Genomic DNA, 115343 nt, shown 5'->3' on the forward strand with positions numbered 1-115343 from the left:
ACCCTTGCGGATCACACCCTAAGCTTCGGCTCGTGGCTTGAGCCCCGTTACATCTTCGGCGCAGAAACCCTTATTTAGACCAGTGAGCTGTTACGCTTTCTTTAAAGGATGGCTGCTTCTAAGCCAACCTCCTGGTTGTTTTGGGATTTCCACATCCTTTCCCACTTAGCCACGAATTAGGGGCCTTAGCTGTAGGTCCGGGTTGTTTCCCTCTCCACGACGGACGTTAGCACCCGCCGTGTGACTCCCGGATAGTACTCTCAGGTATTCGGAGTTTGGTTGGGTTTGGTAAGACGGTAAGTCCCCCTAGCCCATCCAGTGCTCTACCCCCTGAGGTATTCATCCGAGGCGATACCTAAATATCTTTCGCGGAGAACCAGCTATTTCCCAGTTTGATTGGCCTTTCACCCCTAACCACAAGTCATCGGAGCCTTTTTCAACAGGCACCCGTTCGGTCCTCCAGTGAGTGTTACCTCACCTTCAACCTGCTCATGGCTAGATCACTAGGTTTCGGGTCTAATACAACGAACTTGACGCCCTATTCAGACTCGCTTTCGCTGCGCCTTCGCCTATCGGCTTAAGCTTGCTCGTTAAATTAAGTCGCTGGCCCATAATACAAAAGGTACGACGTCACCCAGAACGTATCTTGGGCTCCGTCTGTTTGTAGGTGTCCGGTTTCAGGTCTATTTCACTCCCCTCGTCGGGGTGCTTTTCACCTTTCCCTCACGGTACTGGTTCGCTATCGGTCGCTGAGGAGTACTTAGGCTTGGAGGGTGGTCCCCCCGTGTTCAGACAGGATTACACGTGTCCCGCCTTACTCGTGGATACATCATCGCATTACTCGTACGGGGCTATCACCCTCTGAGGCCCTGCTTTCCTGACAGGTTCCGATTGTCTTTGATGTATCACTGGCCTGGTCCGCGTTCGCTCGCCACTACTAACGGAGTCTCGATTGATGTCCTTTCCTCCAGGTACTTAGATGTTTCAGTTCCCTGGGTTTGCTTAAAACCTCCTATTTTATTCGGAAGTCTCATACCTTCTCTTGATAACCGGAAATCCAAAACCTCGCGGTCTGATTTCTTCCATTTCTGGTCGAACCCCAAAACACAAGGTCTTGGAGTTCCGGCTATCGAAGGTGGGTTTCCCCATTCGGAAATCCGTGGATCAAAGCTTCTTCGCAGCTCCCCACGGCTTATCGCAGCGTAGCACGTCCTTCATCGCCTCTCAGCGCCAAGGCATCCACCGAACACCCTTAAGGCACTTGATTGCTCTCATTATCAATGTCCACACACTCGGCAGAATGTTGTCTGCACAATTGCCCAAAGACCGAAGTCTCAGGCGCGCATCCTCGATGAATGCGATTGCACAGCCGGACATTGACTAGAAAGACCAGCTTGCTTCGTAAGATCGGCCCGATAGCGAGGCGGTCAAGCTTCGCTAAAAGGGATCATTTACAACCCGCTCACCTCACTCATCTTGCGATGAACTGCGATGCGCGAGCGCCGAAATGATCCCGGAGATAATGAATGGTTCAGGCGAATTGCTTCGCTTGATCCAAACTCGGATCGATCTCCTCTTTACGATGTCAGAAAACACGCACGTCACCGTCCATCCGGACCAATGAGTGCGAAGTGATGTTTCGCGGACGATATTGACGAAGCATACTCGAGCTTCAATTCCATCTGGTGGAGCCAGACGGGATCGAACCGACGACCTCATGCTTGCAAAGCACGCGCTCTCCCAGCTGAGCTATGGCCCCGTACCAGAAGACGAATGCTCCGCACTCGATCAAAATGGTGGGCCTGGGAAGACTTGAACTTCCGACCTCACGCTTATCAAGCGCGCGCTCTAACCAACTGAGCTACAAGCCCCTAACACGAGAGACATGCCGGCGCGCATCCGACGTGAAGTCGATGCACCGCACAGCGCTCAGCCCCTGGCGCGTGTTCGTCCGCGAAGAAAGAGAAACGAAGACGGCGAAATCCCGCCAATGGAGCTCAACAATCCTGAAACTGTTGGCCCCTGAATGTTTCTAAAACGGTTCGATAGTGAGCGTGAGCTCGCTGAAGAACCATCCTTAGAAAGGAGGTGATCCAGCCGCAGGTTCCCCTACGGCTACCTTGTTACGACTTCACCCCAGTCGCTGACCCTACCGTGGCCGGCTGCCCCCTTTCGGTTAGCGCACCGTCTTCAGGTAAAACCAACTCCCATGGTGTGACGGGCGGTGTGTACAAGGCCCGGGAACGTATTCACCGTGGCGTGCTGATCCACGATTACTAGCGATTCCAACTTCATGGGCTCGAGTTGCAGAGCCCAATCCGAACTGAGACGGCTTTTTGAGATTTGCGAAGGGTCGCCCCTTAGCATCCCATTGTCACCGCCATTGTAGCACGTGTGTAGCCCAGCCCGTAAGGGCCATGAGGACTTGACGTCATCCCCACCTTCCTCGCGGCTTATCACCGGCAGTCTCCTTAGAGTGCTCAACTAAATGGTAGCAACTAAGGACGGGGGTTGCGCTCGTTGCGGGACTTAACCCAACATCTCACGACACGAGCTGACGACAGCCATGCAGCACCTGTCTCCGGTCCAGCCGAACTGAAGAACTCCGTCTCTGGAGTCCGCGACCGGGATGTCAAGGGCTGGTAAGGTTCTGCGCGTTGCGTCGAATTAAACCACATGCTCCACCGCTTGTGCGGGCCCCCGTCAATTCCTTTGAGTTTTAATCTTGCGACCGTACTCCCCAGGCGGAATGCTTAAAGCGTTAGCTGCGCCACTAGTGAGTAAACCCACTAACGGCTGGCATTCATCGTTTACGGCGTGGACTACCAGGGTATCTAATCCTGTTTGCTCCCCACGCTTTCGTGCCTCAGCGTCAGTATCGGGCCAGTGAGCCGCCTTCGCCACTGGTGTTCTTGCGAATATCTACGAATTTCACCTCTACACTCGCAGTTCCACTCACCTCTCCCGAACTCAAGATCTTCAGTATCAAAGGCAGTTCTGGAGTTGAGCTCCAGGATTTCACCCCTGACTTAAAGACCCGCCTACGCACCCTTTACGCCCAGTGATTCCGAGCAACGCTAGCCCCCTTCGTATTACCGCGGCTGCTGGCACGAAGTTAGCCGGGGCTTATTCTTGCGGTACCGTCATTATCTTCCCGCACAAAAGAGCTTTACAACCCTAGGGCCTTCATCACTCACGCGGCATGGCTGGATCAGGCTTGCGCCCATTGTCCAATATTCCCCACTGCTGCCTCCCGTAGGAGTTTGGGCCGTGTCTCAGTCCCAATGTGGCTGATCATCCTCTCAGACCAGCTACTGATCGTCGCCTTGGTGAGCCATTACCTCACCAACTAGCTAATCAGACGCGGGCCGATCTTTCGGCGATAAATCTTTCCCCGTAAGGGCTTATCCGGTATTAGCTGAAGTTTCCCTCAGTTGTTCCGAACCAAAAGGTACGTTCCCACGCGTTACTCACCCGTCTGCCGCTGACATATTGCTATGCCCGCTCGACTTGCATGTGTTAAGCCTGCCGCCAGCGTTCGCTCTGAGCCAGGATCAAACTCTCAAGTTGGACTTGAAACCTTGAACCGGCTGATCACAACGTTTGACGAGGTCCCACCATTCTTCGTCGACCGAAGTCAACGAGCCGCCTGCGATTCACATCGTTGGCAGCGATGGTGTAACCTTTAAAACGTGTACCGCCGAAGTCTTTCGTCCACTCTCAGAAGTCAAAAGCCGAAGCTTTCAAGTATTCCGAGAGACGCAAGGACTCCGCCGTCCACGTTTCTCTTTCTTCATCTTCACTTGTCAAACAGCCCGGGATCGGATGACCCCACACCCTTAGAGGGTGGTTCTACCCTTCACCGACCGACAGTGAACCTCAACCGATTTATGTCGGTTGTTGTGTCACTCATCTAAGTGAGGAGCATCAGAGGCGCGTTCGCTCGCCTTGGTCAGTGACCCGGCGGCGCCGCGCTCAGTGGTTGGTTTATAGTCCCCACCCCTCGGGATTGTCAACGCCCATTGTCAACAAATCGTCGCACGCTCAAATCGCTTGTGCAGTGCGAAGAAATTCTCGTGCTTTCCGTGGCTTAGGTCGGAGGTAAAAATTCGTCACCCAGCCCTCGCGGTAAAAAACTTCAAAAAAAACTTCAAAAAAGTTTGGCGCCGGGGAGCCCCGTGAGGCCCTCCGGACCGGGTTCCAGCCGCCCGGGCCGGGCGGCGGCATCGACCTGCCTCCAGGCAAGCTTTTCCACCTCAAATGCCGCACTTGAGCCACAATCCTGCGACGTTCTCGCTATAACGAATGCATTGAACCGCTCGTAACCTGTGGGGGCTCGGGTGGTTTTTCTGGGGGACCAGGCGATTTTCTCCAAGAACCCGTCGCCTCTTCCCTTCGCGGCCGAGCAACATCGAGAGATCTGCACACCATTGACGTTCGAGATCGCGGCTAGCTAATGGCCATCGGCTTCTCGATTTCGATGCGTGTGGCTCGCCACACTGCCGGGATTCCTCTTCCGGGGATGAAGGCGGGGACAAGGACGAGCAGAGGTCGATCGCAGTTGCTGGAATTTGGGGGGATATCGGGTTGAGCCAACGTGCGTCACGCGGAAGCGGCATTGGGCGCGAGACCGGGATGATCGATCTCGGTCACGAACCGCCGCTTTCAGTCGACGGCACCGAGGCTGCGGTGATCGATCGCCGCCGTGTTTCCGTACAATGGTTCAGCGGCACCATTCTGACCGGACTATGTGGCGCGGCCCTGATCGGCGGCGCCGTTTTTGCGTCGCTCGACGGCGAGATGACCTTCGCCAAGGTGCCGGAGCGCGTCGAAGGCGCGCTGCGCGGTGCCTTCACCGGCAATGATCGGGTCGTCAGCCTGCACAAGGGCGACCGCCTGCCGCCGCCGAACGAATCCTCCGCCTCCCGCAGCCTGGTGCGCGTGTCGACCGTGACCCGCGTCGGCAATCGCGACGTGATGCGGGTGCGGCCCTTCATCCGGATTTCCGGCAATCTCTCGATGACCACGAGTGATCTGTCGTCGAAAATACCTGCCTTCAATGCACAGCGTCTGTTGACCGACGTCGGCTCCGACACGCCGGCCGCGGCCGAGGATCCGAATGCGGCAGACGCCGCCGAGCCCGACGCCGAAGTTTCTTTCGTCACCAAGGATCTCGGGTCCGTGCTGCCGAAAGCCAAGCTCGCCGCCGTTGTCGCGCTCGACGATATCCTGATGCGGGTGCGCGATGCCGCCAACTGGCGCGGCTCCGGCGGCTCGGTGCGCTACGCCTCGCTCGCCAATGCCGCGGCCGACGCCACCGGCGCCGGCCCCGACATGCGGATGGCCTACGCCACCGAGGGCAATACCTCCGATCCCTATGCGGGCTTCGAGACCCGTGTGGTGCCGGAGAATGTCACCCTGCTGCCGAAGACCAAGGAGCAGGTCACCGGCGGCAATCCGGTCGGTGAGCGGGTTCACCTCGTCAAGAAGGGCGACAGCATCACCTCGATCCTGCGCGATCAGGGCGCAACGCCCGACGAGGCGAAGGCAATCGCCGCGACGCTCGGCCCGCGCGGCCGCGATGGCGGCCTGAAGGAAGGCCAGAAGGTGCGCATCCTGATGGCGCCGGCAGCGCCGGGCGCCCGGCTGCAGCCCTATCGCGTCATCGTCGCCAACGATTCGATCGTGGAAGCCGTCGCCGCCCTGTCCGATCTCGGCAAATACGTCGCCGTCGACGTGCAGAGCATGAACACCACGACCGACACCGCCGACAATTCGAGCGACGATGACGAGGATGATGGCAGCGGCGTGCGGCTCTATCAGAGCATTTACGAGACCGCGCTGCGCAACAAGGTGCCGCCGACCGTCATCGAAGACATGGTCAAGATCTACTCCTATGACGTCGATTTCCAGCGCAAGGTCCAGCCCGGCGACTCGTTCGACGTGTTCTTTGCCGGCGAGGACGAGGGCGTCACCAGCACCGAAAAGACCGAAGTGCTCTACGCCGCGCTGACCGTCGGCGGCGAAACCAAGAAATACTACCGATTCCAGAGCTCGGACGACGGCCTCGTCGACTACTATGACGAGACCGGCAAAAGCGCGAAGAAGTTCCTGGTGCGTAAGCCGGTCAACAACGCGATCATGCGTTCGGGCTTCGGCGGCCGCCGCCACCCGATCCTCGGCTATGTGAAGATGCACACCGGCGTCGACTGGGCCACCGCCTACGGCACGCCGATCTTCGCTTCCGGCAATGGCGTGCTCGAGAAGGTCGGATACGAGGGCGGTTACGGCAAATACATCCGCATGAAGCATGCCAATGGCTACGAGACGGCCTACGGCCACATGTCGGCCTTCGCCAAGGGCATGGAGATCGGCAAGAAAGTTCGGCAGGGCCAGGTGATCGGCTTTGTCGGTTCGACCGGCCAGTCGACCGGCCCGCACGTCCACTACGAAATCCTGGTCAACGGCCGATTCGTCGATCCGATGCGCGTGAAACTGCCGCGCGGCCGCTCACTCGAAGGCCCGATGCTGGCCAATTTCGAGAAGGCGCGCGACGGGATCGAAGCCCAGATGTCCAGCCGCGGCAGCTCGCGCATCGTCTCCGATGCCACGGGCTCGACGTCGCAGACCCGCTCCATCACCAACCGCTGATGCTGCAAGGGGCCGGTCCGTCCGGTCAGATGCGATGCCGCTTCCGGGCCGTCACGTCGCCGGTTTCAACAAATTTCGCGCCGTAGGACGGGAACCCGAACGGCCATCATCCAGTTGATTTATCAGTGAAACCTCCAATGGAGGGTGTCATGGAGAACTGGACGAACGCAAAACTGTGCGACGTCGCAAACCTGATCCTCGGCGCGCTTCTCTTCCTCTCGCCGTGGCTGCTCAAGTTCGACGCCGGAATGGTTTCCACCAACGCCCACATCGTCGGCCTCGTGATGGCGATCCTTGCGATCGCCGCGCTCGCGGCATTCGCGGTCTGGGAGGAGTGGCTGAACCTCATCGTCGGGCTTTGGGCGCTGGTCTCGCCCTGGGTCCTTGGTTTCCAAGCAATGACCACCGCGACGACCGTACATGTCGTGATCGGCGTCGCCGTCGCAGTCCTTGCGGCGATCGAGCTCTGGGCAATGTCCCAGCATCCGCCTCGGCTCACAACGCACAGCTGAGGCTTGAAACGATGCATCCCTGCCCGCTGGCGCGGATCGCCGGCGGGCGAGGGTTTGGTCGTGCTCAACGAAAATATGCACGAGGATTTGCACCATGACGCAGCTCACCCGTGACGACGTGTTGAAAGCCGTCGGCCACGCCGACGATGTCACGATTGCCAAGATCATCGCATCGGGCGCAACGGTCGCTGAGCTGGCCGAGGCGCAGGCCTGGCTCGCCAATGACGAGCCGCTGATGAATGACGGCAGGCCGCTGGCCACTGGCCGCGCCCGCGAGCTGGTCGACATCCTGTCGGAACTCGAGCCCAGCGCGGACGACGAGCCGTCACCGCCCATCGCCCCGCAGGAATGAGCGCTTACGGCGCGAGACTTGCGCAGATCAGGAAGACGATCCCGATCGCGGTCAGGCCGAACGCGACGGCGGCAAGCGGCAACAACATGTCGATCGTGGCATGGGTACTGTTGATCGTGCTGCCCCAGACTGCGAATTCGCCCTTCCGCCACTCGCGGAACGGGATCGATCGCGGATGCGGGTCATGCCGGTAGTCGTATCTCTGCCAGATCTGCGACAGCAGCCACGGCAGGAACACCGCGACAAACAGCAAGACGCTGACGAACATCAGCGACAGTTCCACCTCGTTCTGGCGGTCGAACAAGATCCAGGCCGACAGCACGAACCATGCGACCAAGCCCGCGGCTGCGCCGTAAACGCGGGGATGAAGATCGTCATAGACGGGCCGGTTATGGGCGATGAGGTCTCTGCTCATGCGATTCGCCTTCTGCTGAGGGCGACCGGCGGCGTGGCTTTGCAGGATGATGCAAGGTGGCGCGCGAATCAGCGATGCAATTCGGGCCGAATGCTTCCCTTTGCAGCTGCGCGGGACGTTGCCACGCCAGCCGATCATTCAGGATGAAAACGAACGCCGTCCAGAGGCGGTTTCATTAATTCGGGCCCACAAAACGGGCCGCCGAACAGGAACTCCGTCGCGACGGCCCATTGTCGCGGATGCGGCCCGTCGCCGGCCCGCATCCGGTTTCGCTAGGGATGCTCAGTTCAGCTTGCGCTTCGAGACCGGAGCATCGAACTGCACGATCTCGGCAGTTTTGGACACCTGACCGTTGAAGGTCAGCACATTGCCCTTCTCCGAGATCACCACGCGATCGCCGTCCTTGACCTCGCCGGCGAGGATCATCTCGGCCAGCGGGTCCTGCACGCTGCGCTGGATCACCCGCTTCAGCGGGCGGGCGCCGTAAGCCGGATCCCAGCCCTTCTCCGCGAGCCAATCCCGCGCCTTTGCATCGAGCGTGAGCTCGATCTTGCGATCCTCGAGCAGCCTGGTCAGTCGCGCGAACTGGATCTCGACGATACGGCCCATCTCGTTCCGTTGCAGCCGGTGGAACAGGATGATCTCGTCGATGCGGTTCAGGAATTCCGGCCTGAAATGCGCCCGCACGACGCCCATCACCTGATCGCGAACCGCCGCGGTGTCCTCGCCTTCCGGCTGATTCACCAGGAATTCCGAACCGAGGTTCGAGGTCATGATGATCAGCGTGTTGCGGAAGTCGACGGTGCGGCCCTGACCATCGGTCAGGCGGCCGTCGTCGAGCACCTGCAACAGCACGTTGAAGACGTCGGGATGCGCCTTCTCGATCTCGTCGAACAGCACGACCTGGTAGGGCCGGCGCCGAACCGCTTCGGTCAGTGCGCCACCCTCGTCGTAGCCGACATAGCCGGGAGGCGCGCCGATCAGCCGCGAGACCGAGTGCTTCTCCATGAACTCGGACATGTCGAGGCGGACCATCGCGGTCTCGTCGTTGAACAGGTCAGCGGCGAGCGCCTTGGTCAGCTCGGTCTTGCCGACGCCAGTGGGGCCCAAGAACATGAACGAGCCGGTCGGCCGGTTCGGATCCTGCAGGCCGGCGCGGGCACGGCGCACGGCGGTTGCCACCGCACGCACGGCTTCGGCCTGGCCGACGACGCGCTTGGCGAGTGCATCCTCCATCTTCAGGAGCTTGTCCTTTTCGCCTTCGAGCATCTTGTCGACCGGCACGCCGGTCCAGCGCGAGACGACCTGCGCGATGTGATTGGCGGTGACCGCCTCCTCCATCATCTCGCCGCCGCTCTGCTTGCTGCTCGCCTGCGCTTCGATGTCGGCAAGCTTCCGCTCCAGCTCGGGAATCCGGCCATAGGCCAGCTCGCCCGCCTTCTGGAATTCGCCGCGTCGCTGCGCATTGGCCAGCTCGACGCGGAGCGCATCGAGTTCGCTCTTCAGCTTCTGGGCATTGGAGAGCTTGTTCTTCTCCGCGCTCCAACGCGCCGTCAGCGCCGCCGACCGCTCCTCAAGATCGGCAAGCTCCTTCTCCAGGGTCTGCAGGCGGCCCTTCGAGCCGGCATCGGACTCCTTCTTCAGCGCCTCCTGCTCGATCTTCAGCCGGATGATGTCGCGGTCCAGCGAATCGAGTTCTTCCGGCTTGGAATCGACCTGCATCTTCAGCCGCGCCGCCGCCTCGTCCATCAAATCGATGGCCTTGTCGGGCAGGAAACGGTCGGTGATGTAGCGGTTCGACAGCGTGGTCGCGGCCACCAACGCGGAGTCGGTGATGCGCACGCCATGATGCTGCTCGTATTTGTCCTTCAGGCCGCGCAGGATCGAGATGGTGTCCTCGACCGTCGGCTCGCTGACATAGATCGGCTGGAACCGGCGGGCCAGCGCCGCATCCTTCTCGACATGCTTGCGGTACTCGTCGAGCGTGGTCGCACCGATACAGTGCAGCTCACCGCGTGCGAGCGCAGGCTTCAGGAGGTTGGACGCGTCCATCGCGCCGTCGGTCTTGCCGGCGCCGATCAGCGTGTGCATCTCGTCGATGAACAGGATGATGCCGCCCTCGGCGGACGAGACCTCCTGCAGCACGGATTTCAGCCGCTCCTCGAACTCGCCGCGGTATTTCGCGCCGGCGATCAAGGCGCCCATGTCGAGCGACAGCAGCTTCTTGTCCTTCAGGCTCTCGGGCACATCGCCATTGAGGATGCGCAGCGCCAGACCCTCGACGATCGCGGTCTTGCCGACGCCGGGTTCACCGATCAGGACGGGATTGTTCTTGGTCCGCCGCGACAGAACTTGAATCGTGCGGCGGATCTCCTCGTCACGGCCGATCACCGGGTCGAGCTTGCCGTCGCGCGCAGCCTGGGTCAGGTCGCGTGCATATTTCTTCAGCGCGTCATAGGCGTTCTCGGCGGTCGCGCTATCAGCGGTGCGGCCCTTGCGCAGCGCTTCGATCGCCGCATTCAGGTTCTGCGCGGTGACGCCGCCCTTGCTCAGGATAGAAGCCGCCTCGCTGCCCTTCTCGAGCGTGAGCCCGAGCAGCAATCGCTCGACGGTGACAAAGCTGTCGCCGGTCTTGTCGGCGGCCTTTTCCGCCGCGTCGAAGGCGCGCGCCAGCTCCGGCGACAGGTAGACCTGTCCGGCGCCATTGCCCGAGACCTTGGGCAGCTTGTTCAGCGCCTCTTCGGTCGCTTTCAGGATTGCTCTGGAATTGCCGCCAGCACGGTCGATCAGACCGCCGGCGAGCCCCTCATTGTCGTCCAGCAGCACCTTCAACAGATGCAAGGGTGAGAACTGCTGGTGACCGTCGCGCATTGCGAGCGATTGGGCAGACTGGATGAATCCGCGCGAGCGCTCGGTGTACTTCTCAATGTTCATTCGTTTTCCCTCGGCCTGCCGTCACCACCCGGGGCGCGATCAGCAAAAGTGGGCACCGGTTTTGCGTCCGATCGCGCCCAAACTTTAAGTTTGCGCGTGGTCTTGTCGCGAAACCGCACACACTTTCGCGGACCACGCGCGAAGGCATGGTTCCGGCATCTTCATTGGGTTTCCGCGGGCCGCGTTGACGTTCCTCAACCAGCCTCTGGTCGTCGCCATCATTTTTCAGGCTTGCCGCAGATGTGGGCACTTGGTTCCGAAACGGAAGAGCCACGATCTGCGATTTCACCCGGTGGAGCTCAGCGCCGTACGATGGCGACAAGGTAGCGGCAGGGCTGAGCAGTTTCGTTACGGAAGACGATGTCCGACGGCGGCCCGAGCTCGACGCGGTCACCCGCAGCGAGCTCGTGGCGCTCCGCCCCTTCCATCAAGGTGAGGCGGCCGCTGATCACCCACACCACCTGACGGACCAGGTGATAGGCGCTGGCGGGGAAGCCGGCTTCCTGGTTGGCAGGCAGCTCGACCTCGACCAGCTCCAGCGGATTGGCCGGATGCAGGAATACCTGCCGCCGCAGATAGGCCGCCTTGGGATCGCGCCACACCGGCTGATCCTTGGCCCGCTGCAGGCGGGAACCGGCTGAGGCAACCTCGAACAGCGCGGCCATGGTCAGGCCATAGGCCGTGGCGATCCGCGACAGCGTCGCCGCCGTCGGGCTGGCCTCCGCCCGCTCGATCTTGCTCAGCATGGCCTTGGACACGCCTGCCCGCCCGGCGAGTTCCGCCAGCGACCAGCCGCGCCCCTCCCGTTCGGCGCGAACCCGCCGCCCGAGAGCCTCATCGGCCTTGTCTTCTATAATTGACATACCGTCTTATATAGTAGACGATAGGGTCGTTCAAGAGGCTCGTCAAGGAACCACCGATGATTATCCGCCCCGCCACCGAGCAGGACATTCCTGCGATCACCGCGATCTTCAATGAGACGGTCGCCAACTCGAACGCGATCTGGACGGAGAAGCAGGATTCCGACGCCGAACGGCTGGCCTGGATGCAGGCCCGGCTGGCGCTGGGCTACCCGGTGCTGGTCGCGGCCGAAGGCTCTGTGGTTCTTGGGTACGGCACATTCGGCGATTTTCGGGCCTTCCCGGGTTACCGCTACAGCGTCGAGCACAGCGTCTATGTCCACGCCGATCATCGCGGCCGCGGGCTCGGCCGGGTCATCGTCGACGAGCTGATCGCCGCGGCCACCGCGCTCGGCAAGCACGTCATGATCGCCGGCATCGACGGCGGCAATCCCGCCTCGCTCCGGCTGCACGCGCAGGCTGGCTTTGTCGAGGTCGCGCGGATGCCGGAGGTCGGGCGCAAGTTCGGCCGCTGGCTCGAACTCGTGTTCATGCAGCGCATGCTGGACACCCCGGGCGCGGCGCGGCCCGACTAGCTGCCTTGGCGTTGGCGGCGGTTCTCCTCGCGCACCAAACAGGCTAGAGCGGGCGGATGGACACGACGCACACCTCCTCCGCCCGGATCACCGGCATCTACCGCTACCCCGTCAAGGGCCTCACGCCCGAGCCGCTGCCGCGCGCCGAACTCAAGGTCGGCGAGACGCTGCGCTCGGATCGCCGCTACGCAATCGAAAACGGCCCGAGCGGCTTTGATTCATCGGCGCCGAAATGGCTGCCGAAACCGCACTTCCTGATGCTGCAACGGGACGAGTGGCTGGCGCCGCTGCGCGCCCAGTTCGACGATGACAGTCACGTGCTGACCTTGCGCCGGGATGGCGCGATGGTGGCCCAGGGCGATCTCGAGACGGAAGCCGGGCGCGCGGCGATCGAGCGCTATTTCGCCGATCGTCACGCCGGCCAGATCAAGGGACCGCCCAAAGTGCTGGTCAGCCCCGGGCACAGTTTTTCCGACGTGCCGCGCAAGGTGGTGTCGATCATCAATCTGGCGAGCCTGCGGGCAATCGAGGAGATGGTGCAGGCGCCGGTGCATCCGCTGCGCTTCCGCGCCAACCTCTATGTCGAGGGCTGGCCGGCCTGGCATGAGGCCAGCCTGCTCGACCAGACCATTGCGATCGGAAGCGCGCGGGCAAAAGTTGTGAAGCGGATCACACGTTGTGCTGCGGTCAATGTCGATCCCGACACCGGCGCGCGCGACCTCTCGGTCCCGAACACGCTGATGCAGCGCTTCGGCAACAATGAATGCGGCATCTACGCCGAGATCATCAGCGATGGCGGTGCGGCTGTCGGCGACACGATTGCCGCGGAACCGCACTAGGTCACGCCAGGTTCCGTATTCCTCGAAGACGGCATTACGCGCATCGCATTGCAATGTTCGGTTGCGTGCAATAGACTTCACTCGACATTTTGAATTGCAGCAAATTTGTCGAAATTGATTGCACGGGGTTGCCATGAGCATGATCATGGTTTCGTACCGGCGGGTCGATCAGGACACAGCGGGCCGCATCGCCGACCATCTGATCGAGAAGTACGGTGAGAAATCCGTCTTCTTCGACGTCAACAGCATTCGCACCGGCGCCAACTTCGTCGACCGGATCGCCAAGGCCATCGTCGCCTGCGACATCGTCATCGCGGTGATCGGTCCGCATTGGATCGGCAAGACCGACGATGGGAAACCTGCGCGTCTGGAGGATCCCGCAGATTCTGTGCGCTTCGAGATCGAAACGGCGCTGAAGCACAACAAGACGCTGCTGCCGCTGCTGGTGAACGGCGCAACCATGCCTGAGGCCGCCGAGCTGCCGGAATCGCTTCGCTTCCTGCACTTCTGCAACGCTGCCCGGGTCGACTCGGGTCAGGATTTTCGCATGCACATGACCCGCCTGATCGACACGATCAACGAGGTCCTGAATGAAGCCGGGCGGTCGCCGCTACGTCAGGTTTCGCCGATCAAGCGCTACTGGAAGTATGGCGCAGGCCTCGCCGCCGCAGCTTTGGCGCTGGCGGTTTGGACCATCGGGCCCGCGTTCGAACATACGGTGGTGAAGTCAGGCGGACCGGACGATCAGACCACCGTCGGGCGCACGACGCCGCCCGCCGTTCCGGCCTCCGTCACGCAGCGCGCCAAGGCGCATGACGGCTTTCTCTTTCCTGATTCCGATCGACGATTTCTGAGTGAGGCCGATCTCAAGGACATGTCGGCGATCGAGCTGCGCATCGCACGAAACGAGATTTTCGCGCGGCATGGCCGGTTCTTCAAGGATCAGGTGCTCGCGAACTACTTCTCGCAATTCGCCTGGTATCAACCCGCTGCGGTCGAAGTCCCCCTGAGCAACCTCGAGACGACCAACGTCGACACGATCGAGGCGACGGAGCACGAGAAGTGAGGCCAGCCGGCAGTATCGGTTGACCCCGGACCGCGTATGGCCACCTGCCCCATTCTCAGGAGCGAGGTGGCCAGTCCCTGATCAATTCGCCGGCATCACATAGGCATAGATCCGGCCGCGCGAGACCGGCAGTTCGCGAACGCGGTGGCTGCTGTTACCCGAGATCATGATCGGATTGCCCTTGGCATCGACGCCGGTGATGATGCCGACATGACCGCCGCCGCGGCGGCCCATCACGGCGATGGCGCCGACCTGCGGCCCCGACACGCGCGTACCGTATTTGGCGAACGAGCTCGCCATGTCGGAGCCGGTGCCGCGATGGCCGGTCTGTTGCAACACCATGTTCATGAAGCGCGCGCACCACAGGCTGGAGCGCCCGGTCGGGTTGCCGCCGCCGAGATAGCGGCGCGCCGTGGCGACGATCCCCGATGAGCCGAATCCACTCGCCTCGCTGACGCCGCCGGTATTGGGCACGGACTCAGCGTTGCCCGGCAACACGGCCGCATTGGCCTCGGTGAAGTCACCACCCGCCTCCGCCTGTGCGCGACGCTCGGCGCGCGACAGCCGCGCGGTGTGCCGATAGTGATGATGACCAGAATGGCGCGCGTGATGACCCGCATGGGGCGAATGCGCGTGATGCGAATGACGCGGACGGGCGGAAGCCGAAGAAACCGAAACGACGGCGAGAGTGAGCGAACACAGAGCCAGCGCCAAAACACGAAGCGACCGGCGATACGCAAGCAACTGAACCATACTTCACGAGATCCTCTGAAACGCCCCAAACTCCCCGTCGCGATCCCAAGAGAACACGCAAGGGAACACGGCGGTGGTTTTGTAAATCGGGATGTGGCGCGAGGAAGATTTCATGCGGCGTTGCGGAAACGATTTCTGGGTCATTCCGCGCAAATTCCATGACGAAAATAGCCAGAACTGCCGCATTGCAGCCGCGGAAATTAATTGCAAATCTGAGCGCGGCCAACGAGAGGAGATTTTAATGCCCCACGCCGTCACGAAAGATAATGTCCGCCTTCATTTCGAAGAGGCCGGCAGCGGCACCCCGATCATCTTCCTGCACGAGTTCGCAGCTGATCACACCAACTGGGAGCCGCAGATGCGCTACTTCACGCGCGGCCACCGCTGCATCGCCTATTCGGCGCGCGGCTATACGCCCTCGGAGGTACCTGCGAGCGCCGAGGTCTACACCTACAAGCATTTCTACACCGACGCGCTCGCGGTGCTCGACCATCTCGGCATCGCCAAGGCGCATTTCGTCGGCCTCTCGATGGGCTCCTATTCCTCGCTGCAGGTCGCGCTCAACGCGCCGGAGCGCGCACTGTCGATGACGCTGGCCGCGGTCGGCTCCGGCTCCAGCCTCGAGAATCTCGATGCCTTCCGCGCGCAGTGCCGCGCCAATGCCGAGCAATACGAGAGCATTGGCTCGGTCGAGGTCGCCAAGGTGACGCGCGAGGCGCCGAGCCGGATCCCGTTCCTGGTCAAGGACCCGCGCGGCCACGCCGATTTCTACGCCGCGCTCGCCCGCCATGACGCCAAGGGCTCGGCCAACACGATGCGCAGCTTCCAGGGCGGCAGGCCCTCGATCTACACCATGACCGACGCCATCAAGCGCGCGGCGACGCCGGCGCTGATCCTGTGCGGCGACGAGGACGACAATTGCATCGCGCCCAGCATGTTCCTGAAGCAGCATCTGCCGGCCGCCGGCCTCGCCTTCTTCCCGAAGTCCGGCCACGTGCTCAATCTCGAGGAGCCGGCGCTGTTCAACGAGATGGTCGAGCGCTTCATCACGCTGGTCGAGGCCGGCCGCTGGCCGGTGCGCGATCCGCGGTCGCTGGTGGCAGCGCCGGTGTAAGCCGTCACTTCCCACCGCCGCGGCTGAGCAGGAACACGCCCTGCTCGCCGAACATGTTCCACACCCACCAGGGCAGGTTGAGCGGCACCGGGCGGCCGTAGAGATCGAGCGCGACCGCGCGCTCCATCTTGACGTTGATCTGCTCGCAGAGCTCCACGAAATCCTTGATGGTGCAGAAATGGATGTTCGAGGTGTCGTACCAGCTCGCCGGCAGATTCTCGGTGCGCGGCATGTGGCCGCCGATCAAAAGCTGCAGCCGCATTTTCCAGAACCCGAAATTCGGGAACGAGACGATGGCGCGCTGGCCGATCCGCAGCAGATTCTCCAGCACCACCTTGGGCTGCCGCGTCGCCTGCAAGGTCTGCGACAGGATGACGTAGTCGAATGCGTCATCGGGATAGTTGACGAGGTCGGTGTCGGCATCGCCCTGCACCACCGCGAGGCCCTTGGCGACGCAGCCGTTGACGCCCTCGCGCGACAATTCGATGCCGCGGCCGTCGATGCCGCGGCTCTCCAGCAGCTGCAGCAATTCGCCGTCGCCGCAGCCGACGTCGAGCACGCGCGAGCCCGGCCGCACCATCTCGGCGACCAGGAGATGATCCCTGCGATAGCCGCCGGTCCGCTCCGGCGCGACGCCCGGCAAGGGCAATGTCTGCTGCATGCTCATGACTGGCCGTCGTCCTTCAATCCGCGCGCCTTGCCCGCAGCCAGCAGGAAGGCGCGGGAGATTTCGAGGAATTCCGGCACGTCGAGCAGAAACGCGTCGTGGCCGCGATCGGTCTCGATTTCGGCGAACGACACCCGTGCGCTCGACGCGTTCAGCGCGTGCACCAGCGCGCGCGATTCCGAGGTCGGAAACAGCCAGTCGCTGGTGAACGACACCACGCAGAACCGCGTCTGGATGCCGGTGAACGCCTTCGCCAGCACGCCGTTGTGGTCGGCGGCGATGTCGAAATAGTCCATCGCACGGGTCAGGTAGAGATAGCTGTTGGCGTCGAAGCGCTCGACAAAGGACGAGCCTTGATAGCGCAGATAGCTCTCGACCTGGAAATCAGCATCGAACGAGAAGGTCGGCAGCTCGCGATCCTGCATCCGCCGCCCGAACTTGCGATGCAGCGCGGCGTCCGACAGATAGGTGATGTGCGCGGCCATCCGCGCCACCGCGAGCCCGCGATGCGGATGGGTGTCCTCGTCGACATAGCGGCCGCCGCGCCAGTCCGGATCGGCCATCACGGCCTGACGGCCGAGCTCGTGGAACGCGATGTTCTGCGCCGAATGCCGCGTCGAGCAGGCGATCGCGAGCGTCGAGAACACACGCTCGGGATAGGCGGCGGTCCATTGCAGCACCTGCATGCCGCCCATCGAGCCGCCGACCACGCAGAACAGCGTCGAAATGCCGAGACGATCGATCAGCATCGCCTGCGCGCGCACCATGTCGGGGATCGTGATGATCGGGAAATCGAGCCCCCACACCTTGCCCGTCGCAGGATTCAGCGACGCAGGCCCGGTCGAGCCCATGCAGCCGCCGATCACGTTGGAGCAGATGATGAAGTATTTGTCGGCATCGATCGGCTTGCCGGCGCCGACCATGGTGTCCCACCAGCCGGGCTTGCCGGTGACGGGATGGGTGTTTTTGACATGCTGATCGCCGGTCAGCGCATGGCAGATCAGGATCGCGTTGGACCTGTCGGCATTGAGCCGGCCGTAGGTCTGATAGGCGATCTGGAACGGTGCGAGATCGACGCCGCAATCCAGCTTCAGCGGCTGATCCGTGCCGAACTTCGCCAGCAATGACGACGGATGATCGGCCTCGTGGGCGCGATCATCGCTCTGGGTTTGCGGGCTCGGTATCGGACGCACGTTGCTCATCTAGGCGACCCTGCCTCCGCGCGGGAGGGCTCGAACAGAAATCAGGCCATAAAAAACCCGGCCTGAACAAGGTTCGGCCGGGAGCTGATCTGTCCCCGGCCTGTTTAGCGAGTTGTTTAACGTGGCTGCAAGCCGGCCGGCTCAAATGACCACGGAGTGCAGCGAACCTAGTCCTCAGGCCCCCCGTCGTCAAGGCGGCCAGCGAACGTCCCCTCGCCGGGCGCCGATGGTTAACCGAATGCGCAGGGCACGCCTGCGACGTTTCTCTTTGCTTTCGCTGCCCGTCTTTCCTAATCAGGGACCCTGTCCGGCACGGCGTCGGGCCGCCCGGACGACAAGGTTTGAGAGCATGTCCAACCCACCCCCGTCGCCGCCCTCGCTGCAGGAGCTGCGCAAGGAGATCGATGCGATCGACGAGCAGGTTCACCGCCTGCTGATGGCGCGCGGCGACATCATCGACCGCCTGATCCAGGTCAAGAAGACCCAGGAGGTCGGCTCGGCGTTCCGCCCCGCGCGCGAGGCCAGCATGATGCGCGAGCTGGTGCGGCGTCATCGCGGCATCCTGCCGCTCGACACCATCGAGAGCATCTGGCGCGTCATCATCTCGACCTTCACCTACGTGCAGGCGCCGTTCGCAGTGCACGCCGATGTTTCGGTCGGCGAGTCCGCGATGCGCGACTCGGCGCGGTTTCACTTCGGCTTCGTGGTGCCCTACGTCTCGCATTTCAGCGCCCAGGCCGCGATCGAGGCGGTGGCGAAATCGAAGGGCGACCTCGCGCTGGTCTCCGCGATCGCGAGCCGTACGCCGTGGTGGAATGCGCTCGAGGCCGATGGCGCGCCGAAGATCATCGCGCGGCTGCCGTTCCTCGAACGCGCCGACCATCCCGCCGCGCTGCCGGTATTCCTGATCTCGCGGGTCGCCGACGACGCCATGGTGACCGAGGTCGAGATGTGGAGCGTGCGCGTCTCCGGCTGGAACGCCGATGTCGCCCGTGCGCTGGCCCCGCTCGCCGAGATCGTCGCGGTCCCCGACACCGCCTTCGACGGTGCTGCCCTCCTGGTCTCGGTCACCGGGCAAGACTTCGAGAAGATCAAGCTGGCCTTGATTGAGGCCGGCGCCTCGGTCCGCTCGTCGGCCCTCGTCGGCAGCCACGCAACGCGCTATACGGTGCCCTCTAACGGATCGGCCAGGACCTGAAGTAAGAGCCAGCCGTCCGTCCAGGCTTTTGTTTTGACGCGTTTTCTTCACGCGAACCGGTGTCCACTTCGCTCGAAAACGCTCTGTTCGGAGTTGATAATGTCCCGCCCCGTGCCGAACCCCGGCATCCTCGATATTGCGCCCTATACGCCCGGCAAGAGCCCGGTGCCGGAACCGGGCCGCAAGGTGTTCAAGCTGTCCGCCAACGAGACGCCGTTCGGCCCGTCGCCGAAGGCGATCGCGGCCTACAAGGCCGCGGCTGACCATCTCGAGGACTATCCGGAGGGCACCTCGCGCGTGCTGCGCGAGGCGATTGGCCGCGCCTACGGGCTCGATCCCGACCGCATCATCTGCGGCGCCGGCTCCGACGAGATCCTCAATCTGCTGGCGCACACCTATCTCGCCCCCGGCGACGAAGCGATCTCGACCACCCATGGCTTCCTGGTCTACCCGATCGCCACCATGGCGAACGGCGCCAGGAACGTGATCGCGGCCGAGACCAATTTCACCGCCGATGTCGACGCCATCCTCAAGGTGGTGACGCCGAAGACCAAGCTGGTCTGGCTCGCCAACCCGAACAATCCGACCGGCACCTACATCCCGTTCGACGAGGTCAAGCGGCTGCGCGCCGCCCTGCCCTCGCATGTGCTGCTGGTGCTCGACGCGGCTTACGCCGACTACGTCTCGCGCAACGACTACGAGCTCGGCATCGAGCTGGTCGCGACCACCGACAACACGGTGGTGACGCACACCTTCTCGAAGATCCACGGCCTTGCCGCGCTGCGGGTCGGCTGGATGTTCGGCCCGGCGCATATCGTCGATGCCTGCAACCGCATTCGCGGTCCGTTCAACGTCACGACGCCGGCGATGCTGGCCGCGGTGGCGGCGATCGAGGACACCGCGCATGTGCAGATGTCGCGGACCCACACCGAACAGTGGCGCAACTGGCTGACCGAGGAGATCGGCAAGCTCGGGCTCAAGGTGACGCCGAGCGTCGCCAATTTCGTGCTGATCCACTTCCCGACCGACAAGGGCAGGACCGCGGCGGAAGCCGACGCCTATCTCACGCGGCGCGGCCTCGTGCTGCGCGCGCTCAACAATTACAAGCTGCCGCACGCGCTGCGCATGACCATTGGCACCGAGGAAGCCAACCGCCTCGTGGTCGAGGGCCTGCGCGACTTCTTAGGTGGAAAGTGAACACCGACGTGACCACGGCTCCGCTCTTCAACCGCATCGCACTGATCGGCTTCGGCCTGATCGGCGGCTCGATCGCGCGCGGCGCGCGCGCGCAGGGCCTCGTCGGCGAGATCGTCACCACCGCGCGCTCTTCGAAGACGCGCGCGCGCGTCGCCGAGCTCGGCATCGTCGATCGCGTCGTCGAGACCAACATCGAGGCGGTCAGGGATGCCGATCTCGTCATCCTCTGCATCCCGGTCGGCGCCTGCGGTCCGGTCGCGGCCGAGATCGCCGGCCATCTCAAGCCCGGCGCCATCATCTCCGACGTCGGCTCGGTGAAGGGCGCCGTGGTCAAGGACATGGGGCCGCATCTGCCCGGCGGCGTACATTTCGTGCCGGCGCATCCAGTGGCCGGCACCGAGCATTCGGGCCCGGATTCCGGCTTCGCCGAGCTATTCATCAACCGCTGGTGCATCCTGACCCCGCCCGAAGGCACCGATCCAGCCGCGACCGACCGGCTGCGCGCGTTCTGGGCCGCACTCGGCGCCAAGGTCGAGATCATGACGCCGGATCATCATGACCTCGTGCTCGCGATCACCAGCCATCTGCCGCATCTGATCGCCTACACCATCGTCGGCACCGCCGACGAGCTGGCGCAGGTGACGGAATCCGAAGTCATCAAGTTCTCCGCCGGCGGCTTCCGTGACTTCACCCGCATCGCGGCCTCGGACCCGACGATGTGGCGCGACGTGTTCCTCGCCAACAAGGACGCCGTGCTCGAGATGCTCGGCACCTTCACCGAGGATCTGTCGAAGCTCACCCGCGCGATCCGGCGCGGCGACGGCGAAGCACTGTTCGACCACTTCACCCGCACCCGCGCCATCCGCCGCGGCATCGTCGAGATCGGCCAGGATTCCGCCGCGCCGGATTTCGGCCGGCCGCATGCGAATTTGAAGAAGTAAGATCAGGCACGCGGCTTCCTCTACTTGGTCGTCCTGGCGAAAGCCAGGACCCATAACCACCGCATTTGGTTGTGAACGGGATTCCGGCCCCAACGTCGTGCAACAACGGGCACTCGGGGTAATGGGTCCTGGCTTTCGCCAGGACGACAGCGAGTGTGTGGTGCCGCCTATGAATCAAAGCGTCCGCATTTTCGCGACATGAATTGTCCGAGCCTTGCCTTTCGTCACGCCGCTCTTCGAACAGAGGGCGCAGGGAAAACCGGGTGCCGATCGCACCCACGGGCCGCAAGGCAGCGACGGCACTCACCGTCGCAACCGCTGATCCCGGATCGGGCCTGTCGATATCGGCGCAACCTTCTGTGTTAGGCGCTGGCGGCCGACGAGGCCGGCGGTTGCCAGCATGACGATGCCGCCGAACCACCACGAGCCGATCACGAACTCCCAGGCACGCGGCGGAATCTCGTCGAACACGATGCCATAGACCGACACCAGTGCAGCCAGCGCGGCGAGGAAGATGCCGCCCGCGCTCATGAGCTCGACGGCATCGATGCGCCCCGTGGCGCGCAAGGCCGGCCTTGGAATATCGATGCCGAGGTAGAAGCCGACGGCGCCGATCACGATCGTCGTCACGATGAAGGCAAGCGTACCGAAGAAGGAGATGTGCCCCTTCGCGAGCTGGGCGGCAACGAAGGTGCCGGCCATGGCACCGGCCATCGCCAGACCGGTTCGTTGCAGCACATGCGCGGCACGGCTGACCATCATCAACTCGCGGGCGATCACGGCCCTCTCCTTTCTGCTCACGATCCTCATCTGCGGTGTCCTTTCCAGCACTTCGGTCCACAGAGGCTGTGAACCGATCTGTCCCGTCATTGCGAGCGGAACGAAGCAATCCATCGCGCGGCAAGCGGAGATATGGATTGCTTCGTCGCTATCGCTCCTCGCAAGACGAGGTTGATGGGCTCAAGCCCTCTCAGTACCGAAGCACGCGATTGCCACTCGATGTACTAGAACGGGTAATAGCGGATCTGGGTCATGACGATGTGGTCGTCGGTCTTCGGCGCGCCGCCGACACCTGCGAAGGCGAAGCGCTGGTTGTAGGAGTACTGGATGCCGGCCTTGATCGCTCCGTAGTCGCCCTTGAAGATCGTGTCGTAGAACCCGGCGGTGTATTGCCTGACTTGGGCGGTGTTGCCGTTGCAGGTCGCCGCCGGCGAGTTCTCGATGTTGCAGCCGAGATTGTTGTAGAGCGGATTGCCGTAGCCGAACGGCACCGTGCCGACATTGGAGAACGTCGCCTTGGTCTTCTCGAGGCCGGCATAGGCATAGAGATCGAGCGACGGCGTCGTGTGCCAGACCGTGCCGAGCAGGAACGCCGTGATCGGCAGTGGCTGGATCGAGCCGTCCTGGCGCACCGTCGCATCCGGGAACGGCGCGGCGGTGAAGCGGCCGAGCGCGCCGTGCGACGCGGAGCCCTGCAATTCCAGGACCTTCGGCACGATCTCCGCCGAGAAATGCCCGCCGAAGCTCACCGTGTTGACGTCGTGATTGGCGAAGTTGAAGCGATCGTAGAAGTCGCGATACATCGCCCAGCCCTCGACATGCAGCTTGTAGGGCCCGAGCCGCGGATCCCACGCACCCTTCACGGTGAAGTCAGGCACGTGATTGAGGCTGACGTTGTTGGCGTTGTTGAAGAAGCTGCCGCCCGGCCCGGTGAGGTTGACCAAGAGGTTCGGATTGAGCACGCCCTGCGGGCCGGCCGCGGGCGTACCTACCAACGGCGTGTTGCCGCCGAAGAACGACGTCTGCGGATTTTCCGCCGAGACCGCGAGCTTGAATTCGGGCCCGATGTCCTGCCAGACGCGAATGCCGGGCTGCCGCGCCGCGAGGAAGCCGGGCACCGATTCGAAATCAATCACGCCCGGCGCGTCGACCGAACGCGGATCGATGCCGGCCTTGCTCGGCGCGTTCAGCGACCAGCTCTGACCGGCCAGGACATGCAGGCCGAGATCCGTGCGATCGACCTCGACGCTGGCCTGCCGCAGCCGCGGGTTGAACGAGTTGGTGGCGACCGAATTCGCGGTCTGCGCGGCGCCTTCGAAGTCCATTTCGCCGTAGCCGGCGACACGGGTGTTGGCGAACACTTCGGCTTCCGCGAGCACCGAGAAGCGGGTCTGCCGCGCCGAGAAGCGCGACTCGCCGGTGTTGAAGTTCTTGCTCTGCGGGAACGGAATGAAGGCGTAGACCGAGCCGGTGTCGGAAGCGAGATTGCGGGTCCGATAGATGCCGGTGAGATCGACCCAGCCGCCGAAGGTGAAGGTGACGCCCTTGTAGCAGAGCTTGCCCGATGCGCAGGGATCGAACGGCACCGGCGCCTTGGCTGCCATCCGCGTATTCTGCATTGCGTTCTGTCTTGCCGCCAGCACCTCCTCCTTGCGCGCCTGCACTTCCATTTTCTGTTCGAGCTGCTTGAGACGTGCTTTCAGCGCCTTCAGCTCCGACGCATCGTCGTCCGCCAACGCTGGACCTGCCGACAACAGCATGCTGCCGAGCAGAATTCCCCCGAGAATTCGCATCGCTTCCTCCACACGAGGTTGTTTCCTCAGGCGAGAGAGAGCGGTACTCGGGGAATGATATTCGCGGGCTCCCGCAATATTGCGGTCACGTTTTTCTCATCGCGGCCACGGGAATAGTTTGCCGCAATTGGCGATATCGCGCGCGAGGGATTAAGGTGTCCGCGCGGTGTGTGGGGCGGATTTTGCGCAGCACAATCCGCCCCACCGCCCGCGGCGAAAAAAGCGGACGTGTAACAACGGCGGTCGCGAGATCGAATTGTCGTTCGGCGCCTGTTTCAGGCTGCCATGGACATGCGATGGACGAAGGGCAGCAACATGATCGGTGAAGTCATTGTAGTCGGTGACCTGAAGTTACGGGACGACGCCTCGCTCGACGAATACAACCGGCTGGGCGAGCGCATGTACGACATCGTCAGCCGGCTTCCGGGATTCCTGTCGGTGAAATCGTTCAAGGCGGCGGACGGCGAGGAGCTCACCTTGTTTCGCTTTGCCTCGGAAGAAGCGCTCGAAGCCTGGCGCCGTCATCCGGACCATGTCGAAACCATGCAGCGCGGACATGCCGAATTCTACGCCAGCGGCTTCCTGCAGATCTGCAAGGTGATCCGCGAGGTCGGCCCGTTTGAGCATGTGTAGGGCGGATTAGCCGAAGGCGTAATCCGCCATTTCGGTAGATCGGCGCGGCGGGTTACGGCTTCGCCTAACCCGCCCTACGAAGTTTCGACAGCGTGCTGCTCAGAACAGCGGCGGAATCTGCGCGACCTTCAGCGGGCCCAGGAACACCGCGCCGTCGGCGAAGCGCAACGGGAAGCTGCGCGCCTTCTTACCCTCGAGCGTGGCTTCGGTGCCGAGCGAATTGATGCCGGCGGAGATGCCGGCATTGGCGTTCTGCTTGATCACCTTGCCGAGGCCCGGGATCGCGCGGTCCAGCGCGCCAAAGAGATTGCTGAGGTCCTGGCTCTTCACGCCGGGTGCGACGCGGTCGAGCGTCGACTGCGGCACGCCCTCCTCCAGCATCTTGTCGATGCCGAGCGCGGGGATGACGCGCTCGAGGCCCGCGACCGTCATTTGCAGTTCGCCCTCGATGCGGCCCTGCGCGTTGAGGCGGAGCGTGCCGGCCGCGACCGACAGCACATCGCCCTGCTCGATCCGCGACTGCTGGATCTCGACGCTACCGCCGGCGGCCTGGATCTCGCGGAAGCGATCGGGCCACGGCTTGGGCGAAAAATCCTTCAGGCCGTTCAGCCGCGCATGGATGTCGGCGTTGAACGGCTGGGTGAGCAGCGGATGCACCTCCTGAAAGGTACCGCCCGAGATCTGCAGCACGGTCTCGATCGCGGGGCTGTCCGGCGCCGAGCCGTCGACCTGCCTGCCGTGCAGCTCGATGTGATTGACACGCATCAGCGGCGTCGGCGCGGGACCGCCGGTGCGGTCGATGGCGAGATCGTCGAACACCAGCGAGGCACGCTGCGGCACCGCCGGCAGACCGACCACGCTGCTGCGTCCCAACTTCCAGTCGACCTGCAGCGTCGGCTGCGCATTGCGCTCGGCGATTGTGGCCGGGCCCTTGAACTCCGCGATCACGAGCTTGGGATCATAGATCTGCGCAACGACCAGGATCTCGGCCAGCCGCGCCACGAACGACATTTGCGGCGAGGCGGTCTGCGACACCAGCATCACGCTGGGCTGCTCGCAGCGGATTTCAAGCCGGAACGGGTAACCTGCCACCGAGCGCTTGTCGCAATCATAGACCCGGCCCGCTTTCGCCTCCTGCGCGCGCCAGGCATCGGCCTGCACGCCGACCTGCGAGGCGGCGAAGAACCAGAAGCCGCTCCACAGCACCGCGGCGATCAGGACCACAACGGGGACGGCATAAAGACCGAAGCGCGAGCGGCGGCGGGGGGCGGAGGTCATATCGGACATGCGGCGTCCTTTGGAGCGCGAATTTGTCAAAATCTAAGCGGCAGCAAGCCTTGGGCAACCCTTGGGCAACCCCTACGCACCTCTTGCGCAACCCTCACGCAACCTTTGCGTAACCCTTGGAAACATCACGGAATCTGCTTCGCTTCGACGGCGTGTTCTGCTAGCCCATCTGCGCGATGTCAGCAAATCCTCCCCATTCCGAGACCGACGGCGACCTCTGGGTGTTCGGCTACGGCTCGCTGATGTGGAAGCCGGGCTTCGAGTTCCTGGAGCAGGTGCCGGCACGGCTGATCGGCGAGCATCGCGCGCTTTGCGTCTATTCGTTCGACCACCGCGGCACGCCGGAGAAGCCGGGCCTGGTGCTCGGGCTGGACCGCGGCGGCGCCTGCCGCGGCATCGCGTTCCGCGTCGCCGCCCGCCTGCGCCACGACACCATCGCCTACTTACGGGCGCGCGAGCAGACCACCAACGTCTATCGCGAGGTGATGCGCTCGGTGTGGCTGGAGAACGCGGCCCGCGATCGCGTCAGCGCGCTGGCCTATGTGGTCGACCGCGGCCATGTGCAATATGCCGGGCGGCTGTCGCTGGCCGAGCAACTGCGCCTGGTGCAGCAAGGCCATGGCCGCTCCGGCAACAACCGCGATTATGTGCTCTCGACCGTCGCCTCGATCGAGAAACAGGGGTTTCGCGATCAGCCGCTGCACCAGCTTGCGGCGATGCTGCATGATTCGGGCACGACGCTGCATCGGGATGTGCATGCCGCTGACGGGCGCGATCCAGGCTGAACGCCGACGCGCCATTGACGTCCGTCGAGGAACCCGGCCTGCGAGTTTTTGCCACGGCGCGAACAACATTGTGGTCTCCATTTCCGGTCGCTGGAATGGAATGACTGGAATGCGCCCCTCATTGCTAAGGCTCGCCGCACTCGGCCTGCTATTGCTGCTGAACTCGCCATCGTATGCCGGATTGAGGGAGGATGGCGCGGCCTGCGACGCAACGGAGCCGCACCCGGAGCTCGCGATCCCCGCCTGCACCCGCCTGATCGCAGCCAATCCGAGGGGACGCGACCTTTCGATCACCTACTACAACCGGGCGCTCGCCTGGCATAACAAGGGGAATCTGGAGAAGGCCAAAGCGGACTACGACCAGTCGATTGCGATCAATCCGTCGTTTGCGCCCTCCTACGGCCAGCGGGCCAAGGTCTATCTGCAGAACCAGGACTACGACCGCGCGCTGAGCGATTTCGATCAGGCGATCCGGCTCAAGCCCGCCGGTCAGTTCAGCGCCGGCTGGTTCAACAATCGCGCCGAGCTGTTCGTCGCCACCGGCGACTACGATCGCGCGCTGGCCGATTACGGCAAGTCGATCGAGCTCGATCCCAACTCGTGGTACGCCTACGTCAATCGCGCGCTGGTCTATGACTTCAGCGGCAAGGACCGGCTCGCGGCGCTGCATTGCGAGGACGCGATCAAGCGCGCGCCGCACGCAGCCGGCCCCTATTACTGCCGGGCCGCGGTCGAGGTCAGCGCCGGCGATCTCGACAGTGCCGCGCGGGATGTCGAACGCGCGATCGCGATCCAGGACGGGCAATCCGAGTTCTACTCGCTGCGCGGCCTGACGTTCGCCGGCAAGGGCGAGCTTGACCAGGCGATGCGCGACTACGACCGCGCCACGCAACTCAACGCACAGGGCGCGCTGAACTATGCACGGCGCGGCCTCGCCGACGAGAAGAAGGGCGATGTCGACGCGGCTCGCGCCGACTTCCGGCACGCGCTCGACGTCATCGGCCTCGATCAGCTCGACCGCACCCAGGGCCAGCGCGTCGCCCGGGAAGGCCTGCAACGGCTGGACAAGGTCGCCAGCACGGACAAGAGCGTCGTCGCGGATCACGCCGCGGCCAAGCCTGTGCCCGCGCTCGCCACGGCCGTTCCGGTTCCGCCGATTAGCGCGGGCAAGGCAGCAACGACCGAGCGGCGCGTCGCCCTCGTGGTGGGCAATTCAAAGTATCGCTCGGTGCCTGTTCTGCCGAACCCCGGCCAGGACGCCGCCGCGATCGCCAACACGCTGCGCGCGGTCGGCTTTCAGGATGTCCGCCTCGTCACCGACGCCACGCGGGACAGCCTGGTCGACGCCCTCAAATCATTTACCAGTGCGGCCGACGGCGCCGATTGGGCCGTGATCTACTATGCCGGCCACGGCATGGAGATGGCCGGCGAGAACTATCTGGTGCCGGTCGACGCCAAACTCGCGACCGATCGCGACGTGTCGTTCGAGGCGGTCGCGCTGACGCAAGTGATGGGCGCCACCGAAGGGGCGCGCAAGCTGCACCTCGTCATCCTCGACGCCTGCCGCGACAACCCGTTCGCCAACCAGATCAAGCGCACCGTCGCGTCGCGCTCGATCGGCAGGGGATTGGCCCAGGTCGAGCCCGACAGCGGCACGCTGGTCGTCTACGCCGCCAAGCACGGCCAGGTCGCGCTCGACGGCGACGGCGGTCACAGCCCGTTCGTGACGGCCCTGATCAAGCGCATGCAGACGCCGCGGATCGAGATCCGCAAGCTGTTCGACCTCGTGCGTGACGACGTCATGGTGGCGACCGATCGGCGGCAGCAGCCCTTCAGCTACGGCTCGGTGCCGGGAGCTGAGGATTTCTACTTCGTCGGCGCGAGCCAGAATGCGGCGAAATAGTCCGCGTCCGAATGCGGCCGACGTCGGGCATCTGTTGCGGCCAGACAAATCCCGGCGGACGTATGGCAGCGCCCTGTGACATTTAGGCTTTTGCATCGCGGCGCAGACGGATAGAAGCTGATCCGCAAACATCGCTCGCTGATGCAATGAACCTCTCAGCTCCCTTTGTCCGCCGCCCGGTCGGCACCACACTGCTGTCGCTTGGACTGGTGGTGGCGGGCATCATTGCGTTCTTCAAGCTGCCGGTGTCGCCGCTGCCCGACGTCGACATCCCGACCATCATGGTGCAGGCGACCCTGCCCGGCGCCAGCCCGGCCGACGTCGCCGCCACCGTGGCGAGCCCCCTGGAACGCCACCTCGGCCAGATCGCCAGCGTCACCGAGATGACGTCGACGTCCTCGCTCGGCTCCGCCCGCATCACGCTGCAATTCGACATCGACCGCGACATCAACGGCGCCGCGCGCGACGTGCAGGCGGCGATCAACGCGGCGCGTGCCGACCTGCCGACCAACCTGCGCACCAACCCCACCTACCGCAAGTTCAACCCCGCCTCGGCGCCGATCCTGATCTACACCCTGACCTCGGACACGCTGACCCCGGCCGAGCTCTATGACGCCGCCTCAACCACGCTGGCGCAGAAGCTGTCGCAGGTCGAGGGCGTCGGCGAAGTCTCGGTCGGCGGCGGCTCGCTGCCGGCGGTGCGCGTCGAGCTGATCCCGCCGGCGCTCTACAAATACGGCATCGGGCTCGAGGACGTCCGCGCCGCGCTCAGTAGCGCCAACGCGCACAGTCCGAAGGGCGGCATCGACGTCGGCGACCAGCGCTACCAGATCTATGCCAATGACCAGGCCCGCAAGGCCGCCGACTACAAGCCGCTGGTCGTCGCCTACCGCAACGGGGCGGCGGTGCGCCTGACCGACGTCGGCGACGTGCTCGATTCCGTGGAGAATGCGCGCACGCTCGGCCTTTCCAACGGCAAGCCGGCCGTCGTGATGATCGTGTACCGGCAGCCGGGCGCCAACATCATCAAGATGGTCGACAGCGTGAAGGGGCTGATGCCGCAGCTCAGGGCCTCGGTCTCGCCGGCGATCGACATCACGCTGGCGATGGACCGCTCGAAGACGATCCGCGCCTCGCTGCACGACGTCGAGATCACGCTCTTGATCGCCGTCGCCCTGGTGATCCTGGTCGTGTTCGCGTTCCTGCGCAATGCGCGGGCCACGCTGGTGCCCGTGGTGGCGGTCGGCGTGTCGCTGATCGCGACCTTCGCCGTGATGTATCTGCTCGGATACACGCTCGACATCTTCTCGCTGATGGCGCTGACGGTGGCGACCGGCTTCGTGGTCGACGACGCCATCGTGGTGCTGGAGAACATCGCCCGCCACATGGATGCCGGGATGTCGCGGCTGGAGGCGACGCTGGTCGGCACCCGCGAGGTCGGCTTCACCGTGTTGTCGATGAGCGTGTCGCTGATCGCCGTGTTCGTGCCGATCCTCCTGATGGGCGGGCTGGTCGGCCGCCTGTTCCGCGAATTCGCCATGACGATCACGATCGCGATCGTGATCTCGCTGGTGGTCTCGCTGACCACGACGCCGATGATGTGCGCGGTGCTGCTGCGCAAGGACGAAGGCCAGCCGCACGGCCGGATCTACCGGATCAGCGAGCGCGTGTTCGAGCTGATGCTGAGCGGCTACCGCGCGACGCTCGGCCTCGCGCTGCGGCATCCGCTGCTGGTGATGCTGATCCTGGGCTGCACGCTCTATCTGAACGTCCATCTCTACACGGTGGTGCCCAAGGGCTTCGTGCCGCAGCAGGATACCGGGCTGCTGGTCGGCTCGATCCAGGCCGATCAGAGCACCTCGTTCCAGCTGATGCAGCAGAAGCTGACCCGGTTCATCGACATCGTGAAGTCGGATCCGGCGGTGGACACCGCGGTCGGCTTCACCGGCGGCGGCGGCGTCGGCCCCGGCGGCACCAACACCGGCACCGTGTTCGCCTCGCTGAAACCGATGGACGAGCGCAAGCTGCGCGCCGACAAGGTGATCGAGCGGCTGCGCGAGCCGTTGGCAGGCGTCGCCGGCGCGACCCTGTTCCTGCAATCGATCGGCGATCTCGGCGCCGGCGGGCGCTCGGGCAATGCGGCCTATCAATACACGCTGAAGGGCTCCACCTTCGAGGAGCTGAACGAGTGGACGCCAAAGCTCGTCGCCGTGCTGCAGAAGGAGCCGACGCTCGTCGACGTCAACACCGACCAGCAGAACAAGGCGCTGCAGGCCAATCTCGTGATCGATCGCGATGCCGCCTCGCGGCTCGGGATCACGGTCAGCCAGCTCGACAACACGCTGTATGACGCATTCGGGCAGCGTCAGGTCTCGACCATCTTCGTCGCGCGCAACCAGTATCACGTGATCATGGAGGTCGCGCCGCGCTTCTCGCAGGACCCGCAGACCCTGAAGGAGGTCTACATCTCGACCTCGGGCGGATCGGCGAGCGGCACGCAGAGCACCAATGCGGTGGCCGGAACGGTGGCCTCGTCGTCGCAGAAAAGCTCGATCAGCTCGGTCGCCGCCAACGTCGTGCGCAACCAGGCCACCAACTCGATCGGCGCCACCGGCAAGGGCGTCGCCTCGACCGGCACCGCGGTCTCGACCAGCGCAGAGACGATGATCCCGCTGTCGAGCGTCGCCCGCTTCGAGCATGGCGAGACTCCGCTCGCGGTCAACCACCAGGATCTCCTGGTCGCCAGCACCATCTCGTTCAATTTGCCGCCCGGCGTCTCGCTCAGCACCGCGACCACCACGATCGAGAACGCGATGCACGCGCTCGGCATGCCGGCCGGCATTTCCGGCGGCTTCGCGGGCTCCGCAAAAATCTTCCAGCAGGCGCTGGCGAACGAGCTGTTCCTGATCCTCGCAGCGCTCGCGACGATCTACATCTCGCTCGGCATGCTCTATGAGAGCTACATCCACCCGCTGACCATTCTGTCCACCCTGCCCTCGGCCGGCGTCGGCGCGGTGGCGGCGCTGATGCTGTCGCACACCGATTTCGACATCATCGGCATGATCGGGGTGATCCTCTTGGTCGGCATCGTGAAGAAGAACGCCATCATGATGATCGACTTCGCGCTCGATGCCGAGCGCCAGCGCGGGCTGTCGTCGCGCGATGCGATCTATGAAGCCTGCCTGATGCGCTTCCGCCCGATCATGATGACGACGCTCGCCGCCTTGTTCGGCGCGGTCCCGCTGATGATCGGCCTCGGCGAAGGCAGCGAGCTGCGCCAGCCGCTCGGCATCGCGATCTTCGGCGGCCTGATCCTGAGCCAGATCCTGACGCTCTACACCACGCCGGTGGTCTATCTCTATCTCGACCGCGCCAGGCTCTGGACCCAGCGCCGCCGCGCCGCGCGCCGCGCACGCCGGGCAGCGGCACGCGCGACATGATCGACCGCCGTTGACAGACCCGCGCCGATGTTGCCACCCTGCCGCGAGGTGGCAGGCGCAAGGAACCAGGCTGTGGCTCCAGCACCGGAAATCGCCGCGTCGCGCTGGTTCAACACCGGCGAGCCGCTGAGCCTAGCCGCGTTGCGCGGCCGGCCGGTGCTGCTGCACGCGTTCCAGATGCTGTGTCCCGGCTGCGTCAGCCACGGCACGCCGCAGACCCAGCGCGCGTTCGAGCTGTTCAGGCACTCCGACCTCCAGGTGATCGGGCTGCACACCGTTTTCGAGCACCATGCGGCGATGACGGAGGTCGCGTTGGAAGCCTTCATCCACGAGTACCGGCTGACGTTCCCGATCGGCGTCGACGAGGCCGGCGACGGCACGCCGATCCCGGTCACCATGCAGCGCTACGGCATGCAGGGAACCCCGACCAGCATCCTGATCGGCCGCGACGGCAACATCGTGCATCACGGCTTCGGGCAGCAGAGCGACATGGCGCTTGGGGCCATCATCGCGGCCGAGCTTGCCGCGCCGCATGGTCGATAGCGGCGCCGGCTGCAACCCGGCTCACGCGACTGCGTTATGACGGCGTCGCGTATTGCGTGATAGCGTTCCGCCAACCAGAACCATCGCCTTGCGGGAGGATCGCATGAAGACCTATCAGCTCTACATCAACGGCCAGTATGTCGACCCCGCCAACGGCGAGTGGTTCGACAGCATCGATCCATATCGCGGCGAGGCCTGGGCGAAGATCCCGCGCGGCACGGCCGCCGACGCCGACAAGGCGGTGAAATCAGCCAACGAGGCGATGTGGAACGGCCCGTGGGCGAAGATGACGGCCTCCGCGCGCGGCAAGGCGATGCGCAAGCTCGGCGACCTCGTCGCCGCCAACGCCGAGCGCCTCGCCGAGATCGAGGTGCGCGACAACGGCAAGCTGATGGCGGAGATGCTGGGCCAGCTCCGCTACCATCCGGAATGGTGGTGGTATTTCGGCGGCCTCGTCGACAAGCTCGAGGGCGGCCTGGTGCCGATCGACAAGGCCGACACCTTTGCCTACACGACGCACGAGCCGGTCGGCGTCGTCGCGGCACTCACCGCGTGGAATTCGCCGCTGCTGTTCGTCGCCTGGAAGTGCGCAGCCGCGCTCGCAGCCGGTTGCGCCGTGGTCGTGAAGCCCTCGGAGTTCACCTCGGCCAGCACGCTCGAATTCGCCGCACTGACGAAAGAGGCCGGGATTCCCGACGGCATCTTCAACGTGGTGACCGGCTTCGGGCCCGAGGCAGGCTCGGCGCTGATCTCCCATCCCGGCGTCGCCAAGATCACCTTCACTGGATCGGATACGACTGGCGCCAAGGTCTACGAGACCGCGGCCAAGAGCCTGAAGCGGGTCTCGCTCGAACTCGGCGGCAAGTCGCCGAACATCGTGTTCGAGGATGCCGACCTGACGGCGGCCGCGGCCGGCGCGATCTCCGGCATCTTCGCGGCCACTGGCCAGACCTGCATCGCCGGTTCGCGCCTTCTGGTGCAGAGCTCGATCAAGGAGAAGTTCGTCGCGCGCGTGCTGGAGCTGGCGAAATCCGCCAAGATCGGCGATCCCATGCAGGCCGACACCAATGTCGGCCCGATCACGACGCCGGCGCAGTACAAGAAGGTGCTCGACTACATCGACATCGCGAAGGCCGAAGGCGCGCGCTGCCTGCTCGGCGGCAAGCCGGCGTCCGGCGCCGGCATCAAGGGCGGCCAGTTCGTCGAGCCGACCATCTTCACCGATGTCGACAACACCATGCGGATCGCGCGCGAGGAGGTATTCGGCCCGGTGCTGTCGATCATCTCGTTCGACACCGAGGAAGACGCCGTCCGGATCGCTAACGACACGATCTACGGCCTAGCCGCAGGGATCTGGACCAAGGATCTCGCCCGCGCCATCCGCGTGCCGAAGCAGCTCCGCGCCGGCACCGTGTGGGTCAACACCTACCGCGCCATCAGCTACATGATGCCGTTCGGCGGCATGAAGTTCTCCGGCGTCGGCCGGGAGAGCGGCATCGACGCGGTGCGCGAGTATCAGGAGACCAAGAGCGTCTGGATCTCGACCGCGACCGACGTGCCGGCGAATCCGTTCGTGATGCGGTGAAGAGACCTCATGGCGCAACCAGCGAGAGGGCGAGCAGCGACAGGACCAAGGCTGGAGTCATTACACAAATGCCGAGCCGCAAGAAACGGAAGGCGCTGACATGCTCGCCCTCCCGGCGCAGCGCGATCAGCCACAGGATTGTGGCGAGAGAGCCGGTGACTGAAAGATTGGGCCCGAGATCGACGCCGATCAGAACCGCGCCGGTGATATGAGGAGGCGACTGCGCGGCTTGTGTCGTGGTCGCCGCGATCAGACCCATCGGCAGGTTGTTGATCAGGTTCGAAGCGAGCGCCGTGATGATGCCGGCCCCCCACGCGGTCGCGTGCGGCGAGACGGCCGCGGCCCGTTTTAGCACTTCGGCAAGCACAGGCAGAACACCCGTGCGGTTGAGCCCTTCGACGAGGATAAACAATCCGGCGACGAGAGGCAGGACCGACCACGAAATGTCCCGGACGATCGACGCCGGCGAGTTTCGGCCGAGCAGGAGCACGATCGCGGCCACGGCAGCACCGCAGGCAAAAGTCGGCAGGCCGAGATCCACGCCGAATGCGGACGCGGCTAGAAGGACCCCCGCCGTCACGCCGATGCCTGCACCGACGATCGTCGCATTTCTCGTCAGGACGACAGGCTCGGCGCCGCCGCTCTCCACAGTGCCGTGCAAAGCCTTGCGCTGGCTGATCCGCAGCAGGATGAAGGTCGCCGTGATCGCCGCCACCGACGGCAGCAGGAAGTAGTGCAGCCAATCCACCAAGCTCGGCATTCGCTCGCCGAACAGGACGAGGTTCGCCGGGTTCGAGATCGGCAGCACGAAGCTCGCCGCGTTGGCGATGAACGCACAGACGAACAGATATGGCAACGGCTCGACATTCGCGGCGCGAGTCGCCGCATAGACTGCCGGCGTCAGCACGACCGCGGTGGCGTCGTTCGACAGGAAAACGGTCACCAGGGTGCCGACGGCGTATACGATCGCGAACAGCCGGGATGCCGAATCACGGGAATGCTTGATGGCCAGCTCGGCAAGCCAATCGAACAGGCCCTCCTTCCGCGCGACCTCGGCCAGCAGCATCATGCCGATCAGGAAAAAATAGACGTCGGCACCCTTGCCCGCGGCCATCATCGCGTCCCGCAACGGCAGCAGATCGAACGCGACCAATAGCACAGCACCGGTAACGGCCCAGATATATTCCGGCAGATTCCATGGGCGCGCGATAACGCCGAGAGTCGCAAGGCCCGCAATGCTCCAGGTCGCGGCGTGGCTATCGAACATCAGGCGACACCCGCGGCTGCCGGCGCCATTCTGGGTGCGGCGCGGTCGGGTTTCGCTACGCAAGCTGGCTTGAGCAGCGGAGCGAAAGCGAGCCACAGCGCCACCGACACCAGTGCGGACGCACCGAGGACGAGAAACATCGCTTCGTAGCCAAGTTCTTGCGCAATCCAGCCGCCGATCGCCGGACTCAGCGATGCTCCGATGCCCTGAACGGTCATGACGGCGCCCTGGCCGGCATTGATCCGGCCGGTACCATCAAGAATCCGTGCGACCAGGCCCGGTACCGCCACGCTCAGCAGGCCGGCACCGACGCCATCGAGAATCTGAACCGGATAGACGCCCCACCTGTTGAGCAGCCACGCGGCGATGACGCCCCGGATCGGCAAGGCGACGAACGACACGAGCAGCACCAACCAGTAGCCTTCCCTCTCCGCCATACGCATCGCGACGAGCGAGGTCAAAATCATGGTGCCTTGAGCGATCACGATGGTCATTGCGACGAAGCTCGCCGGATCGGCCTGCTTGCCGGAGACCACGGCAAGGCCATAGAGCGGCAGCATCGCAGCGTTACCGAGATGAAAGAAGAGCAGAGCCGCGGCAAGGACCAGCAATGGCTTGGTCTTGACCAGAACGTGCAATCCGCTTGCGCGCTTGTCATCATTGGACTCGTACGCCAGTCCACGGGCCGCGTCGTCGTCGATGGCGTCGCGCGGGATCATCAGCACCGATACGATCGAGAGAGCACCGAACAGCGCGGCAAGCCAGAACACCGCCGCGAAGCCGTACAGCCAGCCGACCAAGCCGGAGAGCCCCGCGCCGACCATGTTGCCGGCATGGTTGAAGGCTTGGTTGCGGCCGATCTGCCTGTTGAAGCCGACCTGACGCACGATACCAAGCGTGATGCCGGCGACGGAAGGACCGATCGCGGCGCCTGCGATCGCGGTCGCGATCTGCGAGGTCGCCACGAGCCAGAACTGCTGCGACAGCAGCACGGTCCCCGACGCCATGACGGTGCATATGCCGGGAATGATGACGAAAAGCTTCTTGCGGCCTGTGGTATCGATCAGGGCTCCGGCGGGTGTCGTCATCATCATGCCGGCGACGCCGCCGGTCGTCATCACCGTCCCGATCCAGCCGCTTTGCCAGCCATGCGCAAGCAGAAACACGCCCAGGAAAGGGCCGATGCCGGCCTGCATGTCCGCCATGAAGAAGTTCAGCGCGAGCAGCGGGCGCAGCGCTTTGTCTCGATCTGCGTTACCACTGGTCATGCGCCGCTCCTTCGAAGCGCGAAATGAGAAAACGCCGGCTGTCATCGGGGCTGCGCTGGACGCACGCCCCCCGCGAGTATGTGAACGATGCAGAGATGGTCCGCCGGTTCTGCAATCACGTCGTTTCCCGTCGGCTTCCCGGCCGATCTGCCTGCCGTTCCCGATCGAACTGGAGCCGGAATTGTTCCGGCTCCAGGCGCATCTTTGGATGTTGCCCCTGCGGTTCGAAGTTTGGGTCTTCAGGCGGCTTCGTGATCGTCGCCCACCAGACGAGCCTTCCGGATTCGCCCGTCCAATTCCACGTGCAGTTCGTAGTCCTGGCCGTTGCGCCGGCCCTCAAGTTCGAAATGCTTTGGCTTGCGACGGGGCGTGCCCGTCGGCTCGAAGCCGGCCGCGCGTGCGGCGTCGACCGCGGTGGTGGGGTCCGCTGGTTCATGGTGGGCGTGGTCGGGCTTCTTCTTGTGCTCGATCGTCACGCTGTCGTCATCACAGACAAAGCGCGTCACCTTGAGCTCGGACGGCTTCATTTCACCTTCGAGGTTAACGTCAGCGCCGATCCGGAGCTTGACGAGGTCGGCTCCGTGCGGCGTGAGATCGGCGAGCACCGCTCCCTTCGCCGTTTGCACCACGAAGCGGTGCGCGAACACGTGTACGATCCTGCCGGACAATTTGATCCGTTCATGGGACATGCTGGTCTCCTGATTCGATTTGTTGGCTACTTGCTCAAAGCGGTCGCGCAGGCGGCGGTGGCGGCGGCTCCGAGTCCGGCGGCGGCGGCGCGCCGCGGGGCATAGGCGGCGGAGCATCGGCCCCGGGCAACCAAGCTGACCCACCAGGAGGTTGCGGCGGACCTTCAACTCTCCGCGGCGGAGGCGGCGCCCCGGGACGCGGGGGCGGCGGCGGTCCGAAGGCGTCCGCCCGACCATCGGCGTGCGCAACGACGTGAGCATGAACGATCCCACGGTCGAAGATGCCTTCGACCGTGACGATCTCACCTCTGGTCACCATGCCGGCACGTTCCCCGCGCGGGCCGAGGTCGACCAGCGCCCGACCGCTGCCGTCGTCGACGATGAACTTGTTGCCGAAAATTTCGACGACGCTGCCTCGCACCGCCGACGGACTTCCAGGCTGCAGTGCATTGATGGCGGTCGGCTGCAGCAGCATGACGCTCCGCGGCTGCCAATTCTGGGCGAGTCTCGCGCCACCGGCACCGGCGGCGGCGCCGACGGCGAGCACGGCGAGCGCGACGCCCGCCAGCAGACCTCGACGCCACGGTAGCCGGCGCGCCGCCGGCGATGGGTCCGTAGTATCAACATGTGAATGGCTTTCAGTCATCAGACGGTCCTTTCATCGATTGCGATGACCGGAGCCTAGGGCACCGTCCCCAATCCAGCCTGAACCGTTTCGTTCAGGTTGGGTTAAGCTCACCGGCATAGGTCCCGTCCGAGGTGTAAGCGGAATGAAGATACTTCTGGTCGAAGATGATCGTCTGCTCGCGCAAGAGATCGCCCGCGCCCTGCGCGAGGAGAACTTCGCGGTCGACGTGGCCGCGAACGGCGAAGACGGACAGCATCTCGGCGAGACGGAATCCTATGACGCCGCGGTGCTCGATCTCGGCCTGCCGAAAGTGCCGGGTATCGAGGTCCTGCGCGGATGGCGCAGGCACGACCGGCATCTGCCGGTGCTGATCCTGACAGCGCGCGACGGCTGGACCGACAAGGTGGACGGCTTCAAGGCGGGCGCCGACGACTATCTGACGAAGCCGTTCCGGACCGAAGAGTTGGTCATGCGGCTTCGCGCACTCGTCCGCCGTGCCTCCGGGCATGCCGGACCACGGATCTCATGCGGCCCGCTGAGCTTCGAAACGCAGACCGGCATGTTCGAGCTCGATGGACTTCCCTTGAAGCTGACTGCGCTGGAATGGCGCGTTCTTGAATGCCTTGTTCTTCGCAAGGACACCGTTGTCGAGCGCAGCCTGCTCTCTGAGAAGGTCTACGAAGGCGATGTCGGGACGGACTCCAATTCGATCGAGGTGATCGTGGCGAGGCTGCGCCGCAAGATCGGCAAGGCGCTGATCGAGACCGAGAGGGGTCGAGGCTACAAGCTCAACTCGGGTTCGCGATGATGGGCCAGACGACGTCACTTAGCCGACGACTCATGATCGGAGCCGGCGTGTTCATCACCGGCGCGCTCGTCGTCGCCGCGGTCTTGATCTCGTTCGTTCTGCATCGCTTCGTGCAGGGGCAGATCGATCAAAGGCTCGACGCCCAGATCCTGTTTCTGTCCTCGATGCTCGATGCCGACGGGAGCGGCAACCTGCGTCTTGCGGGATCCGCCGACGGCCCGCCTTTCGACCGCAGACGGCACGGCTGGTACTGGAAGATATCCGGACCGAAAAACGTGCTGCGGTCCCGGTCGCTCGACGGTGCCGATCTGGCTGCTCCCGACCTCGCCAAGAGGCCCCCGCCGCCGCCGCCTCGCCGGGCCGACGACGATCCGCCGCGAGATCGCCCGGCGCCGGCAGACGGCATCGGTCCCGACGACCGCAGACTCCACTTCCGCATCCTGAACGTGTCGGCCTCCGGACTTCCGGCAACGATCGTGGCTTCCGCTCCGAGAGACGCGGTGCTCGGACCGTTATGGGAAGCGATGCGCACACTGGCGCTGTCGCTTGCCGTGCTCGGCATCGCGTTGATTTGCGCCATGCTGATCCAGGTCCGGCTAGGATTGCGTCCGCTGGAGCGACTTCGTCGCGCGGTCGCCGATGTGAGATCCGGGCTTCGCGAGCGCGTACCCGACGCTCAGCCGACCGAGGTGCAGCCGCTGGCCGCCGAACTCAACGCGCTGCTCGTCCAGAACGCGGCAAATCTCGAACGGGCGCGAAAGCACGTTTCGAATCTCGCGCACGGCTTGAAGACTCCTCTCGCGACCTTGGCCATCGCGCTGCAAAAGCAACCGTCAGGCTCCGCGGATCTCCATGACCTCGTCGTCCTGATGGACCGCCGCATTCGCCATCACCTGGGGCGCGCCAGATCCGCTGCGCTCGGCGGTCCGGTTCGGAACAGAACGGCAGTTGCATCGCGCGTCACGGATCTTGCCCTCGTGCTCGGCAAAGTGAACGCCGACAAGCAAATCACCTTCATCAACCACATTCCGCCCGACCTTTCGGTGGCCTGCGAACAGCAGGACATCGACGAGATGCTCGGAAACCTGCTGGAGAATGCTTTCTCCTGGTGCCGGAGCGAGGTCGTCGTCGAATCGAGCGAGGACGGCCGGAGCGTTGTCATCATCATCGAAGACGACGGACCGGGACTTTCTCCGGAGCAGATGTCACAGGCAATGCAGGCCGGCCGGCGGCTCGACGAGAGCGCTCCCGGATTCGGCTTTGGACTGTCGATCACGCGCGAGCTCGCCGAACTTTATGCCGGCTCCCTGACCCTGGATCGGTCCACGATGGGAGGACTTCGGGCGGCGATACGCGTCCCCTCCGCCGGGCGGTAGGTTCGCGTTCCCTACCCCTTCGCCGGACCCGGCACGCCGCCGAACAATTCCGCCTGCTCGGCGCGGCCGGCGTCGACGATGCGGGTGGTCGCGGTTTCGATCGCCTCGCGCAGGCGGGCCATGAACTCGTCGCGCGGCAGGCCCGGCGGCAACGGATCGAGGAATTCGACCACCAGCGTGCCCGGATAGCGCATGAAGGTACGGCGCGGCCAGAACAGCCCGGAATTGAGCGCGATCGGAAGGCACGGCACGCCGCTCTCGGCATAGATCTGGGCGACGCCGGCCTTGTAGTTCGGCGCGGCACCGGGCGCGGTGCGGGTGCCTTCCGGAAAGATCACGAGCTGGCGGCCGAGCTTCACCTCGGCGGCCGCACGCTTCAGCGTCTTGATCAGCGAGCGCGGGCCGCCGCCGCGCTCGACCGAGATCATGCCGACCTTCTTCAGGTACCAGCCGAACACGGGGATCATCATCAGCTCCCGCTTGAGGATGAACAGCGGATGCTCGAAGAAGCGCACCAGCGCGAACGTCTCCCAGAACGATTGGTGCTTGGAGGCGACGACCAGCGGCCCGCTCGGAATTTTCTCGACACCGCGGAACTCGATCCTGATGTTGCAGATGACGCGCAACAGGAACAGGCTGATATTGGCCCACGCGGCCTCGATCGCCATCAGCGCGCCGCGCGGCAACAGCAGCGCCGGCAGCGCAATGATGCAGAGCAGCACCAGCACCAGATAGAACAGCACGTTGAAGATCAGCGAGCGCAGGAAAATCATTTCAGTCCTTGTTCGAGCATGATCTCCGCGCAAGCGCGTTCCGCGCTTGTCGCGAAGGAAAACCGCTTCGCACTTTTCCGGATCATGCCTAGTCCCTGTTCGCCTGCGCCGTCGCCGGGCGGCGTGGCGCCGCTGCCGGCTGCTCGGCGAGATCGGAGGTCAGATCGAGGCCGATATCGGCCAGCCGGACCCGGACCTCCGCAGCAACATATTTGGCGTATTCCGATAGCAAGAGACGGAACGTTCCGCCACTCGTCCACCACGGCTCGTCGCGCCATTTGTCGCCGACCACGGCGAACGGGATCAGCGTGACGTCGGGCATCGCGTGTGACAGTTCCACGATCGCGCGCGGCATGTGGTAGTTCGAGGTCACCACGATCAGCGACTTGAAGCCGCGCTCGCGCGCCCAGCGCCGCGTCTCCGCCGCATTGCTGCGGGTGTTGACCGCCGAGCGGTCGAGATCGACGCAGCAGCTCATCAGCCCCTGGCTGTCCGGCACCGAGCGCGAAATGTCGCTGGCGCCGCTGGTCGGATGCACGCCCGAGATCAGCAGCCGCTTGCCGTAACCCGCCGCCAGCAGTTCCATCGCGTCGGACACCCGCGACGAGCCGCCGGTCAGCACCACGATGCCGTCGGCATTGTGCGGCGGGTCGGTCTCGACGCCGCGCAATTGTGAAAGAAAGCTGATGAAGCCGACCGCGGCGGCAACGAAGGCAAGCGCCAGCGGCGCGACAATGACGGCGCGCAGCCAGCCGCGCGGGCGCGCGGCAAGGCGATTCGGCGACGTATCGTCGGACTGCGAACTCATGTGATGCGGCTATCCTTCCCCCCGGGGATTTTAGAGCATGATCCAGAAAAGTGGAAACCGGTTTTGCCCGGCCAAGGCCGCGTGAATGCACGCGAAATCACACTGTGGCGACGACCCGCGATCACGAAACCGGCTCCATGACTCCGATGCCGCGCGCCGTCAGTCGATGTCGTCGAGCGTGGCAAACAGGGTGCGCCGCGACGCCCATGCGGTGATCGCCGCGATCAGCACCGCCTGCATCGCCAGCACCAGATAGCCCGACGGACGCAGCGAGAACGTGCCCAGCAGCGCCGCGAACTGGTCGCCCACCGGCGTGCCGGAGAACCAGTTGGCGATCGACTCCGAGAAGCCGAATGCCAGCATCGCCGCGCCGCCGCCGATCAGCCCGCCTTCGAGACCGAGCCGGAGGAAGTGCCGCAGGAAGCGGTTGGCGATGAAGCTGTCGCCGGCGCCGACGAAGTGCAGCACCTCGACGATCGGCCGGTTGGCGGCCATCGCGCCGCGGGTCGCGAACGACACCGAGATGATGGTGGCGATGATCACGAGGATCAGGATGCCGACGCCGGCAAACACGGTGGCGCCGGTCATCGAGCGCATGCGCTCGATCCAGGCGCGGTGATCGTCGACGCTTGCGGTCGGCGCCACCTGCGTCACCCGTGCGCGCAAGCCGGCGAGATCGAGCGTGGTGCCCGGCTGCACCCGCGCCACGATGACCCGCGGCACCGGCAGTTCGTCGATCGACAGCCCGCTGCCGAGCCACGGCTCCAGCAGCTTGGCGGATTCCTCCTTGCTGAACGGATGGACCTCGAGAATGCCCGGCTGCGCCCGCATCGCATCCACGGCTGCCTGCGCATCGCGGTCGAGGTCGCGACCGGGAGAAGGGCGCACCTGGATGGTGATCTCGCTCGACACTTCGGACTGCCACTCGGCCGCCGACGCGCTGACCAGCAGCACGGTCCCTGTCGTCAGCGAGGCGAGGAAGGTCATGATCGCAACCACCGCGACCAGCGCGCGGCCCGAGATCGAGGCGCGCGGCACGATCGGCGACATGTTGCGCGCGGTGGCCGGGACCTGCGGGCGCTCGCGCCCGAGATCGACCAACGACACTTTCTCGTCGCCGCTCCTATTCATAGATGTGCAGCCGTCCCTGATGCAGCACCAGCCGCCGCGCCTCGTATTGATCCATCAATGTGATGTCGTGGGTCGCGATGATGACGGCGGTGCCCGATTTGTTGAGCTCGATGAACAGCCGCAGCAGGCGGCGCCCGAGCGTCGGATCGACGCTGCCGGTCGGCTCGTCCGCCAGCAGCAATTGCGGCCGCGAGATCACCGCGCGTGCGATCGCCGCGCGCTGCTTCTCGCCGCCCGACAGGATCGGCGGCAGCGCATCCATGCGCTCGCCGAGGCCGACCCATTTCAAGAGGTCGATCACCTCGCGGCGATAGGTCGATTCCTCGCGGCCCATCACGCGAAACGGCAGCGCGACGTTCTCATAAGTCGTCATGTGGTCGAGCAGGCGGAAATCCTGCAGCACGATGCCGATGCGCTTGCGCAGGTCGGCGACCTGATCCTTGTTGAGCAGGGAGACGTCCTTGCCGAACAAATTGACCAGCCCGCGGGTCGGCCGCAGTGACAGGAACAACAGCCGCAGCAGCGAGGTCTTGCCCGCGCCGGACGGCCCGGTCAGGAACTGGAACGAGTGCGCCGGGATCATGAACGAGAGGTCGCGCAAAATCTCCGGGCCGAGCCCGTAGCGCAAACCGACATTTTCGAACCGAACCAATGCGCTAGCTCCGTTCGAGAGGGCCTTTGGCCCGATACCCCATACTGGCGGCCCGAACACCCGCCGATCGTCCGCGAACCGCACAGAATGCTTGTGCGTCGGTTATGGTTTCCGATTCGTTAACGGTCGCTCAGTAGCATCCGGGCATACCACACGGTGGAGATTCGGCTCCATGCATATCGTTTGCCCGCATTGTACAACATCCTATGCCATCAATCCGGCCACCCTGGGCGAGGCCGGACGCACGGTCCGTTGTTCCCGCTGCCGCGAGGTCTGGTTGGCCCGGCCGGAGGACGCAATCGGGGCGACCGCCCCTACTCTGGCCTACGAGGCCGCGGGCTCCAATCTCGCCGACGAATGGGAGGCGATGGGGCGGGAGGAGGCTGATACGACCCCGGTGGTCGAAAGCCCCTCGATTTCGGCCGATCTGCCCGCCGACGGCGATGCCGCCACGGAATGGCCGGCGGTGGCCGAGGCGGACGCCGCGGCCCATGCCGGCACCCAGGACGGCGCCGGAAAGCGCCGCTTGCGCCTGCCGCGGCTTCCCCGCCTGTTCCGCCTGCGCTCCTTGCCGCGCATTCCCTTCGTGCCCGTGATCGGCGCCCTGCCGACCACCTGCGCCGCGATGGGCGCGCTGATCATCGCGCTGTTCGTCTGGCGTAACGACGTGGTGCGGCTGCTGCCGCAGACCGCGCTGTTCTACAAGATGGTCGGGCTCGACGTGAATTTGCGCGGCCTTGCCTTCAAGGACCTCAAGATCACCAACGAGACGGTGGACGGCAAGCCGGTGCTGGTGATCGAAGGCATGATCGTCGGCCAGACCAGGAAGCCGGTCGAATTGCCGCGGCTGCGCTTCTCGGTCCGCGACGCGCAGGGCGCCGAAATCTATGCCTGGAACGCGGTGCTGGAGCAGCCAGTGCTCAATCCCGGCGAACGCGCCTTCTTCAAGTCGCGCCTTGCCTCGCCGCCGCCCGAAGGCCGCAATATCGACGTACGCTTCTTCAACAAGCGTGACCTCACCGGCGGCCGCGCGTGAGGCTGCCCGCCAACATTTTCGGGAACCGACTATCGCCATGACGCGTGTTCTGATCGCCGACGACGAAGATTCGATGCGCTCGCTGGTGGCGCGCGCCATCGCCATGGACGGCCACGAGACCGTGACCGCGCAGGACGGCGCCGAGGCGCTGGAGGTGCTGACGCGCGACGAGGGCGCGTTCGACCTGCTGCTCACCGACATCCAGATGCCCGTGATGGACGGCATCGCGCTGGCACTGACCGCGGCACGCGATTTCCCAGCGCTGAAGATCCTGTTGATGACCGGCTTCGCCCACCAGCGCGAGCGCGCCTCGGGCCTTGAGGCGATCGTGCATGACGTGGTGACGAAACCGTTCTCGGTGGCCGATATCCGCACCGCGGTCGCTGATGCGCTGGCGGCACGGAAGGCGAGCTAGGGCTCCGTTGCGAGGCGAAGCAACTCGCCTCACATTCTGTGTCATGCCGCGAAAGCGCGGCATCCAGTACGCCGAGGCCTCTCGATTCCATCGCCGGCGTCTCTGGAATACTGGATCGCCCGGTCAAGCCGGGCGAAGACAGTGGAAGATGCGGCCAGTCTCAATAATCCTTCAGCAGCCGCTCGATGTAGTCGAGCTCGATCTGCGGGCGTGACGGATCGGCGAGGCGGCGGCGCAGCTCTTCGAGGATGCGGCGGACGCGCTGGACGTCGATCTCGCCGGGGATCTTCACCGTGTAGTCGTCGCCGAACTCGCGGCCGTGCAGCGGCCGGCCGAGCGGATCGGTCTGGTTGCCGCCGCTCTGCTGGCGGCCGGCGCGGTTGCCGGGGCCATCGCCGGGCTGATCGCCGTCGCCCTGCTGCATCGCGTCGGCGAGGCTCTGCGCGCCCTTGCGCAGCGCATCCAGCGCGCGGCCCTGCGAATCCACGGCGCCGTCGGCATTGCCCTCGCCGAGCCGCCCGGAGGCATCGCCCATCGCCGAATCGGCCTGGTCGAGCCCGTCGCCGTCGTCATCACCCTGGTCGCCGCCTTGCTCGCCCTGCTGGGCCTGATCGCCCTTCTGGCCTTGCCCCTTCTGGCCCTTCTGGCCGCGCTGCTCCGGACCCATGCCGCGCTTGGCGAGCTCTTCCTGCAGCTTCTTGAGGCGGTCGCGCAGCGCCTGCTGATCCTGTTGCAGGTCGCCCATCGACTGGTCGCCCTGCTTGCCGCGCATCCGGTCGCGGCGGGAATCCTGGCCCTGCTTGAAGGTCTTGTCGCGCAACTGCTGCTGCTTGCGGATCATGTCGCCGAGCTCGTTGAGCGACTGCTGCATGTCGTCGTCGCCCTGGTTGGGCTGCGCCATCTGCAGGTTTTCGAGCATCTGCTGCATCTGTTCCAGCAACTGCCGCGCCGCATCCTTGTCGCCCGAGCGCGACAGCCGCTCCATGCGATCCAGCATGTTCTTGAGATCCTGCTGGCTCAGCACCTTGGCATTGGGATCGAGCGGACGGGCGAGCTGCTGCGGATTGTTGCGGAACTGCTCGACCATCTGGCGCAGGAAATTGTCCAGCGCCGCGCGCAGATTGTCGGTAAGCTTCTTGATCTCCTCGTCGCTCGCACCGCGTTCCAGCGCCTGCTTGAGCGCGTCCTGTGCCGCGCGCAGCGCCTTGTCGACGTCACTGATGTTGCCATCCTCGATGGTGACGGCGAGCGCCCACAGGCTGGCGACGACCTCGCGCAGCTGATCGTCGGTGCGCGCCGCCTCGAGCTGGCGGGCCACGGTGTGGAGGCCGAGATAATAGCCGGTCTCCGGCATGAACATTTCGGGCGCGATCATCAGCGCGTCGAGCGCGGCGTAGACTTGGCCGTTCTGGTTGGCGTCGAGCGCCAGGATGCGGCGCTGCTCGATCAGCGCGCGCGCCAGGGGCTTGGTGAACAGCCGCTCGGGCAGCCGCATGTTGAAGGGCTCGCTCTTGCCCTCATTGCCGGCCTCGTCCTTCGCGGTCAGCGTCAGCGTCACGTCGGCGCCGGCGTAAGGATCCTCGCTGAGATCCTTGACGGTCTGGCCGACGCCGTTGCGGGTGCGCGCGTTCGGCAGCACCAGCGGAAATTGCAGCGGCTCGAACAACGGCCGCGGCTGCGCCGCCTTGCCGTCGGCATCTTTCTGCGCATCGGCCAGCCGCGCCGCGAACTGCGCGCGAGCTTCGGTCACGCCGTAATCGTCCTCGAGCTTGTAGGACATCTGCAAGGCGCCGCGCGCCTGCCGCTCCGGATCCTTGGCGAGCGCGATCGACGGCGGGCGGTCCGGCGTCGCGGTGAACTTCCACTGCGGCTGGCCGGCCGGCGCGCGGACATGCGCGGTGCCGTCGCCGGTGATCTTGAAGTGCCGCTCATTGGTGCCCTTGGGCGCCTGGCCCTCCGGCGCGACCTCGGCGACGCCGCCGCCGACCACGACGTCGATGGTGCCGCCGCTGGAGCGCACCAAAAGCGTGCTGCCCGAGGGAACCGCGAGCGGGGTGGTGTCGGCCGCGTTGGCGTCCTTATTGGCGTTGGACAGGATGATCGGCGGCTTGCCGGTGTAGTTCGGCGGCGTCACCCAGGCGTCGACCCGGACATTGGATGGCGCCATGATGCCGTTCCAGTCGAACGCGGAGGCGACCCGCAGGCCGCGCTCGTCGCCGGCGGCGACATAGGTCGCGACCAACATGACGATGACCAGCGCGCGCAGCGCCCAGGGGTCGTGCAGCGAGACGCGCGGCCGCGGCAGCCCGGCGCGGATGCGCTTGATCGAGGCCAGCGTGCGCTCGCGCTGCGCCTGCCACAGCGCCAGCGCGAACGGATCCTTGTTGGTGAGCGTGTCGGAGAGCGTGGTCGCGGGGCGATGGCGGATACCGGCGCCGCGGTCGAGCCGGCTCAACCCCTCCTCGCGGCTCGGCCAGCGGAACCGCGCCAGCGGCGCCAGCGCGGCGAGCCCGGCAAGCGCGAACAGGCCGGCGCCGACCACGCGCGCGGCAAACGGCAGCATCAGCCACAGCCCAGCCCAGGACGCGACCAGGAAGAGACCCACGACCGTCAGGAACCGCGCCAGATGCGGCCAGGCCCGTTCCCACGCAATCGCGAATTTTGCCCGCTGCAGAGCCTCGGTCAGTTTCAACCGCGCGATCGCATCGCTGTCGCGCGCGGCGCTTGACGGGTTGTCAGACGGGTCGATGTTGGCTCCGCTCAATAAAATCTCCGGGGTAGCCGGCAGGTGAGCCTAGCACAGCGGCGGCTTTGAGGCACCCGTTCCGGGGCGTAACCCACACCGGGAAATACGCATAACACGAAGGCGTGACTGCGGCGGTTCGACCCCGTAACTTCCCGGCCGAACCAACGCCTTAAGCATGAGGAAACAATATGGACCAGAAGACGCACGACAAGGGGCTCGAAATCCGCAAGGCGGTGCTCGGCGAGGCCTATGTCAACAACGCGCTGAAGAACTCGGACAGCTTCAACAAGCCGTTCCAGGAACTGGTCACGGAATATTGCTGGGGCGCGGTCTGGGGCCGCGAGGAGCTGCCGCGCAAGACCCGCAGCATGCTCAACCTCGCCATGATCTCGATCCTCAACCGGCCGCACGAGCTGAGGGCGCACATCAAGGGCGCGCTGACCAACGGCGTGTCGCGCGACGAGATCCGCGAGATCTTCATGCAGGTCTCGATCTATGCCGGCATCCCGGCCGGCGTCGACAGCTTCCGTATCGCGCGCGAGGTGTTTGCCGAACTCGACAACAAGGCGTGAGGCGCACGCCGCCTCCGCATCGTCGTCCCGGCGGCCGGGACGACATCGAATATGGGGCGCTCGGCTCGGCACATAACGACGTAGAGGAAACGACATATGGAAATCGGATTCATCGGCCTCGGGAAGATGGGCTTCCCGATGGCGCGCCGGCTGATCGAGGCTGGCCACAAGCTCACCGTGTTCGACACGAGCAAGGACGCGCGCGATCGGCTGGTTGCGCTCGGCGCTGCGGCTGCGACGTCGCCAAAGGACACCGCCGACCGCGTCGAGACCGTGATGGCGAGCCTGCCCTCGCTGCAGGCCTCGCTCGAGGTCGCAACCGGCACAGGCGGCGTGATCGAGGGCACGCGCGTCAAGCGCTTCATCGATCTCTCCACCGTCGGCTCGCAGATGGCGGTGAAGATCCACGATCTCCTCGCCAAGAAGAACATCGTGCAGATCGACAGCCCGGTCTCCGGCGGCGTCTCCGGCGCCGAGAAGGGTACGCTGGCGGTGATGGTGTCGGGCCCGCGCGCCGATTTCGAGCTGGTGAAGGGCGCGCTTGACGTGATCGGCAAGGTGTTCTTCATCGGCACCAAGCCGGGCTCCGGCCAGACCATGAAGCTCGCCAACAACTTCCTGTCGGCGACCGCGATGGTCGCGACCTCGGAAGCTGTCGTGATGGGCGTGAAGTCCGGGCTCGATCCGGCCGTGATGATCGACGTCATCAACGCAGGCTCGGGGCTGAACACCGCGAGCCGCGACAAGTTTCCGCGTTCGGTGCTGCCGCGCAGCTTCGACTTCGGCTTCGCCACCGGGCTGATGGTGAAGGACGTGCGGCTCGCGGTCGAGGAAATGCGCGCGCTCGGGCTGTCGATGGAAGTCGCCGAAGCGGTCGGCCGGCTCTGGGAAGTCATCATCCGCGACGAGGGACCGGAGTCGGACTTCACCGCGGCGATCAAGCCGATCGAGAAGGCCGCCGGCGTGATCGTCGGTGGCGGCAAGGGCGGCACGCACGCCGCGAAATAAGCCTCGTCGTCCTGGCGAAAGCCAGGACCCATTACCCCCGGCGTTCGTGCTGAGGGAGCTGGGGCCACAACGCAGCAAGACAAGCGGCAATGGTGGTTATGGGTCCTGGCCTTCGCCAGGACGACACCATTGATGCGGCCCGCTTAGCGGCTCACAGCCACGGCGCGGGCTTGTCCATCACGATCAGGGCGTCGACGTCGATCCGCGGGCGGACCACGGCGTACTGGTCGTCCTTGACCAGCACCTCCGGCACCAGCGGCCGCGTGTTGTAGGTGCCGGCCTGCACCGCGCCATAGGCGCCGGCGGTCATGATCGCCAGCAGATCGCCGGCCTTCGGCTGCGGCAGCGAACGGTCGAGCGCGAGATAGTCGCCGGTCTCGCAGACCGGGCCGACCACGTCGGCGACCATGGTCGGCGTACCCGGCGCAGGCTGGCGCACGGCTAAGATATCGTGATGCGCTTCATACAGCGTCGGCCGGATCAGGTCGTTCATCGCGGCGTCGATGATCACGAAGTTCTTGGCATCGCCCGGCTTCACGTGGATCACGCGGCTGACCAGGATCCCGGCATTGCCGACGATCAGCCGGCCCGGCTCGAACATCAGCGTGCAGCCGAGATTGTGCGTGACGCGCTTGACCATCGCGGCATAGGCCGCCGGTTCCGGCGGCGCGGCGCGGTCCATGTAATAGGGAATGCCGAGGCCGCCGCCGAAATCGACATGCGAGATGTCGTGGCCGTCGGCGCGCAGCGTCTGCACGAATTCGGCGAGCAGCCGGAACGCCGCTTCCAGCGGACCGAGATCGGTGATCTGGCTGCCGATATGCACATCGGTGCCGGTGACCTTGATGCCCGGCAGCTTCGCCGCGCGGGCATAGACCTCGCGGGCTCGCGCGATCGGAATGCCGAACTTGTTCTCCGACTTGCCGGTCGAGATCTTGGCGTGGGTGCCGGCATCGACGTCGGGATTGACTCGAACCGAGATGCGCGCGGTCGTCTTCATCTCGACCGCAAGGCGCGACAGCATCTCGAGCTCGGGCTCGGACTCGATATTGATGCAGAGGATGTCGGCGGCAAGCGCGGCGCGCAGCTCGCCTTCGGTCTTGCCGACGCCGGAGAACAGGATCTTCGATGGCGGGATGCCGGCCGCGAGCGCCCGCTTCAACTCACCACCGGACACCACGTCGGCACCGGCGCCGAGCTTGGCCAGCGTGCGCAGCACCGACTGGTTGGAGTTGGCCTTCATCGCGTAGCAGACCAGCGCCTTCTCGCCGGCAAAGGCCTCGGTGAAGACGCGGTAGTGCCGCTCCAGCGTCGCGGTCGAATAGCAATAGAACGGCGTGCCGACGGCCTCCGCCAGCTCAATGAGATTGACCGCCTCGGCATGCAGCACGCCGTTGCGATAGTCGAAATGGTTCATGACAGGCTTTAGGTACTAGTTGCCGAGCAAGGGGTCGAGCACGAAAGACCGTTTATTGCCTTTCGACGCGGCCGGCGCGGCATCCGAGCCATAGGTCGGATTGAACACGCTGGGTTGCGCCGCCCGCTCGGTCTCGGTGTCGCCCGGTGCTGCGGCCGGCGCGGCGTTCGCGGTCGGCGGCAGGTCGAGCGGTCCCTTACGGCCGCAGCCGCCGAGCGCAAGCGCCGATACGCTCAGCACAATGATGGCCCATCCCGAGGGGGTCAGGCGGTTCTTGCTAATCACGACGAATTCCCCAATTCGGGCGGCACCATACAAACATTGGCGTGCTCTGGCGAGAGGCGGAGGCCTGAGAAATCACGGCCAAATTTTCCGGATCAGCCCAATTTTCGCTCTTTTTCCAGCCGCTTGGCCCAGGCTTTGGCCTGCGCCATCACATTCTTCGGCGCGGTACCGCCAAACGAGGTCCGGCTCTTGACCGAGGATTCGACGCTGAGCACCTTCAGCGCCTCGGCCGTGATCTTGGGCTCGACCTCCTGCATGGCCTTGAGCGGCAGCTCGTGCAGCGCCACGCCCTGCGCCGAGGCCAGGCCGACGATGCGCCCGGTCACGTGGTGGGCGTCGCGGAACGGCATTTTCAGGGTGCGCACTAGCCAATCGGCAAGGTCGGTCGCAGTGGCATAGCCCTCGCCGGCCGCTTGCTTCATCTTGGCCTCGTCCGGCACCAGGTCCTCGATCATGCCGGTCATGGCGCGGATCGCGAGCGACAGCGCCTCGAAGGCCTCCATCGCGCCCTGCTTGTCCTCCTGCATGTCCTTTTGATAGGCGAGCGGCAGGCCCTTCATCACGATCAGGAGCGCCGTGAGCGCGCCGATCACGCGGCCGGTCTTGGCGCGCACCAGTTCCGCCGCGTCCGGATTGCGCTTCTGCGGCATGATCGAGGAGCCGGTGGTGAACTTGTCGCTGAGCTTGACGAGGCCGACCAGGGGCGAGGTCCAGATCACGATCTCCTCGGCGAAGCGCGACATGTGCACCGCGCAGATCGCAGCCGCCGAGAGCGTCTCCAGCACGAAATCGCGATCGGACACCGCGTCGAGCGAATTGGCCATCGGCCGGTCGAAGCCGAGTGCTTTCGCCGTCGCGGCGCGGTCGATCGGAAACGAGGTGCCGGCGAGCGCAGCCGCGCCGAGCGGCGATTCGTTCAGCCGCTTGCGCGCGTCGGCAAAGCGGCCGCGGTCGCGGCCGGCCATCTCGACGTAGGCCAGGAGGTGATGGCCGAAGGTCACCGGCTGCGCGGTCTGCAGATGGGTGAAGCCCGGCATCACGGTTCCAGCATGCTCCAGCGCGCGAGCGACCAGCGCCTGCTGGAACGCGTCCAGCGCGGCCATTGTCTCGTCGATGGTGTCGCGGACATAGAGCCGGAAATCGGTCGCGACCTGGTCGTTGCGCGAGCGTGCGGTATGCAGCCGGCCGGCGGCGGGCCCGATCAGTTCGGACAGCCGCGACTCGACATTCATATGGATGTCCTCGAGCGCGCGCTTGAAGTCGAAGTCGCCCTTGCCGATTTCTGACAAAATCGTGTCTAGACCTTTGCCGATATTTTTCGCATCAGCGGACGTGATGATGCCTTGCGCAGCGAGCATCGCGGCGTGGGCCTTGGACGCGGCGATGTCCTGGGCATAAAGGTGACGGTCGACGTCGATGGAGACGTTGATTTCCTCCATGATCGCGTCGGGACGCTCCGAGAACCGGCCGCCCCACATCTTGTTGCTCATGACATCTCGCTCACGAATTCGTATTTCAGGCCGCACTGTTTCATCGCCGGAGCGGCGAAACGGCACAGCGGTTCGGGACGTATTCCCGGCACTGCATAGCCATATCTGACCCAGGATGACAAACGATATGCCCGAGACGACCCCATCCGAACCGACCGCCAAGCCGAGTGCCAGGCCGACGGCCAAATGGCGCATCCCGCTGGTGATCGGCGCTGTGCTGGCCGGGGCTGCGATCGGCTATGTCGGGGTCTCCGGTCTCAGGCATCCCGCCGGCGGCGATATCGCCTGCAACGGCGCCGTGGATCTGGCCAAGAAGATCGCCCCCTTCGCCCATGGCGAGGTCGCGGCACTGACCATGGCAACCACCCCCTTGAGGCTTCCCGACCTGACCTTCGAGGACGCCAACGGCCAACCGAAGAAACTCTCGGACTGGCGCGGCAAGACCGTGCTGGTGAACCTGTGGGCGACCTGGTGCGTGCCTTGCCGCAAGGAGATGCCGGCGCTCGACAGCCTGCAGACCAAGCTCGGCGGCAAGGATTTCGAGGTGGTCGCGATCAACATCGACACCCGCGACCCGGACAAGCCGAAGAATTTCCTGAAAGAGGCCAATCTGACCAATCTCGGCTATTTCAGCGACCAAAAAGCCAAGGTCTTTCAGGACCTTAAAAACATAGGCAAGGCGCTGGGCATGCCGACCTCGGTACTGGTCGACGGCAAGGGCTGCGAGATCGCCAATATCGCCGGTCCCGCCGAATGGGCGAGCGACGATGCCATCAAGCTGGTGAAAGCGGCGCTAGCCCCGGCCGCGGCGGGCTTTTGATCAGGCGACGGCGTTGAGGTTGCCGCCGACGCCGGGACCGAGATTGGCGGTCGACGGCCTGCCGAGCAGGGTCTGAACCGCGAACTTTTCCGCATCGAGGTTCTGCTTGGTCACGCGGGTCGCGATCTCACCCTGCAAATTGCCCTGCTGCATCGACAAGATGCTCGACACCATGCTCATCATGTCCATACGCGGCACTCCCAAACTTGGCCTTGCGTAGCGCGTGAAAGTTAATGCTTGGGTAACGGATGGCCGCGTCAGGCTGACGCATCGTCCTCGAAATGCTCTGAGATCGACAGCGCTCTCGAGGCGCCGCTCAGGCCGCGTTCGCGGCAAACGCCGCGCCGAGGGTGCGCAGCGCCTGTCGTGTCCGCGCATCCGACAGCTTTGAGTGGAGCATGACATCGCGCGACGGCAATGGCGGCAGGCCAAGCCGCGGCCCGAGGTCGACGGTATCGGCCGGCGCCACCCGCCGCGCCAGCGCGGCGACGGCGAGGCCAGCGGATATCGCAGCGCCGATGGTCGAAAGCCCGCCACCGACGAACGCCTCGGTCCAGGCGATGCCGGCGGCGTCGAGAGTTTCGACCGCCATGGCGCGCACGCTGCACGGCTCGGCTTGGGTCGCCAGGCGCAGCGGCTCGCCGGGCCGATGGTGAAAATCGGGCGCGGCCATCCAGCCGAAAGGTTCTTCGAACAGCACGTCGCCATCGCGGCGCTTGGCGTCGTGGCGCAGCACGATCGCGGCATCGAGCTTGCCGTCGTCGAATGCGCCGAGCACGGCACGCGACGTATCGACATTCAGCTGGATCACGAGGCCCGGATCGGTGCTGTTCATCCGCTTCAACAGCGAGGCCAATTCCGATCCGACGATGTGATGGCTGATGCCCACGACCAATCGCCGATGTTCGACGGCGAACGATCCCATCGCCGATTGATGCGCGGCGACCAGATTGCGCGCCGCGCCGAGGAACGCGGCCCCTTCAGCCGACAGCCGAACCAGCCGCGGCGTTCGCTCCAGGAGCCGCCGGCCGAGCCCGTCTTCCAGCCGCCTGATCTTCAGGCTGACCGCGGACTGCGTGGTCTCCATGACCTGCGCCGCGCGCGTGAAGCTGCTGAGGTCCGCCACCAGGACAAAGGCCTGCACCGCCTCGACGTCGAGCGCCTTCATGGCCATTCATTGCAATTAGTAATCATTGAAATACGTTACCATACGGTTTTTCAATGATCAACGAGCTCCTAGGATCCGCTCAACGCAACGATCGCCAGGAGCTACCATCATGCCGCTGACCCGCGTCTCACTCAGGCAGGGCAAGCCCGCCGCCTACCGCAAGGCCATTCTCGAGAGCCTCTATCGCGCCATGCGCGAGACTTTCGATGTGCCGGAAGGCGATCGCTTCATGACGATCTCCGAGCACGATGGCGACGATTTCGCCTATGGCGCGGACTACCTCGGCATCAGCCGCAGCGACGATCTGGTCATTATCCAGATCACGGTCAGCAACACCCGCCCGGTGGCGCAGAAGCAGACGCTCTATCGGCGGATCGCCGAACGGCTGACGGAAAGTCCGGGCCTGCGCGCCGAAGACATCTTCGTCAATCTGGTCGAGGTGCTTCCGGAAAACTGGTCGTTCGGCAACGGTGAGGCGCAGTACGTCCGATGACCGCCGCCCCGATCCTCTCGCCGCGCATGAGCGGCATCAAGGCCTCACCCGCGTCGGTGCTGCGCCGACGCGCCCGCGAACTGCGCGCCGCCGGGCGCGACGTCATCGAGCTGTCCTCGGGCAATCTGGACTTCCCGACGCCGGATCATGTGATCGCGGCGGCGCATGAGGCGGCATTGCGCGGCGAAACCCGTTACACCGATGTCGACGGCACGCCGGAACTGAAGCGGGCGGTGCAGGCCGCGCTGCTGCGTGACCACCATCTCGACTATCGGCTCGACGAGATCGTCATCACCAACGGCTCGACCCAGGCGCTGTTCAATGCGCTGCTGGCGACGCTCGCGCCTGAAGACGAGGTGATCGTCCCCGCGCCCTATTGGGCGCCCTATCTCGATCAGGTGCGGCTGGCAGGCGGCACGCCGGTGGTCGTGCCGTGTGCACAGAACAACGGCTTCAAGCTGCGTGCTGAGGATTTGCAGGCGGCAATATCGGCGCGCACGCGCTGGATCGTCCTCAACAATCCGGTCAACCCCTCTGGTGCGCTGCATTCGCCTGAGGATCTGTCCGAGATCGCAGCAATCCTCCTGCAGCATCCGGATATCTGGGTGCTCTCCGACGGGCTCTACGAGCACATCACGTTCAACGGCGCGCCGGCGCCGACGCTTGCAGAGATCGAGCCGCGGTTAAGGCCACGGACGTTGACCATTAGCGGCCTCGCCAAGAGCTACGCCATGATGGGATGGCGGATCGGCCACGCCGCCGGACCATCGGCGCTGATCCGCGAGATGATCACGATCCAGTCGCAGACCACATCCGGCGCCTCGTCGATCAGCCAGGCCGCCGCGATGGCGGCGCTCGATGGCGCGCAGGATGTGCTGGCCGAGCGCGCCGCGATCCTTGGCGCCAGGCGCGACCGCTTTGCCGAACTCGTGAACGGATGCAGCGGGCTCTCCTGCACGCCGCCCGAAGCCACATTCTATCTGCTGGTCAGTTGCGCCGGCGTGATCGGCAAGCGCGCGCCCGACGGCAAGGCGATCGAGACCGACCGCGATTTCGCGGCCTACCTGCTCGAACAAGCCGGTCTGGTGGTGTTTCCCGGGGAGGACCTCGGGCTCTCGCCTTACATCCGGGTCAGCTTCGCCAATCCGTCATCGATCATCGAAGAGGCCGCAAAGCGGCTGAAGCACGCCTGCGAGGTTCTGCAATGACGGCGCGCGGACAGAGCCAGCGCCTCGCGCTGGCAGCGCATCTGCTCGGACTCGGAACGGGTGTGGCGATGGTCGCAGGTCTTGTGCCCGCGACGCTAGCGCTGCTGCGGGCACTGAGCTGAAACGAGTGCAGTGATTACCGGGTCGGGACCGGCTTGTCGCCGCGGTAGTCGTAGAAGCCGCGCTGGGACTTGCGTCCGAGCCAGCCGGCCTCGACGTATTTCACCAGCAGCGGGCACGGCCGGTACTTGGAGTCGGCCAGCCCCTCGTGCAGCACCTGCATGATCGACAGGCAGGTGTCGAGGCCGATGAAGTCGGCGAGCTCGAGCGGGCCCATCGGATGGTGCGCGCCGAGCTTCATCGCTGCATCGATCGCTTCGACGTTACCGACGCCCTCGTACAGCGTGTAGATCGCCTCGTTGATCATCGGCAGCAGAATGCGGTTGACGATGAAGGCGGGGAAATCCTCCGACACCGCGACCTGCTTGCCGAGCTTGGCGACGAACGCCTTGGCGGTATCGAAGGTTGTGTCGTCGGTGGCGATACCGCGGATCAGTTCGACGAGCTCCATCGCCGGCACCGGATTCATGAAGTGAATGCCGATGAACTTCTCGGGACGATCGGTCGAGGCGGCAAGCCGCGTGATCGAGATCGACGACGAGTTGGTCGCGACGATCGCGTCCGGCTTCAGCACCGCACAGACGTCGTGGAAGATCTTGCGCTTGGTCTCTTCCTTCTCGACCGCGGTCTCGATCACGAGATCGCAATCGGCCAGCGCATCAAGCGACTCGGCGGAGGCGATGCGGTCGAGCGCCTGCTTGCGCTCGGCCTCGCTGATCGCCTTCTTGGCAACCTGGCGGGTCAGATTGCCGTTGATGGTCGCCAGCGCCGACTTCAGCCGGTCGCCGGACACGTCATTGAGCACCACGTCGAAACCGGCCAGCGCCGCCACATGGGCAATGCCATTGCCCATCTGGCCCGAACCGATCACGCCGACCTTTTTGATTGCCACCGTCATCTTGTCATCCACCGGAACGGCGCGCATGTCGCGCCTGCCCAATTCCAACGATACCCGAAGTGAAGCCTTCCGGGTTGCCCAATCCGCCGGAAAACGTTTCCCGGGACCATGATGTGATTGCAGGCAATCACACCCCGATCCCATTTCCCCTGTCGGGCATGATCCTTCCGGAAAAACGTTTCCGGATCATTGCCTCGAAAATAACAACACCGGCCGGAGCTTAGCCATCCGGCCGGTGTCTTGTCGCTTACTTTCCGAGCTTGCCGAGCGCTTCGGTCAGCTCCGGAACCGCCTGGTAGAGATCGGCGACCAGGCCGTAATCGGCGACCTGGAAGATCGGCGCGTCCTCATCCTTGTTGATGGCGACGATCACCTTGGAGTCCTTCATGCCGGCCAGATGCTGGATCGCACCGGAGATGCCGACCGCGACATAGAGTTCCGGGGCCACCACCTTGCCGGTCTGGCCGACCTGCCAGTCGTTCGGCGCATAGCCGGCATCGACCGCGGCGCGCGAGGCGCCGACGCCGGCGCCGAGCTTGTCAGCCAGCGGCTCGATGTACTTGGCGAAGTTCTCGCGGCTCTGCATGGCACGGCCGCCCGAGACGATGATCTTGGCCGAGGTGAGCTCCGGACGGTCGCTCTTGGCGACCTCCTCGCCGACGAACGTGGACAGGCCCGGATCGGCCGCGGATGCGGCGTTCTCGATTGCCGCGCTGCCGCCTTCGCCGGCGGCGGCGAAGGTCGAGGTGCGGACCGTAATCACCTTCTTGGCGTCCTTCGACTTCACGGTCTGGATCGCGTTGCCGGCATAGATCGGCCGCTCATAGGTGTCGGGCGCAACGACCTTGATGATCTCGGAGACCTGCATCACGTCGAGCAGCGCTGCGACGCGCGGCATCACGTTCTTGAAGCGCGAGGTCGCGGGCGCGACGAAGGCGTCGTAGTTCGGCGCCAGTGCGACGATCAGCGCGGCCAGCGGCTCGGCAAGGTCGTGCTCATAGGCCGGGCCTTCAGCCACCAGCACCTTGGTGACGCCGGCGAGCTTGGCGGCTGCTTCCGCCGCCGCCTTGGTGCCCTGGCCGCCACCGGCGACCAGCACATGGACGTCGCCACCGAGCTGGCTCGCCGCGGTCAGCGCCTTGTTGGTCGAGTCCTTCAGGGTCTCGTGGTCGTGTTCGGCAATCAACAGCGTCGTCATCAGAGAACCCCGGCTTCGGTCTTGAGCTTGTTCACGAGTTCGGCGACGTCCTTGACCTTGACGCCCGCCTTGCGGCCTGCCGGTTCCGCGGTCTTCAGCACTTCCAGACGCGGCGTCACATCGACGCCGTAGTCAGCGACGCTCTTGTCGTCGATCGGCTTCTTCTTCGCCTTCATGATATTGGGCAGCGACGCGTAGCGTGGCTCGTTGAGGCGAAGGTCAGTGGTGACGATCGCCGGGCCCTTGAGCTTGATGGTCTGCAGGCCACCGTCGACTTCGCGCGTGACCTTGAAGTCGGATCCTTCGACCTCGAGCTTAGAGGCGAACGTCGCCTGCGACCAGCCGAGCAGCGCGGCCAGCATCTGGCCGGTCTGATTGCTGTCGTCGTCGATCGCCTGCTTGCCGAGAATGACGAGGCCGGGCTGCTCCGCCTCGACCACTGCCTTCAGGATCTTGGCGACCGCGAGCGGTTCGACATTGCCTTCGGCTTTGACGAGGATGCCGCGGTCGGCGCCCATCGCGAGCCCGGTGCGAATGGTCTCCGAAGCCTGCGCCGGTCCGATCGACACCACCACCACTTCGGTCGCCTTGCCGGCTTCCTTCAGCCGCAACGCTTCCTCGACGGCGATTTCGTCGAACGGGTTCATCGACATCTTGACGTTGGCGAGCTCAACGCCCGTCCCGTCACTCTTGACGCGGACCTTGACGTTGTAGTCGACGACCCGCTTTACCGGCACAAGAACCTTCATCGATCCTCTTTCGCTTTGATTTTATGGGTTTCGGTTGGCTGGCGCGGAACCTAAAGGTCCCGTTTCCCCCGGTCAACGCGCCAATGCCAAAAAACCGTCCCTCGGTTTTGAACCAGTTTAGCGGTTCTGGCCCGGCACCCACAACACGTCCCCGGCTCCTTTATTATTCTGGAAGCGGCTGGCAACGAACAGGAAATCCGACAGCCGGTTCATATACTGGATGCCAGCAGCATTGACCGGCTCGTCCGGCCGGGCGGCGAGTTCCACCATCATCCGTTCCGCGCGGCGACATATCGTCCGGGCAAGATGCAGATATGCGGATGCAGGCGTCCCGCCGGGCAGCACGAACGAGGTCAGCGGCGCAAGCTGATCGTTGAGGCTGTCGATATCGCGCTCGAGCCGCTCGACCTGGCTCGCCAGCATCCGCAGGCGTTCCGCCTTGCCCTCGCGCTCGGGCACCGCAAGGTCGGCGCCGAGATCGAACAGATCGTTCTGGATCCGGCGGAGCATCGCATCGACCTCGGGACTGTCCGCCAGATGCAGCCGCACCACGCCGATCGCGGCATTGGTCTCGTCGACGGTGCCATAGGCGGCAACCCGCAGATCGTATTTCGGCCGCCGCTCGCCGGAGCCGAGCGCGGTGGTGCCGTCATCGCCGGTGCGCGTGTAGATCCGATTGAGAACGACCATGGCCGTGATCTCCTAAGGTTAGCGCATCGCGCACACCGCTCGAAAGCGCTCTACCGTCCCATCGCCCAGACCGCGAGCATCGCGATGACGATGGCGACGAACTGAAACAGCACGCGCAGCCGCATCAGCTTCTGCGATGTGTTCGGCGAGCCGCCCTTCATCATGTTGATGAGGCCGAGCAGGAGCACCAGCGCGACGGCGCCGACGGCGATGGGAAGAATGATCGTGCTGAGGACAGATGTCATCTGCGGTACATAACACCGCAGGACGCGGACTTCCACACAGGCGGCCCATGCAACCAACTGGCTTTTCACCGCGTAATATCAGATGCTGGGTCCGTCCTCGGACCGAGCGGTTGTCGACAATGCCGGGTGGAATGTGAAGCAGCTTCGTTACGTCTACGACGTCGTGATGGATGCCTTTTACACGTTCCTCGCCGACGACGGCTGGGCGATCGCGAGCCACATCGCGCTGTCGACCCTGATGGCCCTGTTTCCGTTCCTGATCGTGCTGACGTCGGTGGCCGGCTTCTTCGGCTCCAAGGAGCTTGCCGACCAGGCGGTCGGTCTGCTGCTGCAGGTCTGGCCGCAGCAGGTCGCCGAGGCGCTGTCCGGCCAGATCCACGACGTCCTGACCAACACCCGCGGCGACATCCTGACCATCGGTGCGGTGCTCGCGGTGTATTTTGCCTCCAACGGCGTCGAGGCGCTGCGGGTGGCGCTGAACCGCGCCTATGCCGTGATCGAGCTGCGGCGCTGGTACTGGCTGCGGCTCGAATCGATCGGCTACACGCTGGTTGCGGCGTTCACCTCGCTCGCGATGGCGTTCCTGATCGTGCTCGGCCCGCTGATCATCGAAGCGGCGCGGCGCTACATTCCGTTCTTCGTCGAATCCAACGAGAGCCTGCTCAACACCGCCCGTTACGGCGTCACGGTGCTGGCCCTGGTCGTCGCGCTGTTCATCCTGCATGCCTGGCTGCCGGCGGGACGCCGCGGCTTCACGCAGATCTTGCCCGGCATTATCTTCACCATGGTGGCCTCGCTGATCTCGGGCATCGGCTTCGGCATGTATCTGGCGCGCTTCGCCAACAACTACGTCACGATGTATGCGGGGCTCGCCTCGGTGGTGATCGCGCTGGTGTTCCTGTATTTCATCGCGGCGATCTTCGTGTTCGGCGGCGAGTTGAACGCGGCGATCATCAAGTCGCGGCTGCCGCGCGGCGTGACGCTTCAAGCAGCGCAGTCGCGAGTGCCCGCGGAGAGACAGGCTTGACCAGGAAGGTGTCGGCGCCGGCGGCGCGCGCCGCGGCCTCGTCCTCGGCACGGCCGGAGATGCCGACGATCACGATGCGGCCGTGCGGCGGCGGCAGCGCGCGGATGCGCTTGATGGCCTCGACGCCGCCGATGCCGGGCAGCACCATGTCCATCAGCACGGCATCGAAAGCACCCTGCGCGAGGCGATCGGGCGCGCCCTCGCCCTGACCGATGAATTCGGCATGGTGACCGAGCTCGGTCAGGATCGTGTTGAGCACGACGCGGCCGAACGGATTGTCCTCGACGCTGAGCAGCCGCAGCCGCTGCGATGACGGCGCCGCCGCGCCTTCGCGCGTGGGCACGCCGGCCGCTGCTGCGGCTGACGCCAGCACCACGTTGAGCGTGAAGATGGTGCCGCCGCCTGCGCGCTGGGCCACGGCGATGTCGCCACCCATCGCGCGCGCGAGCTGCTTGACCGAGGACAGGCCGAGCCCGGCGCCGCCGAACCGCGATGCGATCGAGACATTGGCCTGCGAGAATGGCCGGAACAGGCGCTTGACCTCCGATAGGGTCAGGCCGATGCCGCTGTCGGAGATCGCAAAGGCAACGCCGATCCTGCCCTCCGCCTTCCCCTTAGCTTCTCCCTTGGCCTCTCCCTTGGCCGCACGCACCGGCGCGACGTGCAGCTCGATGCTGCCCTGCTCGGTGAATTTGACGGCGTTGTCGATCAGGTTCTCCAGCGCCGCGCGCAGGCGGACGGGATCGCCGACCGCGAACGCCGGCAGCTTGGCGGAGATCTCGACCGAGGCCCGCAATCCCTTGGCTGCGGCACGGCCGGCCAGCGAATCGCCGGCATGGCGCGCAAGCGCGCGCAGGTCGAAGAAGTCCTGCCGGACCTCGAGCCCCGGCCCCTCGCTCCGGGCCGCATCGACGAACAGGGTCGCAAGGCTCGCCAGATGCTCGGCCCCCGCCTTGATGGTGTCGACCCAGCGCCGCTCGCGCTCGCCGAGATCCGACGTCGCGAGCAGATTGCTGATCGCGAGGATCCCGGTCAGCGGCGTCCGAACCTCATGGGCAAAGGCGGCAAGCGCGGTTTCGACCATGCCGGGAGCAGCCTTCGGGGCAGCCCGCTTGCGGCCCGACTTGGCCGCCATCTTGACCGCGCGTGGCTTGGCAGTCCGCGTTTTGGCAGCGCGCGCCTTCGGCGGCATCCTTTTGGATGGCCGCTTGCTGCGCCGTACGCGCGATTTTGACGCCATGGCCTCAGTAATCCCCGCCCCTGCCAACAACATGGCATGCCAGGCGTGCCGGAGTCACTGCGCCGTTTGCGGCGCGCCACAGCTGAGCCCCGTGATGGTAACCACCCTGTTTCGCGACCAAATGCGGCCAGGATCTATGGCAAGCCGACCAGGCGGCGGATATCGGCCGGGCTGGCGCCCTCTGCCCGCAGTTCGCGCAGCCCCGTCGCCTGGGTCGATTTCGACAGCTTTTGGCCGACGGCGTCCCGGATCAGCGCATGGTGCCGGTAGACCGGCACGGGCAGGCCAAGCAGTTCCTGCAACAGCCGGTGCACGCTGGTCGACCAGAACAGGTCAACGCCCCTGACCACATCGGTGACGCCTTGCAGGGCGTCGTCGATCACGACCGAGAGATGGTAACTGGTTGGGGTCTCCTTGCGCGCCAGGATCACATCGCCCCAGGCCTCAGGCCGCGCCGCCACCTCTCCGCTCTCACCGGCCGGACCCTCGCCCGCTTCCCGCCAGCGCAGGCCGTCGGCGCGGGCGCATGCTGCGGCCATGTCGAGCCGCAGCGCGAACGGCGCGCCCTGCCCGATCAGCCGGTCGCGCTCCCCGGATGGGAGCGATTTGGCCGTTCCCGGATAGAGCGGCGCGCCATCGGGGTCGCGCGGCCACACTCCGCCGGCTTCGCGCTCCGCGACCAGCCGCGCGATATCGGCGCGGCTTTCGAAGCTCGGATAGACCAACCGCTCGGCCGTCAGGCGGTCGATCGCGGCGCCATAGGCGGAAAAATGCTCCGACTGCCGCCGCACCGGAGTCTCCCAGGCGATGCCGAGCCAGGCCAGATCTTCATAGATCGCCTGCTCGAATTCGACCCGGCAACGCGTCGCGTCGATGTCCTCGATCCGCAGCAGGAAGCGTCCGCCCGCGGCGCGCGCGAGGTCGTGGTTGAGCAGCGCCGAATAGGCATGGCCGAGATGAAGGTAGCCATTCGGACTCGGTGCAAAACGGAAAACGGGTGGCATGGCGTTCGATCGCGCGTCATTGCCGGGCCGGGCCCGGCGATCCTGGTTTGGGCATGATCTTCGCGCGAACGCCTTAAGTTGGTCGCGCGGGAAAACCGATTTCCAATTTTCCGGACCATGCGGCTAGACAAGACTCTGTTACGATAGGAGATGGATGCGCGGGTCCCGGCTACGCCAAGGCTTCGCCGAGGCCCTCGCATCCAGGCCCGCCGGAGCTTTAGCAGGGGCGGCAAGCCCGCGCATGACTAGCCAATGCAGATCCCGCAATGCTGATCCATCTCGAAACCCAGGCCGACCTCGACGAGGCCATCCACAGACTGGTCGACCAGGATCGACGGCTGCGCCCGATCCTCGAACTGACCGGCATGCCGGCCATCCGGCAGCGCGAGCCGGGGTTTGCGGGTCTTGCCGCGATCATCTGCGGGCAGCAGCTGTCGACCGCGAGTGCTGCCGCGATCTGGGGCCGCGTCAGCAAGGCATTCGATCCGTTCCACCACGATGTGATCCGCAAGGCGCGCGCCGACCGGCTCGGCCGGCTCGGGCTCTCCGCGGCCAAGATCAAGACGCTGAAGCACATCGCGCGCGAGCTCGCCGAGGAGCGGCTGAACCTCGACGTGCTCGCCAACGAAGAGGCCGATGCCGCGCACAACACGCTGACCGCGCTGCCCGGGATCGGCCCGTGGACCGCCGACGTCTATCTCCTGTTCTGCCTCGGCCATGGCGATGCGTGGCCGGCGGGCGACCTCGCCGTCCAGGAGGCGGTCAAGGTCGGGCTGGGGCTGAAGGAGCGCCCGACGCCGAGGCAGATGGCACCGCTTGCCGAGCCGTGGCGCCCGATGCGCGGCGCGGCCGCGCATCTGTGGTGGGCCTATTATCGCGTGCTCAGGAATCGCGAAGGCGTGATCGCCGGCGCAAAGTAGGGTACGAAAAAACACTTGCCGTGTGATCGCGCGATATATCATGAGTAGACCAATACTTTTTCAATTTGCCGGCCTCGCGCATTGACGACGCCCAGCACATCCTTCCCGCAAGGAGGACGGACCTGGTTTCGCTTCGCACCCCGCTGACGCTTCTCCTGATATCCCTGGGGGCCATCGCCGCGGCGTGGTGGTGGCTGGGCATCCCGGTCGGCTTGCCGCGCGCACCGATCGATCCAAACGATAAAGTTCAGTGCATCTCCTACGCCCCGTTCCGCAACAATCAGACATCGCTTGCTCCCGCGACGCAGGTCACGCCGGAACAGATCGCGGAAGACCTCGCGCAACTTGCGAAGATATCGCACTGCATCCGCACCTACGCGACCGATCTCGGTCTCGACCAGATTCCCGGGCTCGCAGCCAAGGCGGGGCTGAAAGTCATTCAGGGCATATTCCTCGATCGGGACCGAAAGAAGAATGCGACACAGGTCGAAACGGCGATACGCCTCGCCAAGCAATATCCGGACACGATCATTGCACTCGTGGTCGGCAACGAGGTGCTGCTGCGCAAGGAAATGTCGCCGTCCGACCTTGCCGCAATGATCCGCTCGATCAAGGCACAGGTCAGCGTCCCCGTCACCTATGCCGACGTCTGGGAGTTCTGGCTGAGCAATCGCGAACTTTCCGACGCCGTCGACTTCATCACGATTCACATCCTGCCATACTGGGAGAATATCCCGATCCCCGCGGAACGTGCCGCCGCTCACGCCGACGAGATGCGCCGGCAGATCGCGGCGGTCTTTCCCGGCAAGGAAATCTTTATCGGAGAAGTAGGTTGGCCGAGCGAAGGGCGCATGCGCGAATCCGCGCTGCCGTCGCGCGTCAATCAGGCGCGGGTGGTCTCGGAAGTGCTCGACCTTGCCCGGCGCGAGCATTTCCGCGTCAACCTGTTCGAGGCGTACGATGAAGGATGGAAGCGGGAGATCGAGGGCACGGTCGGCGGATCCTGGGGCCTGTTCGATTCAGAAGAGCGCACGCTGAAATATCCGGCTGGGGTGCCGATCAGCAATTTTCCGTTCTGGAAACTGCAGATGGGCAGCGGAATGGCGCTAGCGATCCTGGTGTTCGGCGCGGCATGGCTGACCTTGCGCCGCAAGCCGAGGGAGCCAAAGGAAGCAAGGCTCGTGTCATGGCTTGCGGTCGCGCTCTCTGCGACCACAGCCGGAATCCTGTTCGGGATCGCTGCGCAACGACTGGTCTATGAAAGTTACGGAACCGAAGGCTGGCTTGTGTGGGGCTCGCTCCTGGCGGCGGCAACGGCGTCGCCCGTGTTCGGCGCCAATGCCCTGGTGTCGGGTCGCGCACCGCCAAGCTTTGCCGAATTGCTGGGCCCGAAGGGCTACCACACTGAATCGATGCTGGTGACGATGCACGGATTGGCCTTGATGGTCACCGCCGTGATCGGCACGGCGACGGCACTCGGCCTGATCTTCGACCCGCGCTTCATCGATTTTCCGTTCGCGCCCCTCACGATGGCGGCAGTGCCTTTTGCAGCCATGACGCTGCTCAATCCTCCGGGGAAGGGAAACCGCCCTCTGGCGGAATCGATGTTTGCCGGCATTTTCCTTGCAGCGGCAATCTACACAGGGCTCAACGAAGGGCCGGAGAACTGGCAGGCGCTGTGGACTTGCGCTGCCTTCATGTTGCTCGCGGCAACGCTATGGCGGGCCCGCGCCTGAAAACTTCTTGGTTCGGCGCGTTTTCTTCACGCGAACCGGTGTCCGCTTCGCTTGAAAACGCTCTGGTTTCTATCCGCGCAGCCTGATGCGGTCCTCGCGCGCGCAATCGGTGACGAAGCCGATGACGGCGCGCACCGAGGGAAGCTCGACCAGGTCGGGATGGGCGAGCAGCCAGAGATCGGAGAGGCTCGACAGCTTTTGCGGAGCGACCCGCACCAGATCGGGATAGTCGGCCCCGACCAGACAGGACAGTGCGCAAATCCCGAGCCCGGCCCGCGCCGCCGCCAGCATGTCGCCCTGCGAGGAGCAGCGCATCACCAGCGTGCCTTGCCGCGTGATGAAATCGCTCCACCGCGCGAGGCGCACATTCGAGGCCTGGTCGGCAAACCCGATCACGCTGTGCCCCCGCCACTCGTCCGGCCGCTCCGGCAGCTTGCGCCCGGCCGCATAACCGCGTGACGCATAGAAGCCGGCGCCGAGCCGTCCGATCCTGCGCCCGATCAGGTTCTCGTCCCCGGCATCGACCGGCCGCAGCACCACGTCGGCCTCGCGCCGCCGCACGCTCGCCGGAAACGGGTGGGTGATGATCTCGAGCTGGATGTTGGCGTGATCGCGCAGGAACGGTCCGAGCCGCGGCATCAGCCAATGCGCCGCCAGCGTCGCGCCGATCGACAGCTTCACGACGCCGCGGGCCTGCTCGCCGGTGGCGGACGCGGCCGCCTCTGCGCGCAAGGCGGCCGCCGCCATCACCTCGGTGTGCTCGCGGAATTTGCGGCCGTGCGACGTCAGCGACAGGCCGTCGTTGGAACGGGCGAACAGGCGGGTCCCGAGCTGCTTCTCGAGCGCCGCGACGTTGCGGCCGACGGTCGGATGGCTGATGCGCAGCCGCCGCGCCGCGCCGGCGAAGCTGCGCGTCTCCGCGACCGCGACGAACGTCTTGCAAAGCTCCCAGTCCATGCCGCCCGCCTGTGCCTGTTCATTTTTGGCAAATTGGCTGTTCAATATTGAACGTCATAACGCAGCCGTCCAGCCCTATATTGCCGCGCCAAGGGAGCCGACGCTCCAGCCATCACAACAAATCGCGATCCGCCCCGGCACCCGGCCGGGCGGTACGCATGGAGGATCCGAACAATGTCGCTGCCCGCTTCGCTCGCCAACAGGCTTGACCTGCCGGTCGTCGGCTCCCCGCTGTTCATCGTCTCGGGGCCGGAGCTCGTGATCGCGCAGTGCAAGGCGGGCATCGTCGGCTCATTCCCGGCGCTCAACGCCCGCCCGGTCGAGAAGCTCGACGAGTGGCTGACGCGGATCGAGAACGAGCTCGGCGAGTACCAGGCGCTGCATCCGGAGAAGAAGGTCGCGCCCTACGCGGTCAACCAGATCTGCCACGCCTCCAACGACCGCCTGATGCACGACATGGAAACCTGCGTGAAGCACAAGGTGCCGATCATCATCACCTCGCTGCGCCCGCCGTCCGAGATCGTCGAGGCCGCGCATTCCTACGGCGGCGTCGTGTTCCACGACGTCATCAACGTGAAGCACGCCCGCAAGGCCGCCGAGCAGGGCGTCGACGGATTGATACTGGTCTGCGCCGGCGCGGGCGGCCACGCCGGCACGCTGTCGCCGTTCGCGCTGGTGCGCGAGGTCAAGCAGTGGTTCAAGGGCACAATCCTGCTGTCGGGCGCGATCTCCGACGGCTGGAGCATCGCGTCCGCACTCGCGCTCGGCGCCGACCTCGCTTATGTAGGCACGCGCTTCATCGCGACCGAGGAAGCCAATGCCGACATCAGGTACAAGCAGGCGCTGACCGAATACGCCGCGCACGACATCGTCTATTCGAACCTGTTCACGGGCGTGCACGGCAACTATCTCGGACCGTCGATCGCAGCGGCGGGCCTCGATCCGGCCAACCTGCCCGTCGCCGACAAGTCGAAGATGAATTTCGGCTCCGGCGGCAACACCAAGGCCAAGGCCTGGCGCGACATCTGGGGCTCGGGCCAGGGCATCGGCCAGATCACCGACGCCCCGCCGGTCGCCGAGCTGGTGGCGCGGCTGAAAGCGGAGTTTAATGAGGCCCGCAACGATTTCGTCCGTGCCAGCGCCTGACTTGGACGCCGCCTGGAGAAGTGCAGCATGATCATCAGCGGCGACAGACAGATCAGCTACAGCGATATTCACGCCCGCATTGCGCGGGCCGCAACTGGCTTCCGCGCGCTTGGCGTTCAGGGCGGCAAGCCGGTCGGCATGATGCTGCGCAACGATTTCGCGCTGTTCGAGGTGGTCGCAGCCTCGGCCGCGCTCGGCAGCCCGGTGGTGCCGATCAACTGGCATCTGAAGGCCGACGAGGTCGCCTACATCCTGTCCGACAGTGGCGCCAACACGCTGGTCTGCCACGCCGACCTGCTGCCGCAGATCCGCGACGGGTTGCCGCCGGCGATCAAGCTCCTGGTGGTGACGACGCCGCCGGAGATCGCCGCGGCCTATGGCGTGGCGCCGGAGAACACGCGGGTGCCCGACGGCATGACCGATTGGGACATCTGGCGTGACACGCATCAACCGCTGACCGACGCCCCGATCGGGGCAGCGCCAATGTTCTATACATCGGGCACCACCGGCTTGCCGAAGGGCGTCCAGCGCAAGCCGCTGCCGCTCGCGCAGCAGGCCGCCGCCGCGCGCATCAGCACCATTACCTTCGGCATCAGGCCGGACGACGGCCAGGTGATCCTGATGAACGGGCCGATGTACCATTCGGCCCCGCACTCCTATGGGATGTTCGCGTTCCGCAACGGCTGCACCGTCGTGCTGGAGCCGCGCTTCGATCCCGAGGACCTGCTGCAACTCACCGAACGCCACCGCGTCACCCACATGCACATGGTGCCGACCATGTTCGTGCGCCTGTTGCGGCTGCCGGAGGAGGCGCGGCGCCGCTACGACCTGTCCTCGCTACGCTTCATCGTGCATGGCGCGGCGCCCTGCCCGGTCGAGGTCAAGCGCGCGATGATCGAGTGGTGGGGATTGGTGATCAACGAATATCTCGGCGCCACCGAGACCGGCATCCCGGTCTGGCATACGGCGGCGGAAGCGCTGGCCAAGCCCGGCACCGTAGGCCGCGCCATCGAGGGCGGCATCGTCAAGGTGTTCCGGCCGGACGGCACGCCTTGCGACGTCGGCGAGCCCGGCGAGATCTTCATGCGCCAGACGTTGATATCGGATTTCGACTATCACGGTAACGCCAAGGCGCGCGCCGAGGCCGATCGCGACGGCCTCGTCAGCGTCGGCGACGTCGGCTATCTCGACGCGGACGGCTATCTGTTCCTGTGCGACCGCAAGCGCGACATGGTGATCTCGGGCGGCGTCAATATCTACCCCGCCGAAATCGAGAATACCCTGATCGGCATGGAAGGCGTCCGTGACTGCGCGGTGTTCGGCGTTCCCGACGACGAATATGGCGAGCGGCTGTTCGCCTGCGTCGAGCCGGAAGCCGGTAGCACGCTGTCGGTCGCCGCGATCCAGGAATTCCTCCGCGGCAAGCTCGCCAATTTCAAGGTGCCGAAGGACATCCGCTTCATGGATGCGCTGCCGCGCGAGGCGACCGGCAAGATCTTCAAGCGCAAGCTGCGCGACCTCTACCGCGAAGGTCAGCTTCGCTGAACCGGGTGACGGTGAAGCCGAACGGCGTTTGAAACTTAGTTGCTGTTGCAAAAGGCCGGCGATCGACGCAACGATGCCGGCGCATCCCCAGCCCGGATCATCGCCATGAACTCGACCGACTTCATCGTCATCCGCAACGACCTGCAGCAATGCAAGGTGATCGAGACGCAGCTGCCCGACGCCGCGGCCCTGCCGGCCGACGCGCTGCTGGTGAAAGTGACCCGCTTCGCCTTCACCGCCAACAACATCACCTACGCCGTGATCGGCGAGCAGCTGAAATACTGGCAGCTGTTCCCGGCGCCCGACGGCTACGGCATCATCCCGGTGTGGGGTTTTGGCGAGGTGCTGGCGTCGAAACATCCCACGATCGCAGCCGGCGAAACGCTGTTCGGCTATTTCCCGATGGCGACCCATCTCGTGATCGAGGCGGCCGACGTCAGCAAGCGCGGTCTGCGCGATGCGGCCGCGCACCGGCAGGAGGTCTCGCCGGTCTACAATGCCTATGCCCGCGTCTCCGGCGATCCGACCTATGCCGGCCGGCAGGGCGACTTCCGCGCGCTGCTGCTGCCGCTGTTCATGCTGTCGTTCCTGGTCGATGACGCCCTCGCCGAGAATGAATTCTACGGCGCGCGCCGCGTCATCCTGTCGTCGGCCTCGAGCAAGACCGCGTTCGGGCTCGCCCACCTGCTGCACAAACGAGGTATCCGGGTGATCGGGCTGACCTCGAAGGGCAATGTCGATTTCGTCAGCTCGCTCGGCTGCTATGACGAGGTCGTCACCTATGACCAGGTCAGCGCGATCCCGGCGGCCGAGCCTGTCGCCTATGTCGACATGGCCGGCAACAGCGCGCTGCGCGAGAGCCTGCACCGGCACTTCGGCGCGCAGATGGTCTATTCCGGCCGGGTCGGGCTCACGCATCGTGCGAGCGAGCCGGACGAGCCGACGCTGCCCGGCGCCAAGCCGGTGTGGTTCTTCGCGCCGGACCAGATCCGCAGGCGCGCCAAGGAATGGGGGCCCGGCGGCATCGACCAGCGTTTCGGCGCCGCCTGGACCGAGCTCGTGCCGCATCTGCCCGATTGGCTCGATGTCGTCGAACGGCGCGGCCCGGCCGCGGTGCGCGAGGCCTATCTCGATACCCTGCAGGGCCGCGTTCCGCCGGATCAAGGCCTGATCCTGTCGCTGGCCGAATAGGCGCTATCCCGTCACGCCCTTTCTGCGGCCTTGCCAATGGGTATAGGCTCGACGCCAAGGGAACGCCGCCAAGAAAACCTCACCAAGGCGGCCGATGACGAGAAACGCTCAATGCTCGACAAGACGGACGATATTTCGGTCGCCGCCGACAATTGGCTTGTGCAGTTCGAGGATGCGCTGGCGGGTCCCGACGATGTGCTGCTGAAGCCGCTGGTCCACCCCGAGAGCTACTGGCGCGACGTGCTGGCGCTGAGCTGGAACATCCAGACCGTCAACCGCGCCTTTGCCATCGTCGAGGAACTGCCCGCGCACGCGCGCCGCAGCACGCCGCATGACTTCCGCATCGATGCCGAGCGCGCGCCGCCCCGCCGGGTGATGCGCGCCGGCACCCATGCGATCGAGGCGATCTTCAAGTTCGAGACTGCCGTCGGCCGCGGCCACGGCATCGTGCGGCTGATCCCTGACGCCGCCGACGGCGATCGACTGAAGGCCTGGACGCTGCTGACGGCGCTCGAGGAATTGAAGGGCTTTGAGGAGCAGCAGGGCCACACGCGGCCGCGCGGCCAAGCTTACTCGCGCGACTTCCGCGGACCCAACTGGCTCGACTTGCGCAAGGCATCCGCCGAATATGGCGACCGCGATCCCGACGTGCTCGTGGTCGGCGGCGGACAGGCCGGGCTGGCGATCGCCGCGCGGCTCAAGCAGCTCAAGATCGACGCACTGATCGTCGACCGCGAGGCCCGGGTCGGCGACAATTGGCGCAAGCGTTACCACGCGCTGACCCTGCACAACCAGGTGCAGGTCAATCATTTGCCCTACATGCCGTTCCCGCCGAACTGGCCGACCTACATCCCCAAGGACAAGCTCGCCAACTGGTTCGAATCCTATGTCGATGCCATGGAGCTGAACTTCTGGACCGGCACGGAATTCGTCGGGGGCAGCTATGACGAGGCCAAGGGACGCTGGACCGTCGAGCTGCGCCGCGCCGACGGCACGACGCAGACAATGCAGCCGCGCCATGTCGTGATGGCGACCGGCGTCAGCGGCATTCCGAGCTTGCCTGATATCCCGTCGCTGGAGAGTTTCTCCGGCAAGGTGCTGCATTCCAGTGGCTATGAGGACGGCGAACATTGGGCCGGCAAGCGCGCGCTTGTCATCGGCACCGGCAACAGCGGCCACGACATCGCACAGGACCTGCATTCATCCGGCGCCGAGGTCACGCTGGTGCAGCGTTCTTCGACGCTGGTTACCAATATCGAGCCGTCGGCGCAGCTGGCCTATGCCGCCTACAATGATGGCTCGCTCGAGGACAATGATCTGATCGCGACCTCGATGCCGCTCGCGCTCGCCAAGCGCAGCCATGTGCTGATGACGGAGCAGTCGAAAGAGCTCGACAAGCCGCTGCTCGACGGCCTCGCGCGCAAGGGCTTCAAGCTCGATTTCGGCGACGGCGGCACCGGCTGGCAGTTCAAGTACCTGACCCGCGGCGGCGGCTACTACTTCAACGTCGGCTGCTCCGACCTCGTCGCCAGCGGCGCGATCGCTCTGAAGCAATTTGCCGATATCGACACCTTCGTGAGCGAAGGCGCGCGACTGAAGAATGGCGAGACGGTTACCGCCGACCTGATCGTGCTCGCGACCGGCTACCGGCCGCAGGAAGAACTGGTGAAGAGGCTGTTCGGGGAAGCCATGGCTGCGCGCGTCGGCCCGATCTGGGGTTTTGGCGACGGCCAGGAGCTGCGCAACATGTACACCCGCACGCCGCAGCCCGGCCTGTGGTTCATCGCCGGCAGCCTCGCGCAATGCCGCATCAACTCGCGCTATCTGGCGCTGCAGATCAAGGCGATCGAGGCAGGCCTGTTACCGCGCAATGTCGGGCCGGTGGCGAAGCTTTCGTAGAAAACTTACCGGCGTTCCGGGACGCGAAGCGAACCCGGAACCTCGAGATTCCGGGTTCGATGCTGCGCATCGCCCCGGAATGACGACCTTGGGGGACATTACATGCCAACCATCCTCGGCACCGGCGACCATCGCTACCGCGTGGTGGAAAACTTCGCAAAACTCCCCGACGGCTGGAGCCTGACTGATGTCGCCTCCGTCGCAGTCGACAGCAGGGATCGCGTCTATGTGTTCAACCGTGGCGAACATCCGATGGTGGTGCTCGACCGCGAAGGAAACTTCATCCGGAGCTGGGGCGAAGGCGTGTTCGCGCGCGCCCATGGCCTGCACATCGATGCTGACGACAATCTCTATTGCACCGACGACGGCGACCACACCGTGCGCAAGTGCTCGACCGACGGCAAGGTGCTGCTGACGATCGGTATCCCGAACAAACCCGCGCCTTTCATGAGCGGCGAGCCGTTCCATCGCTGCACCCATACCGCGCTGTCGCCGCAGGGTGAGATCTACGTCTCCGATGGCTACGGCAATGCCTGTGTCCACAAATACACGCCGGACGGCACGCTGATCAAAACCTGGGGCGAGCCGGGCACCGATCCCGGCCAGTTCAACATCGTGCACAACATCGCAACCGACGCCGACGGCTGGGTCTATGTCGCCGACCGCGAGAATCATCGCGTCCAGGTGTTCGACGGCAACGGCCGATACGAGACGCAGTGGAACAACCTGCACCGGCCTTGCGCGCTGTGCTGCTGCTCCGGCGGCAAGCAACCGAACTTCGTGATCGGCGAGCTCGGCCCCGGCATGGCCGTGAACCGCAGGGTGCCCAATCTCGGCCCGCGGCTGTCGATCGTAGATGGCACCGGCAAGCGCATCGCCCGGCTCGGCGGCGAGCACGGCCCGGGCGTCGAGACCGGCAAATTCCTGGCGCCGCATGGCATCGCGCTGGACTCGCGCGGCGACATCTATGTCGGCGAAGTCGGCGTCACCGACTGGAAGACCAGCTTTCCCGACACCGAGATGCCGGCCGCCGTGCGGGTGACGCGGTGTTTGCAGAAGCTGGAGCGGGTGATGGGGTAACCGCGCTGTATTGAAGCAGAGCGCCTACTATCACCGTCACCCTGAGGTGGCCGCTTCTTCAGCGGCCCTCGAAGGGTCGACGGCCCGGCCGGTGGCCGTGCATCCTTCGAGACGCCGCTTCGCGGCTCCTCAGGATGACGGGTCGAACAGTGCGCGCCCGCGTAATCAAACCTCTCCGATCACCTCGCGGCGGCGCTGCTCGGATTCTTCCGCATAGCGCCGCATCGCGTGCGCTTCGGTGAGCAGGCCGATCGGCCGCCGGTCGCCGTCGCCTTCGACCACGGCAAGCGATTCCGCTTCGGCGGCGTCGAACACCGCGATTGCCTCCTGCACGTTCATGCCGGGATGCAGCACCACGTCGGCGTAGCGCAGGATGGCCGCAAGGCCCTTGTCGGCCTCGAGATCGGGCGCGTGCGCTTCCGCGACCAGCGCGAGCCCGGCATAACGCCCCTCGCCGTCGACCGCGACGACCTGGGTCTTCGAGCCGGGCGGGAATTCCTCGCGGAACGTCTCGATCGGCATTGCGGCGTTCACCGTCGTCATGTCCTGCCGCATCATCTTGCCGACCGTGAGATCGCGGATCCAGCCGATATCGGCGGCACTGCGGATGGTCTCGCCGCGCAGATGCAGCCGCCAGGTCGCGAACGAGTAGCCGAACAGCTCGCGCGTGATCGTGGTCGAGATGATGACCGCGACCAGCACCGCGGTGGTGAGCCAGAGATTGCCGGTGGATTCCAGCGCGATGAACGACATCGTCAATGGACCGCCGATCACCGAGGCCGACAGCGCGCTCATGCCGATGACAGCATAGGCGTTGGGATCGAGATTGAGCCCAGGCCACACGATGTCGACGCCGGCCGCGAACAGCCGGCCGCCGAGCGCGCCCATGAACAGCGTGGCGAAGAACAATCCGCCGCGGAAACCCGAACCCAGCGACACGATCGAGGCCACCGCCTTCAGCACGAACACGCCGGCGATGATGGTCAGTGGCATCGCCACGATGCCGGCGAAGCGCAGCGCGCCATGGCCCGACGACATCACCTGCGGCGTCAGCAGCGCCATCGCGCCGACCGCGAGCCCGCCGAGCGCCGGCCGCAGCGGCTGCCATAGCCGGGTCTTGGTGAGCAGCGCCTCGCACAGCGTCACCCCGCGCATGATCGCGATTCCGGTCAGCGCCGCGACCATGCCGAGCAGCGTGGCGATGGCAAGATCCCGCCCCAGTACGTCGCCGACAGTTCCGACGCCGACGCCAAGCGGTAGCGGCTCGAAGGCATGGGCGACGAAATAGCCAGTCACCGCCGCCACGCCGACCGGGGTCAGGCTCGCCGGCGTGTAGCCGCCGATCACAAGTTCGAAAGCGTAGAACGCACCGGCGAGCGGCGCGCTGAAGGCCCCCGCGATCGCCGCCGCGGCGCCGCAGCCGACCATGATTCGCTGGTCGTTGCGGCGGAGATGAAAACCGCGGCCGAGCGAGGCCGCGAGGCCGCTGGACAGCTGGGTATAGCCGGCCTCGAGCCCGACCGAGCCGCCGACGCCGCTCGACCAGATCGTCTGCAGCGCCACGATCACGCTGCCGCGGAACGACATCCGGCCGCCATAAAGCGCGTTGGCCTCGATCGGGTCGATTTCCCGGGCCGGCCGGACCCGAAGCAGCAGCAGGAACGCCACTCCAAGCACCAGTCCGCCAACCGTGGGAACCACGAGGGCGCGCGCGGGGTCGATGCTCGGCTGGCTCGACAGCCGTTCTCCCAGCGGCAGATTGAACAGCACCGAATGCAGCACCGTCACGAGGCCGCTCATGACCGCCACCACGAGGCCGCCAATGGCGCCAATCAGCACCGCCAGCACCACGAGGCTGGTCTCGTGCGCACGCACGAATGCGCGCAACCGGCGCGGCGCCTCGATATAGCTTGTGGTCGTCGTCATCGGCAGGGTCCGTCACTGGCCGACAGGGCCTTTGCGGCTCCCTTTACGGGCCTCGCGGGCGGGAGGCAATCGGGGCAGGAACATGGCAGGGCATGGCGGATAAGCCGCTCATTGCTCTTCACAATCCCGTCACGCTGCCTGTAGTATGTGAGTGCGTGCTGCTTCGCAGCTAATGGGAGTCAGGAGCGTTATTTGAACGCACATGTCTCGCAAGGCGGTTGGCCGGTGCTGGTCTTGAATGCGGACTTCCGGCCGCTGAGTTATTACCCGCTGTCGCTCTGGTCCTGGCAGGACGCGATCAAGGCGGTGTTCCTCGATCGTGTCAACATCGTCGAATATTACGACCGCGCGGTACGAAGTCCTTCCTTCGAAATCCAGTTGCCCAGCGTCGTATCCCTGAAATCCTTCGTCAAGCCGACCACCCACCCCGCCTTCACCCGGTTCAACGTTTTCCTTCGCGACCGATTCAGCTGCCAATATTGCCTGTCGGCCGACGACCTCACCTTCGATCACATCATTCCGCGCAGCAAGGGTGGCCAGACCACCTGGGAGAACGTCGTCGCCGCCTGCTCGCCCTGCAATCTGCGCAAGGGCAATTTGACGCCGCAGCAGGCCAAGATGTTTCCGAAGCAGACGCCGTACGCCCCAACCGTGCATCAGCTCCACCGCAACGGCCGGCTGTTCCCGCCGAACTATCTGCACGAGAGCTGGCTCGACTATCTCTACTGGGATACGGAGCTCGATCCGTAGCGCGGCGCTGCAGCAGCCGTATGCGTGGCGGCAGCCGCAGTTCGTAGCTATGCCGGCTGCTTGGTGAGGGCCGCCTCGCCCTCATCGCGTCCGGGAACGCTGACGTGGACCTCGTGACCCAGCCTGATTGCCAGCGCAGCGGCAGCCGCCGCCGACTCGAATGCAGCTTCCTTGGTGGCGTATCCGGCATTGAGATTGCCGTCGTGCAGGACGCCCCACTCCTCGCCGGCTGGAATTACCGCATATTGAGCCAATCCCATCATCTCCTCCTTGCGCGAACAGTGCAGCGCATCCGCGCGCCTTCGAATGAGGCCTCAACAATGCCCTCGGAGCGAGGTTCCTAAGCCGACCCGGTTCGGCTGCGACACAATTAGGAACGAAGCTGCATCGGCCGCGTCGGACTATGTTGTTACAAGCAGGACGCCAACCATGGTCCGAGAAGGTCCCGCTGAGCCAGCTCCGGCAAGTACCGCGGAGACAACGCAGGCGATACGGGCGCGTCCCTACGGGATGATGATCACGTCTGCGATCATCGCACTCGTGATCGCCGTCCTGGCTTACACGCTGACGCGATAGCTAGCGGTCACGCGCGAGGGCACGTCTCGAGCAAAGGCTCCGGGATCGTGCGGTCTGTCGCCATGCGTATCGCGGCATGCGCGTTGCGCAGAAATCAATCATCCATGGCTTCGTTCCGCGTTTCTGCGCGTTCATGGAACATGCCCGATCGCAAAGCGACGTCTTCTGCGCCTGCACACGTTGGCCCCTGCTCGCCGTGAACTTCCTCATGGCAGACATGCAGTCGCGGATTGGGCCGTTCGTCGGGGTTTTCCTCCAGTTGCACGGCTGAACCAGCGGCTTGATCGGGACGGCGCTCACGTTCGGTAGTGTCGCGGGCATGCTGATCACGACGCCGATCAGCGGCTGCATCGATACGACCGACCACAAGCGCGCCTGGGTGATCGTGCCTGGTGTCGCCGTCGTAGCGGCGTCGATCGTCATCCTGATGTCGCAAAGCTTCTGGGCCGTCGCCCTGTCCTAGGTTGCGGCATGCAGTACGGCTACGTGACGGTCTTCCTTCTCGCCGCCTTGTTTGGCGCGATCACGATCGCTTGCGTCCTGATGATTCCGGGGGAGTCTGTCGGTCGCAAGCTGGATCATCTTCCGATCGACCGTGCAGAAATACTGACGGCCTCTCACGCGTGATCGCATCTGCGTGATCATCCACGCCTTCGATGCAATATGGTTGTATCCTATTAGTTTGTATCCTATCTAATTTGCATGGCTCCGTCGCAATCCCATATCCACGCCGAGATCGGCCGCCTGATCACCAGGCTTGGCCGGATCTGGCGTCGCGAGTCGGATCAGGCGCTGTCCGATCACGGCCTGTCCTACGCGACGGCGATCCCGCTGCTGGTGCTGTCGCGGCAGGGGGAGAACGTCCGGCAGGGCGTGCTCGCCGACGAACTGGGGATCGAGGGACCTTCGCTGGTGCGGCTGATCGATCTGCTGCAGTCCGAAGGCCTGGTCGAGCGTCGTGAGGATCCGACCGACCGGCGCGCCAAGACGCTGCATCTCACCGCGGCCGGCGAAGCCAAGGTCGAGGAGACCAACCGGGTGCTGCGCCGGGTGCGGGCCAGCGTGCTCAAGGATATCGGCAGCGAGGAGCTTGCGGTAACCTTCGAGACGCTGCAGCGCATCGACGAGCGAGCGAGCCGCCTGCACGACGCCAAGGCCGCTCCAGCCAAGACTGCTCCAGCCAAGACCACGCCAGAGGCGAAATAGTCATGCGCGCGGAAGAGCCGTTCCTGGTCCGCCACGCGGATCTGATCTTCGCGTTGAAGACGTTCGCCGCGTCGATGCTGGCGCTGGTCATCGCACTGGCGATCGATCTGCCGCGGCCCTATTGGGCGATGGCGACGGTCTATATCACGTCGCAGCCGCTGGCCGGCGCGACCAGCTCGAAGGCGTTCTTCCGCGTGATCGGCACCCTGGTCGGCGCGAGCATGACGGTCGCCCTGGTGCCGAACCTGATCAACGCGCCGGAGCTGCTGTGCCTCGCGATCGCGCTCTGGGTCGGACTCTGCCTCTACCTTTCGCTGCTCGACGGCACGCCGCGCAGCTATGTCTTCATGCTGGGCGGCTACACCGTCGCACTGATCGGCTTTCCGTCGGTGGCCGACCCCGGCAGCATCTTCGATGTCGCGCTGGCGCGGGTCGAGGAGATCTCGCTCGGCATCATCTGTGCGAGCCTGGTGTCGACCGTGGTGTTTCCGCGCAGCGTCGCGCCGGCGGTCGGCGGCCGCGTCGGGAGCTGGCTGTCGGATGCGCGCCGGCTGTCCCGCGACGTGCTGCTCGATCACGGGACCAGCGAGACGCGAAGGGCGCAGCGGCTTCGCCTTGCGACCGACATCGTCGAGATCGATACGCTGGCGACCCATGTCGCCTATGACCGGCTCGCCGAAATCGGCACCGTGCGCGGCCTCGGCGAGATCCGGCTGCGCATGCTGATGCTGTTGCCGATCATCACGTCGATCGAAGACCGGCTCGCCGCGCTCGGCGAAGCGGCGCTGCAAAGGCAGCCGGAGCTGCGGCACCTGATCAGCGATCTCGCCGCCTGGATCATCGACGACGATCGCCAACGGCAATCCGGCGACGAGATCCGCGCTGCGATCGCCGAGCGGCAGTCTGCCCTCGACGGCCTCGCGCCGCGGGAGCGCATCATCACGATCAGCCTGCTGCTCCGGCTCCGCGAGCTGGTCGACATCTCGGCCGACTGCCGCGCAATCGGCGATGCGATTGCCGCGGGCCGGGATATCTCCAGCGTGCCGCTGGCATTCCACCCGGAATCCGGGGCCGCGCCGGTCCGTCATCGCGACCACGGCATGGCGCTGTGGTCGGCCGCGGGGGCGGCGGTCGCCATCCTGATCTGCTGCGGCCTGTGGATTGCGACCGGCTGGGCCGACGGCGCCTCGGCGCCGATGATGGCCGCGGTCGCCTGCTCCTTCTTCGCCGCGCAGGATGAGCCGGCGCGCAGCATCCGGGCCTTCGGCCTGTTTTCGCTGGTCGCGATCGTCGTCGTCGCGATCTATCAGTTCGCGCTGGTGCCGGGCATCTCCCATGTCGAGGTGCTGATCGCCGCGCTGGCGCCGACCTTCCTGACGTACGGCTTCCTGATCGCGCGGCCCAAAACCGCGCCGATCGGCATGGCGCTCGCCGCCAACACCGCGACGCTGCTGGCGCTGCAATCGACCTACAGCGCGGATTTTGCCAGCTTTGCCAACACGTCGGTCGCCTTCTTCCTCGGCGTCGTCATCGCCGAGATCGTGACGCGGATCGCGCGCGGCGTCGGCGCCGAATGGATCGCCAAGCGGCTGATGACGTCGGGCTGGCAGACGCTCGCGGTCGCAGCCGAGCGGCGCGGCCACGGCGACCGCGCGCAGTTTGCCGGCCTGATGCTGCATCGGCTCGGCCTCCTGGTGCAGCGCATCGCCTTCATCTCCGAAAGCGACCGCCGCGATGCCGACAGCCTGGTCCAGCTGCGCATCGGGCTCAACATCATCGACCTCAGGCGGGCCCGCTACGGCCTCGCCGCATCGACCGTGCGTACAATCGACGACATGCTGGACGACCTCGCGGCCGCGTTTCGCGCCCATGCCGACGAGGCGATGCCGGCCGAATTGCTGTCATGCGTCGATGCGGCGGTGACCGCGGTGGTCAAGGATCCCAATGAGCGCGCGCGGGACGATGCATTGCTTGGCCTCGTCGGCATCCGCCGTGGCCTGTTTCCGGATGCACCTGCGTATCGATCGCAGCCCGAGGAGAGTTTTGCTGCATGAGATATGAGCTCGACATCTACGGTGTCCTGGTCCCGGCGCTGCTGCTGTGGCTGATCGTTGCCTACGCGCTGAGCGCGGTGGTGAGCCGGATCATGCAGCGCTTCGGGCTCTACCGGCTGGTCTGGCACCGCGCGCTGTTCAATTTCGCCCTGTATGTATGCCTGCTGGGCATGGTCGTCTATCTTTCGGAGTTTTTGCCATGAAGGGGAATTTCGCCTGGCTCGGCCGGGTTGCGCTGACCGCGGTCGCGCTCGTTGCCGCGCTTGCCGTCGGCCGCGCGCTCTGGGCCTACTATATGGAGTCGCCGTGGACTCGTGACGGCAGGGTCCGCGCCGATGTGGTTCAGGTCGCTCCCGACGTATCCGGATTCGTCACCGACGTGCTGGTCAAGGACAATCAACAGGTGCATCGCGGCGATATCCTGTTCCGGATCGATCGCGCCCGCTTTGCCCTGGCGTTGCAGCAGGCCGACGCGGCGGTCGCCGGCCATCGCGCGACGCTGGATCAGGCCGACGCCGACCTCAAACGCTACAGCGCGCTGACCACCGATGCGGTGTCGCAGCAGAAGCAGGAGCAGGTTCTGGCCACGCAGCTTCAGGCCAAGGCCGCCTATGACCAGTCGGTCGCCGATCGCGCGGTGGCGCAGCTCAACCTCGATCGCAGCGAGGTGCATGCATCTGTCAACGGCACCATCACCAATATGGACCTGCGGCCCGGCGCCTACGTTACCGCGGGCAAGGGCGTCATGGCGCTGGTCGACACCGATACGCTGCATGTCGAGGGCTATTTCGAGGAGACCAAGCTCGCGCGCATTCGCGTCGGCGACAAGGCGCAGGTCCGGCTGATGGGCGAGCCGGTCCGGCTCACCGGACACGTCGAGAGCATTGCGGCCGGCATCGCGGACCGCGACCGCACGGACGGCGCGAACCTGCTCGCAAACGTCAATCCGACCTTCAGCTGGGTCCGGCTCGCACAGCGTGTCCCGGTGCGCATCACGCTCGATCACCTGCCGGATCGCATCGCACTGGTCGCCGGCCGCTCGGCAACGGTCGAGATCATGGACTAGTGCACGCCGTAGCGGGTGAAGTCGTCGCCGATGCTGCCCTGGATCGCCTTGGCCGCCGCGATATCGACATTGCCACCGGCCTTGTCGCCCTGCTTCAGCTTCGCCAGCCCGCGTCCATAGAGCGCGCTTGCCAGCTTCGGGTCGATGCGAAGAGCCGAGCTATAGTCGTCGATGGCTGCGCCAAGCTCGCCGGTCTTCAGATAGATCAGGCCGCGCGAGTCAAAGGTAGCAGCGTTGGCCGACCCCGATTGCAGCGCCTTGTTGCAGTCTTGCAGCGCCTCCTGCAACGCGCCAAGAATGGCGCGGCTCCAGCAGCGTCCGTTCCACACGCCGTCCAGGTTCGGCTCGAGGCGAATGGCCTGATCGTAGTCTTTCACGGCGCGGGTATAATCATTCTTCTTCAGGTAGGCACCGGCGCGGTTGGCAAAGGCTTCGCCGTAATTCGGGTTGAGCTTGATGGCCTCATCGAACGCGTCGGTCGCGCGATCGTAGTCGCGCTTCCTGAAATAGGCCACGCCGCGGTTGTTGAACGGCTTGGTGTAGGTCGGATTGAGCTCGATGGATCGATCGAAATCCTGGATGGCGCGGTCATAGTCTGCCTTGGCGGCGTAGGCATTGCCGCGGTTGTTGTAGGCGATCGCAAGGCCGGCCGGCGTCATGTCCTGACCCGCATCGATCAAGGCCGTACAGGCACCAATGCGTGCGTCGACCTGCGCGTGATCGAGGCCGCTGCACAGCTCGATGTTCCGCAGGTAGTTGCTCTTTTGCTTCGGGTTCTGCGCGCCCGCCGGCGATGCGAGCAACAGCAGGATGAACAGCGCCGCACGGCCGCCGCTGCCCCCGGAAGCTGCGCGAGGCTTCATATCGGGCTCCGGTTTTGACGACGCCGCGTCACTGGTTTCCATGAATGGCCGCTCAAGGCCGACGCCCTGCTCGCCTAGCACCCTCGACAAACATTCGGATTGAACCTGTGGTGGGTGTTTTGCTCGGGCTGCGGCGCCATGCGTGTCGCGGGCTTCCTGAGCAGCTTGCTCTTGCCCTCTTCCACAAGCGTCGCGAACCTGACCGTTCCATCGTCGGAGATTTCGATGCGCGGCGTGGTGCCTCGAATTCCCATCGTCGCGGCGGGCGTGTCGATCTTCATGTCACCGGTCTTCGCGACGTTGCCGGCAACGAAGGTGAAGGTGCCATTGGCCAGCTTGAACAAGGTCGAATTCGACTTGCCGTTCGGGTCGTATACAAACTCGGTCAGGGTCATCTTGGCATTGCTCGACAGATTGAACGAGGTACCATCGGTGAAGTTGATCCCGACGCGTCCATCGACTCCGGTCTGCACAACATCGCCCAAATAGACGGGGTCGCCAACCTGCGTCTGAGGCAGTTTGTCGGGCAGCCCTGCTTGAACGACGACTGCACTCTCATGCTCGATCGTGACCGAACCGGTCGCCGTTACGACTCTCCCGATGAATTTCAAGGGAGAGTTCTGGACTGCGGGCTGCGCCGGCTCGGTTTGCGCCTGCACCTGGCCGGGTGCAAGAGTTGCGAGCGCCAGGACAAAGCCCGCAAGCAATTGAACAAGCAAATGGATGCGCACGATCCCCCTCCTTTGAGAAGATTTCGTCGTGTCGCAGCGCGATGGTAACCGGACCGTCGGGCCGAGACCGCAGGACCTTGAGTGCCAAATGAGTTGCCGCAGTCAGACCTAAGCACCTGACACAGTTAGACTAAAAATTAATAAGTGGACAATTTGCTTGGTAACTATACTATTAATCTCGTGGGGCTGCACGCGCGATAAAGGACAGCTGTTCTGCCATTTTCGTAAGGCTCCGCGCAGTACTGGAATTCGATTTTCACTACCGAATTTAGTTTCAATCAGGACGTTTCGGCGGGCAAGCCTATGGCTGTTGACGCGAGGATTTTTCACCTCGCGGCGAGCCAAACCAAAAAACTGCGGCAACCACGTTCCGTCTGAATTGCTCAGCAGGCGAAAAGCCAATGTTAGTTGCGTCCGGCGTCGAGTTCGGGGGCGTGTGCGTGGCCGCTTTGGGCCAGCCGCCACGATTGATCGGCAACATTCAGACGGCGATTGGCTGCGGCACTATCAGGCGTGCAAGCGGCATCGCGGTTCGAGGCGCGATTGGCGATCCCGTTCGCGACGGCGACGTCATCGAGGTCGCAGCTGGCGGGCGGATCGAGATACGCTTGATCGATGGCAGGGTGCTCGACGTGCCAGGCGGCACCTGCCTTGAGCTAAATGGGTGCGCGCAGGACCCCGGCGACATCGCGCAACCGGGCCTGCTCGCGAAGACCAGGGGCATCTTCCGTTCCATTGGCAGTTGGCTGGCGAGGTCGGGCACTCCGACAACGGCCCCGTCGGTGGGCAACATTCGAGCGGGCGGCTTCGGCACGCTGTCGCTCACCGCGCTGACCTTCTCGCTCCTGGAGGACGCCCGGGCTGCGGAGCCGAACGTCACGTTCCTGGACGACGACAGCATCAGCTACAAGGACCTCCACCACGGCGTGTTTGAGCTCGTGACCAAGGAGGCAATCCCTCGGCACATCATTGTCGAGGATCCCGGCGAGACGATCGTCCTGAGCAAAAGAGGGTCCTCTGTCGGCGTAAGCCATGTCACGAATTCTCCTGCGCACATGGAGGAGTTGCGGGAGGCCCAACAGGAGGCGCTTGCCAATTTCGAGAAGGGAGCAGGATCAAAAGGGTCCGGCATGCCCGCCCTCGAAGGGTCGCCGTTGCTGCAACCGATCAATTTTCAGCCTGGCGCGCCGCCACTGACGCAAGATCCGCTCGCGCCCGTGCCGGAGGTTATCTTCGCCACCATTCAGACCTTCAAGCCACCGCCGGTGCCACCGAGCCTGAACCTCGGAGCAGGGATCGCAGAAATCGACACGGCGAAATTTGACAACTTCAGTGCAGCGAGCGGGACTTTTTCTGCGAGCAGCAAGAACGGTGCAGTGACATTCGGCATCGGCGGAGGAATTGCAGGCAACGTGGTGCTGGGCCAGTTGACCTACGACGTGTCGAGCACTGGACAGTTTGGCACGCTCTACCTCAACAGCGCGACGGGAAACTACACATTCGTTCCGAACAATGCCGCGATCAACGCGCTGAAGGTCAACTCGAGCCAAAGCTTCGTTATCACCGTATCGGATGGCACGCTCGCGACGAGTGAGAGCTTCAACATCACCATCGTCGGGGTCGATGATGCCTCCATCATCTCCGGAGCCAAGGCTGGCGCGGTGGTGGGGGCAGTCGGTGTCAGCGGAGCCTCGCCCGGTCTGCTCATCGCGACCGGCACGCTCACCGATACCGATGTCGACGACCCCGCCAACACCTTCACCGCGGTGAACGTGCCGACGGCAAGCACGGGCGGGCATGGCACATTCACACTAACGACGGCCGGCGTGTGGACCTATACGCTCAACAACGCCGACGGCTCCGTGCAAGCCCTCCATGTCGGCGACACGCTGACCGACAGCTTCACGGTGACCACGATCGGTGGAACGCCGCAGGTGGTGACAATCACCATCCACGGCCCGCTGATCGAGGCCAGAACGGCGCCGTCCCTGACGCTGAGCGAGACGCATCTGACAGCGACGGCGCTGGACGACCACATCGCCGGCTCGGCACCGGACGCCGCGTTGACGACGACCTCTGGCGAGTTCTCGGCGGCATTCGTTACCGAAGCGGGTCTGGCAGTCAGCTACGCGCTGACGATCACCGGCGGCAACGGTGCAGCGTCCGGGCTGATCGACTCGCACACCGGCCTCTCCGACGTGCTGGTTCTGAACGGTAACACCATCGAAGGCCATGTCGGCACAGCAAGCGGCACGCTCGCATTCACCATCACGGTCGATCCGGCCACGGGCCGCGTGACCTTCGTCGACCAGCGCGCGGTGGAACAATCGTCCGACACCAGCCCGGACAGCGGCGAAGCGATCGCGCTGGGGACGGGCATTGTAAACCTGATAGCGACGGTGACGAACAGCGACGGCCAGTACCAGGATATAAGCATCGATCTCGGCAAGCAGCTGACGATCACCGACGATGGCCCGAGCATCAAGGCGAACGCAACGACCCCGTCGCTGACGCTGAGCGAGACGCATCTGACGGCAACTGCGCTGGACGACCACATCGCGGGCTCGGCACCGTGCGCGGCGCTGACGACGATTTCGGCTGATTTCTCGACGGCATTCACTTCGGTACAAGGCGCCGATGGCGCGACGACCCACTATGCCCTGATGATCAACGGAGGTAACAGCACTCCGTCCGGTCTGACCGACTCACATACCGGCCTCGCCGACGTGCTGGTTCTGCACGGCAACACCATTGAAGGCCATGTTGGCACGGCAAGCGGGGAGCTGGCATTCACCATCGCGGTTGATCCGGCCACGGGAAGCGTCACCTTCACCGAGTATCGCGCGGTGACGCATCCGTCCTGCACCAGCGCCGACGAAGCCGTGTCGCTCACCTCCGGCATCGTAGACCTCGTTGCCACCATCACCGACAAGGACGGCGACTTCCAGAGCGCGTCGATCGATCTCGGCAAGCAACTGACGATCACGGACGACAGTCCGACGATTTGCAACTTTTCAAAGATTTGCGTCGCCGACCAGGACAATCAGTTCGCGACCGGTACTTACGATGTCAATTTCGGCGCTGACGGTGACGCCGCGATGCTCGTTGCCATCCATAATGGTGCAGTTGGCAACACAGGATTCGATCTGGCGGCGTCGCACCTGGCCGACGGCAATACCGCGGTGCACGTCACTGGAAATGGCGACAACTTCACCTTCTACTATTCAACCCACGAGGTGGGCGGCGGCGTCGAACTGGACGCCTATCGTGCGGATTGCGGCGGCACCCTCACCGATCCGTATTTCAAGCTGCTGATCGATCCGCACGGAACCTTTTGCTTCAATCTCGAGAACGTCGATCTGCTCAAGGACGTCACCGCGACCGGCTCCGATTTCGGCGCCCCGGGCGACGCGAAGCCGTCACTGACCGCTGCGGACGGACAACTCGTTATCACCGGTTCTGATAGCTGCGGCCATCCCCTCGACGTAAAGTCGTCGAGCAGCGGGATTGCGGTCGGCGATTGCGGGCTGCAGATGGACCCCGACGAGCAGTTGAACCTCGCGTTCTCCGAGAAGCAGTCGCAAGTCGGTTTCACCCTCGCTCACTGGCAGGGTTGCGGCGCAGCGAACGTGACCTTCAAGGTCCTTGATGGCTGCGCCGATGTCCACGATTTCAACATCTGCGTTCCGAAGCCACCCGATGGCTGCACCGGAATAGTGGTGAAGGAAACCTCGAATGCTTCGCTGATCAATACCTACACATTTGACAATACGACGTTGACCTACACGCTCTACGTCGGAAAGGAGTTCAATCAGGTCGAGGTTGACTACGATCATGCGGCAGGCGGCAACGCCACCTTCACGGTCAACAACATCGCCTATACCGAGAAGACGACCATCCCGGGCACCGATCTGCTGTTCGATGTGTCCGCCATCGACAAGGACGGCGATGCGGCCACGGCCATCCTTCCGGTCGATATTCAGGACCTCAAGACCTGGACGTCTGCCCCGACATTCGCACCCAGCCCGGCAAGCGTTGCGATGGCCGGCAGCATTCTGTCAGACCCGGTTACACACGTGCAGCACGATCTGATCATGTAAGGGCCCTGAAGCCTGGTGGAGGTCCTGGCCCGTGTCAGTTGTTGACGCGGGCCAGGATTGTTTCTCGCGTCAGTGCCAGCCTTCGCCAGCCTTCAGCGCCGCCGAGAGGCTGCGCACCGGGCGCGTCACCAGCGGATCGAGATCGAAGCGCTTTTCGAGCAGCCGGAGGATCGACGTGGTGTCGAAGTCCTCGTGCGCGACGCCCGACTTGTTGAAGCGCTTGGCAATCAGCAGCGCCGGAATGCGGGTGCCCGGCCCCCACTGGTCCGCAGCACGGGCTTCGGCACCACGACGGTTGTGCGGCGGGGGCGGAACGTGGTCCCACTGCCCACCGAACTCGTCATAGGTGATGATGATCAGGGTGTCCTTGCCATCCGGCCCTTCGACGATCGCCTTGACGAGATCGACGAGATGCTGGCTGCCTTCGGATTCGCTGGTGTAGCCCGGATGCTCGTTCTCCTCGCCGATCGGCTTGACGAAGCTGACCTGCTTCAGCCGGCCGTTCTTGGCCGCCTGGATGAATTCCGCCTCGTCCTTCAGGTGATCCCTGCGGGCCTGCGTTCCCGGCGCGTAGCTGGCGAAGTAGTTGAGCGCCTGATGGTGGTACTGGAAGTCCACGTCGGGGCAGTTCGGGAACACCGCCGTCGAGACGTGGTTCGGATCGGTGCAGGTCGTGCCGTTGCCGTTGGTCCAGCCGGACGCGCCGACATCGCCATTGGCGTTCGACCAGCCGCCCGAATACCAGGCCCAGTCGATATGCTTGGCCGACAGCCGATCGCCGATGTTCGGCGTGTGCAGCGGCGGCAGGCGCTTGATGTCCGAAGTGCCCGGTGAGTAGGGCTGATAGGTCGGCTGCGTGGTGTTGACCGCATAGTCGCCGCAGGCGAGGCCGGCCGGCAGACCGGGCTGGTTGCATTTCGCCGTCAGCTGCGCGTCCTTCACGGTCGAGAGCGGCGTATAGAGCGGCGTGCTGGTCGGCATGCCGTTCGCATCAACGATCGCGTGGAAGTCATTGGCGCTGCCGTCGTTCAAGGCACCGACGAACTGCGGCGCCGCGGCCGCGACCAGGAACTGGTGGTTGAGGAACGAACCGCCGAAGGCGCCTTGGAAAAAGCTGTCGGCGATCACATAGTTCGGCGCGCCGTGGCCGTGCAGGTAGGTGTAGATGGGCAGCTTCTTGGTATCGTAGTAGCCCATGACAAGACCCGCAGCGTCGCTGCCGGTCATGTAGCGGTTCTGCCGGCCGCCATTGAGCTGGTACTGCTCGCTGTAGAAGCGGTGCACGATGTCCGCGGTGCAGCCGCCGGGCGCGCCGGTGCCGTTGAGGAAGCCGTGCGCCGCGAAAGCGCCGAGCGGCTTCGGACAGGTGGTCGCCGAGGTCGGGATGAAGTCGTTGATCTCGAACGGCTTGTTCTTGAAGGCGCTGAGGATCGCGACCGAGCCCGTATTGTCGGTGCAGGTGGTGGGCTGCGGCGACGGCGAGGTCAGGTTGACGTCATTCTGCAACAGGCAGGCGTAGGCGGTCTGGTTGTCCTGCCGGACCTGCAGCGTATGCGCCTGATCGGCGTCGGAGGTGCCGTTGATCCGGTCACGGCCGACATCGCCCCAGTGTCCGTAGAGGTTATCGAAGCTGTGGTTCTCCTGGTAGATGACGACGACGTGCTTGTACTGGTGCACGCCTTCATGACCGCGATCGCGCAGGTCACGCAGCTCGTCCCTGACCTCGTGCTTGAACTCATCAACGATCTTTTCGACCAAATTCTCGGCGTTTGCCACCGGCGAGATGGCAACGGCGCCAGCAACAACTGCGAGCGCCGGAATGGCTCCCCAAAGCCGCATAGTGCTCTCCTGATTTCAGAAAGAAATAGAAATGGAGTTACACGCTATGCAAAACACATTTCGCTGGAATGACTGTTTTTCGACGCGAGCACAAACGCGTGAAAAGATGCGCGGGTGCCGACAAGTTTTCGTTCTCTCACATGCAAGTCGGTCTGTGTTTCGTTGATCGATCGTCATCAAACCGCAATCAACAGTCGTCTATCCAAACAGATGGTCATTGATCCTGCCGACAGGAAACTGTCACCTCCGTGACATCTTCCGAGGTGCGGCGGCGCAATTGCATTGTGACAGGGGCGTTTTCTCGCAAATGGCTTGGGATATTCTGGCGTCCGGCTCCGGAAAATGTCGTACGGCATCTGCCGATCGTGGCGCGCGACCGGCGCGGGTCGCGTTGCTGGCGCTCGTCGTTGCCTTCCTCCCGTCGCGCGCGATGGCATTCCCGCTCGGCGGCGACCAGACCGTGCTGCCGGCCGGCACCGAATTTTCCGAGGAGGCGCTGGCGCGGCCGCGCGAGCTCTTTCACTCCGAGGCGATCGGTGGTCACAAATCCTATTTGGTCAATCTCGGCGATCTCGCGTTCAATTCGCCCTCCGTCTTCGGCGGCAAGGCCCGTCAGGCCGAGATGAGCTGCGGCACCTGTCACGTCAACGGCGCATCAAACCCGAAATTGTTCGTTCCGGGCGTATCCTCCCGCCCTGGCACCTTCGACACGACCAGCCTTGTCTTCAATGCGAAGACGTTCAACAGCATCCTCGATCCGGTCCGGATTCCGAGCCTGCGGGGTGCCCGCTTCCTCGCGCCTTACGGACATGACGGGCGCATGACCTCGCTGCGCGACTTCGTATATAATGTCATCGTCAACGAGTTTTCCGGGCCGCGGCCGAGCGATGCGGTTCTCGATGGCCTCGTCGCCTATATCAACGACATCGATTTCCTCCCCAATCCGAAGATTGCGCCGGGCGGCCGGCTTGCCGCGCAGGCCAGTGTTGAGGAACGGCGCGGCGAGGCGCTGTTCTTCAAGCCATTCCCGAAGCAGGCCGAGCTGAGCTGTGCCGGCTGTCATATTCCGGCCGGGACCTTCAACGACCAGCTGCGTCACGACGTCGGATCCGGCGGACTGGTCAAGACCCCCACTCTGCTCAACGCCAACTTCAATGCACCCTACTTCCACGATGGCCGCTACGACAGCTATGAACAGGTCGTCGATCATTTCGATCGCCTGTTCGACCTCGAACTGTCGACCCAGGACACGCAGGATCTCGTGGCCTATCTGAAAGCGGTCGGCGACGGCGAACGCCCCTTCGACAAGGACGGCGTCGTGCTCCGGATGAAGGAAGTGCTTGAACTCTCGAGCGTCCTCGAGGTCGCGATCCCGGCCGCCGATACCGCGGTGGTGTCGCTGGCCGTCACCGGAGTGGGCGCCGAACTGCGTGAGTTGACCGAGCACATCCCCGACATCAGAAACACCTCGATCGGCGGCAAGGACGAGCGGCTCGCCGCCCGCGCGATCCTGAAGGATCTGGTTCTGACCTTGCGTCGCATCGACCTCGAGGTCGGAGCCGGTCGGATCGACGAAGCGATGGCGGAGTACCGCAAGTTTGCCCAGCTGGTGAACTTCGACGTTCCGGTCGCCCTGAAAAAGGCCGAGCCCTGGTCGCTGTTCAACAGCAACGTGCATCAGTCGCACTACACCGCGCTTGGCCGGATGCTGCCAGTGACGAGCCGGCAATCGCAGTAACGCGCGACGCGATCACTGCGAGGCCGGCGGCTCGACCCATACGTCGCTCTGCTGAATCCTGCGGATTAGCGCTTGCGGGTCGAATCTGCGCAGACCTGCGGGCACTTCAAAGATTTGTGCCGGCTGCGGTTCGTCGCGGATGCGATCGGCCGCGATCACCGTCCCATCCGCAGTCTTGATCTGCACCGGAAACCTGCGCGCGCGGTCGACCCAGCCGGTAAAGCTCAAACCGGACGGCGCCTCGATTCGATAGACGTCGGTGTTGCACCCCGCGATTGCTTCCTCTCCATCGCGCTGGCATTGCCATGTCGCAAGATCGACCGGCGCGGACAGCTGCGCGATCGCCTGCCATTGCCGGCACGGGTCATCCAGATCGACCGGAACGAACATCCGGGTCAGCGGGCTGGACTGCCTCGCTTCCATGAAAACATGTGCACCCGGACGGACGAAATACGCCGCAGGCTTGGCCATGTCGATCAGGAAGAAGCCATCCGGCAGTGCCTTTGCTTCGATCCGTGTCTTCTGTTGCGAGACACGGATCGTTCCCAGCATGGCCGTCGCTTCGTCCTTGCGCTCAACGAGATCGGCGGAAAACTGCTGGGCCGCGGCCGGCGTCGGAGCATGGGCCAGGATCGCAACGGCAACCAGGAAGGTCGCCGCGCTCCGGCTCATCGAGCACGTCTTCACATAGCGCTTCATCGCATATTCCCGGTCGACCAATTGGCGGGCTGGCAAAACATGACAGCGCCGACCGAACCATCGGTTCGATCGGCGCCGATCTCAGTTCAAATCAAGACCTCGTCCTCGACGAGGGCTCGATCACTCGGTGTAGGACAAATTGACCGGCTTGCTGAAGTCGAACGCGTCGAACAGGTCAGACAGGGCCGGGCTGTTGGTCGGGACGTACTCGTTGTTCTTCGTGTAGGTCGGGTTCGGCAGGTTGTCGCGGCTGCGGTTCGTGAGCGGCTGGAGGGCCCAGTTGCGTTCGATGAACTTCAGCAGCGAAACGTGGTCGGCGTAGTTGTGGTTGACCTTGCCGCCCGTCGAATAGGGCGAGAGGATCAGGGTCGGGATGCGCGGTCCGTCACCGAAGAAGTCGATCGACTGGGTGTAGCCGGAGTCCCAGTAGCCGCCGGCTTCGTCCCAGGTGATGAAGACCGCAGTGTCGGCCTTCAGCTCCGGATTGTTGTCCAGCGCGTTGAGCACGTTCAGGACATAGGCCTCGAACAGATCAACCTTCGAGCTCTGCGGATGACCGTCGAGCAGACCGTCCGGCTTGCCGAACGACACCGCAGGCAGGGTGTTGTTCTGGATCGCCGTGATCAGATCGGCCGTGTCCTTCATGTGAGCCTGACGCACGGTCGCATTGGCCATGATCGAGGTCGCATACTGGAACGGATTGCAGATCTGGCAGTAGGCAACACCGAGCGCGTGTGCCGGATCGGCAACCGCGGCGGCGCTGAGGTTAGGGTTCGACGGATTGGCGGCGACCGCGGCGTTGGCAAGTGCCACGGCGTCGTTGAATGCACCACCATAGAACGCCCAGGTAATGTTCTTCTCGATCAGCGCGTCACCGATCGTGCGAACCGACGACGGCGGAACGTTGTTGCCGCCCGACAGCGCGCCGTTCGGCAGATAGCCCGGATTGACGTTGTTGAGCATGTAGTAGTGGTTGGGCTTGCAGTTCGGCTCCGCCGCGTACGGCAGATTGTTGAGGTAGGTGACGATCGGCTTCACGCCGGGCTGGAACACGTCGGAGCAGTTGCTCCAATTGCCGTCGACGGTGTAGCGGTTGACCGATCCCGCGACCGGGTTCGGGTTGGCGATCAGGTTCGCCGGCGGCGTCACCGGATTGCCCTTGCCGTCGCTCCAGAAGGCCGCATCGCCGGTGCCGAGCATGAAGTGGTTCGCGCCGGTGCCACCATGGAACGACTGGTGGAAGTTGTCGCTCAGCGTGAAGCGGTCGGCGAGCATCTTCAGGATCGGGGCCTGACCCTGCTGGGCGTTGTAGAAGCCCATCGAGTTGGCCATGCTCTTGTTGGACGCCGAATAAGTCGCCATCACGAACGGGAACAGGTCGTTGAGGCAGCCCGAATTGTTCTTCTTGGTGGCGTTGGCGGCGCTGCAATCTTCCTGCTGCCAATCCTGATAGAAGCGATGGGTCGAGTCGCCGGTGTAGTCGTCGTCGCTGATCTGCTCACCCTGCAGCTGGAACGGTCCGTTCAGACCGCCGGCGCCGGGAATGCGGGTATCAAGCACACCGGTGGGCAGGCCGCTGAAGCCAGTGGTGAGGATGTCGAGATCCGCCGGATCCATGTCCTTCTCGACGCTGGCCTCAGTGATCGTCTTGAACGGAGGCGACGTGTCGCTCTGCGCGGTCGGCGTGCCATTGGTGTTCGGCTGCGGCATCAAATTGGTCGCGTTGTAGGGCGACTTCGCGATCGCCGGCGCACCGATGTAGAAGGACGGCTGGCCCGCGACCGAGTACTGCTGCGCTTGCGCAAAGTTCGGTCCCGGCGTTCCATCCTCGTTGACGATCCCCTTCGACAACAGATTGGAGATGGTCTGCCCCTTGCCCTTCGGCTTGTAGATACCGAACGTGTGATCCAGACCGCGATTCTCGCCGATCAGGATGATGACGTGCTTGATCGGCGAAGCGGTCTTGCCCTTGTCGCCGTGATCCTTGTCGTCATGATCGTGGTCATGCTTGACGCGATCAGCTTCCTGATGCGCCTGGTTGTTGTGATGCGGACGCTTGTCCCAATCACTGCGGCCGCCCGGATAGTGAGCGGCATATGCGGCTGTTGCGACGAGCACCGTTGACGCGATGCAGAGCGCGGTGCTGGTTCGCCAGTGCTTTTTGTAATTCAAACTCATTGTCGACCTCAGGGTGTTTGCGGTTAGCAACACGCCCTGCTTAGTGCGACAGTATGACGCATGGTTTTCGCTTACGTGAAAGCGCCCAAGAATTTTCGAACCGTTCAAAAAATTTCCGCGGAGATATTCTGCTGCCGCACGCTGCGTCTCCGCGATTCAACTCTTCAATTGAAGATCGAAAATAGATGGAGCGCTCCACGCAATAACGCGGAGCGCGAATGCTGTTTGATTCTGCGCATCAATGCGAGACGTGCCTGGAGCGCATCACCTCGCGAAGCGCAGCGTAATGCTGATCATGCACATCCTGATTGAACAACGACCACGGCTCGGCGCTCGCCAAAAGCGCCGGCACCGCGGCAGCCATCAGGTTGCGATAATTCCTGAACTCGTTCGCAGCATCGGCGCTGCGACCCGCCGCAACGGCCATCTCGATTCGCCGCAGCGTGAGCACGAGCTCCTTCAGTCCGTTGCGCGCAAGCACGCGCTGCTGTTCGCCGCCCGATACGCTGGTGTTCTTGCGATCGGGATATTGCTCGGTCAACTCGCGCAGTTCGCGGCCGATCGTATCGACCGCAAGCGCGACGATGTCCTTGTCGCCGGCAGGGATCGCGGTCACGAGCACCGTGGAGAAATCGTTGATCTCCTTCAGCGTTGCCGCGGCACCGTCGCGTTCATAAGGCTGCACGCCGTCGCCGACGGCCGTGAGGTAGGCGACGAGGTCGCCCTTGTCCTGCGCCGAGAGCTCGAGCTGAAAGGTCCGGTCGAAATAATCGACCACCTGGTTGTAACTGTCGAAGCGGCCATCGTGGAAATACGGTGCGTTGAAGTCGGCGTTGCGCAGGGTCGGCGTCTTGAACAGGCCGCCCGAGCCGACGTCATGCTGCTGGTGATCGACGAAGCCGGACGATGGAACGTGGCACCCCGCGCAGCTCAACGACGGATCGTGCCGGAACGGCTTGGTGAACAGCGCTTCGCCGCGGCGCTCCGCGTCGGTGATCTTGCCGGCCAGCCGGCCGGCGGGACCGAGGCTCGGATTGGGCAGGAAATCGATATCGTGAAGATAGGCCACGATCGCATCGAGCGTTGCCGGCGACGGCTCGGGACCCGCGAACTCGCTGGTGATGACGTTATGGACGAAGTCACGCAACGAGGCGAACCGGCCGTCGGCGCCGTAGGGCGCAAGATAGCGGGCGCCGCGCAGGCTCGGGATCCGCACCGGATCGAACGCCAGATTGTTGGCCTTCGGATTGAACAGCGGACCGGTGGTGTCGAACGTGCCGGGCCGGCTCGACATCTTCGGCATGAAGAACTTGGCGTTGTTCGCGCCATTGACGTGACAGGTGCCGCAGCTCACGCCGGCTTGCCGGGCCACCTCGCCTAGCAGCCCCGGCGAATTGAAGGCGAGATCGCCGAGATTGACGAGATACGACTTGGCTCCGGTTCGCTCGGACTGGAACACCTCGCGCGGCTTGTCGAGCGCGTCCTCGTTCAGCTCGGTCGCAACCGGCAGCACCGTCTTGTCGCCGTCGACCGGAAACGCCGCCGCGCGTCCGAGCAGAGCAAGGGCGACGGCGCCGGAGACCAGCGCTGCCAAATGCAGGCGAAGCGATCTCATCGCGCCTGCGCCTCCAGGGTCGGACGCTGCAGCCCGAGCTTTGCCGAGGCGCTCTGCAACGCGACGACCAGTTCCTCGCTGGTCTGGCGCAGATCGGCGATATTGACATGCGGCAGGTCGGGCGTGGCGACGATCGCCTCGAGCTGCTCGATCCGATTCGTCACCATCTCGTCGAGCTTGCCGTCGACCGTATTCAGCGCGGCGGAGAAGATCGTGTGATAGGCGAAGTCGATGCCGGCGATATTGTTGCGCATATCGTCCAGCGAGGTGCCGCTGATGCGCGACTCGCCGCCATCGGCCTTGCTCTCGCCGACTTCGTAAGCGAGCCGCACCGTGCCATCCAGCAGGCCCTGCGGTGTCAGCTTGATATCCTTGAGCTTGCCGTGAAGATCGTTCAGGTGATCAACCAGGCCCGTCGCATCGGTGGCGACATCGGTACTACCAGCTCCGAACAGCTTCGCTTCGATGGCGTGAAACCCGCTGTCGGCGTTGGGCCAGGCGTCGATCTGCGCGTCGAGCTCGGGCACGAAGCCTGCGGTGAACACTTCCGAGCGTTCCCAGCCGGCGCGCGCCGACAACCAAGCCTTCTTGGCACCGGGCAAATCCGCCACGGCAGCGCGCTCGCGCAATGCACGCGCCCCGGCCAGCGCGCTGGCAACGCCCTCGATCAAATACGGCCGATAGCGCTCGGCACCGTCCTCGAGCGCGCCCGCGTTCGCGGCGCGCGCGCCTGCCGACGCTGCTAGCAGAGCCAGGCACGCCGCCACTCGCATCTTGTGCATAGTCAACCCACTCATCTGCCGCGAAGGGCTCGCGGCACGTAGCGGTGCGAACTATTGTCGGTATCCTATGCGGATTTGTGACAGCGCAGACTTTTTGTCGCATCTTTTCTGCTTCGCGATCGTTGTCGACGATCACAATCCCGCAAACGCATCATGCGGCTGCCGGGCAATTGAAAATGCACTGTTCAACGCGCGCGAGTTGTTGCAACACAGTGTGTCCACGCGTCACACTTGTCCCGCCACCATGCCAATCGATCGCGAAGCTCTTTATTTCATTGCATCTTATGGCGCGCTTTGCGTGCTCTGCTGCACCGTCGCGCTGATCGATCTTCGCCACGGCATCATTCCCGATTGGCTGAATCTTGCGATCGCGGTACTCGGGCTTGCCAATGTCGTCGTCACTGAAAGCACGACGGCCGCATTCAGCGCCATGGCGAGCGCCGCCCTCGTCGGCGTCCTGTTCTTCCTGTTGCAGCGCCTTTATTTCGTCTTGCGGCATGTGGACGGGTTGGGACTTGGCGACGTCAAGTTTCTTGCCGCCGCGACGATCTGGGTCGGAGCCTTGGGGATTCCGACCCTGCTGCTGATCGCAGCGCTCGCAGCCCTTGCCGTCGCAGGCAGCCTGCAACTCGCAGGACACGAGATGAAGCGCCAGACGTCGATCCCGTTTGGTCCCTTCCTGGCGCTCGGACTTCTCCTGACGCCGGCCCTGCAGAACTGGCTGGCGTTGAGCTAACGAACCTGCAGTCACCTCTGGATCCGCGCAGCCAACGGCTTCCTGTCGCTGCTGACCGGAACGAGGCGGACATCGCCGCTCTCCTCGGCGCCCGGCTGGGGCAATGAGAGCACGGCATCGTGCTCGTCCTTCTGCATCGTGACTTCGCGCCCGCTGATGGTTCGCAGCTTCCATCCCTGGAAATCGTCGCCGAGCTTCAGCCGCAATGCGCTCTTGTTCGACTGATCGAGGAAGATCCCAAAACTTTCATCGTCGCCCGCGATCGTGCCGACGAGCACCAGCGGCGGCGGCTCGATCGCGACCTTGCGCGGCGGCGGCGGCAACGGTTTGCTCACCTCCGGTTCCGCGACGACGGCAGGCGGCGGTCGCCGCGACGGCGAGAACACCGGGCGGTCGCGAGTGTTAGACAGCGTCTTGAGCGGAATGCCCCACAGCGGATTTGCGCTGAGCGGCCGGGGCGTCGGCGCTGGCGAAGGCGCGACCCGCACCGACGTCACCGGTTCGGACGGCGGCGGTGAACTCAGCACCGGTCCGCCGAGACGGGTATCGTCGAGCAGCCCGGCATCCAGCGCATCGCCGGACCGGTCAGGCATGGCAGCCGGTACGGCCTGGACCGACGCCACCAGCAGCACGATGGTTGCAGCGAAGCGTCGCATCATTTGGCTCCCCGCCATTGGCCGGACACGCCGAGCAGCACACGCAGCTTGCCGGGATCGGCGCCCTTGGCCGCCTCGTCGGCGACGGGTTGCACGACCAGTTGATCGATGAACAGGAACGGCATGCCTGCTTCGAGATCGTAGAGCACCTGCTGCAATTGCGCCTGTTCGATCTCGCTGCTCGCGACCATGCTGATGAAGCCAGCCTTGGCCGGCGCGTTGGGTACGTCGAGCTGCGTCGACAGCACATTGCCGCCGGCCTTGATCACCGCGCCCGACACCCGTTGCAGCAGAGTGGCGCCGGCAACCGTGACGGTCGCCCCCTCGAGATAGGCGGAACCGGTCGGCATCGGGGACTGACCGGGCGCGGTATTCGCCTTGGATCGCCCTTCGAGCTGCTCCAGCATTCCGGCTGATGCCGCAACATCGCTGCGCAGGCCAATGATATCGGACAGCGAGGAGATGACGACGAAGAGCAGCAGCACGAAGAGGCCGAGATAGCTCGCGGTCGCGACCAGTGGCGAAGTGCTGACGGCCGTCAGCGATCGGGATGCTGCGCTCATGAGCCGGACCCAAAGTAGGCTGATATGTTGGCCTCGACGTGGAACCGCTCCGCCGATTCATTCGCGGCGCGGGTCGTCGGTGCGAAGAACGTCGCGCGGGTGAATTGCGGCGACTGCTCCAGCAGGCGGATCAGGGACGGCGCATCCTGGGTCAGTCCCACCACCTGCACCTTGTTGCCCTCGATACGGAGCTCCGTCACGTACGTTGTGTCGGGCAGCACGCGCGAGATCGCTTCCAGGACCATGACGCTCGATGGCGTCGTCTGCTTGCGCTTGGCGAGCAGGCCGATGCCGGACGAGTCGCCATTGGTATCGAGACGCAAGGCGGCGCGGCGCTGCGAGATCCGGTGTTGCAGGTCCTCCTGCTCGGACTGCAGCCATCCGCCGAGATAGATGTTGAGCATCAGGGAGACCGCGGCCGCGGCTGCTGTCGAGATCAGGCCGATGCGCAACAGGCGCGGAACCGCAGGCCCGGCGAGGCCGCGCAGCGATCTGTCGAGCAGCGTCACCTGCTGCTCGGCGCCGTCGCTGCCGACCGCCGGCGCCGAGACCGCAACGGACGCTGCGCCAAATATCCTGGCCATCCGGATCAGCGGATCGACCTTGCTCGCCGCCGTCGCACTGAACGCGACCTCTATCCGGTCATTGGAGATCGGCTGCGGCGAACCCCAACCGAAGACCGCATCGGCGGCGGTCCATGGTGTCAGCCGGTCGACTTGCGCGCGGATCATGCCATCGAGGAAATCGCCGGCCTGGCTCGGGAAATCGAGCACGCGGCTGACGACATGATCCGATCGCAACCGCACCTCGATGCGGCTGCCGTCGAACGCCGTCTTCCACTCCGTTGACAATGGAGGCTGCGGTGCGTCGTGATCGAGCCGGAACGAGACCGGGGCCGACGGCGCGCCGTCCTTCGCCACGGCGAGACGGGCCGTGAACGTTCCGTCGGCGTTTTCATCGAGCTCGACGCTGCGCCGTCGCATGAACCTACCCGCAACGCCATCGACAGCAGTCGCGACCGCGCCGATCCATTGCTCGAACCATTGCCGTGCCTCAGTGAGCATTGCTATCAACCTTTCCTCCGCGGCAGAACCATCGTTCGCGGCTCGGCATCGTTCTGCCAGGACAACACACGATAGGGCTCGACCTTGTCGCCGAGCGCAATCACCGCTTCGGACGTGGTGCGGTGACCGTTGCGGAACCGGATCGAGATCGCGATCCGGTAGCAGGGGCTCTGCGCGGTCGACGCCGCAGCTTGCGGGTTCGGAGCCTGCGATCCGGCGGCGGTGCCGCCGTTCGGCGGCGGAGCCGGCGAGCCGAAGCCGTCCTGTTGCTTTCCCGATGCCTTGTCCACCGCGAGAGCGACTTCCGGCGCGGCGATGGCCGGGTCGACATCCGGACTGCCGTTGAACACCGTCACGAACGGCAACACACGATCGACGAAGGCTTCGGGGATGCCGGCGACCAGCGCCAGCTCGTTGACGTGGGTGAACAGTCCTTGCCGTGGCGCATAGCCGAGCGCGTTGTAGCGCGCGGCCTCCACATTCTCGCTGCCCGGCACCGGCCGGGTCCGCCAGCCGACGATCCGGTCGGCATATTCGGTCGCGGCGTCCTTCCGGGCGCCGAGCACGACGAAGAGGCCGCTCAGCATCTCCTTCGACGCGTAGTTCAGATCGACGCGGCCGGCCTCCGACGTAAAGGTGACGCCGACGCTGGCGTCGTCCAGGCCGAAATGAAACGCCCCGTACTGCGGCCTCGTCTTCTCATCCGTCAGCGTCAGTTGATAGGCGGTGAGCTCGAGCCCCGCCGAGACCAGCGCCTCGGTCTGCAACGACAAGTCGCTGGCCGCCAGCGCTCGCGCCGACGCGGCAAGATAGGCCGAGAAGATGATCGCCAGCGACGACAGCGCCAGCAGGATCCAGAGCACCGCAACGATGACGAAGCCGCGGTTGGGCGGCGATCGGCCGAACTTGCCGGATGCGCCCATTACGTCTTCCCCTGATCCGTAGCAGCACCGTCGGAGCTCTGCTTGTCGCCGCAATTGCCGTCCGGCTTGGTGCAGTCGCTCGGAATCTGGACATGGACCGGCGCGATGGTCGAAACCGACAGGACGCGCTGGCTCGCTGCATCGCGCACGGTCAACCGGATCATCGCCGGCAGCTTGTTGGCATCCTTCCACGCGCCCTTCCAGGCCCGGTCGGGACCGGCATAGGCGAACGACAGCCGATAGGGTGCGCGCAGCAGCACGACGGGGCTGCCGAGATGCACCTGCTCCGACAGCGACACGCCGTCGGCCAGCGGCGTGAAGCGCGCCTGCGACCGAACCGTGACGAACTCGCCGCGATCTCTGACCTCGCCAAGGTGTACCACGTCGAGCCCCGGTCCTGCGTTCGGCCCGACCGACGTGCGCACGAACGTCACTGCCAGTTCCGATCCGTCGAACAGCGGCTTGTGGGTATCGCGGTTGGCGGCAACGAACTCGGCCGCGGCGAGATCGGCGCCGATCCGTTCCAGCGCGATCCCGATCAGCTCGCTGCGCTGAATCCGGTCGAGCCCCCGGTTCCAGCTCGGCAGCCACTGCGCCGTGATGCTGGCGAGTGCCGACAGTAATAGTCCCATCAGCGCCAGTGCGACGATGGTCTCGATCAGCGTGAAGCCGCGCTCACCCGTTCGCGGTGTAATCTTTGCCCGGGTCATTCCGATGACCTCGGCATCAGGCGCACGGTGCGAATGTCGGACAAGGCGCCGCCTGGAGACTTGACGCGAATCCGCACCAGCTCAGGCGCCCAGGGCACGTTGCCCTCGGGCACGGTCCAGTCGCCGCCGAGCGGGCTGACCTCGATGGTCCAGCGGTAGCCCTCCGCCTGCCCCGTCGACGTGCCCGACTGCAATTCGGCGCGCGGCGGAATACCGACCGTCATCAAGGTGCGCACCGCCTGCATCAGCGCGACGTGCTGCTCCATGGCCCGGACGCCGCGCGTCTTGACGCCCATGACGGCGCCGATCGCAACGATCGAGACAGCCACCAGCGCCAGCGCCACCAGCACCTCGATGATGGTGAACCCCGCATCCCAGCGGTTAGTTGGCGGCGACGTCGCGAGCAACGATTTCAACCCTTCCGGTGAGCCAGTTGACGCGGACCTCGTATCCCGCATCGAGCCGCGTCAGCGCGATGGAGCCGCCGCAGGAACCGCCATTGGCGAAGAAGCGGATGGTCGAGAGCGCGGCGCGGCGCTGACAGCTCTGCGGCAGCACCGCATCGAACCGCACGTCATCGGGGATCCGAACCGTCATGCGCGAGGCCCCCGAATGGATCACCCGGCTCGCCGCATCGACCAGCGTCGCAACGCTGGTGCTGCGCTCGATCGCGGCGTTCCGGTCGGCCTTCAGCAGCGTCGCGGTCTGCAGCGCATAGGCCTGCAAGCGCGATCGCGAGGTCTGGTGCGGAATGAACGGAAGCAGCACGGCCGCCAGCAACGCGATGATGGCGAGCACGCACACCATCTCGAGCAGGGTGAAGCCGCGCTGCGCCACATCATTCATGCGCGCCATGCATCCTCATTGGTCGTTGTTGGCGGCCGTCGTCTTCTCGAGCGAAATGTCGGCAGAGGTGCCGCTGCCCCCTTCCTGACCATCGGAGCCGTAGGAGACGATGTCGTAAGGCCCGTGTTCGCCCGGCGAGCGATAGAGATAGGGATGGTTCCAGGGATCGTTCGGAACGTTGCCGCCCTTCAGATAGGGACCGTTCCAGGCGGCGACGCCGGGCGTGCGCCGGACCAGCGCGGCAAGCCCCTCCGCCGTGGACGGGAAACGCCCGGCATCGAGGTAGAACAGGTCGAGCGCGCTGGAGAAGCTCTGCAACTGAATGCGCGCGGTCTTGACCTTGGATTCGCTGAGATAGTTGAGCACGCGCGGCCCGATCAGCCCCATGATGAGGCCGATGATCGCGATCACGACCAGCATTTCGACCAGCGTGAAACCCTCCTGCCCCGTACGTCTGTGCCGTTGCGACTGCGTGCGATCACGTCCCGCTCGCATGGAGAATGTTTCGATGATGGTGTTGCGCGATATCATGACCGATGACCCCTGCTCTAACCGACTAACTGCGTGACCGAGAGCAGCGCCGTCATGACCGATACGATCAGTCCGCCGACGACCGTGCTGATCGTGATGATCGCCAGTGGACCGACGATGCCGACGACACGGTCGAGGCTGCGCTGCAACTTTGCTTCGTAGAATTCCGCGACCCGCCCGGCCAGCACCGGCAGCTGCCCGGTCTCTTCACCGAGCCGCAGCATGCGGACCGCCATCGGCGGCAGGCTGTCCGCCACCGCGAGCGCTTCCGATAATTTTCCGCCATGGCGGACGCGGTCGGCGGCGGCGGTCCAGTTCGCCTCGCTGCCGGTCACTGCCATGATGTCGACGAGGATCCGCAATGCGGCCGTGAGGTTGACGCCGCTGCCGAGCAGGACACCCAGATTGCGGCAGAACAGGCTGGCGCGATAGAACTGGAAAGCGCTGCTGATGCCCGGCACCCGCGAGATGCCGTTGACCAGCGCGGCGCGCACGCGCGCCTGCCGCAGCAGCCACCAAGCGAGGGCCATCGTCGCCGCACTGATCAGGCTCGCCGCCGTGGCGTTGGCGCGCAGGAAATCCGACACCGCGATGAAGCTGGCGAGCGCCGTATCCGACTTGCCGCCGAAATCGCCGAGCACGGTCGAGAATTGCGGCAGCACGAACAGCAGGAAGAACAGCATCACGCCGGATGCCGCGACCAGCACGAAGGCCGGATACTGCATGGCGTCGGTCAGCTTGCGCCGCATCTGCTCGGAACGCGCGCGCTCGGTTCCCAGCATTTCCAGCACGGAGTCGAGTGTGCCGGAGATTTCCCCGACCCGGACCAGAGCGATGTACATCGGCTGGAATAAGGTCGGGTGATCCGCCACCGCATCGGCAAAGCTCTCACCGGTCAGCAACGCGGCGCGGATCTTGGCCACCACCGGACGCATCCGCCCGACATCGGTATCGCCGGACAAAAGCTCCAGCGCATCGTCGAGGCGCGCGCCGGCTTTCAGCAGCAGCGCAAGATCGCGCGTGAACGTGGTGACCTCGACGGCACTCGGCCCGCCGAACAGGCTGCGGCCACCGGCGGCGCCGGATGCGCGCTTGTCCTCGGTGGTTTCGATCGGCAGCAGCTTGAGATATTCGATCCGTCGCGCCACCTCGGCCGCCGTCGGCGCCGAGATCGTGCCATTCACGATCTCGCCGGCTTGGGTCAAGGCGCGATAGCGATAATTCGGCACGGCGTCACCGCACGGTCGCGACGCGGAGGATCTCGGCGGGCGAGGTCAATCCGGCGCGGCATTTGGCGACCCCGTCGTCGAGCATCGTGGTCATGCCCGAGCGGATCGCCACCGTATCGATCTTCAGTCCGTCGGTTCGCTCTCCGATCAGTTCGCGCAGTTCATTGGACAGTTCGAGCAACTCGAACACGCCGAGACGGCCGCGATAGCCGGTCCCGCCGCAACGTTCGCAGCCGCATGGCTCGTGAATGATCTCGTCGGCCTTAAAGCCGAGCGCGGCGAGCCGCGGATCCTCGGCGAGATCGGCGGCTGCCAGCGGCCGCGCCGTCTTGCAGCGCTCGCACAATTGCCGGACCAGGCGCTGCGCGATCACGCCGCGCAGCACCGAACGCAGCAGATAGCCTTCGACCCCGAGGTCGAGCAGGCGCGGCACCGCGGCAGCCGCCGTCTCGGTGTGCAGCGTCGTCAGCACGAGATGGCCGGTCAGCGCCGCATGCACCGCGACATGCGCGGTCTCCGTGTCGCGGATTTCTCCGACCATGATCACGTCAGGGTCCTGACGGACGAAGGACCGCAGCGCGGTCGCGAAGGTCAGGCCGATCGCGGGCTTGATCTGGGACTGGTTGACGCCGGGCAGCTCGTATTCGACCGGGTCCTCGATGGTCAAGATCTTGCGGCTGGGCTCGTTGAGGATCGACAGGATCGTCGCCAGCGTCGTGGTCTTGCCGCTCCCGGTCGGTCCCGTGATCACGACCATGCCATGCGGCAGCTTCAGGAGCCACCGCAGCTTGGCTTCGTCAGGCTCCGAGAAGCCCAGCTTCTCGACTACCAGCAGGCCGCGATCCTTGGGCAGGATACGGATGACGCAGGATTCGCCGTGCTGCGTCGGCATGATCGCGACGCGGATATCGATGTCGGTGCGCCCGGCCCGCAGCCGCGCCGCACCGTCCTGCGGCAGGCGGCGCTCGGCAATATTGAGATTGGCGATGATCTTGATGCGGGAGACCACCGCCTGCGGCAGCACCCCCGACAGCGCTGCGACCGGCCGCAGCAGGCCGTCGATGCGCAAGCGTACCATCAGGCCGGCGGAAAACGGCTCGATATGGATGTCGCTGGCGCGAAGCTCGACCGCCTTCTCGATCAGATCATTGACCGCGCGCACCACCGGCGCGCCGCTGGCGAGATCGCGCAGGCTCTCGATGTCGTCTTCCCGGGGCAGCGCCGCCGCCGTATCGGCGGTCTCGGCCTCTTCAGTGCTGGAGGAGTTGTTCAGCGCGATGGCGACGTCTTCCGACGATGCCACCTTCACATCGATGCCGGCGCCGAGCACGATCTGCGCCGCCCGCAAGGTCGCCTGGTCGGTCGGATCGACCACCGCGAGGACCGTGGCCCCATCGGCCGCCCGGCATGGATAGACCATGGTCTCGCGCAGGAAGCGCGCCGAGAACGCCCCGACCAACGGTTCGGCTGAGGTCATCTCCTGGAGTGTCAGGCGGCCGAGCGCGAAGAAGCGCGCGGCCTCGTCGGCGAATTCGGTCGGTGAAAGGCTGGTGACCTCCCACAGCTTCAACTGCCTGACGTCGGCGCCCTGCCCGGTCCGCTCGGGCGATCCGTCGATCGGCGCCAGGTGATTGTTCTGACGGAGATAATCCACGAACCGAACGGACAGGTCGTTGGCCATTCTCGATATCCCGCCACACTATCCCGGATCAGTCCGTGCCATCCGCCGCAGCGTTCGGCTCCCGGCAATTGTGCGGTTATCGATCCGAAGTGTGACAGCTGTGCGAAGTCACATCGTTTGCCTCGCTCAAGAAACCTTGACGTGGCATCGCGGACACGGCGGCGCGGTTTGGTGCGATGCGATGGGCCGCTCGCGAACGACAATCATGTAACCAATTTATTTCTGTCATGTTCGATCGCTAAGAGTCCCACCGGGGTAGGACCGATCGTCGCAAGCAATCGAAATTTCAGTTAGTCAGAGCGAAGGGCCTTCATGCAACGCGTAGGCACAGTGGGCCGCTGCCCGACGATCCGTGGCGGCCTGGCAGCCATTTTTGCCCTGACGTCACTGGGGTTGCTGGCGTCGTGCAATTCCGCGACGGTCGGCGAGAGCGTGGATGCGTCCCAGGTCGATGTCACCGACAAGGTACGATCGCTCGATCTCTTGCCGCGCCAGCCGCAACCGGTGAGCGGGCTGGCTGCAACTGGCGGCAGCCAGAGCGGCGCCGTCCGTGCGGCGATGTATGAGGGAAGCGAGGTGACCGGGGTCGCCGACGCGCGGCCACAGCCGGCGTCGAACGGCAACGGCTTCGATCTGAACTTCGAGAGCACGCCGGTGGCGACCGTCGCCAAGGTCGTGCTCGGCGACATCCTGCATGTCGGATACACCATCGATCCGCGGGTACAGGGCACGGTGAGCCTGGTGTCGGTCCGCCCGGTGCCGAAATCCGACATGGTCTTCGTGCTGGAAAACGCGCTGCGCTTGAGCGGCGTGGTGTTGCTGAAGGATACCGCGGGCTATCGCCTGACGCCGCTCGGCGACGCCGTCGGCGGCGGCCGTGTCGATGCCGCGGCGGCCAATCCCGAACCCGGATTCGGCATCTCGGTGGTCCCGCTGCAATATGTGTCGGCGCAAACCCTGCTGAAGCTGACCGACAGCTTCGCCACCAGGGCGGGCTCGATCCGCGCCGACACGACGCGCAATCTGCTCCTGATCCAGGGCACCGGCGCCGAGCGCCGCACCGCGGTCGATACCGTGCTCAGCTTCGACGTCGACTGGATGCGCGGCCAATCGGTCGGCATCTTCCCGATCTCGAGCGGCTCGCCCGCGCCCGTTATCGCGGAGCTCGAGAAGATCGTCGATTCCGGCGAGAACGGCCTCAGCCAGAACGTCATCAAGTTCATGCCGATCGCACGCCTCAACGCGGTGCTTGTCGTGACCAAGAAGCCGGACATGCTGCACACGGCAGCGACCTGGATCAAGCGCCTCGACCGCAACGACACCGCGCGCACCTCGGTCCATGTCTACCGCGTCAAATACGGCGATGCGCGCCAGATCGCGCGGGTTCTGACCGACATGTTCCTCGGCGGATCGTCCGGCAATCTGCTCGACAGCGCCGACAGCCAGCTGGCGCCCGGCTCCGGCACCTCGTCGACGTCAAGCGTCGCCGACCGCCTGTCGGCGAACGGCAATCTGGGCTCGAACTCGAACAGCTTTGCCTCGCGCGGCACTTCGGGGACCGGCGCGACGGGCCAGGGCCTCGGCCAGGGATTCGGCGCCGGCGGGCAAGCGAACAATCCCAACAATCAAGGCCAGGGCAACAATGCCGCGCTGGATAGCGGACGCGGCGCCGGCTCCGGCAATGGCCAGCCGGTCATGCAGGACGTGCGGATCACGCCCGATGTCGTCAACAACAATCTGCTGATCTATGCCGACCAGGCCAATTACCGCATCATCGAGGCAACGCTGCAGCAGATCGACGAGCCGCAGCTCCAGGTCGCGATCGACGCGACGATCGCCGAGGTCACGCTCAACAACACTTTGTCCTATGGTGTGCAGACCTATCTCACCAGCAGGAACCTCGGCCTGAAGCCGAACGTCGGCTCGTTCACGGGCACCCAGGCTACCACGGCGCCTACGACCACCGTCGACCCGACCACCGGTGTCGCCTCCGTCGCCGGCTCGGTCACCAATGCCTTCATCAACCGCGCCTTCCCGGGCTTCAACTTCCTGATCGGATCCGAGACGCAGCCGAGCCTGATCCTGGATGCGCTGCATGCCGTCACCAGCGTCAAGGTGCTCTCCAATCCATCGCTGGTCGTGATCAACAATCAGGTCGCAACCTTGCAGGTCGGTGACGTCGTCCCGGTATCGACCGGCAGTGCGACGGTGCTGACCGGGAGCAACACGGTGGTCAACACCATCGACTATCGCAACACCGGCATCATCCTGCGGGTTTCGCCGCGCGTCAGCGTGAACGGCACCGTGCGGCTCGATGTCGAGCAGGAGATCAGCAACGTCCCGCAGACCAGCGCGAACAGCCTGACCCCGACGGTGTCGGAGCGGCGGGTCAAGAGCCAGATCGCGGTCGCCAATGGCCAGACCGTGCTGCTGGCGGGCCTGATCAGCGAACAGCAGAGCGGCAGCCGCAATGCGCTTCCGGTGCTCGACCAGATTCCCGGCCTCGGTGATGCCTTCGGGCATCAGAGCAACGGCACCCAGCGAACCGAGCTGATCATCTTCATCCGCCCGCAGATCATCCGCAACGGTTCCGACGCCCAAATTGTGGCCGAGGAGCTGCGATCGAAATTGCGCGGCAACATCGCGACGACATCGACCAATGCGCCGATCACCACCGCCTACCACTGAGCAGAGCAGCACGCTGCGCCCCGTGTTCTGGCAACGGACCGCCCTTTGCGCTTCGGTTGCGATCGCGCTTTGGGCTGTGACCGCGTCTGTCGCCAGTGCCGACAGCGTCGCGCGCGGAACGGTCGCCTTCCATCACGGCGATTATGTCAGGGCGTCCCGCGAGCTCGGGCCGGCCGCCGACCGCGGCAACCCGAGAGCACTCGGCATGCTCGGCTTCATGTACGAGCACGGCTTCGGCGTTCCGCAGGCCTATGACGCCGCGGCCGATCTCTATTATCGCGGCGCCGTGCAGGGCGACCCGTTCGCGCAAGCCATGCTCGGCCTGATGTACGATAAAGGCCACGGCGTTCCGAACGATTACGTGCTGGCCTACAAATGGCTCAATCTGGCGGCGGCCCGCACCGTCGGTCGGCAACGCGATGCCTATCTCCGGTTCCGCGATGCCGTCGCGATGAAGCTCTCGAAGAACGAGATCGTCGCCGGCCAGCGGTTTGCGTTGGGATGGGTCCCCGGCCGCCCGGTACCGGACGTGCACCTGACGGTCAAGTAATCGCCGATCGCATAAACCCGGGCTGCGCGCATGACGCTGGCGCTTCCCGGAAGCGACATTCGCATGCGTTGTCGCTTTCCCCGGGGCCGCGATCCAGCAGCCTCGCTGCATCACCTGCCCGACGCGCCCGTCGCATCACCGAGCCCGATGACCTGGAAGGCGCTGTTCTCATTGTAGGTCTGCTTGTCGCGCGGTTTGGGCTGCTGTTCCGGCGGCTCCTGCGACGGGCTTCCGTCACCGCCGCCGTAGCCCATGACCTCGACGATGATGACCGACGGCTGGTCATTGTTCTTCGGCGGCGGCGCCGCGGCCTGCTGGCTGGCGGCGGTCGTATTTGATGCGGCAGTCAGCGCGCCGACAGGCGGCCCCTGCACGGTCGGAATGCCGGTCGAGGTGCCCTGCACCTGGATGTTGGCGGCGTTGACCACCTGCAGCGCGGCGAGGTTGACGTTGCCGGAGACGCGGATGCCGGCTTCGCCCGCATCGATGGTGCCGAGCGGCGCGATCAGGTCAACGTCGCTCGGCGGCGTCCCCGGAATGGGGGCGAGCGTCGCGATGCCGGCGCCACTGGCCGGTGCCGCCGGCGACAGTTTGATATTGCCATACGCGTCATAGCTGCGCAGCGGCGGCGTATAGATCACCGTCGTCTTCGAGCCGCGGCCGGCGTTGATGTCGCCGATCGCCGACCACGCCAGGATGTTGCCACCGAACGTGGTCATGATGCGGCTCTGGCCGAGCAGCACGCTGCCGAGCGAGTACACATCGATATTGCTGTTCTGGCCTTGCGTGATCAGGCCAGCGCCGGGACCCGGCGTCACGCCCTCGATTCCGACGATCGTCTGCCCTCCCGGATTGAGGACCTGAATGTCGCCGCCGAACTGGGTCTGGATGCCGGCGTCGGCAAGATACGTGTTGCTAAAAATGTCCTTCGTGAAGCCGCTGAACATCGTGATCTTGCCCGAATACGCCAGCGGCTTGCCTTGCGCATCCTGATCCGGGAACAGAGTGGCAATCGCCTCGCGACCGCGCAAATAGCTCTTGTGGCGACTGCTGTGCTCGTTGTTGTACTCGCGGCCGCTTTCCTTCAGCTCGGTATAATAGACCTGCCGAACGAAAACGCCCTGCTGCTGTACCGGCAAGGTCAGGAAGAAAGCGAGCGCATCCTGCTTCGCGCCGGTGAAGACGTAGGACCGGCCGTCATACGAATAATTCCGGCTCGGCGAAAACCGTTCGCGCAGCCAATCATACAGCTCGTCGGCATAGGTCTTTGCGACCTTGCCGCTACCCGCGAGCGGCGTGCCGTCGCCCGGAAGCTGGTTCGCGGCATCGAAATACAGCTTGGCGAAATCGGTGTAGTCGGGGCCGTTGGCCCCAGTACCGGCGATCGCAACGATTCCCGCACCGCCTGCGGTGTTGGACTGGTTGACGATATCGCCGGCGCTGACCAGCGAGCCGAAATAGCCCTGGTACAGGTTGCGGCCGGCTTGCAGCTGGAACAGACCGGGACCGAGGACGGTGACCGATTGATAGAAGATGTCGCGCCCGGCCTGCATCAACGAGATGTCGTCCGGGCCGTTGTTGAGGAACACGCTCGGCACGGGACCGGTGCCGACGATATCGCGGCCGGCGATCACCTCGAACGGCTTGGCCGCGATATACCAGGTGCTATGGGTGGGATAGAAACCCGCGGAGGCGGTTCGCGTCTTTGTCAGCACCTGTCCAAGGGTAAGATCGACGATGTCGACACCGGCATAAACCAGGGCCGGCTGGCTGTCGCCTGCGTGCAGGTTGGAGATCGGCAAGTCCTCGCCGAAGGCAATTGGATTGAACGAATTGTCACGGAAAGCGGCGTTCGCCCAGGCGTTGCTGTAACCGCCTCCGCCGGTGCGGGTGGCAAAGACGGGATTGAACGGCGTCGCCAGCGTGCTCATTTCCGCGCCCGATATCGCCACGACTTGGCCTGTCCCGTAGATCGAGCCGGCCGCCAGCAATTCGAGTTGGCCGAGCGGTGACGGCGTCAGCTCAATGATCGAATTACCTCCGCCAGATCCAGGCTCCGTGAACCGGATGTCGCCGTTGGCGGCCGCGACGATCAACGTTCCCGGAAAGAAACCGGTGCCATTCAGGGAGACCCCACTCAATACGGCCGCATCGCCGCCCGCCGCGTAAAGATTGATCGCCGTCCCCGGCCTCCACAATGTGAAATTCGACTGGCCGCCGCTCGTGAGCGTCGTGGTGCCGTCCGCGTTGCGTACCGTATACGCAATGCCGTTCAGATCGACCGGCTGCGCCATGCCGGCGTCGCCCGCGCCGCCGAGCACGAGGTCGCCACGCGTCGTGATGCTGACGCTGCCGTCGCCTGGAATGACGAGCGGCCCCGGTGTCTTGAGCGAGCGCTTGAAGACGTTGGGATCGACCGCGCGCGGATCGTACGAAACCAGATAGGATCCCCAGGTGTTCGGGGCCAGTGCGCCGACGGATCCGGCACTGACGGTGGTGTCGCCGCGCAGGTTGGTGAAGGAGCCGAAATAGTCCGGCACCTGACCCTGACCGTTAGGTGTTGTTGGCACCACCGGATTGAGTCCGCCGCCAATCTTCACGACCAGATTGCCGCCGCCGGTCTCTACCAGCGTGCCATTCGCCAGAACACGGCCGGTCGAGGCGACCGCCAGGTCGAGGCCGGTCGAGCTGTTGCCCGTCACGCCGGCATTGCCGCCGGCGATCACGGTGAGATTGCCGCCGCCGAGCGTGCCGATCCCCTGGAATCCGATCAGCTGTTGGCTGTTACTATAGGGGTAGGTCTTCGCAAGCGAGCCGAAATTGATCCACCACGCAGCCGGGTCGGCGGAGGCGCCACCTCCTTGCAGCCGGAGCCAGTTGGCGGTGAGATTGGAGTCGGCGAACCGGGTGTTGTTGTCCGCGATCTGGAGATTGCCGGTGATATCCTGTTGTGCGGTGAGCAGGAGGTCGCCGCCATGCTCGGTGTACCAGGCGTGCGAGTTGCCGCTGCTGGTGACACCGACGAGGTCGTAGGGATTGCTGCCGTCGGCCGCCAGGATCGGCGCCGCCTGCGTGCCGGCCGTATAGACGCCATACGGCGTGGCCTCGCTGAAGCTGCCGCCGGACAGCAGGTCGAGACTGCCGGTGCCGGTGCGCAGCACGCTGAAGAACGTGCCGTTGCGCGATGAATTGTAGGCCGGATCGCTGAGCGTCAGGTTGCCGCGCCCGTTCAGCGCCTGTGTCGTTTGCAACGCGCGCTGGTCGGCGGCGGTAAGGTCCGCGCCCGCGACGAGGCGAATCGATGCGGAGAGCGAGCCGGGCGCGAGCATCTGGGCCCCTGGCGTCGTGGCGGCGGCACCCGGAATTGCAGGCGTGTTCACAATTGCGACGGTCGGCATGTTGCCGGGCTCGAACGCGAACCCATAGCTGTTGCCGGCGCTCAGTATCGTACCGGCCGGGATCGTATCTCCGGGGTTGTAGGAGTTGTTATTGGTATCGACCAGGGGGCCCCAGTAGTTGGACATCCACCAGTTATAGAAGGCGTCGTTCGGAACCGTCCAATTGCTCACGACGTAGACGTCAGTCTGATCACCGAACCAGTAAGTGTAACCGTTGGATGAGCGCTGAGCGAAGAACGAACTGTTGGTGATATCGAAGATCGTGACACGCGCCGGCGCTCCCGGTGACGATTTGAATCCGTCCGAGATGCTTCCATTGACGGCCACATTGCCGCCGGCACGAATGACAAGCGCCATCGGCTCGCCGGCACCATAGTTCGCCGAGTTCGGATCACGATCTGCGCCCACGCCGTAGCGATATTTCGCAAGGTCGATATCGCCCGAAGTCGAGAGGTCGCCGCTCGACGTGATCTGGACGCCCGGCCGCAAATGATAGGCGCTGCCGTAAGCGGACAGACCCGCGACGCGCGCCGCCAATGCCGCGTTACCCGACGCGGCGTTGATGAACGCCGTGCTCGCGATATCGTAACCATCGAGCGTTGCCTGGCTGATGCTGCTGCCGCCCGGCAGGTCATAGGTCCAGAACGCGTTGAGCGCGATGCTGTAAGCGCCGTTGATGTTGAGCCGACCTGCCGCGTTGATGGCGATGTCGCCCGAAGTCTCGCCGGTGCGCTGTGCGTTCAGCACCACGTCGCCATAGGCGATGCCGTTCGGCGTGCTGAGATTCATGGTGGCGCCTGGTGACAGCGTGAGAGCGCCGCCCGCCGCGGTCAGTTCGATATGGCCGCGGTTCCTGGCCCCGATCGGCTGGCCGTAGCTGTCGACCTGGAGCACCGTGCCGTGAACATCGAGCACGGCGCTCGGCGCAAGCGCGAGCCCATTGCCGGCGGAGAGCCGGATGGTGCCGGGCGCGGCACCGGATGCATCGATGGTGCCGACGACGGACAGGCTGCCGTTGTCGACGGCAACCGTGACGCTACTGGCCTTCACACCGTCGCCGATGACGAGATCGCCGTTCCTGATATCGAAGGCACGCGCGTCGAAGAAGCCGCCCCGGGTCAGCAGGACGTTGAGCGCGGCGAAGTCCGAACTCGAAAGCGTGCCGCTGGACACACTGAAGTCACCACTGGCGTAACCACCCGTCGCCGCGCCGTTGAGCGCTCCTCCCAGCGTAACCTGGCCGTTCGCCGCGGCGATGCTGATCGACCCGGCACCGGCATTGGTCGCGGAAACATCGATCACGGAGCCGGCAAGCTGTGTCAGGCTGCCCTGTGCGCTGTTGAAGATCGCGGTGCCGCCGAACCCATAGACGGTCGCCGTCTGAATCGTGGACGGCCGACCGCCGAGGTCGATACGGCTTGCGCCGCCGAGCGCGATATCACCTGTCGCGTTGACGACCAGCTTGCCGCTCGGCAACAGGATCGTGCTGTAGATCCCGACGCTGCCGCCGGTCAGGTCGATCTCGGCGCCGGCCACGGTGGACCCGGCTGCGCTTGGCGCAATACCCGCGGGCGCGACGACGTTGAGGGCGCCGCCAGCGGAATAGGCCATGATCGACTTCTGCGCGCCGGTCAGCAGTGGCGTCGTCAGCGTCAGATTGCCGCCGATCCCGCTCTGGCCGAATACGGCAGCGGGATCGGCGCTCGGCGCTTGGTAGACGAACAGCTTGCTGTTGCCGGCCGAGACGATCCTCGAGTTGGCGGTGATATTGACGTTGCTGAAGCCGTAGATCACGCGGCTCGCGGTCGATGCGTCGAGCGAGGCAAACCGGCCGAAGTCAATCTCGTCCGCGACGAAATTGAGGGTGCCGGCTCCGGTGCCAGGCCCGCCTGCGGCGATCGCCGGCGGGGTCGCCCCGCTCAGGCCATTCCACGTGATCTTGTTGGCGGCGATGGTGGAGTTGTCGCCGGCTGCGCCGTAGCCATAGATCGCCGAGGTGTTCAGCACCAGGTTGACACCGCTGCCGGTGGCATCCAGACCGGCACCTCCGAACAGATTGATGGAATTCGCCGCAGACAATGTGATGGTCTTCAGCTCCGGCGCGCCATGCAGCGGATCGCCATGGAGAAGAGTGTTGAACAGCGTCTGATCGAACATCAGTCCGGCGGGTGCGCCGGCCGCGGCCACGGTCGCGGCGTCGCCGATATTGATGGTGCCGACCGCGAGCGCGATGTTGCTCGACCCGAAATGGGCGGTCGGATCGAGCGTGGAAGCGCCGTTGGTCACGAACGCCAGCGTCCCTTCGGAATAGAGCGACGAGCCGGCGCCGATGGTAATCGAACCGTTGCCGACATTCGAGGGAAGGAAGTTGACGTTACCATTGGACAGCGCCAGCACAGTGAACTGGTTGACCGCATAGCTCATGCCGGTCGACACGGAATCGAACGGGACTGCGCCCTGTCCGACGGTGCTGAGCGTCACGTTGTTACCGACGCTGATATTGTTGCCGATAAAGAACATCTCCCCGGCGGAAAGGGAGACGCCATCGCGGATGAAAAGATCATAACCGTAGGGCTGCGTAAGGGTCAGCGTGCCATTCGCGACGATGACGGTTCCGTTGATCAGGAGGCGTGGCGCCTTGAGCGCATTGAGATCGGCGGCGTCGACCGAGGGACTGGAAAATCCCTGGGTCGGCGCGTCAGCATAGATTTCGCCGACATTCAGCAACGCCACCTGACCGGCGTTACCGCCCTGCGTACCCTGAAACAGCGCGGTGCCGTCGAATGTGAGCGCAGGTCCGATCGGGGTGGCGTTCGGCCTCTCGAACATGATCTCGAGCGTCTTGCCGTCGCTCGGCAGCAGCGGACGGACGCCGCCGAATTGCGCCACGTTGGCAAGCAGGAAATCGCTGTAGCTCTGCTCGTTGAATTGCGAATATTTGCGGACCGAAGTGCCCGCGGTGATCAGCGCCGTCACCGGCAGGCTGTCCTTGATTGCGGTGTTTGCGATGCCGGTGGTGACCGAAGCGGCGTAGGTGCCGTTGCCGATTGTGATCGGGCTGCCGACCGGCGTCGTGGTGCTGCCGCCGAGTTCGACACGGTATGCGCCGGGCAACAGCGTGTAGTTGGACGGCAGTAGCGTATATGTTCCCGCCGGCAATCCCGGGACACCGGCTGGAACGGTGATCTGCTGGCCGACGACGGGATCGCCGGCGCCGTTTTCGGGTGCGATCGGTGCGTAGCTGGAGCTATAGCCAGGCAGGATGGCGTAAACCTTGTCGGTCGCCTTGCTGACGGGAGTAGCCGGGTTCGCATTGACCAGCGGCGTGCTGATCACGTTGACCGAGCCGCCGCGTCCGGAGACGAAGCCCGCGCCGGCGAGCGTGCCGCCGCCCGACATATCGAGGATCGCGCCGCTCGCGACGTTGATCGACTGCCCGTCCAGGATGATGCCGGATTGCGGTCCGTTGTTGTTGAAATTGGTGACGCCGATCGCACGGATGCTGGTGCCGTTATACGTGTAGGTCACCCCGTCGATCGTACCGCCGTAGGGGATGGTGAGGCCTGCCATCGAAACGGAAGTCAGGCTGCCAGGCAGCAGATCGACGTGTGGCGTGAAGACCGGCCAGCTCAGGCCGAAGGTCAGTAGGCCGAGCGGTGCACGGACGATGCCGCCCTGCTCGATCACCGGCGCCTGGAACGCGAGCTGGCCGAACACGGAGAGCGGTGCGTCCGGAATGGCATCGGTGGTGCGTCCGATCGTGAGCGTCGTCGTCGGATCGGAATTTCCACTGCCCGCGATGACGGTGGCAACGGTGTTGGTCGCGGGATAGATCTGCGCGGCGAGCAGTTCGAGATTGCCGCTGGTCGACAACTGGGTTGCGACAACCCCGGGCATCGACAGGAAGCGGATGTCGC

General features: G+C 64.7%; 96 protein-coding genes, 2 tRNA genes, 2 rRNA genes and 1 riboswitch (2 of these 101 only partly in view). Of the genes, 46 read left to right on the forward strand and 54 right to left on the reverse strand.

Annotated elements, in window-relative coordinates:
* The 4 genes from XH92_RS38455 to XH92_RS38470 form a co-directional block, all read right to left on the reverse strand.
* Positions 1 to 1267 (reverse strand): 23S ribosomal RNA (locus XH92_RS38455) (it extends 1579 nt beyond the left edge of the window).
* 416 nt (positions 1268 to 1683) lie between these two features.
* Positions 1684 to 1759, reverse strand: a tRNA-Ala gene (locus XH92_RS38460).
* Positions 1760 to 1794: 35 nt separating this feature from the next.
* Positions 1795 to 1871: transfer RNA gene (locus tag XH92_RS38465), tRNA-Ile, on the reverse strand.
* Positions 1872 to 2081: 210 nt separating this feature from the next.
* Positions 2082 to 3570, reverse strand: a 16S ribosomal RNA gene (locus XH92_RS38470).
* The 16S and 23S rRNA genes sit together here with 2 tRNA genes alongside, the layout of an rRNA operon.
* A gap of 1017 nt (positions 3571 to 4587) precedes the next feature.
* Between XH92_RS38470 and XH92_RS38475 the strand changes: the two genes are divergently transcribed.
* The 3 genes from XH92_RS38475 (at position 4588) to XH92_RS38485 (ending at position 7515) form a co-directional block, all read left to right on the forward strand.
* Positions 4588 to 6651 (forward strand): M23 family metallopeptidase, encoded by a 2064-nt coding sequence (locus tag XH92_RS38475; RefSeq protein ID WP_194456686.1) that lies wholly within the window; start codon positions 4588 to 4590, stop codon positions 6649 to 6651.
* 149 nt (positions 6652 to 6800) lie between these two features.
* Positions 6801 to 7163, forward strand: a complete 363-nt coding sequence (locus XH92_RS38480) for an SPW repeat protein (RefSeq protein WP_194456687.1) — start codon at positions 6801 to 6803, stop codon at positions 7161 to 7163.
* Between the two features lie 94 nt (positions 7164 to 7257).
* Complete coding sequence (locus tag XH92_RS38485) at positions 7258 to 7515, forward strand: hypothetical protein (RefSeq protein ID WP_194456688.1); 258 nt, start codon at positions 7258 to 7260, stop codon at positions 7513 to 7515.
* 4 nt (positions 7516 to 7519) lie between these two features.
* On the opposite strand, the gene XH92_RS38490 is transcribed toward XH92_RS38485, so the two are convergent.
* The 3 genes from XH92_RS38490 to XH92_RS38500 all read right to left on the reverse strand — a co-directional run bounded on the left by XH92_RS38490 (position 7520) and on the right by XH92_RS38500 (position 11727).
* Positions 7520 to 7930 (reverse strand): hypothetical protein, encoded by a 411-nt coding sequence (locus XH92_RS38490; protein ID WP_194456689.1) that lies wholly within the window; start codon positions 7928 to 7930, stop codon positions 7520 to 7522.
* A gap of 282 nt (positions 7931 to 8212) precedes the next feature.
* Complete coding sequence (clpB, locus tag XH92_RS38495; protein WP_194456690.1) at positions 8213 to 10864, reverse strand: ATP-dependent chaperone ClpB; 2652 nt, start codon at positions 10862 to 10864, stop codon at positions 8213 to 8215.
* A gap of 299 nt (positions 10865 to 11163) precedes the next feature.
* The gene (locus tag XH92_RS38500; protein WP_194456691.1) at positions 11164 to 11727 is read right to left on the reverse strand and encodes an XRE family transcriptional regulator; all 564 of its coding nucleotides are present in this window, start codon (positions 11725 to 11727) and stop codon (positions 11164 to 11166) included.
* Between the two features lie 56 nt (positions 11728 to 11783).
* Here XH92_RS38500 and XH92_RS38505 point away from each other — a divergent pair, with 56 nt between their 5' ends.
* From XH92_RS38505 to XH92_RS38515, 3 genes are all read left to right on the forward strand, one after another.
* Complete coding sequence (locus XH92_RS38505; protein WP_194456692.1) at positions 11784 to 12299, forward strand: GNAT family N-acetyltransferase; 516 nt, start codon at positions 11784 to 11786, stop codon at positions 12297 to 12299.
* A 56-nt stretch (positions 12300 to 12355) separates the two neighbouring features.
* Entirely contained in the window at positions 12356 to 13138 is a 783-nt protein-coding gene (locus tag XH92_RS38510) for an MOSC domain-containing protein (protein ID WP_194456693.1), read from the forward strand.
* Positions 13139 to 13271: 133 nt separating this feature from the next.
* On the forward strand, positions 13272 to 14204 hold the full coding sequence (locus tag XH92_RS38515) for a YARHG domain-containing protein (protein ID WP_194456694.1): 933 nt from the start codon (positions 13272 to 13274) through the stop codon (positions 14202 to 14204).
* A gap of 81 nt (positions 14205 to 14285) precedes the next feature.
* On the opposite strand, the gene XH92_RS38520 is transcribed toward XH92_RS38515, so the two are convergent.
* Positions 14286 to 14957, reverse strand: a complete 672-nt coding sequence (locus tag XH92_RS38520; RefSeq protein WP_194456695.1) for a TIGR02594 family protein — start codon at positions 14955 to 14957, stop codon at positions 14286 to 14288.
* A 241-nt stretch (positions 14958 to 15198) separates the two neighbouring features.
* On the opposite strand from XH92_RS38520, the gene XH92_RS38525 reads away from it, so the two are divergent.
* Entirely contained in the window at positions 15199 to 16071 is an 873-nt protein-coding gene (locus XH92_RS38525; RefSeq protein ID WP_194456696.1) for an alpha/beta fold hydrolase, read from the forward strand.
* A 4-nt stretch (positions 16072 to 16075) separates the two neighbouring features.
* On the opposite strand, the gene metW is transcribed toward XH92_RS38525, so the two are convergent.
* Positions 16076 to 16738, reverse strand: a complete 663-nt coding sequence (gene metW, locus XH92_RS38530) for a methionine biosynthesis protein MetW (protein WP_050425612.1) — start codon at positions 16736 to 16738, stop codon at positions 16076 to 16078.
* Positions 16735 to 17940 (reverse strand): homoserine O-acetyltransferase, encoded by a 1206-nt coding sequence (locus XH92_RS38535; protein ID WP_194456697.1) that lies wholly within the window; start codon positions 17938 to 17940, stop codon positions 16735 to 16737. The genes metW and XH92_RS38535 overlap by 4 nt, the downstream gene beginning before the upstream one ends.
* 83 nt (positions 17941 to 18023) lie before the next feature.
* Positions 18024 to 18103, reverse strand: a riboswitch (SAM riboswitch).
* Positions 18104 to 18289: 186 nt separating this feature from the next.
* Here XH92_RS38535 and XH92_RS38540 point away from each other — a divergent pair.
* The 3 genes from XH92_RS38540 (at position 18290) to XH92_RS38550 (ending at position 21276) form a co-directional block, all read left to right on the forward strand.
* A complete protein-coding gene (locus XH92_RS38540; protein ID WP_194456698.1) occupies positions 18290 to 19138 on the forward strand; it encodes a chorismate mutase in 849 nt (282 codons plus the stop codon).
* Between the two features lie 99 nt (positions 19139 to 19237).
* Positions 19238 to 20335, forward strand: coding sequence for a histidinol-phosphate transaminase (gene hisC, locus XH92_RS38545; protein WP_194456699.1), 1098 nt, complete (start codon positions 19238 to 19240; stop codon positions 20333 to 20335).
* An 8-nt stretch (positions 20336 to 20343) separates the two neighbouring features.
* The gene (locus XH92_RS38550; protein WP_194456700.1) at positions 20344 to 21276 is read left to right on the forward strand and encodes a prephenate/arogenate dehydrogenase family protein; all 933 of its coding nucleotides are present in this window, start codon (positions 20344 to 20346) and stop codon (positions 21274 to 21276) included.
* A gap of 303 nt (positions 21277 to 21579) precedes the next feature.
* On the opposite strand, the gene XH92_RS38555 is transcribed toward XH92_RS38550, so the two are convergent.
* Together XH92_RS38555 and XH92_RS38560 are read right to left on the reverse strand one after the other, a co-directional pair.
* Positions 21580 to 22056 (reverse strand): hypothetical protein, encoded by a 477-nt coding sequence (locus tag XH92_RS38555; RefSeq protein ID WP_246788002.1) that lies wholly within the window; start codon positions 22054 to 22056, stop codon positions 21580 to 21582.
* Positions 22057 to 22280: 224 nt separating this feature from the next.
* Positions 22281 to 23849, reverse strand: a complete 1569-nt coding sequence (locus tag XH92_RS38560) for a hypothetical protein (protein WP_246788004.1) — start codon at positions 23847 to 23849, stop codon at positions 22281 to 22283.
* A gap of 315 nt (positions 23850 to 24164) precedes the next feature.
* Between XH92_RS38560 and XH92_RS38565 the strand changes: the two genes are divergently transcribed.
* A complete protein-coding gene (locus tag XH92_RS38565) occupies positions 24165 to 24482 on the forward strand; it encodes an antibiotic biosynthesis monooxygenase (protein ID WP_194461633.1) in 318 nt (105 codons plus the stop codon).
* A 99-nt stretch (positions 24483 to 24581) separates the two neighbouring features.
* On the opposite strand, the gene XH92_RS38570 is transcribed toward XH92_RS38565, so the two are convergent.
* A complete protein-coding gene (locus tag XH92_RS38570) occupies positions 24582 to 25769 on the reverse strand; it encodes a DUF2125 domain-containing protein (protein WP_194456702.1) in 1188 nt (395 codons plus the stop codon).
* A gap of 176 nt (positions 25770 to 25945) precedes the next feature.
* Between XH92_RS38570 and XH92_RS38575 the strand changes: the two genes are divergently transcribed.
* From XH92_RS38575 to XH92_RS38595, 5 genes are all read left to right on the forward strand, one after another.
* The gene (locus XH92_RS38575) at positions 25946 to 26554 is read left to right on the forward strand and encodes a gamma-glutamylcyclotransferase (protein ID WP_194456703.1); all 609 of its coding nucleotides are present in this window, start codon (positions 25946 to 25948) and stop codon (positions 26552 to 26554) included.
* Positions 26555 to 26663: 109 nt separating this feature from the next.
* Complete coding sequence (locus tag XH92_RS38580; protein ID WP_194456704.1) at positions 26664 to 28457, forward strand: caspase family protein; 1794 nt, start codon at positions 26664 to 26666, stop codon at positions 28455 to 28457.
* 146 nt (positions 28458 to 28603) lie between these two features.
* Positions 28604 to 31897, forward strand: coding sequence for an efflux RND transporter permease subunit (locus XH92_RS38585; RefSeq protein WP_194456705.1), 3294 nt, complete (start codon positions 28604 to 28606; stop codon positions 31895 to 31897).
* Between the two features lie 27 nt (positions 31898 to 31924).
* Entirely contained in the window at positions 31925 to 32440 is a 516-nt protein-coding gene (locus XH92_RS38590; protein WP_194456706.1) for a TlpA disulfide reductase family protein, read from the forward strand.
* Between the two features lie 103 nt (positions 32441 to 32543).
* Positions 32544 to 34025, forward strand: coding sequence for an aldehyde dehydrogenase (locus tag XH92_RS38595; RefSeq protein ID WP_194456707.1), 1482 nt, complete (start codon positions 32544 to 32546; stop codon positions 34023 to 34025).
* Between the two features lie 7 nt (positions 34026 to 34032).
* Here the strand turns inward: XH92_RS38595 and XH92_RS38600 are convergent, their stop codons facing one another.
* The 3 genes from XH92_RS38600 to XH92_RS38610 all read right to left on the reverse strand — a co-directional run bounded on the left by XH92_RS38600 (position 34033) and on the right by XH92_RS38610 (position 37249).
* The gene (locus XH92_RS38600) at positions 34033 to 35292 is read right to left on the reverse strand and encodes an arsenic transporter (protein WP_194461634.1); all 1260 of its coding nucleotides are present in this window, start codon (positions 35290 to 35292) and stop codon (positions 34033 to 34035) included.
* Complete coding sequence (locus XH92_RS38605; protein ID WP_194456708.1) at positions 35292 to 36560, reverse strand: MFS transporter; 1269 nt, start codon at positions 36558 to 36560, stop codon at positions 35292 to 35294. The genes XH92_RS38600 and XH92_RS38605 overlap by 1 nt, the downstream gene beginning before the upstream one ends.
* Positions 36561 to 36799: 239 nt before the next feature.
* Positions 36800 to 37249 (reverse strand): hypothetical protein, encoded by a 450-nt coding sequence (locus XH92_RS38610; RefSeq protein ID WP_194456709.1) that lies wholly within the window; start codon positions 37247 to 37249, stop codon positions 36800 to 36802.
* A 259-nt stretch (positions 37250 to 37508) separates the two neighbouring features.
* On the opposite strand from XH92_RS38610, the gene XH92_RS38615 reads away from it, so the two are divergent.
* The 3 genes from XH92_RS38615 (at position 37509) to XH92_RS38625 (ending at position 40061) form a co-directional block, all read left to right on the forward strand.
* Entirely contained in the window at positions 37509 to 37838 is a 330-nt protein-coding gene (locus XH92_RS38615; protein WP_194456710.1) for a hypothetical protein, read from the forward strand.
* A 181-nt stretch (positions 37839 to 38019) separates the two neighbouring features.
* On the forward strand, positions 38020 to 38685 hold the full coding sequence (locus tag XH92_RS38620) for a response regulator transcription factor (RefSeq protein ID WP_194456711.1): 666 nt from the start codon (positions 38020 to 38022) through the stop codon (positions 38683 to 38685).
* A 47-nt stretch (positions 38686 to 38732) separates the two neighbouring features.
* The gene (locus XH92_RS38625) at positions 38733 to 40061 is read left to right on the forward strand and encodes a sensor histidine kinase (protein WP_246788010.1); all 1329 of its coding nucleotides are present in this window, start codon (positions 38733 to 38735) and stop codon (positions 40059 to 40061) included.
* A gap of 11 nt (positions 40062 to 40072) precedes the next feature.
* On the opposite strand, the gene XH92_RS38630 is transcribed toward XH92_RS38625, so the two are convergent.
* From XH92_RS38630 to ftsE, 4 genes are all read right to left on the reverse strand, one after another.
* On the reverse strand, positions 40073 to 40834 hold the full coding sequence (locus tag XH92_RS38630; RefSeq protein ID WP_194456713.1) for a 1-acyl-sn-glycerol-3-phosphate acyltransferase: 762 nt from the start codon (positions 40832 to 40834) through the stop codon (positions 40073 to 40075).
* A gap of 88 nt (positions 40835 to 40922) precedes the next feature.
* A complete protein-coding gene (locus XH92_RS38635) occupies positions 40923 to 41642 on the reverse strand; it encodes a YdcF family protein (RefSeq protein ID WP_194456714.1) in 720 nt (239 codons plus the stop codon).
* A 159-nt stretch (positions 41643 to 41801) separates the two neighbouring features.
* Complete coding sequence (locus XH92_RS38640; RefSeq protein ID WP_194456715.1) at positions 41802 to 42773, reverse strand: ABC transporter permease; 972 nt, start codon at positions 42771 to 42773, stop codon at positions 41802 to 41804.
* A complete protein-coding gene (ftsE, locus tag XH92_RS38645) occupies positions 42766 to 43425 on the reverse strand; it encodes a cell division ATP-binding protein FtsE (protein WP_024584759.1) in 660 nt (219 codons plus the stop codon). Before ftsE ends, XH92_RS38640 begins: the two co-directional genes overlap by 8 nt.
* A gap of 172 nt (positions 43426 to 43597) precedes the next feature.
* Here ftsE and XH92_RS38650 point away from each other — a divergent pair, with 172 nt between their 5' ends.
* A complete protein-coding gene (locus tag XH92_RS38650) occupies positions 43598 to 44461 on the forward strand; it encodes an MJ0042-type zinc finger domain-containing protein (RefSeq protein WP_194456716.1) in 864 nt (287 codons plus the stop codon).
* A 37-nt stretch (positions 44462 to 44498) separates the two neighbouring features.
* Positions 44499 to 44876 carry a response regulator gene (locus tag XH92_RS38655; protein WP_028340383.1) on the forward strand — a complete coding sequence of 126 codons (378 nt, stop codon included), beginning with the start codon at positions 44499 to 44501 and terminating at the stop codon, positions 44874 to 44876.
* Between the two features lie 160 nt (positions 44877 to 45036).
* On the opposite strand, the gene XH92_RS38660 is transcribed toward XH92_RS38655, so the two are convergent.
* Positions 45037 to 47640: a TIGR02302 family protein gene (locus XH92_RS38660; protein WP_194456717.1), complete on the reverse strand. Its 2604-nt coding sequence runs from the start codon at positions 47638 to 47640 to the stop codon at positions 45037 to 45039.
* 170 nt (positions 47641 to 47810) lie between these two features.
* Here XH92_RS38660 and XH92_RS38665 point away from each other — a divergent pair, with 170 nt between their 5' ends.
* Together XH92_RS38665 and XH92_RS38670 are read left to right on the forward strand one after the other, a co-directional pair.
* Positions 47811 to 48194, forward strand: a complete 384-nt coding sequence (locus XH92_RS38665; protein WP_194456718.1) for a carboxymuconolactone decarboxylase family protein — start codon at positions 47811 to 47813, stop codon at positions 48192 to 48194.
* A gap of 96 nt (positions 48195 to 48290) precedes the next feature.
* Positions 48291 to 49202, forward strand: coding sequence for an NAD(P)-dependent oxidoreductase (locus XH92_RS38670; RefSeq protein ID WP_194456719.1), 912 nt, complete (start codon positions 48291 to 48293; stop codon positions 49200 to 49202).
* A gap of 151 nt (positions 49203 to 49353) precedes the next feature.
* On the opposite strand, the gene lysA is transcribed toward XH92_RS38670, so the two are convergent.
* The 3 genes from lysA to argH form a co-directional block, all read right to left on the reverse strand.
* Complete coding sequence (gene lysA, locus XH92_RS38675) at positions 49354 to 50619, reverse strand: diaminopimelate decarboxylase (protein ID WP_194456720.1); 1266 nt, start codon at positions 50617 to 50619, stop codon at positions 49354 to 49356.
* Positions 50620 to 50634: 15 nt separating this feature from the next.
* Positions 50635 to 50904, reverse strand: a complete 270-nt coding sequence (locus XH92_RS38680; RefSeq protein WP_194456721.1) for a lipoprotein — start codon at positions 50902 to 50904, stop codon at positions 50635 to 50637.
* Between the two features lie 92 nt (positions 50905 to 50996).
* Positions 50997 to 52394: an argininosuccinate lyase gene (gene argH, locus XH92_RS38685; protein ID WP_194456722.1), complete on the reverse strand. Its 1398-nt coding sequence runs from the start codon at positions 52392 to 52394 to the stop codon at positions 50997 to 50999.
* Positions 52395 to 52521: 127 nt separating this feature from the next.
* Here argH and XH92_RS38690 point away from each other — a divergent pair, with 127 nt between their 5' ends.
* Positions 52522 to 53214, forward strand: a complete 693-nt coding sequence (locus XH92_RS38690) for a TlpA disulfide reductase family protein (protein WP_194456723.1) — start codon at positions 52522 to 52524, stop codon at positions 53212 to 53214.
* On the opposite strand, the gene XH92_RS38695 is transcribed toward XH92_RS38690, so the two are convergent.
* Positions 53215 to 53403: a putative motility protein gene (locus XH92_RS38695; protein ID WP_194456724.1), complete on the reverse strand. Its 189-nt coding sequence runs from the start codon at positions 53401 to 53403 to the stop codon at positions 53215 to 53217.
* Between the two features lie 127 nt (positions 53404 to 53530).
* The gene (locus tag XH92_RS38700; RefSeq protein WP_210345519.1) at positions 53531 to 54388 is read right to left on the reverse strand and encodes a LysR substrate-binding domain-containing protein; all 858 of its coding nucleotides are present in this window, start codon (positions 54386 to 54388) and stop codon (positions 53531 to 53533) included.
* Positions 54389 to 54491: 103 nt separating this feature from the next.
* On the opposite strand from XH92_RS38700, the gene XH92_RS38705 reads away from it, so the two are divergent.
* Entirely contained in the window at positions 54492 to 54875 is a 384-nt protein-coding gene (locus XH92_RS38705; protein WP_194456726.1) for a tautomerase family protein, read from the forward strand.
* A complete protein-coding gene (locus tag XH92_RS38710) occupies positions 54872 to 56083 on the forward strand; it encodes a pyridoxal phosphate-dependent aminotransferase (protein WP_246788012.1) in 1212 nt (403 codons plus the stop codon). The genes XH92_RS38705 and XH92_RS38710 overlap by 4 nt, the downstream gene beginning before the upstream one ends.
* 136 nt (positions 56084 to 56219) lie before the next feature.
* On the opposite strand, the gene XH92_RS38715 is transcribed toward XH92_RS38710, so the two are convergent.
* From XH92_RS38715 to XH92_RS38735, 5 genes are all read right to left on the reverse strand, one after another.
* Entirely contained in the window at positions 56220 to 57101 is an 882-nt protein-coding gene (locus XH92_RS38715; protein WP_194456727.1) for a 3-hydroxybutyryl-CoA dehydrogenase, read from the reverse strand.
* Positions 57102 to 57348: 247 nt separating this feature from the next.
* The gene (locus XH92_RS38720; protein ID WP_176533801.1) at positions 57349 to 58299 is read right to left on the reverse strand and encodes an electron transfer flavoprotein subunit alpha/FixB family protein; all 951 of its coding nucleotides are present in this window, start codon (positions 58297 to 58299) and stop codon (positions 57349 to 57351) included.
* Positions 58299 to 59048, reverse strand: a complete 750-nt coding sequence (locus tag XH92_RS38725; protein WP_016845285.1) for an electron transfer flavoprotein subunit beta/FixA family protein — start codon at positions 59046 to 59048, stop codon at positions 58299 to 58301. The genes XH92_RS38720 and XH92_RS38725 overlap by 1 nt, the downstream gene beginning before the upstream one ends.
* A gap of 117 nt (positions 59049 to 59165) precedes the next feature.
* Positions 59166 to 59738 carry a cob(I)yrinic acid a,c-diamide adenosyltransferase gene (locus XH92_RS38730; RefSeq protein ID WP_194456728.1) on the reverse strand — a complete coding sequence of 191 codons (573 nt, stop codon included), beginning with the start codon at positions 59736 to 59738 and terminating at the stop codon, positions 59166 to 59168.
* Positions 59739 to 59788: 50 nt separating this feature from the next.
* On the reverse strand, positions 59789 to 59983 hold the full coding sequence (locus XH92_RS38735) for a twin transmembrane helix small protein (protein ID WP_194456729.1): 195 nt from the start codon (positions 59981 to 59983) through the stop codon (positions 59789 to 59791).
* 166 nt (positions 59984 to 60149) lie between these two features.
* Here XH92_RS38735 and XH92_RS38740 point away from each other — a divergent pair, with 166 nt between their 5' ends.
* Complete coding sequence (locus XH92_RS38740; RefSeq protein WP_371818113.1) at positions 60150 to 61010, forward strand: YihY/virulence factor BrkB family protein; 861 nt, start codon at positions 60150 to 60152, stop codon at positions 61008 to 61010.
* On the opposite strand, the gene XH92_RS38745 is transcribed toward XH92_RS38740, so the two are convergent.
* Positions 60937 to 62250 carry an ATP-binding protein gene (locus XH92_RS38745; RefSeq protein ID WP_194456731.1) on the reverse strand — a complete coding sequence of 438 codons (1314 nt, stop codon included), beginning with the start codon at positions 62248 to 62250 and terminating at the stop codon, positions 60937 to 60939. The genes XH92_RS38740 and XH92_RS38745 overlap by 74 nt on opposite strands.
* Before the next feature lie 134 nt (positions 62251 to 62384).
* Positions 62385 to 63254 (reverse strand): tRNA glutamyl-Q(34) synthetase GluQRS, encoded by an 870-nt coding sequence (gene gluQRS, locus XH92_RS38750; protein WP_194456732.1) that lies wholly within the window; start codon positions 63252 to 63254, stop codon positions 62385 to 62387.
* Positions 63255 to 63520: 266 nt separating this feature from the next.
* Between gluQRS and XH92_RS38755 the strand changes: the two genes are divergently transcribed.
* Both XH92_RS38755 and XH92_RS38760 read left to right on the forward strand, forming a co-directional pair.
* Complete coding sequence (locus XH92_RS38755) at positions 63521 to 64174, forward strand: DNA-3-methyladenine glycosylase (RefSeq protein WP_194456733.1); 654 nt, start codon at positions 63521 to 63523, stop codon at positions 64172 to 64174.
* Between the two features lie 164 nt (positions 64175 to 64338).
* Positions 64339 to 65910, forward strand: a complete 1572-nt coding sequence (locus tag XH92_RS38760; protein WP_194461637.1) for a glycosyl hydrolase family 17 protein — start codon at positions 64339 to 64341, stop codon at positions 65908 to 65910.
* A 69-nt stretch (positions 65911 to 65979) separates the two neighbouring features.
* Here XH92_RS38760 and XH92_RS38765 read toward each other — a convergent pair whose 3' ends face one another.
* Entirely contained in the window at positions 65980 to 66867 is an 888-nt protein-coding gene (locus tag XH92_RS38765) for a LysR family transcriptional regulator (RefSeq protein WP_194456734.1), read from the reverse strand.
* A gap of 174 nt (positions 66868 to 67041) precedes the next feature.
* Here XH92_RS38765 and XH92_RS38770 point away from each other — a divergent pair, with 174 nt between their 5' ends.
* The 5 genes from XH92_RS38770 (at position 67042) to XH92_RS38790 (ending at position 73728) form a co-directional block, all read left to right on the forward strand.
* Positions 67042 to 68013: a nitronate monooxygenase family protein gene (locus tag XH92_RS38770; RefSeq protein ID WP_194456735.1), complete on the forward strand. Its 972-nt coding sequence runs from the start codon at positions 67042 to 67044 to the stop codon at positions 68011 to 68013.
* A gap of 27 nt (positions 68014 to 68040) precedes the next feature.
* Positions 68041 to 69558 (forward strand): acyl-CoA synthetase, encoded by a 1518-nt coding sequence (locus XH92_RS38775; RefSeq protein WP_194456736.1) that lies wholly within the window; start codon positions 68041 to 68043, stop codon positions 69556 to 69558.
* Positions 69559 to 69663: 105 nt separating this feature from the next.
* Positions 69664 to 70749 carry a DUF2855 family protein gene (locus XH92_RS38780; RefSeq protein ID WP_194456737.1) on the forward strand — a complete coding sequence of 362 codons (1086 nt, stop codon included), beginning with the start codon at positions 69664 to 69666 and terminating at the stop codon, positions 70747 to 70749.
* Positions 70750 to 70860: 111 nt separating this feature from the next.
* Positions 70861 to 72648 (forward strand): NAD(P)/FAD-dependent oxidoreductase, encoded by a 1788-nt coding sequence (locus XH92_RS38785; RefSeq protein ID WP_194456738.1) that lies wholly within the window; start codon positions 70861 to 70863, stop codon positions 72646 to 72648.
* A gap of 102 nt (positions 72649 to 72750) precedes the next feature.
* Positions 72751 to 73728: a peptidyl-alpha-hydroxyglycine alpha-amidating lyase family protein gene (locus XH92_RS38790; RefSeq protein ID WP_194456739.1), complete on the forward strand. Its 978-nt coding sequence runs from the start codon at positions 72751 to 72753 to the stop codon at positions 73726 to 73728.
* 165 nt (positions 73729 to 73893) lie between these two features.
* Here the strand turns inward: XH92_RS38790 and XH92_RS38795 are convergent, their stop codons facing one another.
* The gene (locus XH92_RS38795; protein WP_194456740.1) at positions 73894 to 75654 is read right to left on the reverse strand and encodes a chloride channel protein; all 1761 of its coding nucleotides are present in this window, start codon (positions 75652 to 75654) and stop codon (positions 73894 to 73896) included.
* A 192-nt stretch (positions 75655 to 75846) separates the two neighbouring features.
* Between XH92_RS38795 and XH92_RS38800 the strand changes: the two genes are divergently transcribed.
* Positions 75847 to 76404 carry an HNH endonuclease gene (locus XH92_RS38800; protein WP_139486795.1) on the forward strand — a complete coding sequence of 186 codons (558 nt, stop codon included), beginning with the start codon at positions 75847 to 75849 and terminating at the stop codon, positions 76402 to 76404.
* A 47-nt stretch (positions 76405 to 76451) separates the two neighbouring features.
* On the opposite strand, the gene XH92_RS38805 is transcribed toward XH92_RS38800, so the two are convergent.
* Positions 76452 to 76664: a hypothetical protein gene (locus XH92_RS38805; protein ID WP_163157583.1), complete on the reverse strand. Its 213-nt coding sequence runs from the start codon at positions 76662 to 76664 to the stop codon at positions 76452 to 76454.
* 635 nt (positions 76665 to 77299) lie between these two features.
* On the opposite strand from XH92_RS38805, the gene XH92_RS38810 reads away from it, so the two are divergent.
* The 6 genes from XH92_RS38810 (at position 77300) to XH92_RS38835 (ending at position 81306) form a co-directional block, all read left to right on the forward strand.
* Positions 77300 to 77443, forward strand: coding sequence for a hypothetical protein (locus XH92_RS38810; protein WP_194456741.1), 144 nt, complete (start codon positions 77300 to 77302; stop codon positions 77441 to 77443).
* A gap of 8 nt (positions 77444 to 77451) precedes the next feature.
* On the forward strand, positions 77452 to 77607 hold the full coding sequence (locus XH92_RS38815; RefSeq protein WP_194456742.1) for a hypothetical protein: 156 nt from the start codon (positions 77452 to 77454) through the stop codon (positions 77605 to 77607).
* 75 nt (positions 77608 to 77682) lie between these two features.
* Positions 77683 to 78186 carry a MarR family winged helix-turn-helix transcriptional regulator gene (locus XH92_RS38820; protein WP_194456743.1) on the forward strand — a complete coding sequence of 168 codons (504 nt, stop codon included), beginning with the start codon at positions 77683 to 77685 and terminating at the stop codon, positions 78184 to 78186.
* A 2-nt stretch (positions 78187 to 78188) separates the two neighbouring features.
* The gene (locus XH92_RS38825; RefSeq protein WP_194456744.1) at positions 78189 to 80240 is read left to right on the forward strand and encodes an FUSC family protein; all 2052 of its coding nucleotides are present in this window, start codon (positions 78189 to 78191) and stop codon (positions 80238 to 80240) included.
* A complete protein-coding gene (locus tag XH92_RS38830) occupies positions 80237 to 80443 on the forward strand; it encodes a DUF1656 domain-containing protein (RefSeq protein ID WP_194456745.1) in 207 nt (68 codons plus the stop codon). Before XH92_RS38825 ends, XH92_RS38830 begins: the two co-directional genes overlap by 4 nt.
* Positions 80440 to 81306, forward strand: coding sequence for an HlyD family secretion protein (locus XH92_RS38835; protein ID WP_194456746.1), 867 nt, complete (start codon positions 80440 to 80442; stop codon positions 81304 to 81306). Before XH92_RS38830 ends, XH92_RS38835 begins: the two co-directional genes overlap by 4 nt.
* Here the strand turns inward: XH92_RS38835 and XH92_RS38840 are convergent.
* Positions 81303 to 82169: a tetratricopeptide repeat protein gene (locus XH92_RS38840; protein WP_194456747.1), complete on the reverse strand. Its 867-nt coding sequence runs from the start codon at positions 82167 to 82169 to the stop codon at positions 81303 to 81305. The genes XH92_RS38835 and XH92_RS38840 overlap by 4 nt on opposite strands.
* Before the next feature lie 74 nt (positions 82170 to 82243).
* Positions 82244 to 82900 carry a FecR domain-containing protein gene (locus tag XH92_RS38845; protein WP_194456748.1) on the reverse strand — a complete coding sequence of 219 codons (657 nt, stop codon included), beginning with the start codon at positions 82898 to 82900 and terminating at the stop codon, positions 82244 to 82246.
* A gap of 401 nt (positions 82901 to 83301) precedes the next feature.
* On the opposite strand from XH92_RS38845, the gene XH92_RS38850 reads away from it, so the two are divergent.
* On the forward strand, positions 83302 to 87000 hold the full coding sequence (locus XH92_RS38850; protein ID WP_194456749.1) for a DUF5801 repeats-in-toxin domain-containing protein: 3699 nt from the start codon (positions 83302 to 83304) through the stop codon (positions 86998 to 87000).
* 69 nt (positions 87001 to 87069) lie between these two features.
* Here the strand turns inward: XH92_RS38850 and XH92_RS38855 are convergent, their stop codons facing one another.
* The gene (locus XH92_RS38855) at positions 87070 to 88839 is read right to left on the reverse strand and encodes an alkaline phosphatase family protein (protein WP_194456750.1); all 1770 of its coding nucleotides are present in this window, start codon (positions 88837 to 88839) and stop codon (positions 87070 to 87072) included.
* 307 nt (positions 88840 to 89146) lie between these two features.
* On the opposite strand from XH92_RS38855, the gene XH92_RS38860 reads away from it, so the two are divergent.
* Positions 89147 to 90577: a cytochrome c peroxidase gene (locus XH92_RS38860; protein ID WP_194456751.1), complete on the forward strand. Its 1431-nt coding sequence runs from the start codon at positions 89147 to 89149 to the stop codon at positions 90575 to 90577.
* A gap of 12 nt (positions 90578 to 90589) precedes the next feature.
* Here the strand turns inward: XH92_RS38860 and XH92_RS38865 are convergent, their stop codons facing one another.
* From XH92_RS38865 to XH92_RS38880, 4 genes are all read right to left on the reverse strand, one after another.
* Positions 90590 to 91276, reverse strand: coding sequence for a hypothetical protein (locus XH92_RS38865; protein WP_246788014.1), 687 nt, complete (start codon positions 91274 to 91276; stop codon positions 90590 to 90592).
* 120 nt (positions 91277 to 91396) lie between these two features.
* On the reverse strand, positions 91397 to 93448 hold the full coding sequence (locus XH92_RS38870; protein WP_194461638.1) for an alkaline phosphatase family protein: 2052 nt from the start codon (positions 93446 to 93448) through the stop codon (positions 91397 to 91399).
* Positions 93449 to 93692: 244 nt separating this feature from the next.
* Positions 93693 to 95069, reverse strand: a complete 1377-nt coding sequence (locus XH92_RS38875; protein WP_194456752.1) for a cytochrome c peroxidase — start codon at positions 95067 to 95069, stop codon at positions 93693 to 93695.
* Positions 95066 to 95851, reverse strand: coding sequence for an EfeM/EfeO family lipoprotein (locus tag XH92_RS38880; RefSeq protein ID WP_194456753.1), 786 nt, complete (start codon positions 95849 to 95851; stop codon positions 95066 to 95068). Before XH92_RS38880 ends, XH92_RS38875 begins: the two co-directional genes overlap by 4 nt.
* Here XH92_RS38880 and XH92_RS38885 point away from each other — a divergent pair.
* Positions 95844 to 96587: an A24 family peptidase gene (locus XH92_RS38885; RefSeq protein WP_246788018.1), complete on the forward strand. Its 744-nt coding sequence runs from the start codon at positions 95844 to 95846 to the stop codon at positions 96585 to 96587. The two genes, XH92_RS38880 and XH92_RS38885, sit on opposite strands and share 8 nt — an antisense overlap.
* A gap of 11 nt (positions 96588 to 96598) precedes the next feature.
* Here XH92_RS38885 and XH92_RS38890 read toward each other — a convergent pair whose 3' ends face one another.
* Genes XH92_RS38890 through XH92_RS38935 form a run of 10 tightly spaced genes read right to left on the reverse strand, consistent with a single transcriptional unit; the run spans position 96599 to position 104790 of the window.
* The gene (locus XH92_RS38890; RefSeq protein ID WP_246788020.1) at positions 96599 to 97243 is read right to left on the reverse strand and encodes a hypothetical protein; all 645 of its coding nucleotides are present in this window, start codon (positions 97241 to 97243) and stop codon (positions 96599 to 96601) included.
* Complete coding sequence (gspM, locus tag XH92_RS38895) at positions 97243 to 97806, reverse strand: type II secretion system protein GspM (protein WP_224944000.1); 564 nt, start codon at positions 97804 to 97806, stop codon at positions 97243 to 97245. The genes XH92_RS38890 and gspM overlap by 1 nt, the downstream gene beginning before the upstream one ends.
* Complete coding sequence (locus XH92_RS38900) at positions 97803 to 98870, reverse strand: PilN domain-containing protein (RefSeq protein WP_246788022.1); 1068 nt, start codon at positions 98868 to 98870, stop codon at positions 97803 to 97805. The genes gspM and XH92_RS38900 overlap by 4 nt, the downstream gene beginning before the upstream one ends.
* A gap of 5 nt (positions 98871 to 98875) precedes the next feature.
* Positions 98876 to 99793, reverse strand: coding sequence for a general secretion pathway protein GspK (locus XH92_RS38905; RefSeq protein WP_194456755.1), 918 nt, complete (start codon positions 99791 to 99793; stop codon positions 98876 to 98878).
* Positions 99793 to 100503 (reverse strand): type II secretion system protein J, encoded by a 711-nt coding sequence (locus XH92_RS38910; protein WP_194456756.1) that lies wholly within the window; start codon positions 100501 to 100503, stop codon positions 99793 to 99795. The genes XH92_RS38905 and XH92_RS38910 overlap by 1 nt, the downstream gene beginning before the upstream one ends.
* Complete coding sequence (locus tag XH92_RS38915) at positions 100500 to 100910, reverse strand: prepilin-type N-terminal cleavage/methylation domain-containing protein (protein WP_246788024.1); 411 nt, start codon at positions 100908 to 100910, stop codon at positions 100500 to 100502. Before XH92_RS38915 ends, XH92_RS38910 begins: the two co-directional genes overlap by 4 nt.
* The gene (locus tag XH92_RS38920) at positions 100885 to 101358 is read right to left on the reverse strand and encodes a type II secretion system protein (RefSeq protein WP_246788026.1); all 474 of its coding nucleotides are present in this window, start codon (positions 101356 to 101358) and stop codon (positions 100885 to 100887) included. Before XH92_RS38920 ends, XH92_RS38915 begins: the two co-directional genes overlap by 26 nt.
* A gap of 6 nt (positions 101359 to 101364) precedes the next feature.
* The gene (gene gspG / locus XH92_RS38925) at positions 101365 to 101844 is read right to left on the reverse strand and encodes a type II secretion system major pseudopilin GspG (RefSeq protein ID WP_194461643.1); all 480 of its coding nucleotides are present in this window, start codon (positions 101842 to 101844) and stop codon (positions 101365 to 101367) included.
* Positions 101845 to 101897: 53 nt separating this feature from the next.
* Positions 101898 to 103109 (reverse strand): type II secretion system F family protein, encoded by a 1212-nt coding sequence (locus tag XH92_RS38930; protein WP_194456757.1) that lies wholly within the window; start codon positions 103107 to 103109, stop codon positions 101898 to 101900.
* A gap of 4 nt (positions 103110 to 103113) precedes the next feature.
* A complete protein-coding gene (locus XH92_RS38935) occupies positions 103114 to 104790 on the reverse strand; it encodes a GspE/PulE family protein (protein ID WP_194456758.1) in 1677 nt (558 codons plus the stop codon).
* Between the two features lie 312 nt (positions 104791 to 105102).
* On the opposite strand from XH92_RS38935, the gene gspD reads away from it, so the two are divergent.
* Together gspD and XH92_RS38945 are read left to right on the forward strand one after the other, a co-directional pair.
* A complete protein-coding gene (gene gspD, locus XH92_RS38940; RefSeq protein ID WP_194456759.1) occupies positions 105103 to 107478 on the forward strand; it encodes a type II secretion system secretin GspD in 2376 nt (791 codons plus the stop codon).
* Positions 107479 to 107554: 76 nt separating this feature from the next.
* Positions 107555 to 108028: a tetratricopeptide repeat protein gene (locus XH92_RS38945; RefSeq protein WP_246788029.1), complete on the forward strand. Its 474-nt coding sequence runs from the start codon at positions 107555 to 107557 to the stop codon at positions 108026 to 108028.
* Between the two features lie 110 nt (positions 108029 to 108138).
* On the opposite strand, the gene XH92_RS38950 is transcribed toward XH92_RS38945, so the two are convergent.
* Positions 108139 to 115343, reverse strand: partial view of a filamentous hemagglutinin family protein gene (locus XH92_RS38950; protein WP_194456761.1) — the 3' portion only. 4858 nt of this gene lie beyond the right edge of the window; the window shows 7205 of its 12063 coding nt (coding positions 4859–12063); its start codon lies beyond the right edge, outside the window; it ends in the stop codon at positions 108139 to 108141.

It is taken from the genome of Bradyrhizobium sp. CCBAU 53421 (assembly GCF_015291625.1).
In the GTDB taxonomy this organism is placed as follows: Bacteria; Pseudomonadota; Alphaproteobacteria; order Rhizobiales; family Xanthobacteraceae; genus Bradyrhizobium.

Excerpts from the sequence above, each read along its gene's own strand:
- XH92_RS38835 (WP_194456746.1), top strand. The coding sequence starts at position 80,440 with ATGAAGGGGAATTTCGCCTGGCTCGGCCGGGTTGCGCTGACCGCGGTC.
- XH92_RS38780 (WP_194456737.1), top strand. The coding sequence starts at position 69,664 with ATGAACTCGACCGACTTCATCGTCATCCGCAACGACCTGCAGCAATGC.
- XH92_RS38880 (WP_194456753.1), bottom strand. The coding sequence starts at position 95,851 with ATGCACAAGATGCGAGTGGCGGCGTGCCTGGCTCTGCTAGCAGCGTCG.
- gluQRS (WP_194456732.1), bottom strand. The coding sequence starts at position 63,254 with ATGCCACCCGTTTTCCGTTTTGCACCGAGTCCGAATGGCTACCTTCAT.
- XH92_RS38790 (WP_194456739.1), top strand. The coding sequence starts at position 72,751 with ATGCCAACCATCCTCGGCACCGGCGACCATCGCTACCGCGTGGTGGAA.
- XH92_RS38620 (WP_194456711.1), top strand. The coding sequence starts at position 38,020 with ATGAAGATACTTCTGGTCGAAGATGATCGTCTGCTCGCGCAAGAGATC.
- XH92_RS38875 (WP_194456752.1), bottom strand. The coding sequence starts at position 95,069 with ATGAGATCGCTTCGCCTGCATTTGGCAGCGCTGGTCTCCGGCGCCGTC.
- XH92_RS38765 (WP_194456734.1), bottom strand. The coding sequence starts at position 66,867 with ATGGACTGGGAGCTTTGCAAGACGTTCGTCGCGGTCGCGGAGACGCGC.
- XH92_RS38670 (WP_194456719.1), top strand. The coding sequence starts at position 48,291 with ATGGAAATCGGATTCATCGGCCTCGGGAAGATGGGCTTCCCGATGGCG.
- XH92_RS38725 (WP_016845285.1), bottom strand. The coding sequence starts at position 59,048 with ATGAAGGTTCTTGTGCCGGTAAAGCGGGTCGTCGACTACAACGTCAAG.
- XH92_RS38805 (WP_163157583.1), bottom strand. The coding sequence starts at position 76,664 with ATGGGATTGGCTCAATATGCGGTAATTCCAGCCGGCGAGGAGTGGGGC.
- XH92_RS38795 (WP_194456740.1), bottom strand. The coding sequence starts at position 75,654 with ATGACGACGACCACAAGCTATATCGAGGCGCCGCGCCGGTTGCGCGCA.
- gspD (WP_194456759.1), top strand. The coding sequence starts at position 105,103 with ATGCAACGCGTAGGCACAGTGGGCCGCTGCCCGACGATCCGTGGCGGC.
- XH92_RS38785 (WP_194456738.1), top strand. The coding sequence starts at position 70,861 with ATGCTCGACAAGACGGACGATATTTCGGTCGCCGCCGACAATTGGCTT.
- gspM (WP_224944000.1), bottom strand. The coding sequence starts at position 97,806 with ATGAGCGCAGCATCCCGATCGCTGACGGCCGTCAGCACTTCGCCACTG.
- gspG (WP_194461643.1), bottom strand. The coding sequence starts at position 101,844 with ATGCGAGCGGGACGTGATCGCACGCAGTCGCAACGGCACAGACGTACG.
- XH92_RS38815 (WP_194456742.1), top strand. The coding sequence starts at position 77,452 with ATGCAGTACGGCTACGTGACGGTCTTCCTTCTCGCCGCCTTGTTTGGC.
- XH92_RS38610 (WP_194456709.1), bottom strand. The coding sequence starts at position 37,249 with ATGTCCCATGAACGGATCAAATTGTCCGGCAGGATCGTACACGTGTTC.
- lysA (WP_194456720.1), bottom strand. The coding sequence starts at position 50,619 with ATGAACCATTTCGACTATCGCAACGGCGTGCTGCATGCCGAGGCGGTC.
- XH92_RS38865 (WP_246788014.1), bottom strand. The coding sequence starts at position 91,276 with ATGAAGCGCTATGTGAAGACGTGCTCGATGAGCCGGAGCGCGGCGACC.
- XH92_RS38735 (WP_194456729.1), bottom strand. The coding sequence starts at position 59,983 with ATGACATCTGTCCTCAGCACGATCATTCTTCCCATCGCCGTCGGCGCC.
- XH92_RS38705 (WP_194456726.1), top strand. The coding sequence starts at position 54,492 with ATGCCGCTGACCCGCGTCTCACTCAGGCAGGGCAAGCCCGCCGCCTAC.
- XH92_RS38860 (WP_194456751.1), top strand. The coding sequence starts at position 89,147 with ATGGCTTGGGATATTCTGGCGTCCGGCTCCGGAAAATGTCGTACGGCA.
- XH92_RS38720 (WP_176533801.1), bottom strand. The coding sequence starts at position 58,299 with ATGACGACGCTGTTGATTGCCGAACACGACCACGAGACCCTGAAGGAC.
- XH92_RS38810 (WP_194456741.1), top strand. The coding sequence starts at position 77,300 with ATGCTGATCACGACGCCGATCAGCGGCTGCATCGATACGACCGACCAC.
- XH92_RS38600 (WP_194461634.1), bottom strand. The coding sequence starts at position 35,292 with ATGTTCGATAGCCACGCCGCGACCTGGAGCATTGCGGGCCTTGCGACT.
- XH92_RS38580 (WP_194456704.1), top strand. The coding sequence starts at position 26,664 with ATGCGCCCCTCATTGCTAAGGCTCGCCGCACTCGGCCTGCTATTGCTG.
- XH92_RS38935 (WP_194456758.1), bottom strand. The coding sequence starts at position 104,790 with ATGGCCAACGACCTGTCCGTTCGGTTCGTGGATTATCTCCGTCAGAAC.
- XH92_RS38850 (WP_194456749.1), top strand. The coding sequence starts at position 83,302 with ATGTTAGTTGCGTCCGGCGTCGAGTTCGGGGGCGTGTGCGTGGCCGCT.
- XH92_RS38560 (WP_246788004.1), bottom strand. The coding sequence starts at position 23,849 with ATGCGAATTCTCGGGGGAATTCTGCTCGGCAGCATGCTGTTGTCGGCA.
- XH92_RS38500 (WP_194456691.1), bottom strand. The coding sequence starts at position 11,727 with ATGTCAATTATAGAAGACAAGGCCGATGAGGCTCTCGGGCGGCGGGTT.
- XH92_RS38900 (WP_246788022.1), bottom strand. The coding sequence starts at position 98,870 with ATGCTCACTGAGGCACGGCAATGGTTCGAGCAATGGATCGGCGCGGTC.
- XH92_RS38890 (WP_246788020.1), bottom strand. The coding sequence starts at position 97,243 with ATGCGACGCTTCGCTGCAACCATCGTGCTGCTGGTGGCGTCGGTCCAG.
- XH92_RS38695 (WP_194456724.1), bottom strand. The coding sequence starts at position 53,403 with ATGGACATGATGAGCATGGTGTCGAGCATCTTGTCGATGCAGCAGGGC.
- clpB (WP_194456690.1), bottom strand. The coding sequence starts at position 10,864 with ATGAACATTGAGAAGTACACCGAGCGCTCGCGCGGATTCATCCAGTCT.
- XH92_RS38740 (WP_371818113.1), top strand. The coding sequence starts at position 60,150 with ATGGATGCCTTTTACACGTTCCTCGCCGACGACGGCTGGGCGATCGCG.
- XH92_RS38510 (WP_194456693.1), top strand. The coding sequence starts at position 12,356 with ATGGACACGACGCACACCTCCTCCGCCCGGATCACCGGCATCTACCGC.
- XH92_RS38730 (WP_194456728.1), bottom strand. The coding sequence starts at position 59,738 with ATGGTCGTTCTCAATCGGATCTACACGCGCACCGGCGATGACGGCACC.
- XH92_RS38525 (WP_194456696.1), top strand. The coding sequence starts at position 15,199 with ATGCCCCACGCCGTCACGAAAGATAATGTCCGCCTTCATTTCGAAGAG.
- hisC (WP_194456699.1), top strand. The coding sequence starts at position 19,238 with ATGTCCCGCCCCGTGCCGAACCCCGGCATCCTCGATATTGCGCCCTAT.
- XH92_RS38920 (WP_246788026.1), bottom strand. The coding sequence starts at position 101,358 with ATGGCGCGCATGAATGATGTGGCGCAGCGCGGCTTCACCCTGCTCGAG.
- XH92_RS38745 (WP_194456731.1), bottom strand. The coding sequence starts at position 62,250 with ATGGCGTCAAAATCGCGCGTACGGCGCAGCAAGCGGCCATCCAAAAGG.
- XH92_RS38770 (WP_194456735.1), top strand. The coding sequence starts at position 67,042 with ATGTCGCTGCCCGCTTCGCTCGCCAACAGGCTTGACCTGCCGGTCGTC.
- XH92_RS38490 (WP_194456689.1), bottom strand. The coding sequence starts at position 7,930 with ATGAGCAGAGACCTCATCGCCCATAACCGGCCCGTCTATGACGATCTT.
- XH92_RS38595 (WP_194456707.1), top strand. The coding sequence starts at position 32,544 with ATGAAGACCTATCAGCTCTACATCAACGGCCAGTATGTCGACCCCGCC.
- XH92_RS38480 (WP_194456687.1), top strand. The coding sequence starts at position 6,801 with ATGGAGAACTGGACGAACGCAAAACTGTGCGACGTCGCAAACCTGATC.
- XH92_RS38775 (WP_194456736.1), top strand. The coding sequence starts at position 68,041 with ATGATCATCAGCGGCGACAGACAGATCAGCTACAGCGATATTCACGCC.
- XH92_RS38655 (WP_028340383.1), top strand. The coding sequence starts at position 44,499 with ATGACGCGTGTTCTGATCGCCGACGACGAAGATTCGATGCGCTCGCTG.
- XH92_RS38855 (WP_194456750.1), bottom strand. The coding sequence starts at position 88,839 with ATGCGGCTTTGGGGAGCCATTCCGGCGCTCGCAGTTGTTGCTGGCGCC.
- XH92_RS38700 (WP_210345519.1), bottom strand. The coding sequence starts at position 54,388 with ATGGCCATGAAGGCGCTCGACGTCGAGGCGGTGCAGGCCTTTGTCCTG.
- XH92_RS38690 (WP_194456723.1), top strand. The coding sequence starts at position 52,522 with ATGCCCGAGACGACCCCATCCGAACCGACCGCCAAGCCGAGTGCCAGG.
- XH92_RS38505 (WP_194456692.1), top strand. The coding sequence starts at position 11,784 with ATGATTATCCGCCCCGCCACCGAGCAGGACATTCCTGCGATCACCGCG.
- XH92_RS38755 (WP_194456733.1), top strand. The coding sequence starts at position 63,521 with ATGCTGATCCATCTCGAAACCCAGGCCGACCTCGACGAGGCCATCCAC.
- XH92_RS38825 (WP_194456744.1), top strand. The coding sequence starts at position 78,189 with ATGCGCGCGGAAGAGCCGTTCCTGGTCCGCCACGCGGATCTGATCTTC.
- XH92_RS38630 (WP_194456713.1), bottom strand. The coding sequence starts at position 40,834 with ATGATTTTCCTGCGCTCGCTGATCTTCAACGTGCTGTTCTATCTGGTG.
- XH92_RS38485 (WP_194456688.1), top strand. The coding sequence starts at position 7,258 with ATGACGCAGCTCACCCGTGACGACGTGTTGAAAGCCGTCGGCCACGCC.
- argH (WP_194456722.1), bottom strand. The coding sequence starts at position 52,394 with ATGAGCAACAAGATGTGGGGCGGCCGGTTCTCGGAGCGTCCCGACGCG.
- XH92_RS38715 (WP_194456727.1), bottom strand. The coding sequence starts at position 57,101 with ATGACGGTGGCAATCAAAAAGGTCGGCGTGATCGGTTCGGGCCAGATG.
- metW (WP_050425612.1), bottom strand. The coding sequence starts at position 16,738 with ATGAGCATGCAGCAGACATTGCCCTTGCCGGGCGTCGCGCCGGAGCGG.
- XH92_RS38615 (WP_194456710.1), top strand. The coding sequence starts at position 37,509 with ATGAACGATCCCACGGTCGAAGATGCCTTCGACCGTGACGATCTCACC.
- XH92_RS38535 (WP_194456697.1), bottom strand. The coding sequence starts at position 17,940 with ATGAGCAACGTGCGTCCGATACCGAGCCCGCAAACCCAGAGCGATGAT.
- XH92_RS38515 (WP_194456694.1), top strand. The coding sequence starts at position 13,272 with ATGAGCATGATCATGGTTTCGTACCGGCGGGTCGATCAGGACACAGCG.
- XH92_RS38910 (WP_194456756.1), bottom strand. The coding sequence starts at position 100,503 with ATGACCCGGGCAAAGATTACACCGCGAACGGGTGAGCGCGGCTTCACG.
- XH92_RS38830 (WP_194456745.1), top strand. The coding sequence starts at position 80,237 with ATGAGATATGAGCTCGACATCTACGGTGTCCTGGTCCCGGCGCTGCTG.
- XH92_RS38640 (WP_194456715.1), bottom strand. The coding sequence starts at position 42,773 with ATGAATAGGAGCGGCGACGAGAAAGTGTCGTTGGTCGATCTCGGGCGC.
- XH92_RS38575 (WP_194456703.1), top strand. The coding sequence starts at position 25,946 with ATGTCAGCAAATCCTCCCCATTCCGAGACCGACGGCGACCTCTGGGTG.
- XH92_RS38650 (WP_194456716.1), top strand. The coding sequence starts at position 43,598 with ATGCATATCGTTTGCCCGCATTGTACAACATCCTATGCCATCAATCCG.
- XH92_RS38605 (WP_194456708.1), bottom strand. The coding sequence starts at position 36,560 with ATGACCAGTGGTAACGCAGATCGAGACAAAGCGCTGCGCCCGCTGCTC.
- XH92_RS38540 (WP_194456698.1), top strand. The coding sequence starts at position 18,290 with ATGTCCAACCCACCCCCGTCGCCGCCCTCGCTGCAGGAGCTGCGCAAG.
- XH92_RS38820 (WP_194456743.1), top strand. The coding sequence starts at position 77,683 with ATGGCTCCGTCGCAATCCCATATCCACGCCGAGATCGGCCGCCTGATC.
- XH92_RS38520 (WP_194456695.1), bottom strand. The coding sequence starts at position 14,957 with ATGGTTCAGTTGCTTGCGTATCGCCGGTCGCTTCGTGTTTTGGCGCTG.
- XH92_RS38635 (WP_194456714.1), bottom strand. The coding sequence starts at position 41,642 with ATGAGTTCGCAGTCCGACGATACGTCGCCGAATCGCCTTGCCGCGCGC.
- XH92_RS38665 (WP_194456718.1), top strand. The coding sequence starts at position 47,811 with ATGGACCAGAAGACGCACGACAAGGGGCTCGAAATCCGCAAGGCGGTG.
- XH92_RS38905 (WP_194456755.1), bottom strand. The coding sequence starts at position 99,793 with ATGGGCGCATCCGGCAAGTTCGGCCGATCGCCGCCCAACCGCGGCTTC.
- XH92_RS38710 (WP_246788012.1), top strand. The coding sequence starts at position 54,872 with ATGACCGCCGCCCCGATCCTCTCGCCGCGCATGAGCGGCATCAAGGCC.
- XH92_RS38570 (WP_194456702.1), bottom strand. The coding sequence starts at position 25,769 with ATGTCCGATATGACCTCCGCCCCCCGCCGCCGCTCGCGCTTCGGTCTT.
- XH92_RS38565 (WP_194461633.1), top strand. The coding sequence starts at position 24,165 with ATGATCGGTGAAGTCATTGTAGTCGGTGACCTGAAGTTACGGGACGAC.
- XH92_RS38590 (WP_194456706.1), top strand. The coding sequence starts at position 31,925 with ATGTTGCCACCCTGCCGCGAGGTGGCAGGCGCAAGGAACCAGGCTGTG.
- XH92_RS38840 (WP_194456747.1), bottom strand. The coding sequence starts at position 82,169 with ATGAAGCCTCGCGCAGCTTCCGGGGGCAGCGGCGGCCGTGCGGCGCTG.
- XH92_RS38585 (WP_194456705.1), top strand. The coding sequence starts at position 28,604 with ATGAACCTCTCAGCTCCCTTTGTCCGCCGCCCGGTCGGCACCACACTG.